We start from the raw sequence: 115,343 nt of genomic DNA, 5'->3' as shown, positions 1-115,343 counted from the left end.
TACGTGTTCTTAACGAATGAAAAAGGTGACATTCAAATTCATCGTCAACAAGGCAAAAACAAAACGTCGATTGCGCAGCTTTTTGGCAGCAACGCGAATCAACTGTTGAACAAAAACAGCTTCAACCTAATTAATGTCGAGTTTGAAGGTAAGGACAATTTCGTCGCGAGTTTGTATGTGCCGTCCATGAACTGGTTTGTTGTTGGCGTCGTGCCTGTTGACGAAGTGTTTGCTGACCTCAATGCAACTGGCCAAAAAATGATGATCACAACCATTGTAGTGGCGTTGGTGTTCATTTTGATGGGCGTATTGCTTGCAAACAGTATCACTAAGCCAATTCGTTTGATTGCAGATCGCTTTACCGATCTTGGTCAAGGCGAAGGTGATTTATCACAGCGTATTGAAATTCGTGGCAATGATGAAATCGCGCAACTTTCTAAAGGTTTCAACGGATTTATTGAGAAAATCCACGCAACCATGAAAGAGGTATCTTTGACGAGCGGTGCACTGAGTCAAGCGGCAGACAGCGTGTCGAGCAAAGCAACGTCAACGTACGACAATAGCCAAGAGCAACGTGACCAGACGATTCAAGTAGTTGCAGCGATCAACCAAATGGGTGCGACGATCAGTGAAATTGCGTCTAACGCAGCGACGGCAGCCGATACTGCAAACCAAGCGTCTGATAATACTCAGACGGGTCGTGAAGTTGTGATGAAAGCGAAAGAAGTGATTAGCCGTCTTGCTGACGATGTGGAAACGACAAACATCGTTGTGACACAGCTTGCTTCTACAACGAAAGATATCGGCTCTATCCTTGGTGTAATCCGCGATATCTCTGAGCAAACAAACTTGTTGGCACTGAACGCAGCGATTGAAGCGGCACGCGCAGGTGAGCAAGGTCGAGGCTTTGCGGTGGTTGCAGATGAAGTTCGTAACCTAGCGTCGCGCACTGCCGATTCAACGGAAGAGATTCAACGTATGATCAACCAGCTTCAAAGTGATGCTCAGGACGCAGTAAGCGCGATGGAAGCTGGCAAAGCGGTCACATTTGAGGGTGTGGCTTCGACGGATGAAGCGGTAGAAGTGCTGGTGAATATCTCTGAACGCATTACGGATATCTCCGATCGAAACACGCAAGTTGCGACGGCAACGGAAGAGCAATCTACCGTGGTTCATACGATCAATCAGAATATTGAAGAAATCAACGCAATCAACGAGATGACAACTGCAACGGCGGAAGAGTTGGCTGGCGCAAGCCGCGATCTTCAAGAGCTTTCATCTCGCCTAGATAAGATGGTTGGTAGCTTCAAACTCTAGAGTTGGATAGAATAGACGAAGTTGAACAGTTTAATGACTATATTTAGGTAAGTACTATGAACGACTTCGAAAAAGAACTAGCGCAGATTTCTCAAGAAGCTGCAGAGGAGCCAGAAGTAAAGCTACCTTCGCTAGAAGAGCAAAAAGCTATTGCGGCTGAGCTTAAAAAGCTAGAAGCAGAAGGCAAGTTAACGCCAGAAATTTTGGAGCAATACTTCGGCAAGTTTAATCAGAAAAATTCTGTTCCGGTTCATTAATAAAAAGGGAGTGTTTACTCCCTTTTTTTATTTGTAAAATTCATCATTCCTTCAATTTACTAAGTCACAAGCGCGACTTCTACTCATCATTTTCTAATCGGATAGCTTTTCTCTACCATTTCTCCCTACATCATGTTGTGACTTAAAAATTATTGACACTTCAATAGTTTACTAATTAGTACTAGGGATTTTCATACTTGACAATGCTCCCGCTCTATCTACTCTATTGCATATTTCAATCTAAACTACTAAAGGAATGCGAGCAGGATGGAGCATCAAACTACAAGGAATGTCATCTTAATTACGGAGGGCAGTCTACAGTCATCTCTCTTAAAGGATGTTTTGGAAACGAAGCTCGGTATTAACGTTCTACTGATCACTCCCGAAAATCTTGCTAGCCCATTTGTTAGAAATCGACCTATATCAGCGATTGTCCTAGATTACAGCGTTATCACAGATGAAGTGTTTGCTCGTTATATGGAATTTAAAACCCCCAATTTAACTGGAACGCTTGAAATCCTCATCAACTGCGACAAATCTATCTCAACGGATGAGCTCTTTGTCTGGCGTTCACTTGCCGGCATTTTCTATACCTCAGACGATATACAAACCTTACAAACAGGCATTGACAAGGTGCTCCAAGGCGATATGTGGTTCAGTCGTAAATTCGCACAGCAGTACATTACTCACCTGCGTCGTCATAGCAGGCCAATTAATAAGAACGTTCCGGCAATATTGACCAAACGGGAACAACAGATCATTACGTTTTTATCTATGGGGGCCTCTAATCAACAAATAGCTGAGCAGTTATTTGTAAGCGAAAATACGGTTAAAACGCATCTTCACAATATTTTTAAAAAGATTGATGTAAAAAACAGAGTGCAAGCGCTGATTTGGGCGAAAGAAAATATATCAGAACAATCTATAGTAGTTGTTTGATTTTATAAAAATCGATGTCTGACTAATTTAGTGCATACTCATATTTAGTAAAAAATAGATCATGTTAAAAGTGTTTCTTTTATGAGAAACACTTTTTTTGTTTCTATTTTTAATAAATTAATAATTCAAAAAAGTAGCAAATAACTTTACTCTGTTGTCTAGCACTTAGATATGAACTTGAGTGCTGACGATTAACTACGAATTTAATAATGTTAAGTTAATGAAAGTATGAGAAACATTATGGAACAGTACACGGAAAAGCCTGAAATCCTAATGCTCACTCAACAAAGTTTACAGAGTGAAAACTTTAAGGAAATGCTTTCTAGAAATACAGGAACAAAGATAACGATCATCGATGCTAAAAACCCTAGCTACCATGAACTCATCCCTGAACGTTATTTTTTATTGGTTGATTTCTCAGTTGATACGCCATCTGATACTTTAGTTTACTTGAAGGATAGCCGCAAAGTGCTAGGTACAATCATGCTTAATCTGGGTTACGACTTAGATACTGAAGAACTTGCATCTTGGCCTCATGTAAAAGGTATATTTGGCCCAGGGGATTCAATGGAGAAAGTGTGCCAAGGGTTAAGTGCCATTATTAAAGGAGATAATTGGCTATCAAGAAAATTGCTGGATCAATTGGTAAATTATTACAAAGGAAAAGAATCGAATAACGTTGTAGAGCCTGCGATTGAAGTAGAACTGACACGGCGTGAAATACAAGTTCTGAAAATGTTGAAAGAAGGCGGTTCAAATATGGAAATAGCTGATTCACTATTTATCAGCGAACATACGATTAAATCGCATCTATACAATATTTTTAGAAAGTTAGAAGTAAAAAATAGGACGCAAGCCACAAGTTGGGCGAAAAGAAACCTCTAGTACTAGGAATAACTACATGTAATAAAAAGAAAATAATAGATAAAGTACTAAGTTTTATTTTTATAATAATAAGGTCAGTCAAAAATATCATCCCATATTCAAACTTATTCCTATCGGATTGGCTATTAGACTTCTCATGTCTGGAACGAATCTCATCAGACGTGGAATAAAAGGTCTATTCAATAAATAAGCCAAGAGGGAATAAAAATGAGCACAAGTGACAATGACACGTATTTAGGCGATGCAGGCGCAAACAACGATATCGCTGATTTCGATGGCGGTGATGATCTGTTTATCGGTTATGGCGGTAATGATTCGTTTGTTGGTGGCGGCGGTGATGACTACATCATTGGCGGCGCGGGCAATGATCGTCTAACCGGTGGTGCTGGTGACGACGTCCTGAGAGCTGGTACGGGAAATGATTATCTTGGCGGAGGTACGGGAAATGACTTGCTACTAGGTCTTCTCGGCGACAATAAACTGAACGGCGGCGTCGGGGAAGATATCCTTGTCGCAGGTTCAGGTGATAACGTTTTAGTTGGTGGCAGTGACAGCGACAAATTTGTGTTCACTGACAAGTTTGGTGGTCATGGTGAAGCGAAGGTAGTGGATTTCACTATCGGTGAAGACTCGCTTCACATCATTAGTGACACCGTGACAGAGTTTGGCGATTTAACTTTCAGCTACGATGCGGCTGGCAATGCAGTATTTACTGACGGCGCAGATTTAACCGTTAAGCTGATTGGTGTTACTGAAACAGATATTAACACCTACGGTGCCGATTTATTTGTTATTTAAAATCTAGTTTAAGGCGCTAGTCATCTAGCGCCTACATCATTCGATTAAAGTGGAAGTAATCGTGCAGAAAACAGTTTTCAAAGAAGTCAGACAAAAACTATGCACGCTTGCAGGTTTGCTGATCGGTTTTAGTCTCTTCATTAATTTACTCGTACTTGCTATCCCACTTTATATGTTGCAAGTGTACAACCGAGTCATCTCATCTTATTCGACTGACACCTTGTTGCTTCTTACCATCATCGTGTTGGCGGCTTTGTTTACTATGTCCATTATCGATATTGCTCGTGCACAGATGAGTAAATCGTTCGGATTTTGGATGGACGCGAAACTTTCAGTGTTCATGCTTAAACGAAGCATTCAGTATCAATCGCATACTGGAAAGAGTTACACCTCTCAGGTTCTTCGAGATATTCAAACCATAAAAAGCTTTTTGAGCAGCCAAGCCCCTTATCCTTTGTTAGACGCTCCCTGGACACCGCTGTTTATTTTGTTCGTCTATCTACTCCATCCTTTGCTTGGGCACATTGCGTTGCTTGGTTCTGTCGTTCTGTTTAGCTTAGGTTTGATCAACGAGTTGATGACGAGAAAGACGATGCAAGAAAGTGAAGTTAGGGCCATTTCTCATATTAGTAGTGCAGAGTTAGCGACACAAAACGCCAACTCTATTTTAGCCATGGGGATGATGAACGCATTTTTAGAGCAGTGGCAATCGCGAGTGCAGAGTGTCAGCGTGCTTGAAGAGCGAGTTGCCGGAAAATCGATTTATATGGCTAACTTTTCTAAGTTTGTTCGTGGCTCTTTGCAAATATTTTTACTCGGAGGTGGTGCATGGTTGGTTATTCAGCATGAAATCACGGCGGGTGCGATGATCGCGAGCTCTATTCTGATGAGCAGGGCATTATCGCCGATGGAGCAAGCGATAGGAACATGGCGCAGCGCTATGTCTGCGCGAACGGCTTATAAACGGTTAAAGGAGATTGATGCGATTGTTCGTCAAGACGAATCTGACATGCCGTTACCTAAACCGAAAGGCCATTATGAGTTAACCGGGCTCACTTACCGTCACCCGGGTGCGAATGAGCCAGTGCTGTCTTCTATCACATTATCAATCCCGCCGGGTGTGTCCGTCGGAGTAATTGGCCCTTCTGGCACTGGCAAATCGACATTTGCTCGCTTATTGCTTGGTAACATTCGGCCTTTAGCTGGAAAGGTGACTTTAGATGGCATGGAAGTGTCGACTTGGGCATCTGAAGATCGAGGTGTTCACGTTGGCTATTTGGCCCAAGAGGTGGAGCTATTTCCAGGAACCATTCGTGAGAACATCGCGCGTTTTAAAGAAGAAGATCCAGCGAAGGTGATCAAAGCTGCACAATTAGCGGGTTGTCACGAATTAATCCTCAAAAAGAACAAAGGTTACGACTTCGTTATTGGCGAAAATGGTCGTGGACTGTCGGGTGGTGAACGACAAAGGATTGCGCTAGCACGAGCTGTCTATGGTGATCCTTCTATCGTCGTCTTTGATGAAGCAAACGCCAATCTAGACGGAGAAGGTGAGGCTGCGTATCAGCGTCTTATCGCTCATCTAAAATCTCAGGGCTCGACCATTGTGGTTATCGCCCATAATCCAAGCACATTGAGGCAAATGGATCGATTGCTGTATTTAGCTGATGGCCGCGCCAAACTTTATGGTGCTCGAGATGAAGTGTTGAAGCGTTTAATGGGTGAGGACAGAACGGATATTCCAAGGGTGAAAAATGAGCAATCAGCAGCCAGTCGTTAACGAACTTCCCGCGGAGAAAGTGTACCGTTTCAGTTCAGATGCTAACTTGAGTTTCAAAAAGCCAATTTTGCTCGGAGTTGCAACGTTAAGCTTTTTCCTAGGCGGTTTAGGATATTGGGCGGCTACCGCAAAGTTAGAGAGTGCTGCTATCGCTTATGGAGATTTGTCTGTTCTAACCAAGCGGCAAGAGATACAGCATTTAGAAGGCGGTATCATTGAAAAGCTGTATGTTCAAGAGGGCGATTTGGTAAAGAAAGGCCAGCCGCTTGTTCAATTGTCGCAACGTCAGCCAATGGCCAAGTTAGATGCAGTTAGTGGTCAGTACATTCACACGCTAGCGAAGGAAAATCGGCTGAGTGCCGAATTGGATGAATTAGCGGATATCTCGTGGTCTGGTGATCTAGAAGCGATTCCTCGTGTAAACATCGTAAAAGAAGCACAGTTAGTACAAAACAAAATCTTTACTGCCAGAAAGCGTTTTTTTGAGAGCAAACTTAGTATTATTGAACAAAGTATTTCTGGTGCGAGCTTAGAGCTCGAAAATCTTAAGCAAACCAAAGTCATCGAAAGAGAACGCCTCAACTTTATTGAAGAAGAAATTGCAAGTAACCAAGCTTTGGTACAGAAGGGGTTTTCTGGTAAATCCACTTTGTTGCAACTCAAACGGCTTGCCGCAGAGGTTCGCAGTACTCTTAGTCAGCTTGATCGGCAATCTTTAACCGTTGGAAAAAGGTTAGACGAGAACCAAGCCAAGATAGAAGAGTTAAAGCTCGAAAGATTGAATGAAATCGTCGAAGAGTTGCGGAATACCAAAAAAGAAGTCGTTGCCATTCGTGAAGAGTATAGATCTGCTCAAGATGTGGTGGCTAGAACTTCAATCAATGCGCCAATCTCAGGCCGCGTAGTGAACATGCAAGTGTTCACTGAAAAGGGGGTTATTGGTTCAGGACAAACGTTGTTAGAGTTAGTGCCTCAAGATGATAAGTTGCTTGTTGAAGCAAGAGTCAATCCGCAAGACATTGACTTGATTAATCCAGGACAACAAGCGCATGTGCGATTAACCGCTCTGAATGCAAGAACATTGGCTCCTCTCGATGGTACGGTGCTGACTGTTTCTGCGGATAAATTGTCACAAGAAAACCAAGATGACTATTACCTAGCACGAATCTCAATTTCTCAAGATGATGTTGCCAAGTACCGTTTGACATCCGGAATGAACGCCGAAGTACTCATTTTGTCTGAGCCTCGAACACCGCTGAGTTATTTGATTAAGCCACTGACAGAAAGCATGAACCGAGCATTTCGAGAAGAATAGGTATTCTGTCTTCGAAGAAGCGTATTCTCGCCAATTACATGCCTCGTTGGATATAGATCTAGCGGGGCATTTTTCTTTTTCAAATAGCGTATTTGAATCGGATATATGTTGCTAAGATTGAACCAATCTACCGATGGTTTTCGAGTGACAGTTTTAATTATCAACACTCTGATGTGTTGATTTGTCAGTTTTTTTTATCGGTATTTTTGAGGGGCTTAACAATCCAAATCGAAAACGAATGATATTTTCTTGGTTATTTGTAGGAATTATCCTGCTTTGTAGGTTTTGTATTACTTAAGATCGGTAATTTTCTTTCTTATATATCAATTTTTGCGATCGAGAATGGTTAAGTTTCGCTATAAATCATAATGCGTCGAATCATTCCTAATGTTTTTTGAAAATAATGTCTATTAAATGGTGTGGATTACGATTTGCTTCTTGATTTTTGTTTTATCTTATTGATTTTTAATGGATAATTTCTATTTTGGCTTGGTTTGATAAAATGATGACTTATCTAGTAGTCATCATTGTTTTCATCTACAACGCTGTGTTACTAGTTTGAAGTTGTTGTCAGATAATTCTGATAACCGTCGTTTCATATAAATTTAAATATCATAATCAGTTACCTTTCACCTATCTACTAATTCATGTTTTAAATCTAACGATATAGCCAGATCCTATGGTTTTCGAACGTTATAAATTATTGGATGTGCAATCATAAGATTATATATCTACCTATTTATGGTTATTAAATAAAAAATTGACCATATCGTGACATTTATTGATTAATTGTCGTCAAAAATTCGTCGCCTCAAAATTTTGACGATTTTGTGTTCATTTTACTCTCGGTAATTCATAAGAATTTTATATAAATTGGAAAGTACTGTGTCGATGGTTCAGCGTTGTTTTACCTTACTCTTAGTTGCCTTATTTACCTCTGCAAACGCTCTAGCAGCAGGAGAGGTGGAAATTTCATTTAGTCCTGCTTCTGGGAGTCATTATGAAAATGGTGAAGAAATTTCATACTCGATTGAGGTAAAAAATACAACGGCGGACACAATTGCAGATGTCTCAGTGATAAACGCGGTTTGGGATGTCATGTCGGGCGACCAAAAAGCCTTTCAGAGCGTATCGATATCAGACACTCACAGTCTAGGTTCAATCGCTGGTAGTTACGCATCTAGCAATGCGAACTTAGAAGTGACTGGCGCGACATTGCTGCCATTTGGTCGAGTTACTTATCATGTTAGCGCGACAGTGTCTCATGAGAGTGCTGAAAACATCGTATTAGGTGGCGCACAAGTAAAAGCGATGATTGCTGGGGCAGAGAATACATTCGTTGATACAACCAGCGTCACGTTTGAACCTGCAGAATACAAATACACGCTAGATGCAGCGGTAACGCCAGCTGAATATCAAGTCGCAAACGTTTTGACGTACACGCTCACCGCAAAAAATACTGGCCTGTTTGCAGTAAAAGGCTTAGACATAACCCAACCTTTTTTGTCTCTTACTGGTGAGGTTCTAAGCGGTGCCAACGCTCCAGTTTTTAGTCATGTCGAGATCAGTGCTGTCGCTTCTTCTGGGAGTAATACGGGAACATTTTCGAAAGCAGATGATTTGTCGGTAGAGAATGCGGAGCTATCCGTGGGTGGTTACATCACTTACACCATCAAAGCGACCGTTGCGAATGATCTGGTTTCTGACATTACAACTAAGGCGTCGGCGTTAACGCGCGATGGCCCTGTAGAAAGCAATGTTCTTGTCACGCCGCCAGCGACGCCGAACGTTACGCTTACCCATACACTTTTGTCTTCGACACCTTATTTAATAAACGGTAAGCTCAATTTCGAAATCAAAGTCAGTAACAACGGTGGTGCGATTGCACATGGTTACCACGTTACGCAGAACATCAACACGTCACTTACCAACAATGGCTTGGCGAACGATCTCTCGTCTGCTTTTAACAACACCGATGTGACCGGAAATCCATTCTCAACGTGGACTGTAACGGTCAACAACATTGGCTCTAACTCCTTATCTGCCTATCAAGCTAGTGGAGTTCAAACTGATGTCGATTTTGACGATACGGTGTCGATCTACCCCGGTGAGTCAATCACTTACCTAGTTGAAGCTACACTGACGCCAATCACCATTGGTACGCTTCAAGGCTTTTCTGCTGCCGTCAAAGATGAATCAGGTTCATTAGTTCAGAGCGCAAACGTCGCAGATACAGTCAATGCAGAAAAAGTGCTGAACGTTTCTGATTCCGAGATCGCCATTTCTAAAACAACCACCGCATCAGAATATGTGCCCGGTGGAAACATCGAATATGAAATTACGGTAACCAACGGTTCGTCTAAGTACTTTGCCAATAACTTATTGATTCAAGATAACTTAACTTGTGTCATGACGGAGCAAGCAGGCGGTGCAGGCGATGCGCAAGCGTTTAAAGAATGGAAAGTTGAAGTCATTTCGGGTGAGGACTCGCTTGGCTCGGATCCGGGTTCGTATAGCTATGGCTCATGGAGCTCAAATCCAATTGCTTTGACGCCCGATCTTGCTCCAGGAAAAACCGTTAAATACAAACTTACCGCAAAAACCAATGACGCTAGCATGGGCGTTATTTTGGATGACTCGACGAGCTGCGCCAACGACAACGTGACCGAAAGTGGTTCAGGGGTTCAAACTCCTGACGACAACTTGCGTGTTAGTAAAGATGTCGACAGTCGTTACTATTCATCGGGTCAAACACTCACTTACACCATCGTAGTGACTAACGATGGTGATGGCTTTGCAAACCAAGTTCAGGTCTTGGATGAACTCTCGGCGATCACTACTCAAGACATTAATGGTAATACGATCAACGCCTATTCGGATTGGACCATTACTGCAAACGCATATAAAGCAGACGGTACAGCCGCGACGGCTTCCAACACTGGTATTGTTGGGGCAGTAAAGTATCCCGACAACCTGAATGTGATTGCGACGCTTGAGCCACATTCCTACATTGAATACACCATCGTGGCAGACACTCATCCTATGGCGAATGGGCACATTCAAAACCAAGTGACGGTCGATGGCACTGTGTACGCCGACCGAGGTTCTGATCCGCGTGATTTCGCGATCGAGGTTAACAAGCGTGTTAAAACGAACACCGATACCAGTTTTGATACCAAGCAAACCTCGTATTCCAAGCTGGACAACGAAGTGACGTTTGAAATCAGTGTGAAAAATGCGAAAGAAAACGGCTATGCAACCAATGTGCAAGTCAAAGATGCGATATCAACCATCACGGCTGAAATTTTGGAGCCAGATGGCGTCACTAAGCCAGTTTTCAATGCTTGGACTATTCGTGCTGAAATCAAGTCTGACGATCCTTTGTTGAACGGCAATCCTGCTTACACCGATGTCGGCAGCTTTTCAGACAACCTTGATTTAGATACTAACGCTCAAATTCCGCCGAACGTTGAAGTGGTATACACAATTGTCGCTCAGATTGACCGTTCAAATCCGGATCAAATTCTGTACTCTCAATTCAGTAATACCGCGACGGTTAAAACGCCAGATTCTACTGTCCAGTCATCAGCATCAGACAGTGTTACGGTGTATCCAAAAGAACCTAAGATCATCGTGACTAAAACCACACCGGATGACGAGTTTATCCCCGGTGATTGGGTCACATTTACGGTCTCCATTTTCAACTTTGGTGAAGGTTATGCGAACGAAGTTCATGTAACGGACGATATTGTGGGTCTGGATGCGTTTTCTGAATGGACCATAGACGCTACGATTGATTCAAACAACTCGCCATACAAAACAGGCAGTTACGCAGGGCCTAAATCGGGTTACCCAAACAATGGAAATATTGACTCGCGTATTGATATCGACCCTAAAGTGGGTAGTGAGAAAGGCTCGGTGGTTTACGTTATTCATGGTCGAGTGAAGAACGATTATGCCAAGCAAGAGATCTCTAATACGGCGCAAGCTTATGATCCTTTAACCAATTTGAACCAGTCGTCTTCTGCACAAATTGGTGATGGTTCGAGCGACAAGCTTAATGTATCGATCTTAAAAACTGCCGATAAAGTCCGCTTTGTTCCGGGCGAAGATGTGACCTACGAAATCCGAGTTCTCAACAATGGTTCGCACACTGAAACCGGGTTAAAAGTCGTTGATAAGTTGCAAGATATTTTGTCTGTATTAGCGAACGACAAAGACAATCAGTATCAAGATTATCCGGACCAAAGCCCGTTCGAATATTGGCAATTTGACTATGACGACGGTGCCGGTTTTCATTCTGTAACGACGGAGAACTTTGTGTATCCCGAAGGGGACGCTTCCAAAACAATGAGTTTGGAACCGGACGAAGTGCGTACGTTTAAAATTAAAGCGCGTGTAAAAGATAACGTCGTTGGTTCGCTAGATGAAGGGGGGAATCTCAACGATAAAATTGCCAATGATGCATACATCTATCGCGATCTTGGTGAGGTAACGGAAACTTCTCACATTTCACACCATGAAATGAAAAAGGCATACAACGGCGAGAATGTCACGCGCAAGCTATTGGTGAATGGAGTCGAATCTCGTTTTTACTCACCAGGTGATACGTTGACCTATTTAGTGACGGTATCGTCTCAAACAGGTTACGTGAACGACCATACTGTGAGAGAAAACATCACTGACGTGACGACACAATTGCTCGATGGGTCAACTGCAACGCCCTTCGCGTCTGGTTTTTCCGTTGATGTATCGAAAAGCGATGCCCACGGCGGTGATGGCACAACCGATGGTACGCTCGATGGCACGGTAGCAAACAATCAAAACATCTCAACCGTTATTGATGTGGCGGGTGGGGACTCAGTCACATACCAAGTCGAAGGCGTCGTTCGTGAAGAGTCGGTAGGTAACATTACCATCGGCGGTATCACCGTTATTCCAAACAGCTACCATCTTTCATTCAGCAAAACCGTGGATGAAGCAAGCTATGAGCCGGGTCAGCCATTGGTCTATCGCCTAACGATTGAAAACGATGGTAAGGGGAACGCGTACAATATTCCTGTGGTGGATCGCTTATCCAACATCACGGTGGAACTTGTTGATGGAACAAGTGAAAAGGCGTTTGATTCGGGCTGGACTATCGAGCAGAACATCGTCAGTGGTAGCGATAAAGCCATTCTCGATCTTGATGGTTCAGTTGAAAATAATCGAGATATCGACACGCATGCCTCCATCCCCGCGGGCACTACAATTGAGTACAAAGTGACGGCGACGGTAAACAACAATGCAGTCGGTGAAATCCTCAACTTGTTGACCGTTGACGGCGATACTGTCAGTGCGAAGACGAAAGCATCGGCAGAGAAATACGACTTCGAAAAACACATTACCCGCTTCTTAGATCAAGACGGTGTTACTTCATTGAGCGGCGGTTACACGCCGGGCGGCTACATTGAGTATGAAATATCGCTCGTTAACCTTAACAACGTGCACATGCAAAACATGCCGATTAAGGATGAACTTAGCGCAATCAAAACCCAATACTTAGATGGCTCGATGGGTGCTGCGTTTGACTCTTGGACCATCACGACTCAAACCGATACCAGTGGTATCAGTGAGCCGGGGTCGGTCACGGATAACCGCGATATTGACACCCAGTTTAACCTTGCAGCAAATAGTTTCGCTGTTGGCGGCACTTTCATCAAATATACGGTGAAAGCAAAGATCAGCGAGAAAGCGGTTGGCCAAATCTTAAACGTGGCGGTTATCGATAACAGTCATAACCTAGTTGCTGAGCCAGCCAACATGCTGCCTTCTGAGGTAAGCAAATCCCATAAAGCGTACACGGATTCGTCTTTATCAAGCGAAAAGCTGACGTACAATCACACGTCTAGTGGTGAAAATATCGTGTACCGTCTGCGCCTCCAAAACAATGGTAAAGGACAGGAGTACAACAAATCACTGCAAGAGTTATTCTCTAGCATCAAAGTCCGAGTGGCACAAAATGCGGCTGGAGAATCAGACGCGCAGAGTTTACCTGCGTTTGCTGCGCACGGATGGGAAGTGAGCGTGAACACTTCTGGTGAAGCAACGACGGATATCGGCGGCTTTGTTGGTGGTGCAAATGCGGATATCGATATTCCAGTTCTATCCATTGCGCCGGGCGGTTGGATCGAGTTTGTGATGAAGTCACGTATTCGCCCAGACGCTTTGGATCAAATTGCTTCGACGCCGAAATACGACGGCACGAACTTCGCGACAGCTCGCGTGACACCGGAAGGCAGCAATCTAGCTGTTAACAAAGAGATCGTTTCGATTGCTGGTAAACCTTACGCAGCGGGAGATACTTATAAACCAGAAGATGAGGTGGTGTATAAGTTTACGGTGACCAACACCGAACCTGTATGGCGTGATGAGGCCGCGATTCAAGACATCATCTCTAATGTTCGCGTTGAAGTTATTGGTGACACAACGAAATCGGCATTTTCAGAATCTGAAATCAGCCACGTCTTTACCTCTGTTGGTACCAGTGGCACGCAAGACACCTACATCGAACCATACGATGCCACCGATGATCTGGATTTGGTGGTCGATATTGCGCCTGAAGAAGTGATCGAATTTACCGTAAAGGGGAAAGTTCGCGCTGATGCTGTTGGTGATATCGATGGAAACACCGCAAAAGCCGGCAACCAGAGTGACACAACGGAAACCATTCCTCCTATCACACCTGTTTTAGATTTCCAAAAACTGGTGCTGAACACGACCGCCGACAGCAGTACGTGTACGTTCCCATCTTCGACGGGCACTGATTGTCACTACAATCCGAATGGCCAGATCCAGTATCAAGTCTCAGTCACCAACGTAGGTGAAAGTACCACTAATGGTGCCACCATTGTGGATGAACTGGACAAGATTAACACGTCTGATGGCAAACCAGCTTTTACGGATTACAGCGTCGCGATTGTCAGTGCACCGACGTCAGACCGCTTCTCCATCAATGGTCAGTATCAAGGTAATGTACCTTTAAACGCAGCATTCGATCTGATGCCAGGCGATACCGTTGTCTTTGAAATTGATGGTACGGTTGCGGCGGATGCAACGGGCGCAATAACTAACGTCGCAAAAGTTGCAGGCGTGGACAGTAATGCTGTCGTGCTTGATCCGGGAACTTCGAATCTGCTAGCGCAAAAGTCGACGGACACTCCGACGTACACGCCGGGCTCGGAAGTGCGCTATCAGATGCGAATTCGCAACGTAACCACCAATAATGAGCTGGTGGATGTGCGCGATACCATTAGTAGCTATTTGGTTGAGACCGCGGACGGCACTGAAAAAGTCGCACTGAAAGATTGGAGTGTAAGCGCGAGCGTTATCTCTGACGGTAACCCGGCGTACACCGACATCAACAACTTAAATCTCATTGCGGATAATACCGACATCGACACCACCATTCAGATGGGTGGCAAAGCGCCAGATGACACCTATACCGAGATTCTCATTGAGGTGGTAGGGCACGTACGTGATGACGCGGTTGGCGAGTTTACCAACCAGTTGCAAGGGAAGTTAAGCAGTGGCTCGCGCTATGTGACGTATAACTTACGCGAAAAAGTGATCGTTCCTGAACCGGGCAATTTGGCCGTCACGAAAATCACTACCGATCCAGCGGCTATCTACCATCCGGGCGACACTATTGGTTACGACATTGAGGTGAAAAACACTGGCAGCGGCTATGCAACTGACGTATTGATTGCGGATTTGTGGAAAACCATTCGTACTGAAAAAGCGGGTTCTGCCTTGCCTGTTCGTGCCTTTGAGGGTTGGTCGGATGTCAGCGTTAGCGTAGATGGAACGGATCCGAGCTTAACTCAAGCTGTGTCGGGCTCAGAAGTAACGGGCGATAACGGTTATCAAGTTCGTTACAATATTCACCCTGATCATAGCGTCAAGCTGCATGTAGAAGGTGTGGTCAAAGCCGATCTGGTTGGTGATATCACAAATGTGGTCGAAGTCAGTGACGCGACGAGTAAACAAGCCGCGCAAGCGACGTATGTTGCAGCTGCCGCCGATTTGAATGTGACAAAAATCGTCGATAAAACTCAGTATGAGTCTGGCGATACGTTGACGTATACGATTCAAATTGAAAACACCACGACGAACTGGGCGAACGATGTCCAAGTTAAAGACTTCGTAAACAAAATTACGGCGGCTAGTGTGACTGGTGCGGATGTGATTGCGTTTGAGTCTGGGACTATTTACATGAATGCTGAGTCTCTGAGCGGAGCCACTAAGTTCCCCGCAGCCAATGACGAGTTCATTGATGGCAGTATTGATATTGCGCCCAATGATGTGGTGACCATCACCGTAGAAGGTGAGCTTAACTCGCAAGTCGTTGGTGAGGTGACCAATACCGTTGATGTTACCTACAACGGCACCACAAAAACGGCAGAAGCGACCAGCACGGCCAAGATCCCCGAACTAACGTTTACGAAAACGCCGATGGTGGAGCATTACAGCCCAAACAAAGCGTCGGGTTACATTCTCAACATTGTCAATGAAGGCAACAACTACGCGAACGATATCAATTTGAAAGATGCCATTGGCGCGTTAACTGTCGATACGATTGATGGTTCAACCAACCAAGCATTGTTGCAATGGGCCGTTCAATATGTGGTGGGCAGTGCATTAACTACGGTCGATGCGAACTCTCTGGTGGTGGATAAAGATATTGACTACAACATCGACCTAGCACCAAATGACAGCATTACGTTGTACGTGATTGGTTTAGTGAATGCACAAGCAACTGGTGACATCGTTAACCAAGCCACACTCAGCTACAACGGCAAAGATATTCTCGCAACTGCAACGCTAAAACCTTATCCGGGCGATGTCGTTATCGAAAAATCCGCTGACGAACGATATTACCAGCCGGGAGAGTTCTCGACATTCCGAGTCAAGGTCACGAACAATGGCTCTGGTTTTGCTGCGGATGTCAAAGTGGAGGATTTGATTTCTGCATTAGAGGTTGAAACGTCTGGTGGCGCAATGGAAGCGGCATTCAACGATTGGACGATCGTGACCAGCAAAGGTGATCCTCGCACCAATATCGAAACCTTACCGGGACCAAATTCGGACATCTCGACCAATCTCGATATTGCTCCAGGAGATACGGTTGAATTTGCCATTACAGGCACGGTGAACAGCCGAGCGGTTGCCAACATTATTAACACAGCAACAGCTGAGTTTGCAGGTGCAACGACAGAAGCAACCGCAACCTTAGAAACGCTGCCTGAAGAAGTGTGGATTGAGAAAACAGCCGAATCGCCAATGTATATTCCGGGAGAAGATGCGGTATTCCACGTTCGCGTTTACAACGGAACTGATGGTTTCGATAACGACATCGCGTTAGAAGATATTTTGTCGGGCATTAAAGCCACCAACATCTATGGCGTGAGTGAGCGTGCTTTCGAGAGTTGGACGATTGAAACGACGAGCAGCGACAGCCGCACCACCATTACCCCGATGCCTGTCGATAATCAGGATATCCGTTCGATGATCGATATAGCACCGCATGACCTTGTGGAGTTCACGATCACCGCGAAGACTAACCCGTTAGCCGCGAGTGATATCACCAACACGGCAACGGCGGATCTCAACGGTACGCAGCAGCATTCAAGTGCCACTGTTCAGCCTCAATCTCAGGGGATCTCGATTGAGAAAACCGCAGACACCCAATATTACGTTCCGGGTGCAGAAGCGACGTTCCGCGTCAAAGTGAAGAACGAAGGCACAGTCCCTGCGACAGATGTGGCTGTAAAAGACGCCATTAGCAACCTTGAAGTCGTGCGTCTTGATGGTACATCGGTAAAAGCATTCGACTCTTGGCGCATTGAGGTGAATAAAGCGAATGCGGAAACAGAGATCACCAACATGCCGGGCGTGAATTCCGACATTGATTCAACGCTAACGATTGCTGCGAATGATGAAGTGGAGTTTGTGATTACAGGGTTAGTGAACCAATACGCTACTGGCGAAATTGAGAATACCGCCAGCGCCACATTCCGTGGTGAAACGCAAGATTCAACAGCGACACTGCTGGCGATGCCGGAGTCGGTCAAACTTGAAAAAACCGTTGACGATGAGTTCTACCGTCCGGGAGAGAGTGTTACTTACCACGTGGTGTTAACGAATGAATCGGGTTCATTTACTGAAGAGATGGTACTGAAAGATCTGATCTCAGAACTCAAGGTCAACACCATCAACGACACTCAAGCTGAAGCATTTACCAGTTGGCGTATGACCAGTTCATACAACGATGAACGAACCATCGTTCTGCCGCAAATTCAGGGCGACAATCTGGATGTAAACAGTCGCGTGATTCTTGCGCCAAACGACACGTTAGACATTGAGATTACCGGTGTGGTCAATGCAGACGCGATGGGCGAAATCACCAACCATGCTTACGCATACGACAAATCGGAAAGCGATGTTTTGGCAGAAGATGTCGCCATTATCAAACCGCAACCGATCATCTTATCGGTGACCAAAGTGGCCGATAAAGCGGAGTACACCAATGATGACGAAGAAATCACGTTCACGATGACGGCGACCAACCGTGGTTCTGGTGATGCAGAGAGCGTGAACTTGTTGGATGAAATCGACAAATTGATTGGTAGCAACGGTAATGCGTTGTTCACGACATGGAAAGCGACTATTACAGAGCTGAAATCTGGCGTTGTGGTCTCTGTGGATTCGGATAACAACGTCAATTCCAACCATACCTTGAAAGCATACCAAGGCAACGAGTTTGAAATCGTCGTGACAGGTGAGATCAATCAAGGCATTGATGACAACTTTACCAACGTCTTCACGGCGGCGGCATCGACGGGCGAAACGGCATCTGCGAATGTCACGATCAAAGTGAAAAAGCAGGCTTACAACGAAGGCATGCTGAAAGTCACTAAAGTGGCAAGCAAATCGGAAGCCAGTGTCGGTGAAGTCGTTGAATATGAAGTGGTGATCACCAACGAAAACGACAACCCATTCTCAGGAGTGCGTTTGGTCGACCGTTATCCTGGTGGCTTTGCTTACATTCCTGATTCTACCGAGATGGTAAATAGCGGCCCTGATGGCGTATTTGATACCTCAGACGATATTCAAATCACGGTCGAGCCAACCAAGACAAACCAGCTGTTCTTCGATGTTGGTGACATGAATATCTATGGTAAAGGCGATTCTCAAACTGCGGATGCTGTGCGCATTCGTTACCTAATGCGCGTCAGTGTCGGTGCTACCTTTGGCGTCTACACCAACACTGCATGGGCAGAAGCGCCACCAGCTGAAAGCTTCTCGGCACAGAACACCAGCACTAACTACGTGGTGAAATCGAACCTAGCGAGCGCAACCGTCGAAGTGATGCCAGACAAAGTATTCGATACCGCTTCTATCATCGGAAAGGTGTTCGAAGACCACAATGGTGATGGTTTCCAAGCCGATGCAACCGCGGACGATGTTCTCATCGACATTGACCTTGCGCTAGGTGATTACGTTCCGAACTCGACCTTCATTATCCAAGATGGCGTAGAAACTCAGCTCAAAGATGTGACGGGTAAACTGCAAGGTCAACCTGTAGTGATGTCGAGAATGGATAAAGGCTACGAAGTGGATGAGCTATATGGCTTGTCTCGTAACCGAACGCTTAAGCAGAGCAACCAAGTGGCGTTCCAATTCAAAACACGCACTCGCCAAGGCTTCTCATTCAAGGTGACCACCGATAACGGCACGCACATCGAGTTCGACCAACAAGGCAATGCGATTACCAAGCATAAAGGTGATAAGCAAAAAGGCCTGTCGGCAGAGCACATTGATGTCGAGAGAAACCTTTATCGCGACGGGGATGAGTACCTTTGGGAGATCGTCGTTGAGAACAAAGGGCTTTATGAAGACGGTATTCCGGGCGTTCGACTACTTACCGTCGAAGGCATCATTATCGAGACCGACCAATATGGTCGATACCATGTTCCAGATCAGTGGGTGTTGAATAAGAAAGGGAAGCAGTTCTTGGTCAAAGTCGACACAGACTCGCTACCAACGGGTATGAAAGTGATCAGTGAAAACCCGAAAGTACAACGAATCACACCAAACAAACTGACGAAATTTAACTTCAGTATTCAAAGCAGTGGGGATGATTAACCGTTCGTAACTTACACGTTGGCTGGGCTTGTTCTCAGCCATTGACTGCAACGGTTAAGCAAGAAAATTATGATTAGATTTAGACAATCAAAACTGACGATATGTATCGCGGCGGCGTTGCCGATCCTATCGTACGCAAAAGACACCAGCCAGTTAGAAAAACTGGGCAGTGACTCACTGGGTATTGAAGTTAATACGCATGAACAAACCGACAATTCTCGTATTTATCTGGAACAAGGTGCGATTTGGGTTAGCCGTGACATCATGCGCTTTGACCCGGTGCTGGATCTGAGCATCAGCAGCAATGTGGAAGTCAGAAACGGCAAACCTCTGCAAGAGATGAGTTTTGCTATCACCACCAACTTCAGTTACTACGTGGATCATTACCAATTAGAAGTGTATCGCGGTGGCGATCGTGGTTTGGTGTCTCCGCTGGCGGTGGTGGAAGGTCAGCAATTTGCCAACGATTTCAACATCGTTTGGGATGGCAAGACCGATCAAGACTACCAATTTGAATCCAACACGCAGCTTCTGTTTCGCTTAAAAGCGTTTGATAAAGACGGCAACATGGACGTGACAAGTGTCGGTGTGATCGATCTTGTTGAACCCGATTCTGAAGTCGACATCGACAAGCATGATGGTGAAGAAGATCAAAGCCGTAAGCTTGGCAAAGCTCAGTTGATGCGCCACAACATTCCTACCTCGGCTGGTCTGGCAAGGTTTATGGGGACGGGACTAAAAGGTGTCGACAAGGTGGTGATAGGTGAAGATGAATTTGATGTAGAAGAGGGCGAGCTTTACGCCGAGCAATACTTGCCAGCCGACGCCTATCTATTCCCAACTCGTGTGGTATTTGATAGCGGTGAAGAGCGACGTTACCAACTGTACGTGCGTATTCCGGATGAATATTGGGTACAAGCGGGTTTGGCGGATTTCTACATTGGTAAAAACAAAGTCACAGGTAATTCGGCAGCATTGGCAGTTGATGACCAATATCAAGATGATATCTATAACCAAGGTCGCTTAGCGTATTTTGGCCAAGGTAAGTTTGGTGACAAACTCCGAATCACCACCCACTTTGATACCAAAGAGAGTGACGTGCGAGACATGTTTAAGCACCCGTTTGCCTCTGATTCATCCAGCGTATTCGACATTCTCGAAGACGACGATGAAATGTATTACGGCAACTACGGTGACAGCTCGAACATCTACAAAGTGGTCAACACCAAAGGCAAAGTGTATCTCAACGTTGAATACGACAAATCCAACGTTTTGTGGGGGAACTACAACACAGGTATAACTGGTACTGACAACAACGATTACAACCGCAGCCTATATGGTTTCAAAGGTGACTATCGCACACGTTCTACCACCAAGTTCGGTGAAGATCGTCTTAACATCGTAGGCTTTGCCGCCGAATCGGATTCGCTGTTTGCGCACGATGAATTTTTAGGTACTGGCGGTTCGCTGTACTTCTTACGCCATGGCGAAGTTGTACCTGGCAGCGACAAAGTGATGGTTAAGGTGGTCGACCCAAACAGCGGCATCACCTTGCAAGAACTGCCGTTGCAGTCGGGACGTGACTATGAAGTCGACCCATACCAAGGCCGAATTATTCTAACCAAACCACTAAACAACATCATTTCTGACAACTTTGGCTCGGTCATTAACGACTCCCCAGCTGACGGTTATGACAACTATCTTGCTGTCGATTATGAATACGTGCCTCAAGGCAGTGAAGCGCTTGGTGCAATGACCGCTGGTGGACGCGTCAAAGGTTGGGTAAACGACTACATCGGTGTAGGTGCAAACTATCAAACCGAAGAAAAAGATAACCAAGACTATGAAGCGTACGGCACAGACTTAACGCTACGAGCATCAGAAGGCACCTATTTGAAAGCCGAGTTCGGCCACAGTAAAGGTCGTCAAACCGATTCTAACTATGTCTCTTTCGATGGCGGTTTAACCTTTACGCCTATTGGTGGCAGTGCGGATGATCGTGAAGGTGACTCTTATCAAGTGAAAGGTGTGATGAACCTCTACGATATCGCCCCGAGCGTGTTTTCTGCTGTGGGTAACGATGTTAAAGCTTGGTACAAATCTAAAGATGCAGGTTACAGCTACGCAAGCCAAGATGACGATTTAGAACAAGAATCTTATGGTACGGAAATCCGTCTTCAAGCAACGGATCGTGTTGCGGTGAAAACTCGATTTACTTCGATGGAAGAGCGTGAGTCCGACGGCACACTAAGAACGGATTCTCAACAGGCAGAACTGGAAACTCAGGTCAAAGTGACCAAACACATTAAGATTTCCGCAGCAGGTAAACAGGTCGAAGAGCTAAACAACGAAGACGAAAAAGGCAAAGGCACCTTAGCGGGCCTGCGTGCCGATTACATTTGGGATAGCGACAACAATGTTTACATCAAAGGGCAAAAAACCGTTGGAAAAACCGATGAGTACGATGAGAACGACAGCGTCACTATTGGTGGTGAAACGCGTATTTTAGAAGACTTCGTCGTCGGCGCAGAATACACCACGGGCGATCGTGGCGATGCGGCTGAAGCCAGCGTGACTTATGATGTGACGGAAGACTACAGCACTTACTTAACCTATGTCGATGACAGCTACGAAGGCAAAAACAACGTGATTGTCGGTCAACGTGCAGATCTGACTTCTACGGTCGATTTCTACCAAGAAAACCAATTTGTGGATGAGAACAACGGCAAAGGTCGCATCGATTCATTCGGCTTTGGCTACGACATGAACGACGACATCGACATGGGTATCGGCTATCAGAAAGGCGAAATCGAGGATGATCAAAACATCACCACCGAGCGCCAAGCGGTGAGTGTAAGCACCTCGATTGATGTCGATGATGTGTTGTTCAAGAACAAAGTGGAATATCGTGTCGATAAGACAGATGACTCTGCTGACCCAGACAAAAAACGCATCGACCAATGGGTGACGACCAACCGTTACACTCATCATCTGACGGAAGAGTACACCTTATTCGGTAAGTTCAATTACTCACGCTCAGAAAGCAAATCGAGCGACAAAATGTTGGCTCGTTTTATTGAGTCGACCGCTGGATTGGCGTATCGCCCAATTTACAACGATCGTTTGAATTTGTTGTCGCGCTACACCTACTTAGTGGACTTCGACCAACTCAATCGCGATGTGGATTACAAAGATGAAGAAAGCCATATCATTGAAGTGGAAGGTATCTATTCACTTGATGCCAACTGGGATTTAGGCGCGAAATACGCATTCAAAAACAAGCATGAACTCTTCACTCGTCAATCGGGTGAAGACATTCTGGTTGACAGCAAAATCTCATTGTACGGCTTAAGTGCTTCTTACCGAGTGATGAAAGAGTGGGACGTGACAGGCGAGTACCATTGGAAGACCGATTCGACCTACGATGAGTTAGAGCAAGGTGCGCTGATTTCGGTGAACAAACATCTTGGTGATAACTTCAAAGTCGGCGTCGGCTATAACTTCTCAGGCTTTGACAGCAACCTTGCGAATGATGATGACTACGACGCATCAGGCGTGTTCATTAACCTAGTTGGCAAGTTATAAGAGGGTCACATGAAAACGACGATTCGCTTGTTGAGCGGTATTATGATTGGTGCATTGTTAGCAGGTTGCGCTACCGAGACTTACGTGAGCCAAGAAAACCGAGAGAAATTCTCCGATGTGAATGTCTCTAAATTTCTTATTAGTGAGTGTTTGGCGCCGCAGCGAGAAATTCATATTGCCGTTGCAGAGCACTTTGATTTCGACAAATTCAAGATCCGTGAAGCAGATGCGACAAGTCTGGATGCGTTTATTCGCGATATTCAAGGTTTAAGCGGACGCATTACCATTGTCGGTCACACTGATTACAAAGGTTCAAACGAGTACAACGACGCGCTTTCTCTACGCCGAGCACAATCCGTTGCGGCGTACCTCAAACAGCAGCTTGATCCCACTTTTTATGATTGGGAGATCAAGCACTTTGGCGAGACTCAACCGCTTACGCTCGATACTTCAGAGCAAGCGCGTGCTGAAAACCGCCGAGCGTACGTCATGTTTGAGGAGGCGCAAAAATATGATGAGATGCCATTCTGCGAACCTCCAAAGCCAGAGCGTAAGGTTTATATGACCATGACGCCACACTTCGACTTTGATCAGTCAGAGTTGAAAGCTGAAGATCTCACTCAGCTCGATGATTTCATTGAACAGTTACAAGGGTTAGAAGGCAGCATTTTGGTTGCAGGACACACTGATCAAGTCGGCTCGCTTTCTTACAATGAAAAATTGGCAGAGCGACGAGCTCAAACTGTGGTCGAATATCTCAAGACCAAACTTGATGCGTCGCGGCTTGTTTGGGAGGTCAAAGCGTTTGGTGAACTGCAACCGGTCATAAATCAAACGACTTCGGAAGCAAACGCACTGAATCGACGTGCCTTTATCGTATTTAAAGAGAGTGAACACGGACAACTGACAGAATAATTTGTTATGGTTACCCATTACTATTCGAAAGATAATAAGTCTGTAACAAGGGAGCTGGGTAATGGAGAAAGTGCAGTTGGTCGTCGATTTTCTTCTCACGCACAAAATGCTGTTTACCACATTAATTTTGTTTTTTATGTGGTTGGTACGTCGTTCAATTTTGTCGATGATTCGCGGTGATCATGCCTTTTTAACCGAAGATCAACGCAGTTGGATGTCGAGAACCAAAAACGGTACGTTTGCGTTCACATTGCTGATCCTGTTTATCCTCTGGCAATCAGAAATCAGTGAGTTCGCGCTCAGTGTTACAGCGATTGCGGTTGCTATTGTGGTGGCATCGAAAGAGATCATTTTGTGTTTTACAGGCTCGATTCAACGTGCAAGTTCGCGCTCGTTTCGAGTGGGTGATTGGATTGAAGTGGGGAAGTTGTGTGGCGAGGTGATCGAACACAACATGATGGCGACGGTGATTCAAGAGATCGATTTGCATCACGGGCAATACCATTACACGGGTAAAACCGCGACGTTGCCGAATAGTATGTTTTTCACCTATCCGGTTAAAAACCTCAACTTCATGAAGCGTTATGTTTACCATAATTTCACGATTGTGGTGAAAGACTTCGTCAACCTGTATCCGCTACTGACACCGTTAACGGACAAAATTGATGAGCATTGCAGTTACTTTAATGATGTGGCACATCGTTACAATGCCATGATCGAGAAGCATGCCGGTGTCGATCTGCCGGGTGCAGAGCCGCACATCCACATTTCAAGTCATATTAATGGTGAGCAGATTGTGCATGTGATGATCTTCTGCCCGACAGATAAGGCGAACCATTTAGAACATTTGATTCGTCAGGACTTTATGGAGCTTTACGAGCAGCGTTTTCCTGCTTCGAATGATGAATCGAACGACGCTGCCTTCAACTAACTCGCATTAAAAAGAAACCCGCTGCTTCGGAGTAAACTCCCAAAGAGCGGGTTTCTTTTTTCGCTTATCTTTACGCCAAGCTATCGGAACTTGCTTTTGAGCATCAGGAACAAGAAGTAGGTACTACCGATAATCGCGACTAACGTACCTGCTGCAATTTGGCTCGGGTAAATGGCGATTTGCCCTAACCAATCCGCCCAAACCATAAGCGTTGCACCAATTAAACTGCCAACGAATAATTGTTCTTTGATCTTTCTTGCTCCTAGCATCATCGCCATGTGTGGTGCGACCAAGCCAACAAAGGAAACGGGGCCGACCGTCGCCGTTGAAAATGCACACAGCAGAGCAACGATAACAAGCAAAATCGTGTTCGCAGAAGATGGATTCAGCCCACGCGCGTTAGAAAACGCTCGACCAATAGAAATCAGCGTTAGCCAACGTGACAACGCAAACACAATCGCTAAAAGCACCAACACGGCGATAAGCAACATCAATGCACTAGTACTGGTGACGCGATACGTTGAGCCCGTGAGCCAGAGCAAAATTTTGTAACTTTCCCCAGAGCCTTGCGCCAACGCAAACTGCACGAGAGCTTGTAATAGGGCGCTAAGGGCAATACCCGAGAGTACAAAATTAGAAGGGTTAAAGTGGCTGCGTTTCCCGATAATGAGCAGCAGCATCAATACGGTCAGACTGCCCAGAAAAGCGACGCCCCAGTTAAATGCGGCGAGTACAGAGCCAACCATCACACCAGTGATGATAATGGCAAAGGTTGCGCCGGATGACACACCGAGAATGTCTGGGCTCGCGAGTGGGTTGTACACGATGCGCTGCAAAATGATCCCTGCAATGGAAAGGGCAACACCTACTGAAATCGCGCTGATCATGCGTGGCCACCGCAGTTGCCATTGGAACTCGCCAGGAATCGCAAACTCAATACCACTAATGCCGTGCGTAACAAATGAGTACGCCAGAATGCCGATGATCCCCATTACTGCAATGCCCCAAACTGCTGCGTTCGATAGAGCCGTTTTTCCTTGGCTCATCGACAAGTTCAGCTGATCCGTAGCTGTCAGTTTCTTGCGAGTAAACCAGATCAACGCAGGTGCACCAATGGCCGCCGCCGCCACACCGCTTGGGATGGTTTCTTCTAACAACAAACTGAGATAAATCGCCGCAGAATCGGTGATAAGCAGCAACGCAGCGCCAAGCAACATGCTGCTGATGAGTTCATCGCGTGGCGTTCTCGCTCCCATTGCGCGGGCGATGTTTGGTGTTAACAAGCCGATAAAACTGATGATACCAACCGCAGTGATTGAGGCTGATACTAGCCAAATACCCATCACCATTAACGCCCCAAACGCGGGTAATACCGCTAAGCCTCGGGCTGCTGCGCCTTCTTGTCCCAGTTTCATTAAGGTCAGAATACGTGGTGCGACAATCAAAATGACGATTGCGATAGTAGAACGTGGCAGCAACCATTCAAACCAATCCCAACTGTATTGTGAAAGGTCGCCCGCTCCCCACATAAAGATGTTTTGAGCAAACTGTGCATTGAGAATAATTAGAGCTGTCGCGATGGAGCCAAGCAAAATGTTGATGACCATACCGGAGACCACTAAGGGTAACCCCGTCATATTGCGCACACCAGCGATCGAAATGATCAAACCAAACGCGACCAAAGCACCTGCCATTGCAGCGAAAGCGGAATAGTCGGCCACCCAGTCAACAAACCAAATGTTAACGATGACCAGCGCAAGCCAAGCACCGGAAGAGGTGCCCAAGGTCAGCGGTGAGGTGAGGTTGTTTTGCGTTAACTGCTGCATCAAACTGCCAGTCAGCCCGAGCATTGCACCAACCAATAGCGTGATGCTCAATCGAGGTAACTGAGACTGCATAAAGAAAACGTCACGAAATTCGCTGGCGCTTTCTGGTTGAGTGAACACCTGCCATTGTTCACTCAATGACAAGCTCGTATCAATTTGTAAGCTCAATAGGCTAAGCAACGCAATCAGCGCGACATAGCCAATGTACGGTTTCGTTCTCATTGTTTTGGTGCCAGTTCAATTAAGCTGTCGGTAATGGCTTCTGCCATGTATTGCAAAGACATCGCGCCGCCGTAGGCCCACACCGCTCTTACCGAATTTACGCGCTGTTTTTTCACGAATGGCATCGCTTGCCAAAGTGGTGAGCTGTTCAACTTGCTCTCTTGCGGGAAAGGCTGCACGTAAAGTACGTAGCTTTGTTTAAGGTTTTGTAAGCGGTTGATGCGATCTTGTTTGATGCCCCAAGCGCGCGCAGAAACTTGGATAGGGTTGGTTAACCCAAGCTGCTCAACCACATAGTCAGTGGTCGAATTTTCCGTTGATAGCAGAACAGAATTGGGTGTCGAGAAGCGCATTACCAACACGTCTAATGGGGCAGAATAATGCTGACGAATCTTGTCACGCAGTTGTTTGAATGAGTCATTGAGTTTTGCCAGTTTTTGTTCCGCTAACTCTTGTTTATCAAACAGCGCACCTAGCGTACGAAAATGCTTGATTGCGGTTTGAGCCGCGGCTTCGTTTTGCGAAAAATTCGGCAAATACACCACCGGCGCGATTTGTCTGAGCAGGGGAATCAAATCTTGCTGGGGAGAAGCTGCTAGGATCACATCGGGTTTCAAACTCGCGATTTTCTCTAAATTAGGTTCGGCGCGAGTGCCGATATCCTCAATGGATTCTGGTGCGTAAGGATTCACTACCCACTGGCGATAACCCGGCAAGTTAGGCGCAGCAATGGGCTCGATGTCCAACGCGAGCACTTGCTCCAAAATGTCCCAGTTGAGAACCACGACGCGTTGCGGCACTTGCTCAAAAGTCACCGCTCCGTACGCATCATGAACGGTAATGTCTGCGTTCGCACGTGCAATCATCATTGTAAAAAGTAGAGTCGTGGAGCTTAGTTGCTTGAGAAATCGAACCATCATGCACATACCACCGCCACCTTCTGGCTAGCAAGTGTGTCCGCGGGCGTTGGATGGTCAATGAGCTTAATTGGTGATTCGTAAAGTGCAGACAAACGCGCTTCATCAAGTAGCATTTCGGCGTTGCCTTCAAAGGCAATTTGACCTTTTTTGAGCGCAACTATGTGGGTTGCGTAGCGCAGTGCTAAGTTCAAATCGTGCAGGATCACGATAATGCCTACGTTCTCGGTTCGATTCAGCTCTGCCAGTAGCGCCATCAGTTGAAATTGATGGTGAACATCGAGCGCGGAGGTCGGTTCATCTAGGATCAAAATCGGTGATTGTTGAGCCAACAGCATAGACACCCAAGCGCGTTGGCGCTCACCGCCCGATAAATCGTCCGCTAATGCTTGAGCAAACGGAGCTACGCCAGTGCGAGCCATGGCTTCAGCGATAATCTGTTTGTCTTCAGGTTTCCAACGACCAAGTGCGCCACGCCACGGAAAGCGGCCTAAGCGCACTAGCTCTTCTACCGTTAAACCAGCCGAGGAGGGCAGCTTTTGTGGCAAATAGGCTATCTGCTTTGCCAGCTCTTTGGTTTTGAGTGATGAAAGGGAAGTGTCATTTAATGCTACCGTGCCTTTATCTGGTGACATTTGACCAGAAAGCAGGTTCACCAGTGTCGATTTGCCTGAACCGTTATGGCCCAAAACGACAGTCAGTTCATTCGTTGGGATGTTAAGTTGGTCGATGCCGAGGATCTGACGTCCACCTCGAACGATCTCAATATTAGACAGTTGAAACATGGATGGCTCTCAGGAGAAAACTCCCCTCAAGAGAGGGGAGTAGAAAGTTCAATTACCAGCGGTAGTTTGCGTTTAGCATGACAGAGCGAGACTGGCCGTAGTAACACCAGTAATCGCAACCTGATACAAATTCTTTATCCAGAATGTTGTTCACGTTTAGCTGTGCTTGCCACTGTGAAGTGATGTCGTAAGTGACCGATGCATCCCAAAGAGTCACTGAAGGAACGGTTAGGTTCGAGCTCTTAGGGTTATCTTTAGATTCGCCCACATAACGGACACCAGTACCGATGTTTAGGCCTGGAATTAGGCTGTACGCGCTGTAGTCTACCCATGCCGAAGCTTGGTGTTCAGGAATAAGCGCGGCTTGTTTTTTGCCTTTGCCAAAGCTTTCGTCTGTTTTCGCTTTGGTGTAGGTGTAGCTTGCCATCAGTTTTAGATCGTCGGTTAGCTGCGCCGTGCTTTCAAGCTCAATACCTTGAGAAGTCACTTCACCCGTTTGTGTCGCGATCCATGTTGATGGGTTGGTCACCAACGCGTTCTTTTGCGTAATGTCGAACCATGCTAGGTTGATAAAGCCATCCATAAAGCTTGGCTCATACTTCACACCCACTTCTACTTGCTCGCCTTCTAGCGGTTTGTAAAGCTCATTGGTTGCCGCATCAATGGTGCTGATCACTTCAAACGACTGAGAGTAGTTTGCGTAAGGTGACAAACCATTGTTTGCAAGGAACATCACACCCGCGCTGAGAGACAACTGACCATCATCACGAGATTCGTTTTGATCAACGCCTGCGCCTTTGCCAGAGTTTTCTGTTTTCACCCAGTCGTAACGAGCCCCCACGTTACCAATCCATTGTTCATGCAGTTTCAATTGGTATTGTGAGTAGACACTTGCTTGAGATTTCTCAATCTCACGTTTCACGTTCTTTGAAGGATCAAGTGGATTGAAGTTGCCGTAAACTGGGTTCCACGGGTTGATGGTGCCAAACGCGTAGTTGTCCTGTTCGTCGCCATCGGTTTTGTGGAATTGCAGATCCATACCGACAAGCACAGTGTGTTCTGCGTTATCTGTCATCCAGTTGCCGACAGCATTGTTATCGAACGTGATGCTCTGGTTTTTGCCGTCACGGAATACGATGCCTTGCGTTAATTCTTCTTTCGCTGGATCGTTGTTTGAGAACGCGTAAGAGCTGCGCAAGTACAACTCATTCGAACCGTAGTTGAGGTTTTGCGAGAATGACCACGTGTCATTGATGTCGTGCTCTAGCAAGTAACCTAGAGAGAACTGCGTGCGTTCGTATTTATCGTAGTTTGGCTGACCAAGGTTAGTCGAAGGATCGATTTTGCCAAAGTTAGAACCAATCAGAGTGCCTGCCGCTGGGAAAAATGGGTTGGTTGGCACACCGTCATCACGAAGGTAAGTGGCCAAAACGGTCAGCATTGTGCGGTCAGAAATGTCGAACTCGACGCTTGGCGCTAGATAAAAACGCTCGTTGTTGGTGCCGTCCAGTTCGCCATCTTGGCTTGTCATCAGGCCAACCAAACGGTAGCGGATTGTGCCATCGTCGTTTGCTTCATCAGCAATGTCAAAACCCACAGACTGGTGTTGGTTGTTGCCCACTTCGACTTTTACTTCGCCTTGAGGCGTAAACGTTGGTTTTTTCTGTACTGCATTCACGATACCGCCTGGTGCCGATTCACCAAACAGAATAGCTGATGGGCCTTTAACCACTTCCACACTTTCTAGGCCGTAAGGTTCGACTAACCATGTGTAGTAACCGTCGCGGAATAGGCGGTTGCCGTTTAGGTAAGTCGCAGCATCAAAACCGCGAACTTTGAACCAATCGGTGTCGTTGTCGGCGCCATAAGGCTGAGCGGTTACGCCAGATGTGTAGCGTAATGCTTCGTCCAATTTTTGCGGTGCACGAACGCGAAGTTCGTCTTCAGAGATAATAGAAACGCTGCGTGGTGTTTCTGCCGCTGGTGTTTCTACTTTTAACGCTTGTGCTGTGACGGTGATGGTTTCCATCGCGGTAACGTCATCTTGTGCGTTCGCTGAAAGCGCAACCACTGCTACTGTAGGCGCAATCGCGCAAACCATTGCTTTACGGATCGCAACGGTCAGTAAGTTATTTTTCGTCATAAATACATTCCCGACAATTATATTTAACAAGAAGCTTAATTGTAATTATTATCATTTGAACTTTTGTTTCGGTATTTTACTGACTTTCGTATCAAAAGATAGTAAAACGTCCGCAAATTTATTCGCGGTAACCAAAGTAGTTGTTATGTTTAATTGGTTTGAAAAACTGACCCAACCCTTTCCCCAGATGGAAACCGAAAAGCCACCGAAGACGCTTTTTGGCTTCTGTCGCTTTTACACTCGTGGCTTTGAAGCCCCTTTACTTGTCATGGCGATATTCAGTGCATTGATTGCTGTAACGGAAGTGACGCTCTTACGTTACATGGGCGAATTGGTGGATATTCTTGCCAACCAAGACCGTGCAACATTCTGGGTGGATCAAGGCGATCGCATGATGATGGTGTTGCTTGTTGTCGTTGTGATGCCGTGTTTAGGCTTTGTGCACTCGATGGTGATGCACCAAACGTTATTGGGTAACTACCCGATGTCTATCCGTTGGTTGATACATCGTTACTTGCTGAAACAAGCGGTTGGCTTTTTCCAACGAGACTTTGCAGGCCGAGTCGCGACCAAAGTGATGCAAAGCGCGTTAGCGGTACGAGAAACAGTGATGAAGCTGGTGGATGTACTGGTTTATATCAGCGTTTATTTTCTGTCGATGATTTGGATGATGGGTGAGGCAGATGGCTTATTGATGCTGCCGATTGTGGTCTGGTTAGGCATTTATGTTCTGATCCAGTTCTACTTTATCCCACGAATGAAGCAGGTTGCGACAGATCAAGCGGACGCTCGCTCGGTCATGACCGGACGCATTGTGGATTCTTACACCAACATTTCTACCGTTAAATTGTTCGCGCACTCGCAACGAGAGTTGGAATACGCAGAAAGCAGCATGAAGCAGTTTTTGGTGACGGTTTACCGCCAAATGCGCATGGTGACTTGTTTGCTGTTCAGTGTCGATGCCATCAACTATTTATTGCTTCTGTCTATCAGTGCTATCTCGGTATACCTCTGGTTAGACGAGGCTGTGACGATTGGTGCCATTGCGATTGCCATCAGTATTGCGTTGCGTGTGCAAGGTATGTCGAAGTGGATCATGTGGGAAGTTAGCGCGCTGTTTGAAAACATTGGCACGGTAGTAGACGGCATCAATACGATTTCAAACGACGTTGAAGTGAAAGACGTGCCAAATGCCAAGCCTCTGCAAATTTCGCAAGGTGAGATCTGTTTCGACAACGTAGGTTTTAACTACAGTGACGAAAAGGCGGTATTTGAGAACTTGAACCTGACCATCAAACCGGGCGAAAAAGTCGGTATCGTCGGTCGCTCTGGAGCAGGTAAATCCACGTTGGTTAACCTGTTGCTGCGTTTTTACGATGTGAATACGGGTAAGATTTGTATTGATGGGCAGGACATTTCGCAAGTCGAACAAGAGTCGCTGCGTCAACATATCGGTATGATCACACAGGACACTTCTTTGCTGCATCGCTCAATTAAAGAGAACATTCTTTACGGTGATCCAAGCGCTTCAATGGAGGCTGTGATTAACGCCGCTGAAAAAGCACACGCGCATGACTTCATCCAAACGTTGAAAGATGAACAAGGCAATGCTGGCTACGACGTTGAAGTGGGTGAGCGCGGCGTGAAGTTGTCTGGCGGTCAGCGTCAACGTGTGGCGATTGCTCGCGTGCTGTTGAAAAACGCGCCAATTTTGATCATGGACGAAGCAACGTCTGCACTTGATTCAGAAGTGGAATCGGCAATTCAAGAAAACCTTGAAGTTCTGATGGAAGGAAAAACAGTGATCGCGATTGCTCACCGTTTATCAACGATTGCCGCGATGGATCGTTTGATTGTAATGGATGACGGCAAAATCATTGAGCAAGGCTCGCATCACGAACTGCTGCAATTGGGTGGTGTTTACGCTCAGTTGTGGAAGCATCAAACCGGCGGTTTTTTGTCTGAGTAAGATGCTGCCAAACAGCTGCATCTAAATGAGACTAAACGAAAGAGGAGCAAATGCTCCTCTTTTTTGTGTCTGTCGTTTATACCGAGTGGGTGGCGTCAATGGGTAACGTTAACTTGTGATTATTCATTGAGTTAGACCAACTTAGTGATGGTTATGTTTATAACTGTCTGTCGTTATTGAATTTTTTACGCTTTTTTTACGCGAACTCCGAATGGGCTTTTGCTAAAGTTTCTGCATCGAATTTTGGTTGATGTACTTTATGTTTGCTCATTGGCGAGATAACACATTTCTCTTTTCTGCCATCGTGATTGTTGGCGCGGTTGTGGCCTCATGGCTGTTAGACCAACTGTTTGGCTCTACGGCTGCCGTCCTGCTGATTTTGCAGTTAGCAGTCGTGGTGGTGGCGTTTCAATGCAACTCGCGATTCGCTTATGCGGCGGCGGTGATCGAAGCGCTGAGCTTCAACTTCTTTTTCACGACGCCTCGTTACTCTTTGCAGATGTTTCGTCCGGAAGACATTTTTAATCTAGTCGTGTTTATGGTGGTGGCATTTATCACCAGCACCTTTGCGGATCTTTATCGTCGGCAGCAGGGCGAGTTAAAACAAACCAAGCTGCAAAACAGCATCCTGCTATCGGTGTCCCATGACCTACGCACGCCGCTGGCAACCATTATTGGAACACTGACCACACTCAACGAGTACATGCCCAAGCTCAATGACTTAGAGCGCAAAGAATTGCTCGACAGTGCGACTTCAGAAAGCCACCGCTTGCATCAATATATAGAGAACCTCTTACAGGCGACTAAGCTCCAACACGGCACATTAAAAATTACCAAAAAAGATGAGCCTATTGCGAATATTGTGCGGGATGCGGTTTCTCGTTTGCCGAATTACACCGAGAAAGTGTCCATGAATATGGATGATTCCGTTGGCTATTTGTCAGTAAGTCGTTCGCTCATCGAACAAGCGATTTTTAATGTGCTGGATAATGCCATGCGATTTTCGCCAGAGAATGAATCTGTTGAGGTTTCTCTTTCTAAGCAGGGTTCGTCGTGCGTGATTGATGTTCGGGACATGGGGATTGGCATCAAAGCTGAAGATGCGGAAAAAATATTCAGCCTTTTCTATTCCGGCGCGAACAACAAATCGGCCGATTCAGGCACCGGAATGGGACTCGCGGTTGCCAAAGGCATCATCACCGCGCACCAAGGAGAGATTCAATCTATGCCGGTATCAGAAGGGACGCTGATCCGCATTCGACTTCCACTCAATCAAGGAGCAGAGCAGGCGTGAGTTACAAAGTTTTAGTCGTGGACGATGAGCCTCGCATTCATACCTTTATTCGAATTTCGCTGTCTGCTGAAGGGTTTGATTACATTGGCGCGAGTACCATTGCAGAAGCCAAAGCGTGTTTCGAAGCGCATTCGCCACACGTCATTCTGTTAGATTTAGGATTGCCCGACGGCGATGGGACGGAGTTTCTCACTACACTTCGTCAGACGCATAAAACGCCAGTGCTAGTGCTGACAGCTCGCGATCAAGAAGAGGAAAAAATCCGCCTTTTAGAAGCGGGCGCGAATGATTACTTGAGCAAGCCTTTTGGCGTAAAAGAGCTCATCGCGCGCATCAAAGTGCTGGTTCGAGATTTGGTGGATGAGCAATCCATCGCTGATGAGCTGGTGGCTGGCCGAGTCAAAATCATCAAAAGTACTCACCAATTTTGGTTGGATCAGAGGGAAATTCCACTCACCAAGAAAGAGTTTTCTTTCATTGAACAGTTGATTCTCAAGCCGGGAAAACTCATTGAGCAAACTCATTTGCTAGCGGTGATTTGGGGAAAAAGTCATGTCGAAGATACTCACTACTTACGCGTACTAGTGAGTCAACTACGCAAAAAACTGAACGATAGCGCTGACGAACAGCGACTTTTAAAAACCGAGCCGGGGCTGGGTTATCGTTTAGTGCTTGAGACGTCCAAGCACCACTAAATTCCAAATTTAATCAACGTTAATGCCAAGGTTTAGTGCTGGTTATCGGCACTCGAACAGGATTCGTGTTGCCTATTTTCCGTGACGGAAAATCAGTCTAGCCCTTAACGCATTAGCATTTTCTATACATAAAACACAGTTAGGGATTGATATGGCTCACTTTACAGTAATTGGTTTAGGGCGATTTGGCGTTGCCGCCAGCTTAGAACTTATTCATCTTGGACACACGGTAACGGGGGTGGATAGCGACCCGAAAATCGTCGAAAAATACGTCGAAGAGTTAACGCAAGCGGTCATATGTGACGCAACAGACGAAGGTGCGCTCAGAGAGTTAGCGCTAGCGAACAGTGATGTGGTGTTGGTGGCGATTGGCGAAGACATGCAAGCCAGTTTGTTGTGTACGCTGGCGCTGAAAAATCTGGGTGTGAAATCCATTTGGGTCAAAGCGAGCACCAAAGCACACCACACCATCGTGTCTAAGCTTGGTGTACAACGCATTATTCATCCGGAAGAGGAGATGGGCGTAAGAGTCGCGCAGGCACTCAACTATCCGATGGTGAACAACTATTTGGAAATGGGGCATGGCTTGTATGTGGTGGAAATCCACGTTAAATCCAATCTGCACGATACGCCGCTTTCTAAGTTGATCAGCCGAGGCAGTTACAACATTCAGCCTATCTTGGTGAAGCGCGAAGAAGCCGTCTACACCAATATCAATGATGAGTTTGTGCTTAATGAGTTCGACACGCTGTTGCTTTGCGGTAGTCGCGCTGAGCTGAAATACGTCGCTCCAAGGTTGGTGTAACATGGTTTTGTGGCATCCCTCTATTATCCCAATCGAGCGAAAACCCAAAGCGGGCAAAAAACTGTTGGGCGCACCGCCGCTGATACTTAGCCTCAGCTTTGCGTGCTTGATCATTCTCGGCACTGTCTTACTCAAACTGCCGATTGCCACCACAGAGCCCATCACTTGGATTCAAAGCCTGTTTACTGCGACATCAGCCATCACGGTGACGGGATTAGTTGTGGTGGACACGGGCACGGCGTTTACGCCTTTTGGGCAAGTGGTTATTGCCTTCCTGATTCAATGTGGTGGCCTAGGTTTAATGACGTTTGCCATCGTGACCTTGCTGGCTCTGGGCGGAAAAATTGGCTTTTTGGAGCGAGCAGTCGCGAGAGAGGCGTTCAACCAAACTGACTCATCGACACTCATTGCCACTGCTAAATCTGTATTGATGTTCGCTCTGCTCGTTGAACTTATTGGTTTCACTATTTTGAGCGTTTATTGGAGTGAAGAGCTGGGTTGGAAAACCAGTTTGTTCCATGGTTTCTTCTACACCATCAGTGCGTTTAACAATGCAGGTTTTGCATTGAGTGCCGATAGCTTAATGCCTTACGTGGACGACCCGGTCGTTAACTTCACCATTACCAGTTTGTTCATTATTGGTGGTTTAGGCTTCTCGGTTTGGATTGACTTAAAACGCAATCGCCGTTGGCACCGACTCACCGTTTACAGTCGAATGATGATCTTAGGCACGATGATCATTAACGTGGTGGCACTTATCGCGATTTACCTGATTGAATATGACAACCCCAACACGCTTGCCCCGTTGAGCGAAGCAGGGAAATGGTGGGCATCGTGGTTTCAAGCGGTGACGCCAAGAACGGCAGGGTTCAACACTTTAGCTATCGATCAGTTGGAAGATGCCACAACGGCGATCATTCTGGTGTTGATGTTTATTGGCGGTGGATCATTGAGCACGGCAAGTGGTATTAAAGTTGTGACATTTATGGTGTTAGTCTTGGCAGCTTACAGCTATTTGCGTCGTGATGAAGCAACCTATGCCTTTCAACGCGAGATTCCTAAAGAGACCATCAGCAAGGCATTGGCGCTGACTCTGATCTCGGTGGGGGTGACTTGGTTTGCCATCTTCACGCTGTTACTGACAGAGAAAGCGTCTATGTTAGACATTATGTTCGAAGCGGTCTCGGCACTGGGTACGGTTGGTTTGTCGCGAGGCTTAACGGGCAGTTTGTCCGAACCGGGTGAGTTAGTGATCATCTTCATGATGTTTATGGGACGATTAGGCCCCCTTACTTTGGCGTACTTCTTAGCCAGTCCTAGAAAGAAAAAAGCGCGTTACGCGAGCACTAAACTGGCAATAGGATGATGAAACCGATGCGGCGGCAAAGCATGTGGATGGCATGCTTTGCTGCTTGCTTGTGCTTAGCATTATTACTAAGTTGTTCATCGAAAGTTATATAAAAAGAGGAACAAATGAGCTTTATGAGTAAGTGGTAATTTCTGTAATAACCATAAGTTATGTATGCCTTTTGTTTGTCGTGAAGGTCAATAATCTCATTGGATCGAGCGATGTATAGTCGCTAAATTAAGTTGGCAACTTTTCCGTGCTGTTTTTGGCATTTAGTACCCATTGTTTGACCTTAATACGAAAAACGACATTACCCATCAACAATGTTTGCCTGAGTTTCGGCTGTTGTATTAACGGCTGCATTTTCTGCAGTTGAAGATAACTACTTTACAAAAGAACTCTCCATGCAAACTCGCCGCGAACTCTTCTTTGCCCCTTTTCAGCGTCTGGCTGTAATCGCAGAGCAATGGCGAGCTGGGTCTAAATCTTACTTAACAGACTTAGCTTCAATCGCGTTACTTCTTCTCCCACTGACATTATCCAACGCGCTGGCTATTCTACTTGGTCACGCATTTCGAGTGGCGGGCTTGGGGGATGTTTCCTTACTGCTTTTCCACCTTTCCGACATTTTGATCAACCTATATCCCACGGCATTTTGCGTGGTTGCTGCATATTATTTGTCGCACAAAGCCAATGTATCGAGCGTGGTGCTTATCATTTATTCGCTGATCATGTTCTATTTGGTGTCGATAGAAAATGAAAGCCTATCCGCCACGTATACGTTGCCCAATAACTCTCTGTTGGCGCTGATCAGCGCCATGATGTCGTATTTGTACTGCAAACATTTGAGAATTCAATTGCTTGAACCCCAAGCACTGGACTTTACTTCTCGGCTGTTTAAAGACGTTTTGCACTTTTTCGTATTTGTTCTTGTCGCGGTAAGCCTGTCTCACGTCACTGCGGCGATCATGGTGTGGTTTAGTGGCGCAGTGCGCAGTATCGGCGTCGATCCTTTAACGCTTGAAGGCGGTTTAATCTATCAAACCGTTTTGGGGTTGCTAGGGGCGACGGGCATCAATGCTCACAACATGTTGTTTGCCATCAAGCAGCAGATATACGCCGCGACCGAAGCCAACATGGGCGCTTGGCAAGCTGGCGAAGCGTCGCTTAACGTTATCAGCCAAGGTTTTTACGACGCCTTTTTGTCTATGGGTGGTTCAGGAAACAGCGTCTGTTTGCTTCTGTGTATCCTGATTTTTGCCAGAGAGCGCAACCACATCATGTTGGCGTTGGCGGCTGCGCCATTGGTGATGTTCAACATTAATGAAGTGTTGCTGTTTGGTTTGCCGATCATTTTCAACCCCATTCTCATCATCCCATTTGTACTGGTGCCTTTGGTGAGCTTCGTGATCACTTATGCCAGCATTGCGTCGGGTATCATTGATCCTGTCGAGAAGATAGTAAACTGGATGACGCCGCCGTTAATCAGTGGATATGTCGCAATGGGAAATCATATTCAAGGCACAATACTTCAACTGATAGTGATCGCGGCAGGGGTATTGATCTATCGACCTTTTTATCTTGCTTATGCTGGCAAACACGCGAGTCAATTCGGGCTGAACAATGCTTTGAATGGTATTGAACAATCGCTGTTTAAGTCTCTGCTTAATAGCGTGAAAGATTCAAACATATACAGTATCAACAAATCATCAGCTCAGAAGCGTTTGACTTCAATTCTGCGAGAAGGGGAGCTGGTGATGTTTTATCAAAAGCTACAATCGACTCATGATGAGAAAGTGTTCTCCTATGAAGCGCTGATTCGTTACATCGACAAAGAGGGAAAACTGTGCCCTCCAACGTTCATCAGTGATTTCCAAATGCTTGATGCCATGCCGCTACTTGATAAGTTGGTCATCGAAAAAGTGCTGTCGGACATGAAAACAATGTCGTTATCGCCGTCACGTCGAGTTGCGATCAATATTTCGGTTTCGACGATCGAACAAGCGGATTTTGTTCAGCACTTACAAGGACGACTTGAGCACTATGGCGTGTCCCCAGATTGGTTAGAAATCGAGATAACCGAAGAGGCGGTGTTAAACGATAAAGTGTCGTTGACCAATACGATGATCGCGCTGCAAGCGTGTGGTATTCGCATCGCAATGGATGATTTCGGAACGGGTTATGCTTCGTTTCCGCATTTGCTCAAATATCCGTTTGATAAGATCAAACTCGACCGTTCATTACTGCTTGATGCCACAGATGAAAAGGGGCGCGAGTTATACCGAATTGTGGCTAAACTCGGGCACATTGCCAACTGCGAAGTCGTAGCCGAGGGCGTAGAAACTCAAGCAGAATACGAGTTCGTCGCGCAATGTGGCGTCGACAAAGTACAAGGTTTTTATCTGGCCAAACCGATGCCGAGACAAGACTTATCGGATGAGAGAGCATGACCCGATTCGCGTAGTAAAAAGGGAAGCACGCGCTTCCCTTTAGTCACACTCAAATTGAATTCAACGATTATTTGAACTCAAATTTACCCTGCATGATCGCCCAGTGACCAGGGAATGAGCAGAAGAATGAGTAATCACCGCCAGCCGTCATTTTTTCCGTGCTGAATGTAATGCTGGTGCTTTCACCGCCACCAACGACTTTTGTGTGAGCGTAAACGCGCTCGTCGTCTGGCTTCACGTAACTGTTATCTGCACCAGCAGACATGCCGTCAGTGCCTACCGCTTGGATGTTGGCTGTATCTGCGATGACAACGTTGTGCCCCATAGATTGCGCTGGCATTTTACCAGTGTGGTTGAGCGTTAGCGTTACTTCTTTACAAGTTGCTGGAACACTCAATGTTTTGGTCGAAAACTGCATCATATCGTTAGCATCAATAGAAACCTCACACTCGGCACTGGCTTGTGCGCCGAAGCTCAATCCTGCCAGTGCCAAGGTTGCTGCTAATATACGTAAAGACATATAACACTCTCCATTTTGTTGTTTTGGGCTGACTTGGACTTTTTTGTCCAATAGTTCTCATTATCAGCCAGTTTTGACCCGAAAAACGTGCTTCAATCGGTATATTGACGATTTGTTGCAAACTTGTACTGGTTCGTTCCACTGATTGATCACTGAACAACCTGATTTTCTTTCGTGGCGTGAACTGGCTCAATTCTTAATTCGTGTAGGTTGAGGGAGTCGATTCAATTAAGAGAGGGAATATGAGATGGGTAAGAAACTAAGAGAAAGCCCAACGTCGACGTTGGACTTTAGAACGTATTCAGAGGAGGGTTAGCGAGTCTGTTTAAGCTCGGCTAATACTTCGTGCAGTGAAGGCACGATAGCGTGGCCAAATTGTTTTACCTCATCGCAAGGTTCAACCAAGTCCGGAATTTGATAAGTAATCATGTTTGCCGCTACAGCGGCGCGAACACCGTTATTGGAATCTTCAAAGGCCAAACATCGGCTTGGCTCTACATCCAGACGGTTCGCTGCTAGTAAATAGATTTCTGGGTCGGGTTTGCCGTGGTTCACTTCGCAGCCTGTCGTTAGGTTATCGAAGTATTTGCTCAACCCTGCTAATTCCAGTTTGATTTTTGCCACTTCTTTCGCGGTAGATGTCGCGACTGCGATAGGTAAGCCCTGTGCTTTCAACCACTCCAGCAACTCAACAACGCCATCTTTTACAGGGATAGCTTGGTGTTTGACAACTGCGTTGTAACGAGTGCGCCATTCAAGATGCAGGCGGTCTAAATTCTCGCCGTAGGCTTTGCGGAAAATCGTCTCAATTCCTGCCGCATTGCGGCCAATGATCGATAGGTAAACATCTTCATAAAACGGAAGGTTTTGTACTTCACATGCTTCTTGGAAAATACGCATACAGACGCGTTCAGTATCAAGAAGTAAACCATCCATATCAAAAATAGCAGCTTGGTATTTCATTACATTACAGGCTTGTTGAGTGAGGGAACACATTCTGGCATAAGCCGACGTAATTTTCTCGGAAATTTACTTTTCTGTTTGTCGCAGCTGTATAAATCGGGTGCGGTCTTATTCGATAGGGTGACTTTATGGCTCTAAAACAAAAATGGTGACAGCGCAGCGTATATCATTCTAATTAATCAATATTATTTTTATTGGTACTGTTTATGTTTTCGTGGTTAATTTATTGTAAATATTGATTGTTTAAATGTTTTGGATTATTCCCGTAGAGTTTTTATAAAAACTATCTCTAATTAAAGCGTGAAACTTGTCGTAATTCATTACTTGGTTTTTAGGTTATTGAGTTGAATGGTTTTTTTATCACTACAATAGTGTTGTTTAAGATATGAATGTCTCGATAACTATTCCTTCAAGCTTAAAAAGTACAGAGCGTTTTAATGAAGTCCGAAGTGAATGGTTTGTATTGGAGTTTAAGGATGAAGTTTAAAATCGGTTTAATATCCGCAGCTATTTTGTTATCTGGGTGCGCGACTCAAAAAATGGCTTTCCCGACACAAAACCAATTAACCATTACAGGCAATACGCTGGTGTACGACGGCATGATTACCGGGGATGCCGTGCTTGAAGCCATAAGAATTGTGAATGATAGTGACCAGAAAGTGACAACATTACGTATTACCAGTAGTGGTGGTGATATTGGCGTCGGGATCGAGTTTGGTCACTTCATAAAAAACAACGATATGGATGTGATCGTCAGCCAATTGTGTTTTTCTGCTTGCGCGAATTACATATTGCCTGCGGCGAAAAGTGTGGTGATTGGAAAAGATGCGCTTATTGGGTGGCATGGTGGCGCGAATCAGAGTGACGAGATGTGGGATCAATCGGTTCCTTCGCAATACGAAAAGCAGTTTTATCGCTATCTTACTCGCTTACGAATTAAAGAAGCGGAGTTCTACAACAAAGTAGGAGTGGATCCAAATATTACCGTTTATGGGCATACGAGAACGAATACATGTCAACGTTCAACGCTCGCGAATGGTTGGTATTACACTGAATCTGATATGCGGCACATGGGAATTAAGAACCTGACTGTGCAAGGTGAATTACTGGACACTTTGAACTACAACAACAGCGAGATTAATTCTTGTTTGATGCCGAAAATATTTAATTAATTATCACCGCCACAAAAATCGCTCGAGTGAAAAAGAATACGCCTCGCTTAAATTGCGAGGCGTTTTTGTTTCAATTTGAATCAACTGTAAGCCCGTGCAACGCGACCTTCGCAATTCAAGGTGTATTGTTTGGCGTAAGCTGGGATGAAAACAGATTGGCCTTTATCTACTACACACGTTTCACCACTTGCGTGTGTAATCACGAGCGGGGAATCTAGCGGCAACAGGATTTCTGCGGTTCTTACATCAAGCGTTCGTTGGTTGGCTTGTTTTACAATCGCGAATTTGAAATCGTCGACGGGAATTGGGTATTCCAACATGTCGTCGTTTTCGATTGGCGCAAGCAGTAGGTTGTCGAATGGCTTTTCTTCGAAGCGTGTGCATGCAACGAGTTCTTTTACGTCCATATACTTCGGTGTTAAACCTGCGCGTAGTACGTTGTCTGAGTTCGCCATGATCTCAAGCCCCGTCCCTTTCAGGTACGCGTGTGGCGTTTCTGCATCCAAGAACATCGCTTCGCCTGGTTTCAGCGTGATAACGTTGAGTAGCAAGGGTGCAAACAAACCAATGTCGCCCGGGTATTGCGTTTCTAACTCCAAGATCAGGTTGAACAGAGGCAAGTCGGTGATGCGAGCTTGTGCCAATAGCACCGTCAACGCCATCTCTTTCTGTTCGCCTTCCAGTGACAATAGACCGGAGAAGAAGCTCGCCAATCCTTTGGAAGTTTGATTGTCGATAAGGTCATCCACCAAGCCTTGCAGCTCAGGAATCGCCAGCTCAGAGAAGAAGCTGATGATTTCACTTGTTGGGCGGAAGCCATTCATCGCTTGGTATTCGGTTAGCGCGTAAACCAATTCTGGTTTGTGGTTTGGATCTTTGTAGTTACGGTTTGCAGCGGTTAGGGGAATGCCTTGTTTTTCTTCCAGTGCAAAACCTAGTTCTGCTTGTTGCTTGTTTGGGTGCACCTGAATCGACAGCGCTTTCTCGGCGGCAAGCACTTTAAACAGGTATGGAAGTTCACCAAAACGGTTTGCGACTTCTTCACTCAGAAAAGCATTCATGTCTTGAGCAATCAGTGAAGAGAGTTTGGTCTCCTTGCCGTTTACCATCACCACTGAGCAACCGTTTGGATGCGCGCCCATCCATACTTCTGCTTGTGGTTCGCCCGTTGGGTTTTCAATGCCAAACAGTTGGTTAACAGAAGTAGTACTGCCCCAAGCGTAGTTTTGAATCACGTTGTTCATCAGGAAAAACGTCGGATGCGCAGCTTGAGTTTGAATCGTTTGTGTATCGGACATCGTTAAATCAGACATAGAGTGTCACCATGAGAGAAAATCATGGCTTGGGCGACATTGCCCAAGCCATAGGAGCCATTTGGGGGAGGGGGGATTAAGCAGCTGCTTGCATCATTTTTGCTTTACGTACTTTCTTCAACGTTACACACGTTACTGCGGTAACCGTTGCGCCAGCTGCCATACAAATCAGAGCAAGGACTGGGTGGTTCATCGCGCCAAGTAGAGCGACCACGGGACCGCCGTGAGCAACGCTGTTGGTGATGCCGAATGAGAACGCCATTACTGCCGCCACCATTGAGCCAAGTACGTTTGCAGGAATCACTGACATTGGATCTTGCGCCGCGAATGGAATAGCACCCTCAGAGATACCAACCAGACCCATTGCACCTGCTGCTTTACCCGCTTCGGTTTCTGATTCTTCGAACAGGTTGAACTTACGACCAAGCGCCGTTGCCAGTGCCATGCCTAGAGGAGCAACAGGGATTGCACACGCCATCGCACCCATAAATTGAGTTTGACCGCTCGCAATCATGCCCACAGAGAATAGGAATGCGACCTTGTTGAATGGACCACCCATATCGAAGCCAGCCATACCACCAAGCACGATACCCAGTAGAACGACGTTACCTGTACTCATGCTAGTTAGTAGCGCAGTCAGACCGTCCATTAGGCTTGCGATTGGCGCACCGATAACGAAGATGAAGAGACCAGCGATGAATAGCGAACCTGTGATTGGTGCGATCATGATTGGCACCAAAGGTTGGATGAATTTGTGGTAGTTAATCGACGTAATCCACTTCACGAAGTAACCCACAAGCAGACCGGCGATGATGGCACCGATAAAGCCTGTACCAGCGTCTGCACCGTAGAATGAGCCGTTGTTTGCAATCCAACCACCGATCAAGCCAGGAGCTAGAGCTGGGCGGTCAGCAATCGCGTAAGCAATGTAACCGGCAAGGATTGGGATCATCAGGGTAAAGGCAACCACACCGACATTGAGGATTTGGTTCCACATGCTGCCTTCAGGAATCGCCATGCCCGCTTCACTTGGCTGACCGCCTACAGCAAGAGCAAGGGCAATCAGCAGACCACCGGTTACGACGAATGGGATCATGTGTGATACGCCGTTCATCAAGTAGCGATATAAGTCAGAACGAGCTTGAGAAGCTTTGTCGGCAACCGACGCTTGCGTATTGCCATTGGACTCAGCTTGGTACGTCGGTGCGTTTAACGCTTCATTAATCAGTCCTTGAGCATCGCGGATTGGGGCTTTTACGTTGGTTTTAACCACGCGTTTTCCCGCGAAGCGGTTCATGTCAACTTGCTTGTCACATGCGACGATGATGGCATCTGCACGCTCGATTTCTTCTGCGGTTGGGCTGTTTTTCACACCGATTGAACCGTTCGTTTCAACCTTGATTTCGTAACCCATCGCCGCGGCGCCTTTCTCTAGCGCTTCTGCTGCTAGGTAGGTGTGAGCAACGCCCGCAGGACAACCAGTAACACCAATGATGAAACCTTGGTTCGCTGGAGCATCTGTCACTGGTTGCGGTTCTTCTTTAGCAAGAAGGAGTGCCAGTGCGTCTTGGCTGTTTGCTGCGTCTAAGAACGCATCGATGAAACCATCTTCAATCAGTTTTGAAGACAGTTCTGCAAGTACTTCGATGTGGTGGTTATCGCCACCGTCTGGAGAAGCGATCATGAAGAACAGTTTTGAAGGTAAACCGTCTTCTGCGCCGTACTCGATACCTGATTTGCTTACGCCGATCACAACCGCCGGTTCAATCACAGCGGCGCTTTTCGCGTGTGGAATTGCCACGCCATCTTCAAATCCGGTATTTCCTAATTCTTCACGTGCTTTTATATCTGCAAGAAATTGTGTTTGGTCAGAAATACGACCTTGGGCATGAAGAACGGCAACCAGTTCTTTAAATACGTCTTCTTTTGAAGACGCTTTAAGATCAAGCTTAATTAAGTCTTCATTTATTAGTTTGGTGATCATTGTCGAACCCCTATAAATATAATTTTTATTTCAGGGGTATTTTTAAATTACTGATGAAAAGACTGTAGTGAAGAAAAAATGCATTTACTGGAGGATTGTAACCGACTAACTATAGTGTGATTTAGATCGTTCACTGGACAAATCTAGCTGTATATCTGTGACATGATGGATAAGAAGCCAAACGATAAGTGAAATGTGGCTTTGCTCCCATTTGAAAAGGGATTGAGTGTTATTGATAGAGTTTTTGTTACTGGAAAATTGATGCGTTAACTGGATTTTTGTAACATAAAAATGGAAGTGTGATTTTGCTCAATAGCACAAAAGTCCAGTCCGGTGTATATCTATAGTAAATAGCATCATTGATGCATATATAGAGTGTGAGACAATGATTTTTCATGATTTAATTTCAGCGGTATTAAATGAAAGAGAGCCATTTCATAATATTTGGTTTGCAGGAGATTTTCATACGCCGCCTGAATTTAGCTATCAAGTTAATTTCCCTCGCCTAGAGTTAGTTCTGGATGGGGAATATATTAATGAAATGGAAAGTCATGATCGAAAAGTAACGCACATCGTTGCTAAAAAAGGCGACGCGATATTTATTCCACCTAACTGTTGGAATAAACCAGACTGGGATACCGATTGCTCAGTGTTAAGTATTTTGTTTGGGCGTCGACAACTTGGGTTAAGTTTGGTGAGCAAACGCAAAGGTGAGGCAAACTTTTACGATATTCAAAAGCATAGCATCCAAACACGCTCAGGATTTGCGATAGATAACATCTTAGAAGCGTTGAGCTCACTGGCTCGTGAGAATACTAAAAAACCAATGGATGAGCTTTTACTGCAAGCATTACTGCAATACGCGAAGACGATGTTGGATGCACCAGTCGAGCAGCAGTCACATAGCCGTGTGCAAGATCTCTATCAAGGGATTTGCATCTACATTCAAGAGAACTTCCATCGCCCAATCACACGTGACAGCATTGCGTCGAGATTCAGTATTTCCTCGAACCATTTGTCGCGCTTGTTCCGTCAGCAGGGGCACATGACCTTGGCAGACTACATTACTTGGGTACGAGTGGATCGTGCGAAGTTTATGCTCAAGAAATACAACTTCAAACTCAATGACGTGTCAGTGCGCTGTGGATTTAAAGACGTGAACTATTTCTGCCGAGTATTTAAGAACCGTACAGGCAGAACGCCGACGGAATATCGTGGTTCGATTTAAACCTTCAGTCAGAGTGCGTAAATCATAGAGAAGTTTAGGCGAGCAGCCTCGACATGGCGTACATCAGCAGCGCTTGTAAGTCGACGCTGCTTTTTGTTAGTAGTAGGCGTTCCGCCATTTGATCGGTAAGCAGATTTCGTGTGAGGTTAGTGGCCGCAATGATCTGTTCTCTGGTCGGCTTTTCTGGCATCACCAGTGCTATAGCCAGATGAACATCACCCATCTTTGAAGCCCAATCCATCGACTTGTCATTTGCAATAACGGCAATAGAAATATGGTCAACACCTGAAAACATCACATGCGGTAGAGCGATCCCCGGAGTCACGCAAGTTGATGAACGTTCTTCACGTTTAATAAAAGCAAGGATCAGTTCGTCAGGATGAATGGGGTGGATCAGCTGAGCTAATCCTTTAAGGCATTCAAACTTGGTGAGCTCGGTATGTGCTTTGGCGTAGTGCCATTTGATTTCACAAGGTGGGCAAATTTGCGGTAAACGCTCGGCCAGTTGGCTAGAAAACTCATAGTTGATATGAGATCCCACCACCGTAAAGTGTTCAGCAATCATGTCTTTGATGACGAAGCAGGCCAGCTCTGCGTCAATGCCAATCGCTGTGATTTGACACAAATCACCTTGTTGTAGACCTGCTTGAAAAATCGCCACGGACTTGGTGAGTTCCGCAACACGATTTTGCGTTACATTAATGATATGTAAGGTACTTTTGAACTTCTTTGCCACTCGATTGAGTGGCTGAGCAAGGTGCGCACTGGCATTTGCATTATCGACGAAAAAGGTGATTTGGTATTCGTTCATCTGCAAATTTAGTCGCGGCAGTGGACGAGGAATACTTTGTCGACGTTCAGCAAAACCTCTTCAATGGGGATTTGAATTTTGCGCGTCCCTTCGAATCGGCCTGGTTGTTCTATCTCAATATCCGACACGATCAAAACCCGATCCGCTTGAGCGATATCGTGCGGAGTGAGCTGATTTTCTATCCCCATCGCACCTTGCGTTTCTACTTTAATTTGCACGTTATGTTTTGGCGCAGCTTTCATTAGTGCATCTGCCGCCATATAAGTATGAGCGATGCCTGTAGGGCATGCTGTCACCGCTACGATTTTCATGTTCTATCCATTTTATTTTTTGTGGATATTAGCACAGCCACCGCAGATTGAATTGATTTGAGCTGGATTAACGCAAGAGCTCTATCACAGTTTGAATCTCATGTTACATTAATCCAGTTAATGCACTTTTAGTCCTATATATCAAAGGGTAGGCACTGGTTAATCTATGCCCAAATAAAATGAGTAGGAACGCATACGAGCCAGGGGACCCTGTATCTCAAACTCACTTGGGTATATATTCGAGCGTGAATATTGGAAGGTAAAACAATGGACATCACAAACCTAATTGAGCTGGAAACGATATGTTTAGATCTAAAAGCTCAAACCAAAGATGAAGCGCTCAAAGAGCTGGTCGAGATGTTAGAGGCCGCCGGCAAGCTCAATAGTCAAAGCCAGTTCTTGGCAGATATCTGGAAACGAGAAGAGATCGGTAACACAGGATTTGATGATGGTATTGCGATCCCTCATGCCAAAAGTGATGCTGTAGCGAAACCGGCTGTCGCGGTCGGGATCAGCCGTAATGGGATTGATTATGGCGCCGAAGATGGCGAGCTGTCCGATGTGTTTTTCATGCTGGCGTCCCCAGATGGTGATGATCATCATCACATTGAAGTATTGGCACAAATTTCCACCAAAATTATCGAAGACGGCTTTGTTGAAAAGCTCAAGTTGGCTCAATCGCGAGAAGAAGCGCTTGAGATGCTGACTGATATTCAAACCCAATCCAATGAATTTCTCCCAACTTCTTTAGAATTTGCATCAGAACCCCTGAGCCCTTGGGCGCAAAAACTTGGCCGCATTAAAGAGCACTTGCTGTTTGGCACATCCCATATGATCCCGTTTATCGTTGCGGGCGGTGTGTTGTTGTCATTGTCGGTGATGATCTCTGGTCACGGTGGTGTACCACAAGAAGGAATTTTGGCCGATATTGCCCAAATGGGGATTGCTGGCCTGACATTGTTTACTGCTGTTCTTGGCGGTTACATTGCTTATTCCATTGCCGACAAGCCGGGCCTTGCACCGGGTATGATAGGGTCTTGGATTGCGGTCAGTCATTACAATACGGGTTTTTTAGGTGCAATTGTGGTCGGCTTTTTTGCTGGCTTTGTCGTTTGGCTATTAAAGAAAATTCAGCTACCAGACAGCATGAGTTCGCTTGGCTCGATTTTTATTTATCCGCTAGTGGGGACGTTTGTTACTTGTGGCGCGGTGATGTGGGTGATAGGTGCTCCGATTGCCAGCGCAATGACCACCATGAACGAAGTGCTGACGGGCATGGCGGGCTCAGGCAAAGTAATGCTCGGAACTGTGCTTGGGGCAATGACCGCGTTTGATATGGGCGGCCCAATTAACAAAGTGGCGACGTTGTTTGCTCAAACCCAAGTGAACACGCAACCATGGTTGATGGGCGGGGTCGGTATTGCGATTTGTACGCCGCCATTGGGTATGGCACTAGCCACGTTTTTGGCGCCGAGTAAATTCAAGCGAGATGAACGCGAAGCGGGGAAAGCCGCAGGTATTATGGGGATGATCGGTATTAGCGAAGGTGCGATTCCTTTTGCCGCTGGCGACCCTGCACGAGTGTTACCCGCTATTGTGGCTGGTGGCATTGTCGGTAACGTGATTGGCTTTATGTTCCACGTAATGAACCATGCACCATGGGGCGGTTGGATTGTTCTCCCTGTTGTGGATGGAAAAATTGGTTACATCATCGGCACGATTGCGGGCTCAGTTACCACGGCATTGATCGTGATTGCACTAAAGAAAACCGTCACCGAAGATGAGAGCTACACAGGTCATTCTCAAGTATATGGTTCTGTTCAAGGCGAAGGTGAGGCGGATGTTTTGGCGGTTACATCTTGTCCATCAGGTGTGGCACATACGTTCTTAGCGGCGAAGTCATTGGAAAAAGCGGCTTGTGCACTCGGCATTAAGATTAAAGTCGAAACCCAAGGGGCGAATGGCGTCATCAACCGAATTACCGAGAAAGACATCGAGAAAGCGAAGTTTGTGATCTTTGCTCATGATGTCGCGATCAAAGAACCGGAACGTTTTCGAAAAATAAAAGTGTTGGATGTGACGACCAAGGATGCCATGTTGAACGCTACGGCTTTGTTGCAAGCACGTAGAGTGTCTTAGCATTTTACTTCTGAGAAATTTGTCCTTAATAACCCTGCTGACTGCTTCGGTTTTTACTCCAACATCGTGCTCCGCTTTTATTTGTGCCGCGAGTGAAGGATAAATTACGAGTAATGTTTTCAATTCTTTAGTAGCATGTTACAAAACATTTCAGTCAGGTGAACTAAGGGAAGCGTGCAATGGAAAAACAACGAGTAGCATTTATTGGTTTGGGTGTCATGGGCTACCCAATGGCGGGCTATTTGAGCAAAGCGGGGTATGAAACCAAAGTATACAACCGCACCAAAGCCAAAGCTGATAAATGGGCTGCAGAATACAATGGCATTGCGTGCGAGACACCGCGAGAAGCGGCAGAAGGTTGCGATATCGTATTTACTTGTGTTGGTAATGATAACGACGTACGCAGCGTGGTGTATGGTGAAGAAGGCTTGTTAGTTGGTCTCAAAGCGGGCGCGGTTTTGGTTGATCACACAACAACCTCGGCAGAACTTGCTGTGGAACTGGCGGATGCGTGTAAAAAAGTGGGCAATCACTTTATCGATGCGCCAGTCTCGGGCGGTCAAGCGGGCGCAGAAAATGGCGTGTTGACCATCATGTGCGGTGGTGAACCGAGTGTATTTGACCATGTTGCGCCTGTGATGGATGTGTACGCGAAACAAATCACTCTGCTGGGCGAAAATGGTCAGGGACAGCGTTGTAAAATGGTAAACCAAATCTGTATCGGTGGTATTTTGCAGGGCTTGAGTGAAGCACTTTTGCTTGCGCAAAAATCTGGCTTAGACATTGAACAGGTTGTCGAGACGCTGAAACACGGCGCTGCTGGTTCATGGCAAATGGAAAACCGTGCCACAACCATGGCGCAAGACAAGTTTGATTTTGGCTTCGCGATTGATTGGATGCGCAAAGACCTTGGCTTTTGTTTGGAAGAAGCTGAGCGTGTTGGGCTTGAGCTTCCATTGACTAAGATGGTCGACGAGCAGTACGCAGGCCTTCAACGTGAAGGGCTTGGTCGTATGGATACGTCAGTACTGATTAAGGCTGTAGCCAAAAATCAGTAGTAGATGAAGAACTCTTTGGTATCGAAGAGTTTGAAAAAGTCTAAATTGATCATATCGAATTCCTCTTAACTGGGAGGTGCAACGTGCGCCTCCCTTTTTATTTACTATGGAATATTTGCTGTGGGTTATTTCGCTAAACCTAACGCCAGTTCTAAGCCTTTGCCGTAGGCTTCGTCCGCTTGGTAAGCGTGGGTGACGTGACGTTCTTTAATGAAGTCTGGCACACCATCCATCGCTCGTGCGGTGTTATCAAACAGCGCTTGGCGTTGCTCTTCGTTCATTAGTCGGAACAGGTCACCTGCTTGGCTAAAGTAATCCTCATCAACACGATGGTCGTAATGGTCAGCATGGCCGCTAATTCGCAATGGTGGCTCTGAATAATCAGGCTGCTCGGCCCACTCTTGTTTGTAGTTTGGCTCGTAACCTAGTGTTGAACCGAAGTTACCGTCAACTCGCATTGCGCCGTCACGATGGTAGCTGTGTACCGGACAACGAGGGGCATTGACTGGAATTTGGTGATGGTTTACACCTAGGCGGTAACGCTGTGCATCTCCGTATGCAAACAAACGGCCTTGCAGCATTTTGTCTGGCGAGAAACCAATTCCAGGAACGATAGCTGCCGGGTTAAACGCGGATTGCTCAACTTCTGCATAGAAGTTTTCTGGGTTACGGTTCAGCTCAAACTCACCTACAGGGATAAGTGGATAATCTTTTTGAGACCATACTCTTGTTAGGTCGAATGGGTTGAAGTTAACTTCGTCGGCTTCTAATTCTGGCATGATCTGTACATACATTTTCCATTTCGGGAAATCCTGACGCTCAATCGACTCATACAAATCGCGGTGATGGCTTTCACGATCTCTGCCCGCCAGCAGTTGTGCTTCCTCATCGCTGATGTTCTTAATACCTTGCTGAGTTTTGAAGTGGAACTTCACCCAGTAGCGTTCATTTTCAGCGTTGATAAAGCTGAATGTATGGCTACCGAAGCCGTGCATGTGACGGTAAGACGCAGGAATACCACGATCACTCATGACGATGGTTACTTGATGGAACGCTTCTGGGAGTGATGTCCAAAAATCCCAGTTGTTCGTCGAGCTGCGCATGTTGGTGCGTGGATCGCGTTTCACCGCGTGGTTGAGGTCAGGGAACTTCAACGGGTCACGTAAGAAGAAGACTGGCGTGTTGTTGCCGACTAAATCCCAGTTGCCTTCTTCGGTGTAAAATTTTAGGGCAAAACCACGGATGTCTCGTTCTGCATCCGCTGCGCCGCGCTCACCAGCAACGGTCGTAAAGCGAGCAAATAGCTCGGTCTTTTTACCAACCTCAGAGAAAATTTTTGCACGAGTGTATTTTGTAATGTCGTGAGTCACGGTGAATGTGCCGTAGGCACCAGAACCTTTTGCGTGCATACGACGCTCAGGGATCACTTCACGATCAAAGTGCGCTAGCTTTTCTAGAAACCAGACATCTTGTAGGAGTTGAGGGCCACGTGGGCCTGCTGTCATCACGTTTTGGTTATGAGCAACTGGGCAACCTGCCGCAGTCGTTAGCTTTTTGTTTGTCATTCTTATTTCCCTCCAGGGATTCATCAAAACCTTAGAATCTGAAAGGAAGATTATTACGGAAAGTCATGAGGTTAAAGCTGATAATGCTTATCAATTCAATAGGTGGTGACTATGGCCGAAAAGTCACAGAAATCAGAATTGGACTACATTTTAGTTGTTGATTTATCTTAGGATTTATTAGTAACAATCAAGAATAATTGGTAGGGATAGAAGAGGTATGAATGATTGAATTTATAAATGAATACTTGCGCTCTATTTCGATAAAAAACGTCCCTTTGATGCGATTGAGACAACGTTATTTGTCTTCAATCCAAGCCTCAAAGGGACGATTAAATTAAGCGTAGTTCACTTCAATTTGTTCGGCTTTCTCGAAAGCAGGGTGCGTCGCAAGTTGTTTACCGTAACGAACCATATTCGGGAATTGTTCTGCTAGGCCAAACATCTGTACTAACTCAACGATGAAAGACATCATGATGTCTGCACCCGTCAATCGCTCTTCTACGAGGTAGGTTTTTCCTTCTAACGCTTGTTCGAAGTAGCTCAATACATTCATTGCTTCTTTGTCGGCGTATGCAGGCAAAAACTCCATCGAGTTCGGCTCTTTACTGATGAATATTTTCAATAGCATCGGCAAAATAGCGGAGCTTTCTGCAAAGTGCATCCATTGTAAATATTCAGTATGCGCTTTTGTACCACGCTTAGGGGCAAGCGCTCCATCACTGTACTTTTCAATCAAGTATTCAGTCATGGCTCCTGATTCAATAATAAACTCACCATCGTCTTCAAGGAGTGGCGACTTACCAAGTGGATGAACGCTCTTTAGTTCTGGCGGTGCCATGAAAGTCACTTTGTCACGAACGTAAGGCACGATTTCGTAATCCACGTTGAGTTCTTCAAGTAACCAGATAATACGCTTAGAGCGTGACTGATTCAGATGATGAAGTTTTATCATTTGTTATCCCTTCCTTATTGCGGGTTGTTATAGTGGGTCGTTGATTTTTACAACAAGCTTGCCAAAGTTCTTGCCTTCTAGCAGACCAATAAATGCCTCTGGCGCATTGTCTAGACCTTCTACTAGATGCTCGCGGTATTGGATCTTTCCTTCAGCCAACCACTGATTGATATCTTGAGCGAACTCACCGTAACGGTGACCGTAGTCATCAAAAATGATAAAGCCTTGTACCTTGATTCGTTTCGTCAGTAGCTTACCCATTAGCAGAGGTAGATGGTCTGTGCCTTCAGGCAATTCTGTTGCGTTGTATTGAGAAATCAATCCACATAAAGGGATACGTGCACTGGTATTGAGAAGTGGCATGACAGCTTCGAATACTTTGCCGCCTACGTTTTCAAAGTAAACATCGATGCCGTTGTAGCATGCCTCTTTCAATTGCTGTGCGAAATCATCTGCTTTGTGATCGATACACTCATCAAAGCCTAAAACCTCTTTTGCGTAGCGACATTTTTCTTCACCACCGGCGATACCAACTACGCGGCAGCCTTTGATTTTACCGATTTGACCAACTGTCGCGCCGACAGGGCCCGTTGCTGCAGCAACTACAATGGTTTCACCTGGTTTTGGTTGGCCAATATCCAACAAACCCATGTATGCGGTAAAGCCAGGCATGCCTGCAACACCCAGAGCGTATGATGGGTTTTGTGGCTCTTTGCCTAATTTAATCACCATCTCTCCGGTAGAAATTGCGTAGTCTTGCCAACCCACTGTGTACGCAAGTACCCATTCACCCGCTTCATAGTCCGGGTGGTTGGATGCTTCTACCTGACAAACGGTGCCGCCAATCATCACATCGTCTAGTGCTACTGGTTCTGCATAAGATTCTGCATCGCTCATGCGACCGCGCATGTATGGATCTAGAGAGAGGTAAACCGTTCTCAGAAGCATTTCTCCTGCCTGTGGAACAGGTTTTGCTACTTCTTCTAGGCGAAAGTTTTCAGTTGTAGGAGCACCATGTGGGCGTGATGCTAGGACGATTCTACGATTGGTTGCGTTAGTCATGTTTATCTCACTTATAGATTAGACCGGTCGTCTAGTGTTCGTTCCAAAATATCCCGCTCTTAGAGCGGGAAGATTTAGTGTGTTCCAAAAGGTTAATAGCCCAAATGAAACACGTGTAGGGTATTCATCTTACTTTAACGTTACTTGTTATGGGCAAGTACGCGTGTTTTGCAGTAGATGTTGAGTATAGGTCAGGCTTTGCGTGAGCGCTTCCTGATCTTGATACAGTTTGTTCAGTAAGCTTGCGCCATTCCAAAGATAATAAATCTGTCTGGCCAACAATGCGCTATCACCGTTTGGGATAGAGCCATCTTGAATACCGACATCAATACACTCTGCCATAGCTTGAATGGTCTTATCAGCGCCTCGACGCAGTGCGATACGCATAGGCTCCGATAAATCTGACACTTCGGCGCTTAGCTTCACTAACAAACATTTGTTTGCATTGCAGACATCATCTTCCACTTTTACCATTTCTTCAAAGTAGCTCATTAAGCGTTGGTAGCCATTGAGCTCGGTATTAGTGAAGCGGGCAGTCAATTGTTCAAAGTACTTGTTAAAGTAATCTTGAATCATTGCCTCACCAAACTGCTCTTTAGATTTGAAGTAATGATAAAACGAGCCTTTTGGCACTTCGGCCGTTTTTAATAGCTCTGAAAGTCCAACACTCGTAAACCCTCGGGTAACAATCAATTCGTACCCGACGTCGAGAATGTGTTGGCGTGTGTCATTTGTTTTTGCGTTCATGGGCGGTACTATAAGATGAATTAGACCAGTCGTCTAGTTTTTTGTGGTCTACTTTTTGATCAATTCGTATTCGATAACAAACAGCTTATCGATATTCGGATAGATTTCTCGAATCAACTGTTTGAGTTTTGGCAATTCGATGGCTTCTTGTTCTGCGTGAAACTCGTTGATTTCATCAAAGTTTAATGGCTCAACAGACAAGATCTTGATATCACAAACCTTGCGGTCAGTTTCCAAAGTGAATACTTCTACTTCTGTGTTCGGTACATAGTGACTTTCTGATTCGTCACGAATAGTGATGGTCTTTTGGCCAGAAGTGATCAATGGCGTGAGAAATTCGAAAAAGGTAATTTTTGTTGGATGAGATGACATGAGGCTCTCTTTTCTCCGGGTTATTTGGCAAGATTATATACCCAAATAACCCAAAGGTGTTTGCCTAACAACAGGTGCGTCACCTGCCGGAGAGTTTATGCACGAGAGCGAGATGCTCGAAAGAGGGTAATCGCTTTGGCACCAAAATACCCAAGGATCATACCAATCCAGTTGGTACTCAAATCGTCAAAGCTGAATGAACGGCTTTCAATAAACAACTGGCTAAATTCTTCCGCCGAGATGATCAATAGTAAGCAAAACAGCAGTCGAATCCCGAACGCATCCATTTTGGTTGCGTGGGTAAAGCGAGGGAAGGTAAACACAGCAAGAAAACCAATCAACATGCTAAACGTAAAATGCAGCGTGCTTGAGCCTCCAACATAGTTCTCCATATTCAGATAAACGGCATGATTTAGCTCTGAACTCTTCCACAAAGAAAGGCCGATGGTCAGTAGAGATATAGAAATAAAACCTAAACGTGCGATCGTCGAAGTCATCGTTACCCCACAGGAAAGAAGCCTAAATAGCGTTTTACAAAATAGAGCGCGGCAAGGTTTTGGATCGCCATGCCGATCGCCATTGCCCATGCAGCCCCCAGAACGCCGTAGCTTTGGCTAAGAAAAACCAAAAGAGCGATGGAAATAGTGCCTGAACAAATCGTGATGTATTTCATCGTTCTCTCATGGCCGCTCATTAGCAATAAAAATCCTACCGAGCCAGTGGCGATATTGACCAGCTGCCCTAAAGAAAGGACAACTAACAGCGGAGCTGCCGCAAGAAATTCATCACCAAAAAGCTGCATGACGAATTCAGGAAATAGGGTGCAAACCAAGACAGGAAGTAAAGCTGCGCCAATGTTTGCGCGACAAGCCCATCGACTTAAATTTCGCAGTTTATCCAGCTTTCCCTCTTTAAAAAGAGAGGCGAACATTGGGGCAACAACGAAGTTAATGGTAATCAGTACAAAGCCAATCAGTAGCGATGTTCGTTGCGCTGCTGCTAACAACCCTAGCTCCGTGGTAGAAATGAAAAAACCGGCAATAACAATGCTTCCCCATTGGAGGATATTGGTGAAAATGCTGCCAATCCACACTTGCTTCGCAGAGGAGATCAGTTCGATATTTGTTGTCGGGGTCGGCTTTTGATATTGACCAGAGCTAAACCATTTAGTCGTTGAAGCAATACTGACGATCAGACTCGCCAGCAGCAATGCCGCCATTAGGCTGTTGATGTTTTGTAAGTGCAGTGTGCTCAGGCCAATAATGAACAAAACCATGAGTACACTGACGCCGAGTTGAAGCGCGAATAGGGATGGCACCACCATTTTACTTGCTTGTAAAACACGGCTGTTGGTTTGCCCTAATACGAGGAAAGGTACGCACATCAGCGCGAGCGTAGTCGCCACTATTGGACTGTTGGTTTGATTCAGTTGATTTGGAAACAGGTAAAAGCCGACAAATAGAGTAACGGCAGCCATGAAACAAAATGTGATACTGCGAGTTAAAGCCGTCCAATAGTTGTCACTTTGCTGTTGAATATCTCCGTTGCTAAACGCGATAGCGTTGAATCGGACTAAAGCAACGTCAAAGCCTCGCTGAGAAATAATGGCTGTGAGCGATACGAGATTGAATAAGAAGAAAAACTGACCTGAAGTGGATGCATCGGTTGTGCGCGACACGATGAGCGTAAGCAAAAAGGCAAATAATGCACTGAAAACTCGCGTGATTGCCGTTTTCATGCCGAGTGACAGCAAGTTCTTTTTACCACTCGGCATAAGTAGCAGTTTTTGTTGAATGGCTTGAAACATTCTATTTCTCTAACTGTAAATGTTGTTTAGAGCGAGGCGTTGTTTTTCTTCACTGAACGTCTCATTCAACTCGGTGGTGTATTGGCGAAAATCAATGTCATCATAGTGATTGATGCAATGTGTCATTTGCTTTGCCATGTCTTCCGGTGTTTGCGCCAAAAAAGGATAGTTGAGATCTTTTGTGGCACCAATGGAACGAATCACCATAGGGAGGTGCAGCTTCGCGGCTTCTAGAATCGTTAAAGGCATACCTTCCCATGCGGCGGTATGTAAATAGAGATCGGAGGCCTGCAGTTTCTTAACTACTTCATCGCGAGGAAGCATACCCGTTACTTGTACGTCTTCAGCTCTTAACGCTTGCTCTAGCTCTCTGTCTCCTCCTCCAATCCAAGTAATGTCTAATTGGCGATTGAGCGCAAATCGATTCAAGCAACGGAGTGTGTTAAGTAAAAATTGAGGGTCTTTCTGTGGTGCGACACGCCCTAAAACAACAATGTTCAATGCAGCTTGATGGTCTCGGCCGACACGCGTCGCACTTTGATAAGAAACGTAGTTGTTCAGCAGTTCCGCTCGTTTTGCTCCAATGCTAATGGCTAAATCACATTCGCGCTGACTGCAGCCTGCCACCACGTCAATTTTGTTGAGCATCACCTTTTCTAAAGCTTTGTATAGTTGGCGAGCGAAGCCTGAAATATCTTCTCGTTCAAACGCATAGCAGTGCGGGGTATACACCAAGCGGGCGTGGTTGAGTTTCAAAAATCGACCTAAAAAACCGGCTTTGCTAGAGTGCAAATGCACAATATCGGGTTTTATGTCATTGATGGTTTGATTGGCGTCTCGCACAAACTGCAGAAGCCCACCTTCCACCCATTTCGTTTGAGCAAAAACATCGTGATTGCTGTCTTTGGTTAAATCATTGTGACGCGCTCTAGCAAGCAAAAAGTGTTCATACGGTTCATGTCGAGATGAATGTACATAGCTGTACAGTGCGGTTTGAACACCACCACCAAAGGCTTCGGTAATATGCAGTACTTTTTTCATGCTGACTTTGTCCCTGGAGTTTTTAACCACTTGGTTTTGAAGTCTTCTCGTTCTTGCTGCGAGTAAATATGGCGATAAAGCGGTAAGTCATACATGTAAAACAACTTAGAAAAATCGTAATGCTGTTTAAAGTATTGGTGGATGTTGGAATACCATTTGTTCTTTGCTTCATTGCTGTTTTTCAGAACAAAGTTGTCGACATTTAGGAAGTCTCCAATCTCTTTGTCGAGGGAACTCAGTTGCTCGCACTTAATGAGAATGACGCTGGCTTTGTCATTGTTGAACGTGAAAAATGGTTGAGTGTTATCGATCTCTTGGCGCATGACATCGATGTTGAAGTTACGTTTTAGCTCGTTATCGAACCAATCTGCGAAGTAGTTCAGGTTGATGTAGTTATCAAAGCAATGCTCGAGATGCTTGTAGGTCACTTCCATGTCGCGGTGGATGGCGTCATTCTTTTTGCCTTCGATAAATTGCAGATGTAAATCTTGGAAAAAACGGGAGAAAACCGTCGCAATCGGGTCACGGATTAATGTAACGATCTTGATTTGCTCGCGCTTTTGCAAAATGCGCTTGCGTTGATTCAGAACCAAACGGTACATCGCGCGATTTTTAAAATCGAAGAATTTACTCACATCCTTTTTGTTGTGGTACATGTGAAATTCTTCATGATCGTCAAACGTGTGGATGTGATAGCTCGGAATATTACGCGCTTCCAAAGTATGCTCGATAGACGATGAGCCCACTTTCCCCATTTGATACACCAAGACGAAGTTATCAGCCCGAAGTTCTCGGTTCTTTTCAAATTGTCGAGCGATAGAGTATTTCATTGATCAAATCCTTGATTATTAAAATTCGTGACTTTTATTGACTGGCAGCGAATGGATGACTGTCTGAGGTTCTGGTGTTCGTTTTCGACTGATCATAACTGGCAACAAAAGTATCAAAATGATGGTGGTATTTACGGCAACGAAGAACACCATGATGAGGGCGTAAACCGCGAGTAAAAGACTTTTTCTGTTGTCATCAATACTGCGAAAACAAAATTTGATGAAAAGAAAGTAGCCTCCAAACAGAAAAGCAATGCCAAGCAAACCGTATTCGATGGCGGTATCAAGCACAAAGTTGTGGGTGTAAATCGCTAGTTCATCGTAGTTGAAGTAATCGATCATAAAGTTGGGCAGCATTTTTGCGCCCACGCCTAAAATAGGATGCTGCGTTAAGATATCCATGCCGTTTGCGAGTAGCAGCTTACGATGCAAGTTGGACACCCATCGCGCTTCACTTTGGTTGGCAAACAAAATGTCTTCTTGAGTGATCTCCAGTTTATCGGCAAGAGCATCAAAACCGACGTAGAGCGTGGTAGAGACTGTTCCAATAACCACAAATGCCAACGCCAAGAGAAGCATCCATGTATAGGTTTCACTGATGGTTTTTCGCATCCAGTTTTTAATAAAAATCTGATCGAGAAAAAACAGCAAACAAAAGCCCAGCAGAGCTTTTCGTTCTTGAGATAACACGAGTAGCGAAAATGCAACTAGCATCAAAAAAGGGAACAGGCGAATTTTGTCGCGATACAAATAGAGTAGCGAGCACAACACTCCAAATCCGTATTTACTGACCCCGAGTAATTTAAATCCGCTTTGATAGCCTTGGGCGAAGTGCCATGCTGCGACTAGAGCACAGATGATAAAAAGTAGGTAGGTGAAATAGACCATCACTCGCTCATCATCAAATGCTCCGTAAGCGTAAAGTAAGCTCAGTAGACAAAGAATGGCTAGCCACTGAACGGTTTCGATCAATAGTGGGGCCAAAGGCACTCTGTTCAACAAACCATTGATAAATACATATCCAGTAAACAGCACCAAGAATCCGATACATGGGTGCAACAGTTGCTTTGCTCTTCCTTCTAAAATGATCAAGGCGATTAAGCCAACAGAAAGCAAACTTGCGATATCGGAAGGCGCAAGTGCCACGCCACCTACAGCGAATTTCACTGGGACAAAAAACAGTGCCAGAATAATGGCTGCAAGGAGTGGAACGGTATTACTTATCGGTACAGAGCTGTTGGTAGATTCCATAATAGCCCTCTCGAAATTTGTCGATGGTGTAGAGTTTGGCTCGGTTGACGGAATAATGACTTGCCGAATTGTAAAGAGCCGCGTCTTCGCATAGCTCTGCAACTTTTTGTGCAAGCAGATTGCTATCACCGACTTCGAACAGATATTCTGAGCTGCCGGTAACCTCATCTAATCCCGGTACATCGGACGCGAGTACGGGCAAACCTGCTGCCATCGCTTCTACGGCGGCGAGCCCAAATCCTTCAACGTGGGAAGATTGCACGTAGATATCCATATCGCTGAGAAAACGAGGGATATCGGATACGACTCCGTGAAAATGCACGCGAGGTAAAACGTTTAACGATTGAGCAAGTCGTTGAAGCGAGGCTTTTCTGTCTCCATCTCCGGCAAGGTGTAAGTGGTAGCACTCAGGCAGTTTTGCGATGGCGTGAATTAACGTTTCGTGATCTTTGTGTTCATGTAGTCGGCCAACCATACCAATGTTGATGGTTGCTTTCTCGCTGATATCGTGGGCTTGTTTAGCCGCCATTGGGAAGCGATTTAAGTCGACGCCGTTATGTACAACTCGATACTTGTGTTGGTACCGAGGCATGAACTTCACCAATTCTTCTTGAACTTTTTCACTGATGCTAACGGTATAGTGGTGACCCCAATAGAGGACATATTCGATGAACTTAAACAGAGGGTAATCTCTGCGTCGGTTGTAAGAGCAGTGCTCTGTTTGAATGCGTTTTTTCCCGATCGCAAGCAGCGCTAGATAAATAGACGGATACAGGTGTCCGTGAACAAGATCTGGCCAGCGTAGTAGTGACCATTTTTCCGATAGAGACAGTGTCTGCCAGTTAAAGCATTGGATTCCCTGTGCGGAGAGTTGTTCCAAATAGTCGTTCTCAGCACACAACACGAGGATCTTGATTTCATACTCGGGATTATGCTCGAGCACCAAGTCCACTAAGAACTTTTGCGCCCCACCATTTTGAGATAGGTCGTTGATGATGTGTAAAATTTTCGTCTTCATCATTGCGCCATTTGATACTTTTGTTTGAGTTCGGAAATTTCACTTGAAGTAAAAAAGTGGGTCGTCAATTTGGATGACAACATTTCCTCAATAAACTCAGGTTTAGGTTGATAGCTGTTTTTGAAGTCATTGATCAGCGAGGAGTACCATTTGTTGTTTGATTGGTTGTCGTGGACCACATCAACTGGATAGCCGAGAAACTCGCCAACGGTAGCTGGTGATTGCTTCAGCTTGTCACTTCGAATTACGAGCAGAGAAAAGTTGCCTTGTTGGTAGGTTTGGTAACCAGCTTCATGATCGAACGGTTTATTGAACACGTCGATCCCTGTTAGCGTTTTGATTTCATTATCAAACCACTCCAAAGGGTAGTGGTGATTCATGTGCTCTTCGAAAGCTTCTTGCAACAATTGCGGACGCTCAGAGCGAATTGCACTGTCGTCATTTAGGTATTTTTCTGCCATCCAGAAAGGTAACGATTGAAAGAACATCGAGATATTTCTACCAATCGGCTCTCTCACCAATGAGATGATGCGCACGTCTTGTTTACGTTTGAGCATGTGGCTCATAACGCTTCGCTTGAGCAGACGTTTTACATAATGCTTGTTTGGTTGATGCAGCTTCGCTCTCACTGGAGAGATCTGCTTGTTAGCATCAATCGCCATAAGGTCATGCAAATGAATCGAGTTAGGAATCGACTTTTCTAACGCACTCGAGCCGACTTTACCCATTTGATATATCAGCACCGGGCGTTCTTGGCTTTTTAATATCTGATACCAAGACGCATGTTGATTAGTAGGCGTATTTCTGGACATATAAAGTCTCTCCTTCCTTAGCTTTTGCTTGAGTGATAAGCACGCCAAGAGACGGTATTGAGTGTTGTATTTGTTTAGATAACGCGACATTAACCAGTGATGCTTTGGTGGACTCGGAACGAATCACTGTGATGAGTCCGTTCGCATATTGGCCTAAGATGAGCGCATCACTGACCGACAACAGTGGTGGTGTATCGATGATGATGCGATCGTATTTATCTTGAAAATGGTCCAGTAGTTTTTTGAAGCGATTGGATGCCAGCAACTCTTGTGGGTTGGGTGGAATCAGCCCAGCAGGTAGTACATCTAAATTAGCGTCATCGATGCGAACGATACAATCTTTTATTGCGGTATCCATCGTCAATATGTTGGTTAAACCTGGCTGGGAATCAGGAATATTGAATCGTTTGGCTAAAGATGGACGACGCAAGTCGCAGTCGATAATCAACACTTTCTCCATAGTCGAGAAGGACACCGCCATATTGATGCTGGTGGAGGTTTTGCCTTCCTCTGGAATCGCTGAAGTAAAAGGTAAGATCTTTTGCTTAGTGTTGGTCAGCCTTAATAGCAACGACGTTCGAACAGAGCGACAAGCTTCGCTAAAGAGTTTTTCATCTTTATCTAAGTAGGCGGTATAACTTACCCCATTTTTTCGCAGGGTACGTTTTTTCACCATTGGGATAACCCCCAAGCATGTCACGCCTAGCTTATCTTGAACGTCGTTTGAAGTGCGGATGACTTCTCGCAACGTTTCTAAAATGATCACCAATGCACAAGCGATAGCCAAACCGAAGAATGTGGCGATAAGCACCAGTTTCATTCGTTGTGGCGCGACAGGAAACAGTGGAATGATCGCTTTATCAGTAAAGCGAGCGGTCACATTTTTGTAATCGCTAGTAGCGCTGGTTTCTTTTTCTCGATTTAAGAAAGCTTCGTAAAGGTCTTTGTTTGACTCTACTTCTCGTTTCAATTGCTCATAGCGCGCCTTTTGCGAACCCAATGATTGGAAATCTGATTTTTTTCTGTCCAGTTCTTCGCGCAACATGTCTTCTTGAGCTTTCGCTGCAAGTAAGTCTTGTTGCTTACTAAAAGAGATTTCGCGAATCAATTGCTGAGTTCGCTCTTGAATAGAGGCGAGTTGCGCTTTCGCTTGGACCATTCGATCGTGTTTTGGTCCATAACGTTGCGCCAGTTCAGAAACGTTCTTCGCAGCTTGGGCTTCGGAAAGTTTTAAATCACGAATCTGAGCTTGATTGGCAAACTCGTCAATGGACAGCAGGCTATCAAGATTCTGAGAAGATTTTCTTTTTAGTAGTTGGATCAAGGTTTGCGCTTCGATGCGCTTATTGACAGCGGTATTGAGTTTACGGTTAAGCTCTTCTAGTTCGTTGGCGTAGATGTCGTCGATGCCGTTGATATCAATCAGGTCTTCTTTGAGCAAAAATTCTTGCAAAGCATGCTCTGATTTTTTTAAGCGCTCTTCGAGTTTTTGAGAGTTATTAGTCAGCCATGTTGCTGCATTTTGAGTCACTACGAGCTTGGCTTCGAAGTTGGCATCAATATAGGCCTGACCAACCGCGTTCGCGACTCTTGTTGCTAACTTTGGATCGGCAGAACGAAAGCTAATTCGCACTAACTGTGTGTTTCGAACAGGTTCAATTTCAAGCTTTCTTTTGAAGGTTTGAAGTGCTTGATAGTAAGACTCAGAGTATTGTGATGTCTCTTTTGGGCTAGGAGAAACATTCAATAAATCTTGTACTATTGGGACTGCTTTGATGTCGTCGATTTTTTGTTTTAGTCCACCAGAGCTCGTAAATTCAGGGTGTTGAGTTAAATTCAGTTCATTAATAACTTTGTCGGCAATGTGGTTGGATTTCAGAATAGCGATTTGTGTTTGAAAGTACTCTTTCTTGGTCGTATCTACGCCATACACTTCTTCAATCGACAGCGCACTTTTTTGCTCTTCTTGAATCAATAACGTCGCTGTTGCTTGGTAAATGGATGTTTTGGAGTAGATGTACCATGTGCACGTCAATGAGAATATAAGCGTGAACGCAGCAATGCTAAGCCAGTTTTTTTTCAGCGTTTTAAAGTGATGGCCAAAACGAATCAGTTCCACTTTGTTCATCTGGAAATTGTTGGGATGAGTTCCGTTCATTTGATTACCTGTCACTAGAAGAAGCTCTGATCAATAAAGACAATGTCACCTGGTTCAACCGTGCGCTGCATACTTACGCCTTCTACGGTTTTGCCAGTTTTGTGTTTGGTTAAGTTAATGCTTTTACGTGAAGCTCTATCGGTGAGCCCGCCAGCTAGTGCGATGGCTTTTTCTATCGTCAGTCCTGGTCGATACTCAAATCCTCCGGGTTTACGAACTTCGCCATTGACGTAAAACAAACGGAAGTAATTGATTGTCACCATGACTTTCGGGTTGATCAGATAATCACCTTTTAAGCCCGTTTCGATTTCGTACTTGAGCTGTTTGGGCGTTTTATTGATCGCTTTGATTCGTCCAAGGTAAGGGTAATCAAAGTAACCATCTGACGTGATGAGGATGTTTTTAATAGAAAGATCTTCCTCCCCGTAAACTTGCACTGAAATAGTGTCACCAGTATCGAGTAGGTAATCTTGTTCGTTTGAATTTGCGCTAACAAAAGTACTGAAAAGTAGCAGAGCTAGGCCAATTAACTTGAATAATGGATTCATTAACATTCCTTGTTACAACGAAAATTGCGCGCTTAACGTCCAGACATTTTGGTCGTAGCTATAACCTGAACGATTGGATGTTTTGTCTTGATATTGCCAATCCGCTTTCAATTGAATCCAGCGTCTAATTTGATAATCAACGCCAGCGGAAAGGGTATATCGTTCGTCGTTTCTCGTGATGCCGGTGTAATCATCTTCTTGATAAATGCTACCTAAACGAGTGGCTAAATAGCTGTTCCAATCGTGTTTGATATCTAGGCGATAACGAGTCTGTAAGTTGTAGTCACCATCTTGGTCAGGGTTGACGGCTGCTTGGGTAGTTTTGACCGTCACCAGCGTTTGCTCTTGTGGTAGCCATTCAAATCCGATATCCCAGCTAAAGCCTTTGAAGGTTTCTCGTTGTTCGCTATCAAAGTCTTTAACTTGATAGCCAAGCCTTGCGATACCTTGGGTTTTCCCCGATATTTCCCACTCAGCACCGGTGTAGTAAAAACCGGTGTCGCTGTCTTTTGATGCAGCGCGAGGGTTTTTATTAAGGTACTCGGTGAAGACTTGTTTCGTCCCAACTAACCAATAGGTTTTAGGAGTCGCTCTAAGGTAAAACTCCACGTGGACGTTTGGGGCGCGGAAGTCGTTGTACTTAGTTTTTGCGTTGGGCTTGCCAGGTAAACCGTTACGATAATTTTGGTAAGTTTTATTGCTGTAGCCTAAGCCAAATTCGAATCGTCCTTTCGCACCAGCAGAGCCAAACACGTAGTTGGTTTTCAAATCATTGCGGTAAAACTCGATAGGTGAATCGAGAAGGTTACCTTGTCCTTCAGTGATGTCTTCACCGCGGATTTCATGCAATGCCTGAAAACGATAATCCACGACTAAACGATGACGATGATTGAATTCAAAAAAATTGGTGAACTGAAAGGTATGGTCATCGTAATCATTCTTATCGTCCGAAGAAAAGCCCGCTTTTAGCTTGTACTGAATATCTGCGCGATATTGATTGCGCTCGATACGTGCCAACAAGCTAGGCTCTAGTCCCCAAATGTTTACGGATTCTATATCTTGAGATTTTTCCGCTTTGTTTATGTTGTCGTCACCTTCGTAGAACGCTTTGACCAATGGGATAAACTCAATGCCAGATTCAGTTTGATACGCCATTGGCTCTGCAAATGCAGCTGTTGAACAAAGGGCGAGCGCAAGTGCTGGAGTTGTTGTTTTCATCATCGCCGCCTTAGTACGCATTGGAGCCAGTAAAGCCTTTGAACACGGTAAGGAAGATGATTTTGATGTCCATCCAAACCGACCAATGATGGATGTAATCCAAATCAAACTCGACGCGTTTTTCCATCTTATCGAGCGTGTCGGTTTCGCCGCGATAGCCGTTGATTTGAGCCCAACCTGTAATGCCTGGTTTGACTTTGTGGCGCAACATGTAGCGGGCGACAATCTGACGATATTCTTCGTTGTGCGCAACGGCATGAGGACGAGGGCCAACGATCGACATAGTGCCTTGTAATACGTTGATAAACTGCGGCAGTTCGTCTAATGAGGTGCGACGTAGAAAACCGCCAAACGGAGTAATACGAGGGTCGTTTTTCGTAGCTTGTTTGATGTTTGGCCCTTGATCCATCGTCGTCATCGAGCGGAACTTCCAAACTTCGATTTTTCGACCATCCAAACCATAACGATGCTGCTTAAATATTACAGGGCCTTTTGACGTCAACTTAATACCGATGGCGATAGCAAGCAGGATTGGTGATATCAACACTAAGATAATGCTAGAGAACAAAATGTCTTCGAAGCGTTTAATCCAGGATGAAACGCCAGCAAAAGGCGTATCGAACACGCTGAGAGTTTGAACTTGACCAATTTGATCCCAGCGAGAATGGAGCAGGTTGTAAGTAAAGAAATCCGGGATCAGATAGGTGTTCGCTGTGGTGTCGGAGAACTGGTTCAGGATGGAAGCAATGCGCTCTTTAGCATGCATTGGCATCGCAATGTATACGTAATCGACTTCTCCTCGTTTTGCCCGTTCTAACGCTTGGTTTACCGCGCCTTTGATTGGGTATTCGGAGCTAGGCAATCTGTCGCTAGAGCGTTCGTCGTAGAAGCCGTCAAATAGAACACCATGCTCGGTGTGGTTTTGAATCTCGTTGGCAAGGGTGATGCCGTGAGGGGTCTGGCCGATGATGATAGCGGTGCGTGTGTTGAAGCCCATTTTTCGCAAATAGGCCAAAACGGTACGAAAGGTCACTCGCCACGCCAACAGTAATGCCGGCGTAATAGTAACCCATAACGCTAAGATACTGCGGTCAAACAAAGGGTAAACTTCGGAAAAGTAAAGCACCATGAAAAGTAGGGCGCTTGTCATTAACCACGACATGCAAACAATGAACATTTGCTCTCTAAATGAGCTTGTCCGCCATGAGCGATATAGGTTGCCGCTCTCCGCCATAAACAAAAATGAAATCCCCCCGACGAAGGACAAGATGACGTAGTCCTTATCCATCGAGGTATTTGTGTCTTTCAATACTAGGAGCAGCATAAAGGTGACAATGACAGCAAGATCTGAGAGGCGATATAAAAAAGCGAACTCCATCTCATAAGAACGAATTAGTCCTTTGTGTTTCATGACCTAGTTTCCCTTCTAGCACGCTACCGCCATTGGGGTGATTGCCCAATAGCCGTGTCGCGAACGTTTTAATTGATGAGCAGAGACATTTCTATGAATGTTTCTGAATTTCTGTAACGCATAAATTCGAAGGTAAGTTTAAAAATTCGTGTTGTTTAGGTAAGTGGAAATAAGAATGAAATTTAGACCTTTGGCTAAGTTTTGCTGTTTAGGAAAAAGCTGGTACTTGCTACGCAGGGATGAGGAAAAGTATTAAGAAGCGAGTTTGATTATAAAAACTAAGGTTTAATTTCTTGATGGTCTAACGGATGACTTATTTACAGGGAAGTTAATGATTTAGTCTTGGGTGCGGAGTATGAATGATGAGTCCAACGAGCGAGTGATGTCGGTCATTTATGTGGTTTTGATACAAAAAATCCCTCTCAGGAGAGAGGGATTTATAACAACTATAGGTGAATAATTTATTCGAAATCTACGCCATTTTCTTTAAATAGACGTTTACAAGCACGACCATCACTATGGAATAGGTGACAACGGTGAGCAGGAATACCGATTTCCAATTTATCGCCCGTGTCGACAGCTAGCGTGTCTGGTTGACGATAGATCACATCCGCGTCTGCGCCTTCTAGGTTTAGGTATACCTGAGTTTCGTTACCAAGCTTCTCTACGATCATCACTTCACCGTGAATGGTTGCGTCAGCTTCGGTTGCAGAAAGTAGGTGCTCTGGGCGAATACCCAAAGACATGCGGTCGCCACGGTTAACGGTTGTACCATCTACAGGAATCCAGAATGATACGCCGTTAGATAGCTGAACTTTAACGCGTTCTGATTCTACTTCATCGATGAACACGCTCATGAAGTTCATTTTTGGAGAACCGATGAAACCAGCCACAAAGCGGTTCTGTGGGTAGTGGTAAAGTTCAAGAGGTTTACCAACTTGAGAAACGTAACCACCATCTAGTACGACGATTTTATCCGCCATGGTCATTGCTTCCACCTGATCGTGTGTAACGTAGATCATGGTGCAGCCAAGTTGACGTTGTAGTTTGGTAATTTGCGCACGCATGTTTACACGTAGCGCGGCATCTAGGTTAGACAAAGGTTCATCTAGAAGGAATACGTTTGGTTGCGATACTAGTGTACGGCCGATAGCCACACGTTGACGCTGACCACCTGAAAGTGCTTTCGGTTGACGCTCAAGCAAGTGACCCAGTTGTAGGATTTCTGCTGCGTGTTCAACTCGTTTGTCGATTTCTGCCTTGTCTGCTTTAGCCAGTTTCAGACCAAATGACATGTTGTCGTATAGGTTTAGGTGTGGGTATAGAGCGTAAGACTGGAAAACCATACCAACACCACGTTTGGATGGTTCGACGTCATTCATGCGCTGGTCACCAATATACAAATCACCTGAAGTAATGTCTTCAAGACCGGCAATGCAACGTAGAAGGGTAGATTTACCACAACCAGATGGACCTACGAAAACAACAAATTCACCTTCGTCAATCTGTAGGTCTACGTTTTTAGAAATCAGTACGTCGCCATACGCTTTACAAACATTTTTTAACGTGACACTCGCCATGTAGCTCGTCCTCGATCAATTTTTTTATTATTCACCGCTCATCATTATATGAATTATCTAGCGAGCAGTAACAGTAGGAATCGGTAAGTTATTGCGGTTGGTAAGAAAAGTAGGGTAGCACTTCAATGAAATGTCCTAAATAGAAGTGCTACCCATCATAGCCAAGTACGAGTTTCTCTCCCCCACATTATTCGTGTTGTCTCCCCCGTGAAATAATTACCACAAACAACACCAATAATGACATTCCACTCGTCTGGCAATGCAAAACCAGCAAATCTTTTTACCTAGCTAATAGGCACTGCTGGGAAAGGGTTCTTACCATCCACTCTTGGATGAATGCAGTTTCTAAGATTGTGCTAACTGCTACATCCTCCTAATCGAAATAATTGTAGGGGGAGTAGATGGGGAGGAGTAAAAAAGGAGGAGTAATGAAACAGTTGGGCGGAAATCACATTATTGCACCGCCTAAAGTTGAAACCGATCACAGGAAGTATTCATTTTGTGATTTGAGTCTCTTACCCTTGGCGATTTAGATCACGAAAATACGTCATAATTGTAAGGGCGTAGGGATTAGGAGGATGAGACATATTGGATTATTTCAGATGATATATGTCGAAATACGGCTGAACCTCAATGGACTAGCCCTACATCAAAAATATAAAAAGGATACGAACATGAAAAAGTTAAGCGCTGTAGCACTAGGTACTCTTGTTGCTTTGGGTTCTTTTGGTGCTAATGCTGCCATCGAAGAAGGACAACTTACTATCTGGATCAACGGCGACAAAGGTTACAACGGCCTTGCTGAAGTTGGTAAGAAATTCGAAGAAGACACTGGTATCAAAGTAACAGTGGCTCACCCAGACGGCCTTCAAGATAAATTCCCTCAAACAGCAGCAACAGGTGATGGCCCTGATATCGTATTCTGGGCTCACGACCGTTTCGGTGGCTACGCAGAAGCTGGCCTACTAGCAGAAATCAAACCTTCTAAAGCAATCCAAGAAGGCATCGTTGACTTTGCATGGGATGCAGTACGTTACGACGGCAAACTGATTGGCTACCCTGTTGCGGTTGAGTCTCTATCTCTGATCTACAACAAAGATCTAGTTCCAAACCCACCAAAATCTTGGGAAGAAGTTGCAGCGCTAGATGCAAAACTTAAAAAAGACGGCAAGTCTGCAATCATGTGGAACCTAAAAGAACCGTACTTCACTTGGCCTCTAATGGCTGCTGACGGTGGTTACGCGTTCAAATACACTTCTGAAGGTTACGACGTTAAAGACGCAGGCATCGCGAAAGAAGGCGTGAAAGACGCGATGAACTTCGTGAAAGGCTTGGTAGACAAAGGCGTTATCTCTGCGGATATGGACTACTCAGTTTCTGAGTCTGCGTTCAACCAAGGTAAAGCTGCGATGACTATCAACGGTCCATGGTCTTGGGGCAACATCGAGAAGTCTGGCATCAACTACGGCGTAACAACACTACCTAAGTTCCAAGGTCAGTCTTCTAAGCCATTCGTTGGTGTACTAACTGCTGGTATCAGCACTGCGTCTCCAAACAAGGACCTAGCGGTTGAATTCCTAGAGAACTACCTACTAACAAATGATGGCCTACGTATGGTTAACAACGACAAGCCTCTAGGTGCGGTAGCGCTTAACTCGTTCCAACGTGAGCTAGATTCAGATACTCGTATCGCTGCGACAATGGACAATGCGATGAACGGCGAAATCATGCCAAACATTCCTCAAATGAACGCATTCTGGGGTGCGGCTAAGAACGCAATCATCAACGTTGTTGACGGCCGTCAAACTGTAGATGCAGCTCTTGCAGATGCAGAAAAACAAATGACTAAATAATTCAGTAATACTTTTTTAAGGAGGGGGCAACTCCTCCTTACTTTTCTATATTTATTCTATATTCGCTAGCAGGTTCCCTATGCAGTCAGTTCAAGGTACAAATGCTATGACAGCACCAGAAGCCAGCCTTCCGAGCAGCAAAAAAGTGTTCATCAAATGGTCACTTTTAGGCACAGTCGGCATTCTCAATGGCTACGCAACAATCCTTATGTATTCTCGCGGTGAGATTGCGTTTGCACTACTTACGATCATTCTTACCGCTTTAGCGTTGTTCATTTTCGGTAGTAAAAAGACGTACGCACACCGTTACATTTACCCTGGTATTGCAGGGATGATTTTGTTCATCCTTTTCCCTTTGGCATATACCATCGGTTTGGCGTTTACTAACTACAGCGCGAAAAACCAACTCTCATTTGATCGTGCTCAGAGCGTCCTGTTAGACAGAACTTACCAAAGTGGTGATAGCTATCCATTCACTTTGTACAACACCGAGCAGGGCCACCAAATTGTGGTTGAGAAAGATGGCGAGCTACTAGCAACTCCTGTTTTCCAACTTCAAGGCTTCTCAGAGACAGACTTAGACCTTGCGCCTATTACAGAGGCGGCAGGCGATAAAGAGCCAATCAAAACCATCGTGAAGAACCGCACTGCGCTAAGTAGCGTTGACCTGCATCTTCCGAACGGTGATGATATCCGTATGAGCGGCTTGCGTAAGTTCGCAGCAGTGGTTCCGCTCTACACGTTGCAAGAAGACGGCGAAACCCTTTACAACAACCGTACCCAAGAAACACTGCGTCCAAATATGGAAGTGGGTTACTACCAACCAGTGGATGAAAACGGTCAGTTTGTTGGCAGCACAGTGTCTCCAGGTTTCGTAGTGAACATTGGCACGCACAACTTTGAACGTGTGTGGAAAGATGATGGCATCAAAGAACCATTCATCAGCATCTTTATCTGGACTATTGTTTTCTCTGCGCTAACCGTAGTCTGCACATTGGTTATCGGCTTAGTGTTAGCAAGCGTTGTTCAGTGGGAAGCGTTGAAAGGTCGTTCAATCTACCGACTACTACTGATTCTGCCTTATGCGGTACCGGCGTTTATTTCTATCCTGATCTTTAAAGGTTTGTTCAACCAGAGCTTTGGTGAGATCAACATGCTTCTGGAAGGTTTGTTTGGTATCAGCCCGGCATGGTTCTCTGACCCATTCATGGCGAAAACCATGATCCTGATTGTGAACACGTGGCTAGGCTTCCCTTACATGATGATTCTATGTATGGGTCTGCTAAAAGCGATTCCGGATGATCTTTATGAAGCATCGGCTATCGATGGTGCGAACTTCATCACCAACTTCACGCGTATCACAATGCCGATGATGCTGAAACCGCTGACTCCGCTATTGATTGCAAGCTTTGCTTTTAACTTCAACAACTTTGTACTTATCCAGTTGTTGACAGGTGGTGGTCCAAACATGATCGGTACATCAGAACCTGCGGGTTACACAGACCTATTGGTAAGTTACACCTACCGAATCGCATTCGAAGGTGCGGGCGGTCAAGACTTCGGTCTAGCAAGTGCAGTAGCAACACTTATCTTCCTATTGGTTGGCGCGTTGGCACTTATCAACCTACGTGTAACTAAAGTAGCTCAAGACTAAGGAGAGATTACAATGGCAATGGTACAAGGTAAGTCATTAAAGTATCGTGTTTGGGCTACTCATATTGCTATGTGGGCATTCTTAGCACTGATTATTTTCCCATTATTGATGATCATCGCGATTTCGTTCCGTGAAGGTAACTTCGCAACGGGTAGCTTGATCCCAGACAACCCAACGCTTGACCACTGGAAGTTAGCGCTTGGTTTCTCAATTACGAACGCAGATGGCACCGTAACACCACCTCCATTCCCAGTAATGACGTGGTTGTGGAACTCGGTAAAAGTTGGTGGCATCTCTGCAATCTTGATTGTGGCGCTGTCTACAACATCGGCTTACGCGTTTGCGCGTATGAAGTTCAAAGGTAAGAACACCATCCTCAAAGCGATGATGATCTTCCAAATGTTCCCTGCGGTATTGGCATTGGTTGCTCTATACGCGTTGTTCGACAAACTTGGTCAGTACATTCCTTTCCTTGGTTTGAATACGCACGGCGGTCTGATCTTCGCTTACTTAGGTGGTATCGCACTGCACGTTTGGACGATTAAAGGTTACTTTGAAAGTATCGATTCATCTCTGGAAGAAGCGGCAGCACTGGATGGTGCGACACCATGGCAAGCGTTCCGTTTGGTATTACTGCCACTGTCAGTGCCAATCCTAGCGGTAGTATTCATCTTGTCGTTCATCATGGTAATTGGTGAAGTTCCTGTAGCATCGCTACTACTTTCTGATGTAGACTCGTACACACTTGCAGTAGGTATGCAGCAATACCTATATCCACAAAACTACTTGTGGGGTGACTTTGCTGCTGCTGCAGTTCTATCAGCAGTGCCAATCACTGCAGTATTCTTACTTGCTCAACGCTGGTTGGTTGGTGGTCTAACCGCTGGTGGTGTGAAAGGATAATCTCAAGTGGTCTGAGATTGACAAGAATAACTAGAAAAGGGCGACCATATGGTCGCCCTTATATTTAGCATCGATATTACACTTTTGGTTTGGCCGCCGATCAGTAATATCCTGCTTCTATTGGCGTTACGCATAGCTGGCTGTTAGCTTAGTTCCTTACGATTCAATCACTAACAGTTTTTGTAACCATAACCTGAGTCTTGACTCAGGTTTTTTTATGCTTAATAAACACACAAAGAGTAGCGGCTTTGCAATGGATTACACAGGGACGCCGAGGTGCCCTGCGAATCACTTCACATAAATACCTGTGATGACGGGAAAGTATGAGGTTTAGGTCTTACTAATGTGCAGTGTCGTGGACGAATTTACAAGTAAGGGCGTCAGTTTTAACGAGGTGAAGACGGGAAATGCCGAGGTACTTAAAACTCGCGGCTAGATGGTGCACAGCCAACGTATTGTAGCAGTGTATACAAGCTCTCTTGTTGTAGCGCTACGCGACGAAACAGGTTGGCAAAAGTGGTATCGCCGCCGAAACAGGTCTGAATATAGTGGTTAATTTCCGATTCGTTATAACCCTCGACGTACATGGTTCTTACCCATTGATATTCGACCGCTTTCAAATTGGTCAACGTCTCTTCACTTAAGGTTGTTTGCTTTAGTCTCAAGATCCAAACTCTATATAGCTCCAAAATACAGGGTGGATTTAAGCAAAACAAGGTGACGGAATTATGACAATGTGTCACGAGTGTGAAGCAAATGGCCGAAGCATGATGTTGCTTCACACTCTGAGTTGGAAAGAGGGGTAGAGAGGGCCTTTCGAAGCAGGAAAATTACTTAAGATATTTAACGTGCGCTTCCATCTCTTCGCCAATTTCTTTACGCATATTCATTAAGCGAATAGCCGATTGCTCTAGAGCCTTGTCTTCATCAGATTCAGGAATCCACTTCGGTACATCGGTAGGTTTACCGCTTTCATCTACGGCTACCATAATCACGATACAGTGCGTAGTTAAACGATTTTTCATCTGTTTTGGATCACTAGCTTGAACATCAATGGCGATGTGCATTGAGCTTCGACCGGTGTAAATGACTTTCGCGCTTACTTCCACAAGGTTGCCAACATGAATTGGCGCAACAAAACGAATCCCACCCGCATAGGCAGTAATGCAGTATTTTCCACTCCAAGCGGCACTGCATGCATAAGCGGCTAAGTCGATCCATTTCATTACAGCGCCGCCGTGAACCTTTCCGCCAAAATTAACGTCGCCAGGTTCAGCTAAAAAACGAAGGGTAATATCTCTTTGACCACTGCTCATCTGTCATTCCTTTGTGAGTTATTGTTCTCCCAATGTAGCAGCAAGCGTTTGTGACGGGAATAGGGCGAGCAACAAAACATTAACTTTTGTTTGAGGTGTTGATACCAAAAAGCCACGGCTCTACTCCTTGGCTTTTCTCTTTGTTGTTAGGCGGAAGTTGATGGTAGCTCTTGGCCAGCAAGAGTTTGCTTCTTCCGTACTTTTATCTGCGACAGAATCACGCCGGAGATAACCATCAAGCCGCCGATAATATGGTACACATGAATTTCTTCACCGAGCAGTGTTGACGCTAAGGCGACAGAGACCACAGGCATTAAGTTCATGAACATGGCGCTGGAGTCTGCGCCAATCAAATCTATTGCTTTTACCCACATCAATGGAGCGAAAATAGACGCTGCGATACCAGCATAAGCGATCAGTGGAAGCGCCGCTTGGCTAGGAAGCAGTTGTTCGCTTGAAAGCCACAGTGGAGTCAGCATGATGACAGAGAAGAAGCCTTGCATGTAAACCAATGTTAGGCTGTTAAATGGCATCTTCCAACGTTTTAAAAGCACACAATATGCGGCATAAACTAACGCGGCCAGTAACATTAAGCTGTCGCCTTGCGTCATATCTTGATGCAAGAAGTAGGTGACGTCACCGTGCCCAAGCATAAACGCTAAACCACCAAGTGAAATTACCCCACCGACAATGCTCAACATAGAAACCGATTTACCCAATAGAGGAACGCTTAAAAATACGCTGATCAAAGGCACTAATGACGTAATCAACGCCATGTTTGAAGCCGTTGTAGTTAAGCCTGCGTAGTAGCCTAACGACTGGTTAAGTACCATGCCGAGTAGGGCTAAAAATGCCAGTTTAGTCAGGTATGGGCGAATCACATGACGCTGTTTGATTACGGCTGGCAAGCAAAATGGCGTTAGAAGAACTATCGCAACAAACCAACGATAGAAGCTCATTGCGCTAGGTTCAATCGTGCTTGCCGCCATTTTGTTTACGATAGAATTTCCACCCCAAATCATGACAGTAAAAAACGGAAGCAAATAAACCATGAGAACCTCATCGCACAATAATTGATGGCGCTAGTCTGACAGGTCTTTATAATGAAAAGTATCTCTTAAAAGACATCGTAAGCGATAGGAAGACAATTTTGAAAAAGAGTGCGAGAAATCTTCATCCTTCATTATCAATTGATCGTGCGCCATCGGATGTTTTTATGAATTTTGAAGCGTTTCTTTCCAACACGGAAACCCGGATTCATAGCCATCCTTGGGGGCAAGTGCAGCTGATCAGCGGTGGGATTTTGGAAATGGATGCGGAGGACACACGATTTTTAGCGCCACCTCATTTGGCAATTTGGGTGCCAGCGGGCATTCGTCATACCAGCTACAACCGAAAACCAATCGAATATTGCTCATTGAATATTGATCCAGAGCTGACGGCGCATTTTCCAACCAAAACCAGTTTAATTAAAGTCACACCCATCGTTTCTGCCATCATTGAGGACTTTCGTCAGCGTGACATTAACATCGCGCAGAGCGATGAAGACAAACGCTTGGTGCGAGTGTTGTTGGATCAACTGGCGAAACAAGAAGTGGAACATCACTTTTTACCGACAACCGACAACAAATATCTTCAGCCAATCTTAAAAGCGGTAGAAGAATCGCCAACCGATGAAATCAGCTTGGCGGAGTGGGCGGCAAAAGTGCATACCACAGAGCGCACGTTAGCGAGACATTGCCAGAGTGAGTTAGGAATGAGCTTTACTGAGTGGCGTTTACGTGTGCGGTATTTACACTCGATGGAGTTGCTACGCAAAGGGCAAACCGTAAAAGAAGTCGCGCTGACGTTAGGTTATAACCAAGCCAGCCCTTTTATCGCGATGTTTAAGAAATACTCCGGCATGACACCGGAGCAATATAAGAATCGCTTGTTATAGCTGAGCGAGGACGTAATCCAGACCACCCACAACAGCAGCGACTTGTGCATCATTGCACTCTTCGTCCGTTACTTTCGGGCTGTCTGGGTAAACTTCTGTGGTGGTGCCGTAAACGCAATTTGTTACGCCGCCACACAGACCCAGTTTCACCATTGGGTAGTTGATAACGCCAAATTGTACGACTGGTGAACCAATGATCTCGCCGTGTTCATCTGCTGGTGCAATGTGAGTCACTTTTGCAACCGATTCAATGACTGCTTTTTGGAAGTCAGGTTGAGGGTTTTCAGTATCTCCCACGGTGTAAAAGCCATCTGGGATCATACCTTCAATGTACTCAATACCATCACGAGCTGCTAAGGCAGGACGGAACTCAGTTTCGTCAGAATCTGTCGTCTCGTGCAAATCAATGTGCATTAACACGTCGCCCAATGTCGATACGAGCTTGATCAAGTTGGCTGACTCTTCCGCTGGGCTATCTGCATAGAAAGAGCGGTTTGGATCAATCGCGTTTGGATTCCAACGGTTGATCACTTCGTAACCCCAAGGGCTCACGCAGGGTGCCACCACAATATTGAAGTGCTCTGCGTAACGCTCTGCTTCTGCTTCTACGAATTTTAGCGCGCCGTGTACGCCGCTGGTCTCGTAGCCATGCACACCGCCAGTTACAAGAACAATCGGTTTTGCTGAGTCCCAGTTACGTGTTTTGATGCAAAACAGTGGGAAGCGAGCTTGGTCGTAAGAAAGCGCACCATATTGTTCTACATCGAAACGGTCGCGTAACGCATCAATTTTGCTGACTACTTCTTCTTGGTAGCTGCGCTTTACTTCGCGCTGTGCCAGCCACGCTTTACGTTCTGCTTCGCCCCAAGGTTGGCCTGGGGTACCGATTGGGTAAGAGTATCCGCTTTTCATCTATACTTTTTCTTTTGTGTGCTGAAAGGTATGACAAGACTAGACCTGTCTTATCTTATCGGCAATACAAAACACCAATTGTGACGGTATTCTTTGCAAAATCATCACTTTGCCAAGGGGTTTAATGGTGTTACATTTTGTTACTTACTCAATTTCATATAAGAGATAAAAAATGGCTGGAGCAAGTTTACTCACACTGTTGGATGATATTGCCGCGGTATTGGATGATGTTGCGTTGATGTCAAAAATGGCGGCAAAAAAAACCGCAGGTGTATTGGGTGATGATTTAGCGTTAAACGCTCAGCAGGTCTCGGGTGTCGCATCTGAGCGAGAAATTCCAGTAGTTTGGGCGGTGGCCAAAGGTTCATTTAAAAACAAACTGATTTTGGTGCCTTCTGCATTATTGATTAGCGCAATTATTCCTTGGTTGATCATGCCATTGCTACTAATCGGCGGTTTGTTTCTCTGTTTTGAAGGGGCTGAAAAAGTACTCGAAAAACTGTTTCCACGCTCACATCCCCATGAAGAAAAAGAAGAGTTGGTGGACACGGGCGAGTCGTTAGAGGATTACGAAAAGCGAAAAGTTGCAGGTGCGATTCGAACCGATTTTATTCTCTCAGCGGAAATTATTGTGATTGCGTTGGGTACCGTGACTGGGGCGAGTCTTGTGACGCAAATCTTAGTGGTGAGCTTAATTGCGGTCATCATGACCATTGGTGTTTATGGCTTAGTAGCAGGCATCGTGAAATTGGATGACTTGGGCTTCTACCTTGAAATTCGCTCAAAAGGTAAGGGCTGGATGGCGAAAGTTGGCAGTGCTTTAGTTGCTTTTGCACCAAAGCTGATGAAGTTGTTAACGATTGTGGGAACTGCGGCGATGTTTTTAGTCGGTGGCGGGATTGTAGTGCATAACGTGCCAGCCATTCACCACTTTGTAGAACCGATTATTATGAACTTTAGTGGTCATTCGGTTGCTACAGCGATTCTGCCTATTTTGCTTAACGGCATTATCGGTTTTGTAGCGGGCTTGATTGTGGTTGCTGTATGGACGGTGGTAGAAAAGCTTCGCGGTAAATAATCCACATATAAAATGAAAAAGGGCCATGCTGTCTCTAATGCGAAGAACGTCATGGCCCTTTTTTATGCACGTTATTTACGTGAAGCGATTACTTCACTTTCCACTCAATTTGTTCGTTTGCACGAATAGGCACAACGATGTCGTTGCCAAATGGCATAGATTCAGGAACATCCCAAGCCGATTTTTCTAACGTCACCGTATCTGCGTTGCGCGCAATACCGTAAAAATCAGGACCGTTGAAGCTTGCGAACGCTTCCAAGTTTTCCAGCTTGCCTTCTTTTTCAAAGACTTCTGCATAAAGTTCTAGCGCCGCGTGCGCAGTGTAAGAACCTGCACAACCGCAAGCCGATTCTTTCGCGCCTTTTGCATGCGGAGCAGAGTCGGTACCTAGGAAAAACTTTTTGCTACCACTGGTTGCGGCTTCGATTAGCGCTTGCTGGTGGGTGTTGCGCTTTAGAATCGGTAAGCAGTAGAAATGAGGCTTAATACCACCGACAAGCATGTGATTGCGGTTGAAAAGAAGGTGGTGAGCAGTAATGGTAGCGGCAACATTATCAGACGCGTTGTTAACGAACTGTGCTGCGTCGGCGGTGGTGATATGTTCTAGAACGATTTTAAGATTTGGGAAGTCATTAACGATAGGAGCGAGGACGGTATCAAGGAATTCTTTTTCTCGGTCGAAGATATCAACGTGGTGATGAGTGACTTCTCCATGAACCAAAAGCAACATCCCGACTTCTTCCATGGCTTCGAGAACGTGGTAAATGTTCTTCGCATCGGTCACACCAGAATCTGAGTTAGTTGTTGCACCTGCAGGGTAAAGCTTCGCTGCGACAATTTTACCGGTTGCTTTTGCTGCGCGAATCTCTTCTGGCGTGGTGTTATCGGTTAGGTAAAGCGCCATCAGAGGTTCGAATTGCTCGCCGTGCTGCTCTTTCAGAATTCGATCGCGGTAGGCAAGTGCCATTTCGGTATTGGTAACAGGTGGGACGGTGTTTGGCATGATCAGCGCGCGGCCATTGTAGCGGCTGATATCGCGAACGGTGTCTTTTAGAACTTCACCATCGCGTAAGTGAACGTGCCAGTCGTCAGGACGAGTAATAGTCAGTGTTGTCATTAATTGCTCCCACCATTGAAAAGTTGTCTGATTGGAGCCTAAACGCTGCATTTGCCTTTTGGAGCAAACGCTTGCGCTTAGGCGACAGGATGATAGAGGAATTGCCCTCACATTTCATCCCATTTTTCACTTTTCTACAGAGTAGGAGTGTAAGTGGTTACTTCATCGTTAACCAAAGTGCGTGAATCGTACCTGGTAGGAAGAAGAAGAAAGTTAGGATCAAGTTGATGAAGAAGTCTTTATTCAGACCTTTTTCCATGTAAACCGCTACCGGTGGAAGAAAGATACACAGCAAAATTAGAATCAGTTTTTTTGTATCCATGGGTAAAGCTCCAAGTCAATGAATGGATGTCGTCAAAAATATGGCGCATTATGTGTTTCGTATCACACTTTATCAAATGGTATTTGGTCAGAGCAGTGTTAAAAAATGTGAATTCTGAGTGTAGTAAAGGCATCTCAGTAAATCCAAGTCGTTTTCTCTCTTAACGGTTTGATTTTGGGATAAATGCTAATGCGTGAATCTGCATCTTAATGTCATTTAGGTATACAATACTGCAACAAATAAAGATCACCCGTAGGAAGAAGGCTATGTCGCAACCCGTTTTATCCCAAATCAATGTTTTTCCGGTTAAATCAGTCGGAGGTGTGTCGCTTTCGTCCGCATGGGTAGAAAAACAAGGGTTGAGTTTTGACCGTCGTTTTATGATCGCCAAAGCCGATGGTTCGATGATCACTGCGCGAAAGTACCCTCAAATGGTAACCGTGAAATCAGCGTTGCTTGCCGATGGGGTGGTGTTCAGTAGCTTGGGAATGGAACCACTTAAAATCCGTTATCAAGATTTCAAAATGCAGGAAACACCCGCAACGGTTTGGAAAGATACCTTCACCGCTTACACGACTACCGATGATGCGGATGATTGGTTTAGTCAGGTATTGGGACAGCGCGTAGAGTTGCTTTTTAGCGGTGAACAATCCAATCGTGTCCGTGAAAGCCTGGGACAAAATGTGAGTTTTGCTGACGGCTATCCAGTGTTGGTGATCAGCCAAGCTTCGCTAGAGGAATTGAACAAAAGAAGTTCTGAGCAACACTCCATGGATCAGTTCCGCACAAACTTAGTCGTATCTGATACCAAGCCATTTGAAGAAGATTCTTGGAAGCTCATCCGAATAGGGGAAGTGGAGTTCGAATCTCTCAAACCTTGTGAGCGTTGTATTCTTACCACGATCAATACTCAGCGTGGCACTTTCCGTGAAAGCAAAGAGCCGCTCAAAACGTTGCAACAGTTCCGCGCCAATGAACGAGGTGGTGTGTTCTTTGGACAAAACCTTGTGGCGCGCAATGAGGGCATTATTCGCCAAGGCGATAAAGTTGAAGTGCTCGAATATAAAGAGCCGGAATTTTATCCGGACAACTCACCTGTGCGCATGACGCTGACGTGTGTTGAGCGTGAAGAGATTGCTCAAGATTTCGTGACCTTATGGCTAGAACCGAGCAACGGTTCTTTACCAAACTACTTACCGGGCCAACATTTGCCGATTGAGGTGGATATCAATGGTAAGAAAATTGGTCGTCGATATACCTTATCGTCTAGCCCATCTCGCCCTGGTCGCTATGCTATCTCCGTTAAGCGTATTGCGGGTGGCCGCGTGTCGAATGCTTTGTTAGACAACCTACAAGTCGGTGATGTATTAGAGGCAGAAAACCCAGATGGTCAGTTCCACCTTAAAACGCATGATGCGCAGCCGCTACTATTGCTGTCGGCGGGCAGTGGTGTTACTCCAATGCTGTCGATGGTGCGCTATCTTGCAGACCACAATCAACTGAATGACGTGGTGTTTTATCATCAATGCCGTACTGAGCACGATATTCCATGTCGCTCAGAGTTAGAGCAATTAAAACGCGAACATTCAGGGCTGGAAGTGAAAATCTGTTTAACGCAACCAGCGGTGGATTGGTTTGGTCTTAAAGGGCGTTTAAGTCTGTCTCATATCAAGCAAATCAAAGACGTTGAACAACGCCAAGTGTTTGTTTGTGGGCCCGACGGTTTCATGCAAAAAGCCAAGAACTTATTGTTGAAGAAAGGTTTGCCAGAGGCGCATTATCATCAAGAAGCCTTTGGTGTTTCTGCTGTGGAAGCAAGACCAGAAAAAGAGGTTGAGATTGAATTCAATGGCTTGAAGATCCAAGGCAACAATCAAAAAACGCTCTTGGATCAAATTGAAGATGCAGGGAAAGTAGTGAGCAATAGCTGTCGTGCTGGCTTGTGCGGTGCGTGTAAGGTACAGCTCACATCAGGACAAGTTCATCACCCAGATGTACCAGCCTTGACGGATGAAGAACGCGCAATGGGAACGGTATTGGCGTGTTGCGCGATTCCAGAAACGGATGTCACGGTAACGGAATAACCGAGAAGGTGCAGTCACTAACCAACAAAAAACGCTGCTAATTTTAGCAGCGTTTGGAGTTTTAAAAGCGAGCAAAAAAGATCACTTAGTCGTAAATCGTTGGGATTGGCTGACGCTTGTGCTGAGTTGCTTTGTAAATCGAAACCAAACGATCGACAACTTGTTGAGAAACTGGTTTACCTTCCAAGAAGTCGTCAATCTGCTCATAAGTTAGGTTTAGTGCATCTTCATCTGCTTTCTGCGGAGCCAGTTCTTCTAGGTCTGCGGTTGGCACTTTCTTCACTAACACCTCTGGCGCGCCCAACGTTGCGGCTACTTCGCGCACTTGACGTTTGTTCAAACCAAATAGAGGGGCAAGGTCACACGCGCCATCACCAAACTTGGTGTAGAAACCAGTGATGTTTTCTGCAGAGTGGTCAGTACCTAACACCAAGCCACCGACGTAACCAGCGATCTCGTATTGAGCGATCATGCGAGCACGTGCTTTTACGTTACCTTTTACAAAGTCTACTTTTGCCGCGTCTTCTGGCATTAGCCCTGTGCCTTCTAGTGCAATATTAGAAGCGGCATGCATACCATCAACACCTTGTTTGATGTTCACAGAGATAGAATGCGTAGGTTTAATGAATGACAACGCCAATTGCGCTTCATCTTCGTCTTTTTGCTCACCGTAAGGCAGACGTACTGCGATAAACTGGTAATCGTTGCTGCCAGTTTCTTCGTTAAGTTGGTCTACAGCAAGTTGGGCAAGGCGACCTAACGTGGTTGAGTCAACACCGCCACTGATGCCAAGCACAAGTGACTTACAACCTGCTTCTTGTAGCTTACGCTTAATAAAAGCAATACGGCGTTCAATTTCGAAATGCGGGTCAATTGACGGCAATACACGCATTTCATCACGGATGGATTGTTCCATTTAGGGTTCCTTTTCCTGCAAATATCTTAGACACAAAAACTGCTTCGAGTGGTCATTCACCAAAGATCAAACAGTGTGACGTCGTTATCGAGCTAAAATGGTGATAAACCATTCAATTAAGGCTCGTAAACGTCGCTTTAGTGTCAAAAGCTCTAAAGATTAGTAGTATCATACCGAATTCATCAGATTAGAAAACTCTCTTCAACCAGGTAATCACCGGATATGAAAAAAATCGCCATTTTTGGTAGCGCATTTAACCCTCCTAGTTTAGGTCACAAGAGCGTTATCGAGTCTCTGAGCCACTTCGATCTCGTGCTACTCGAGCCTAGCATTGCACATGCATGGGGCAAGAATATGTTGGATTACCCAATTCGGTGCAAACTGGTTGATGCCTTTATCAAGGACATGGGGTTTTCTAATGTTCAGCGCTCTGACCTAGAGCAAGCTTTGTACCAACCGGGACAAAGTGTGACGACCTATGCGTTATTAGAAAAAATTCAAGAAATCTACCCAACTGCCGATATAACTTTTGTCATTGGTCCGGATAATTTCTTCAAATTTGCTAAATTTTATAAGGCGGAAGAAATTACGGAACGTTGGACTGTCATGGCGTGCCCAGAAAAAGTTAAAATTAGAAGCACGGATATCCGCAATGCACTCATAGAAGGCAAAGATATCAGCACCTATACGACACCAACTGTCAGTGAACTGTTGCTCAACGAAGGCTTATATAGAGAAACATTATCTGGTAAATAAGAGGTCGGTTTTCATGGTCAGAGTAGCCGTATTTAGTGCATGTGCGCTGCTTGTGGTGACGCAAGCTAACTCCGCATGTAACTATCTTTCTGATCGCTCCGTGGTGTTTGAAGACAACACCATGCCCATCTGTGAAGAAATTTTTGATACTGTTGGTGTGCTTAGTACCGATACCTTAGATTGGTATGCTGCTGAAGCGACAGCAGAAGGACCAACAGAAAACTACTGGGAAGAGTGGGCAATCAAATCGCAAGACATTCCGTTTCTTACTCAAAACGTAGACAAAAACTATTTTGGTCTTGGTATTTGGATGCCAGAAGAGCTACGTGAAGAAGAAAACAAAATGACCACAGAAGAGTGGCTTCGCAGCCATGGTCTCATGTTCAGCATCGGTTTTGGTAATAAAGCTGATGGTGAGCCAAGAATGCGCTTCGACTATCGTTGGCACGAGTATTACGACGCCGACTGGATGATGCAAATTGAAGTGCCATTTTAGTTCATCGTTTTCACCAATCGTTCGATGTGTGTCGTGCTTGGGTTTACTTGGGGAAATATGTGACCCTACGTGAGGCAAAGAATAAGAAAAGGGCGTACCGCAAAGTACGCCCTTTTCGATCTTGTGTGAGTCTCGTGTGAGAAAACGCTATACACCGCTGACTTATAGCGCCTCACCAAACACTAAAAAGCAAAGCTGTTCGTATTCTTCTGTGTTGCCAGCAAACAAGTGCTCAACAATTTGAGATTCCTTTTTCCCAGACAACTTCATTTTTCTTGCTTCGCGCAGCGTAAGCACCAAACAAAGCTCTCTCGAAATGCGAGCTTCGCATCCTGGCTTCCACTGATTGATTGCCTGGCTGAGTGCCGAGTTTGATAGATTTGGTGAAATCGCCAGTACTTCGTGTTTAACCACAGCGAGCAAATCTAACTGGATATCAGAACGCGTCTCGGTCTTCACCAACTTTTCAATTAAGGCTTTCAGCAAAATCGATGGTTTGATAAAACCGGCCTGTTGAGCAAATGCATCATTCAAACGCACAGAAAAATCACAACGATGGACATGAGTGTTAGGTAAAAAAGTGAGTGAGCTCAAACATCCTTGAGGAATCCAAAAATACTGGCCGGGTTCAATGGCATACTCTTGCTTACCCAATTTGATGATCGCTAATCCGCTTACGACAGACAGTAAACTGTGCTTTAGCGATTTTTTACGCGCGGCAACGTTCAGAAAAGGGTAATTAGCGTCGTGAAATTCAATAGCGTAGTTCATTATGATCACCAGTGTTTTTGGGGCGCTAAGGGTAACGCTAAACCTAAACGATTCCAACCAGCTAACCGTAATTTTTAGCATGAGAAATTGTAGCCTAACTGGTATGACCATGTTAAAAGTATGGGTTGAAATGCTGCGAGACAGCAAAACTATGCGTAAAATGTGCCAGCTTTTTTTGATATGTAATGAATAATGACTGCCAATACCGATCCTTATATTGAAATTCGTCCTTACAATGACGAAGAAATTCCAGCAGCGCTGGATCGTCTAATCCAAGATGATGAATTTATCACTGCGATTCTCGATCACCGTTTTGAAAACAAAGCGAAATGGTTCAAAACGCTCATGAGTCCGTTCCTTCGCATTTACCTAAAAGCGAAGTGGAGCAAACTTGACTCCGTAGAAGCGATCCAAATCGAGGTGAAAAAATACCTTCAAGATACGTTGAATAAGACAACGGATGGCGTCACGTTCTCTGGTTTAGACAAACTGGATAAAAACACCTCCTACTTATTCGTGTCTAACCATCGCGATATCGCAATGGATCCCGCTTTAGTTAACTACGGTTTGTACCAAAGTGGTCACCGCACTGTGCGTATTGCAATCGGCGATAATTTGCTGAAAAAACCGTGTGCGACAGAGCTGATGCGTTTGAACAAGAGCTTTATTGTTAAGCGTTCTGCAAAAGCTCCACGAGAGATGATGAAAGCGCTTGGACAGTTGTCTGGCTACATCAAACACTCGCTGGATACGGGTAACTCTATTTGGATTGCTCAAAAAGAAGGGCGCGCAAAAGACGGTAACGACTTTACAGATCCTGCGATCTTAAAAATGTTCCACGTTGAAGGTCGCAAGCAAAAGGTCGCGTTTGGCGAGTACATGCGCTCGTTAAAAATTGTGCCGGTCTCGATTGCTTACGAGAACGATCCATGTGACATCGCTAAGGCAAAAGAGCTATTTGAGAAAGCAGAAAACGGCCGTTATGAAAAAGGCGAGTTTGAAGACATCGAAAGCATCATCCAAGGTATTGTTGGCTACAAAGGCCGTGTTCATGTGGCATTTGGTGATGTGATTGAGCAAGAGTTTGAAACGCCTGAATCGCTAGCGAATGAAATCGACCGTCAGATCCACGAGAACTATAAGTTGTATCCGATCAACTTGCTCGCTGCAGGTCGTGAAGATTCAAGCATTATCACAGAAGCGGTGAAACGTCAGCTTGCTGATAAGCTAGAACAGCTACCAGAAGGCGCAAGACCGTATCTTGTTGCGAGCTACGCTAACCCAGTAAATAACCAAGATTAGTCGCTGCGTATGCTGCCCAAATGATTTAGGCGCATCCAACTAATCCAATGAAAAACACCTCGTATTGAACGAGGTGTTTTTGTCTTTGCGTATCTCTTTTTGTCTATCCAATTAACGCGCGACTGCGCCACCTAAGGTCAGATTCTTTGGCCACTTGGTTATCTTATTGCCACCCAAAAAGATGTTGCCTTTTACCGTCATTGTGTCGGGAAACTCGGTCAGGGCCGAACCACCAATGTAGAGGTTGCCATCGACCACCAATCCTTCTGGCAGCGCTTTCAGTGGCGTTCGGATCACACTCAAATCACCTTTTACTCGAAGTTTTGCCGGAAGTGTTTTTAACGGAGTATCGGTCAGGTTCAAATACCCTCCCAGCTTTACCCCTTTGGGCCAGCTTTCAATCTTACTACCAAGTAAGTTAGCGTAACCTTTGATTTTTACGCCCGACTTGATTGTTTTCAGGGCGCTATTTTTCGCGTCTAAGCTACCACCAACGTCTAAGCCCTTAGGCAGCTGAGTAATTGGCGTTTGGGAAATGTCCACGTTCCCTTTTATGACCAAGCCAGATGGGAGTTCAGTGTATGGCTTGTTTCGAAGATCTAGATTGCCATAGTTGTCGATGTGGCCAAATTTGGAATAGTAATCGAGCTCGTAAGCACTAGGAGACGAGCTAAATGTAATTAACGCGAGGGCGAAAGGGATGAAACGCATAACGATTACTTTCCAATAAAAAACGATAAAAGCATAACCTAAAGAGTCAGTGACGGCTATATCGGCCTGAGCCTAACTCGCCGTTGTTTGTAACGACGTGGAGGAATATCTGAGAATTAGAAGTAAGAACAAATTGCTAGAATATGAGATTCTGCCAAGAACCTGAAATACTTCCTTGCTAGTATTGTTCGGGCATAAGGGGATATTCATGAAGTTTAAAAGAGTTTCTATTTTTACTCTGAGCGCCATGGTCGCGCTATTGTCTGGTTCAGTTTTTGCCAAATCTTACAGCACGCCGGAGTCAAAGGCTTTGGTGGTTGCTGATGGTAAAATAGGCCAGCGAATTTGTTACTACGAAGATAAAGCCTATACCGCTGGTGCGGTAATCAAAGTCGATGATGTGCTTTTGGTGTGCTCTGATGAAAATGACTACGAAACCAATGGGTCGTTAAAGTGGGTCGTGTTGAAGCAAAAGAAGTGATTTAGATAAGAATAAAGCGAGCTCGTTGCTCGCTTTAAATTGAATTAACGCGCTAGAGAGCGAGTTTTCAGTTCAAAAATAAGCTTTTCTGCACTTACTTCAAACTTGAATCGAGCGGTTAGCTCTTTAGATTCTTCTGTCAGCTCTGACACATTGTATTCAACGCCAGCGCAGACTGATTTAGCTAGTTCGATGTATTTCGCTAACTCAGACTCTAATGCATCTTTAGTCTCTGCGAAAATCGTTACGTCAGCAACCTCGTCGCCTTCTTTGATGATGAAACCAATCTCACCAGCACAGCCACAAGCTTCACATACTTGGCTTTCTTCTAATTCGACACTCATAACGAATCCTCTTGTAAAAACTAAGGGTATTCTAGCAGGTATTTGATCTGTATCTACAAAAATGAGCAGTTTCGTATAAAAATACAACAGTATGTTGTTTTGTTAATTGCCGGTTAACGATTGGGTGAGTAAGTCAACAATAACGTTAATGTGATATGTATCAACATTTAAGAGCAATTAACCAACATACTAACGAGATTTGGGTCAGGCCAGTTGAACTAGGGGTAAATTTATAAGACTATTTCTTGATTGATTATTTCTACATAATTATCATTCTTGGTCTTTGAATAGTTTCAATGAATAATTTGGCGCAAGGTTTTGATGCAATTCACTTTTCGCCTGATTTTAAGCGACGTGTATTGACACAAATATCACCGTAAATTGCACGTTACGCAGTGCAATTTCGTTATGATTGAGGGCCTAACGTTACGTTAGGAAAGCACAGTACATAATGCTGAGGATGATTTCATTCTGGCCTCATTTAATTGTGAGTTAGATGGATTTACAAAGAGAAGAGCTTAAAGTATGCCAAAGCGTAGTAAAGAAGATACCGAAATCACTATCCAGAAGATCATGGATGCCGTTGTTGATCAATTGCTAAGACTTGGTTACGACAAAATGTCGTACACGACGTTGAGTCAGCAGACAGGTGTATCGCGTACAGGTATTAGCCACCATTTTCCTAAGAAAACGGACTTCACCGCAGCACTAGATGGTCGTATCTTTAAAATGTTTATCGAACATCTAGAGTTCGAAAAAGGTTTAGATGCGTTTTCACAGAGCTGGATTAAAGCTTTAGAAGACTCTGAATTCTTAGCGATTTTACGACTACTATTCCATCACATTGTTACGTCTGAAAGCGCTCACGAATTTGCAGCAAATGGTATTGATCGTCTGTACAAGATGGTAGAAAGCCAGTTTGGCTCAGGTGGAGATAAAGAACTGGAATGGTTGATTGGACGCTCGCTGATTCAAATGAGCAAATAATCGCAAATTACAAAAAGCCCCGCTAATTATTAGCGGGGCTTTTGCGTTTCTGAGGGGAAATTTAAACAAGTGAGTGACAAAGCTGGCTAGTGCTCGAAAGCGCTCTTACATCGCTTCTTAAAGAGGCTCTGCGCCTCTTTAAGCTATGCCGCAGCGTGCACTTGAGGAAAGTCCAGAGTCGGGTGTTTTGTCACGATAGAGCGATACCCATAAACTTGTTCAATACGTTCGGGCGTTAGAGCCTGCCAAGGGTTGTCATCGCATACAAGTTTGCCGTTGTGGAGCAACACCAGTCGGTCTGCGTATTGTGAGGCTAAGTTCAAGTCATGCAATACGACAACCACCGCAGCGTTCTGCGCTTTTGCCGCCTCACGAGCAATTTTAAGCGTGTTGTGCTGGTGGGCGAGATCCAGTGCCGACGTAGGCTCGTCCAACATCAGAATCTTTTTGTCACCAGATTGATGCAGTTGCGTTAGCACTCGAGCCAAGTGCAAACGTTGCTTCTCTCCGCCTGAGAGGGCAGGGTACAAGCTTTCCGCTAAGTGCAGAACATCGGTTTTTTGCATGTAGTGTAGGGCAAGCTCAGTCGTTTCTTTGTTTGAAAGCGACAAAGGGATCGCACCGAGTTCGACCACCTCTCGTGCCAAAAATGGAAAAGTGAGCGTGCTGTGCTGTGGCAGCATGGCGAGGTGCTTTGCTATGTCTTCAGGTTTCCAGGCTTCTTTAGGCTCGCCAAAATAGTCAATCTCGTTGTGTGATGGAATCTCACCACACAAAAGTTTAAGCAGTGTACTTTTCCCCGCGCCGTTTGGCCCCAATAACGCCGTCACTTCGCCGGCACGAATATCGATGCTGATGTCATCTAGTACTACTCGATGGCCGTAATTCATTGAAATATTCCGGCCAGATAAAACCACGTGATTCATTACAGAATCTTCCCTCTTTGCTGGAACAGTAAGTAAATGAAAAATGGCGCACCGATGAGCGCAGTTACGATTCCGACAGGTAATTCGGCTGGTGCCAATAACACTCGCGCGATCATGTCTGCACAGGTCAGCAATAAAGCTCCCAACAACGCCGAAATAGGTAACAGTGTGCGATGATCAGGGCCTGCTAGCATGCGTCCGAGATGTGGGATAACCAAACCGATAAAGCCGATTGCCCCGCAGATACTAACTGTGACACCAACGCCTACGGCGGAAAGCAGAATGAGCTGACGCTTCAATTTTTGTACCGGAACGCCCAAGTGGCGAGCTTCTGATTCACCAAGCAATAATGCGTTTAAAGACATGGCTTTTTTGTGAAACCAGAAAAGTAACACCACGAGAGTCACAGAAGCTAAGCCAATGCCCGCCCAGTTTGCGCCCGCAAGCGAACCCATCGACCACAACGTTAAATCGCGCAGCATTTGGTCATCCGCAGAAAAGTTGAGAAAGCCGATCGCGGCACCTGAAAGTGCACTGATCGCCACGCCAGCGAGCAGCATGATCGTGACGGACGTACCAAACTTATTCGTACCGAGCCAGTACACCAGCACCGTTGTCAGAGCACCGCCCAGAAAAGCAAATAATGGCAACGCTGCTAAGTTCATGAGTTGAGGATGGTTTTGGCTAAACTCAGCAAAAACGACGATGGCAAAAGCGCCGCCCAACGCCGCACCAGCAGAAACCCCGATAATGCCGGGTTCTGCCAATGGGTTTCGGAAAAGCCCTTGCATGACCACCCCACAAATGGCGAGGATTGCGCCGATGAACATACACAAAATCGTACGAGGTAGGCGTATCTCATTGATAACGAGTTGAATGTGTGGTGCCAGCTCTGAATGCGCGCCAATTAAGCCGCGCAGACTGTCTGTGAAACTAATGTTCATCGGGCCGACGGTTATAGAAGCGATGGCGATAAACGCTAAAAATCCAGACAGCGTAATCAGCGTGGTTGATAAAGGAATACGTCGTAACAGCATCGAAAATCTCTATGGGTAAAGCAAGGTATTGAGACGTTTAGCCTCTGACAGGCTTTTTAGTCCCAAACCGCCAACCAAAGCGTGTCCATCAATGGTGATGATGTTCTTTGTCTGGCCTGCTGGTGTTGCTGCAAGTAACGGCATCGCCTTTAAAATAGCGTCTGCACCGCCCATGGTCTCATAGCTGCGGCCACTAACTAAAATGACATCGGGTTGCATCTCTACCATCGCTTCGGTTGACAGTGGTTTGTAAGAGGTCAGTTTTTTCGCCGCAGGATTATCACCGCCTGCTAACGCGATGATGGCGTCTGGCGTGGTATCCAAGCCTGCAACATTGGCTGGGCGACCTTCGTGAATAAGCAAAAACAGCACTTTCTTTTTAGCAGAAGGTGCAGGCTGATTCGCTTGCAAAGATTCGACTTGCGTTTTTACCTCTTGCTTCAAGTTTGTTGCTTGATACTCACGGTTCATGATCGTTGCAATCTGGTCGATACGATGCAAAAGCCCGTTAACGTTGGCTTCTGTATTGACTATCTCGACATCCACACCTGCCGACTTTAGTTGATTTAAGGTGGTAGTTGGTCCCATCTCATCAGAGCCAATTAACTTGGTTGGGCTCAGTGCCAACAAGCCCTCTGCTGAAAGTCGGCGATGATACCCAACGTCGGGTAACTCCATGCCTTGCGGCAAAGTACTGGTTACATCAACGGCGACCAAGCTGTCTTTCGCATCGAGCGCAAGTAATAGTTCGGTAACGGCGCTGCCCGCACTGACGATGCGTTCTGAGTTTGGGGCGTTGTTGGCAAAAAGGTTCGTGCTTGCAAGTAACAGAGCGGCAGCAGTCAACGCAGTGCGCACTGGTGATAATGTGTTCTTCATGAAAATGTTCTCAGTTTTATGTTCTTGTTATGGCGACTCTTCAGTGAGCAATTGAGTCGCCTGAATTCCGTTTTCTTGCAAAAAGCCAAGAAGCTGAACAAGTGATTGAATATTGGCTGTTTTTTCTGCACCAATCACAATAGGTTTATCGGTTGATTTACTCTCTTCTAGCAGCGCGAGAGTGAAGTTTTCCCAATCGATGTACGTTTGTCCGTTGATCGCCCAATAAGGCTCATCCTTGAGGATATTAACGGTAATCGACTGCTTATCGACCTCAGCAACGGCCTGAGAGTCGGTGCTTGGCAGCGCGACATCTAATGAATCGAGTTTGACTGCGGCGGTAAGCATCAAGAAAACCATCACAATAAAAATGATGTCTAACAGCGGTGTTAAATCTGGTGTTAAGCCGTTGCGGTTATTGTCTTGTGGTACTTTGATCATGAAGCTTTTGCCTCAGCCGTTTTGGTGACACTTACCGTTGTTTTTGTTTTTTCTGGAGACACGTGCTGCAGGGAAATGCCTTCAAGCCACAAATTCACGTAGTTGAGAGTATGCTCAAGTTTGGCGAGTACGCGGTCAGCCCACAAACCGATGATTTGTGCGCCAGAAATAGCAGGTAGGGCGATGATCAAGCCTGCGGCCGTTGTCCGCATGGCTAAACCCAAGCCGTCAGCCAAATCGTTAGGTGTAATGTTCCCAGTTGAAACCGCGATGCCTTTAAACATCTCAATCAATCCCAATACTGTGCCGAGAAGACCAATTAGCGGGCTGATCACGCCGATCAACGTCAGAAGGCGAAGACCAGAATGCAGTTGATGACGCTTTTCTTGCAGCCACATGCCCGCCGCGTCTTCACGCAGCGATTTAGCGAATGAGTGGTGAGCCAATAGCATTGCTACACCGCGATAAAGCAAGGGACGCTTGCCCGACAACTCATCGGCCAGCGCTTCAATATCTCGGCTGTTGGTTGGGTCTAGACTAGCCAAATGTTGACGAATGGCACTTTTGCCAACGCCAAGACTGATGAATACTTGGAAGAGTCGTTCAGCAATGATCATGACGGTGAGTGCCGAGCAAATGATCAAAGGCCATGTCATAAGACCGAACTGAGTTTGTAATTCTTGTAGCTGTTCCATTATCCTTCCAACTTAAAACGAACTGGTATTTGTACTCGGTGAGCCACTTTTAGCCCGCCTAAAATATGTGGTGTAAATTGCCATTGTTTAATGGCTCGCAGTGCTGAGGCATCCAGCGACTCGGTGCCAGATGATTCAAGCAAAACATGTTTGATTTGGTTGCCATTTTCATCGAGCCATACCTCATACAAGGCTGCGCCTTCGATACCGCGTCTTTGCGCAGACCTTGGATAGCGGGGCTGCGTTGGTTGACTCACAAACGTTGGTTTGTCGACCAAAATAGGCTGAGACGTTGCCCCTTTGGATTGGCTCGCTGATGCAGTTTGCTGAGTAACCGTATCTTTCTTCACCGGTTCAATTTTTTTCTTCGGTTCGGCTTTGGGCTGAGTTTCTTGCTTGGCAACCGTTTGGGTTGGTTCCACTTTTTTAGGTTGCTTAATTGGCTCTGGCTTTTTCTCGACCACCTTTTTCTTCACCGCCTCTTTTTTGACAACCTGCTTCTTAACGACCTTCTTTTCAGGCTCAGGTTGTTTTTGAGGCTGTGGCTCTTTTGGTGGTACCACATTCTCTGGTGTGGGCTTTTCGAGCGTTGGTGGTGGTGCAGATACAAGGTTGAGGCTTACCGAGCTTGCTGGGTTTCCAGCAGGCATTGCGAACACTTTGTTCTCTTGCGAGACAAAAAGAAGTGCGGCATGAATGACGAGAGAGGCGCCTCCTGCAATGACATATCTTTGTACGTTCACGGGTTATTCTCGGTAGTACTATGAAAACTTGAGGCGATTATTACTTACAATCGAAATAAGATCAATTATCAATTGCATTATCATTACGGTCAAATTATGATCCTTGCAGTTTTTTTGAGATTAGCCTCTATCCCTTATGTGGTGGGGTTTAAGTGAGTATATATGAGCGTCGATATTGATAAATTTGACGAATCAGTTCTGGGCAGCGATAGCCCTGACCCCCTGAGATTTGCTTTTGTGAAGAAGCACTCGGCTCATGCTGGCGGAGCGAATGTGCCAGTACCGCCACCTCAACAAGCAGGGGTTTTGTCGAGCATTACTTCTGACCAAAACGTGAGAAACAACAAACGCTGTTTGTACATTCACGTACCATTTTGCCGTGTTCGCTGCACTTTTTGTAACTTCTTTCAGAATGCGGCCAGTCGCAAACTTGTCGATGAGTACTTCGCTGCCTTAATGCAGGAGTTGAAGGAGAAAGCGGCACTGCCTTGGACGCAAAGCGGCATCTTCCATGCGGTTTACATTGGTGGTGGAACGCCGACCGATCTTTCTCCCGAACAAGTTCGCGTGCTGGGGCAGGCCATTCATGATTATTTCCCTCTCGCGTCTGATTGCGAAATTACTTTAGAAGGGCGCATCAATCGTTTTTCCGATGAGTTGTATCAAGGTGCGTTAGATGGCGGCTTTAATCGCTTCTCTTTTGGTGTGCAGAGCTTCAACACTCAAGTTCGTCGCAGTGCAAAGCGTCTTGATGATAGAGAAGACGTACTTAAACGCGTTTCGGAACTGGCGAAGGAAGACAAAATCCCAGTCATCATCGACTTGTTGTACGGCTTGCCTTATCAAACCAAAGAAATACTTGAACAAGATCTTAACGATTTTATGTCGACAGGCGCGCATGGCTTGGATTTGTATCAGTTGGTCGTGGGTGGAACCGCGCCAATGCTCAATCTCGTTGAAAAAGGCAAGATCCCCCCACCAGCGACGACGCCAGAGAAAGCGGGCATGTATGAGCTGGGTGTGAACTTTATGGCGAAGCACCACATGAAGCAGTTGAGCGTGAACCACTGGGCCGTCGATAACCGTGAGCGTAGCCTATACAACAGCTTAGCCAAGACGTACGCAGAAGTGTTACCGATTGGATGCGGTGCTGGTGGCAACATTGGCGGCTACGGGATGATGCTGCACCGCACTTTAGACACCTACATCAAAGCGGTGAATGAAGGGCAAAGTACGATTGCGATGATGATGAAGCACAGCCCATTAGAGCCATTATTTGCAGCGCTAAAATCCGGGTTTGACCGAGGCATTGTTCAGGCAAGTAAACTGCCGATGTTTATGGGTAGCGATACGTTCGATTTTCTCATGCCGCTGTTTAAAGTATGGCAAGACAAAGGCTTAGTTGAGCTTCAAGAGCAAAGCTTAGTGCTTACTTTAGCGGGCAGTTTTTGGGCCGTTTCGTTAGCGCAAGCCTGTATTCAGGTACTGACATCAGAGATGAACGAAAGCGTGCCAAAAGTATCCAATAATTAATGAAGACAAATTGAAGAAAAGATGGAAAACAAAATGGAATCAATCAAGCAACAGGTAGAAGTTCTATTGGAACAAGAACCTCAACTTCTGCCTGCCGCAATGGCAGAGCGTTTAGGTGTGACAGAATTTGATGTTGTCGCTGCACTGCCACAAGAGATGGTTGCGATTGCTCCGGGCGAACAAGCGCAAACAATCCTTGAAAGCCTAGTTGGCTTTGGCCCAGTGACGACGATCGTACACTCCTTTGGCTCCATTTTCGAGGTGAAAGCGCCTTTTCCGAAAGGCAAAGTTGCGCGTGGTTATTACAACCTAATGGGGCGAGAAGGTGAGCTGCATGGTCACCTCAAATTGGATAACGTGAAAAATATCGCGCTGGTCAGTAAACCGTTTATGGGACGTGAAAGTCACTACTTTGGCTTTTTCTCTGAATGCGGCAGCAATATCTTCAAAGTGTACTTAGGGCGTGATGAAAAACGCGAACTTATTGCTGAGCAGGTAACGGCGTTTCGTGCCATGCAAGCTGAGCTAAATCAGTAACAAAGACAGCCAGTCGTCGCGGCTTTTACATTCAAGGGTGTGAGAAGTCGCGACCACGAACATACATAACCGAACTAGAATTCGGGACAAATAAATAGAAATAAAGTCAGGTATCAATATGGATCAACAAGTTAAACAAGAGCGTTTGCAAGGCCGTCTAGGGCCAGAGATAAAGGAATTTCGTCAGGAGCGCCGTACTTTACAGCTTGCAACGGTAGACAGCGAAGGCCGTCCGAACGTAAGTTACGCGCCTTATGTTCAGAATCAGGAAGGTTACTTCGTTTTGATCTCTCAGATTGCTCGCCATGCTCGAAATCTGCTAGAAAATCCAAACGTTTCACTGATGATGATCGAAGATGAAGATTCATCTAAACAGCTTTTCGCACGTAAGCGTCTGACGTTTGATGCGGTAGCAACGGTTGTTGAGCGTGATACTGAAATGTGGCAATTGGTCGTTGGTCAGATGAAAGCGCGTTTCGGTGACATCATCGACGGTCTAAGTCAGCTTGAAGACTTTGTACTGTTCAACCTAAAAGCTGAGAAAGGTTTGTTCGTAAAAGGGTTCGGTCAAGCGTATCAAGTCTCAGGCGATGACTTGGTTGATTTTGTGCATCTACAAGAAGGCCACAAGAAAATCGAAAACGCCTAATGCGGACGTCGTTTTTATGATTACTAAGAGGGAGTTAGGTTATACTGGCTCCCTTTTTTACATTGGAACAACAGCATGAGACCTGTAAGCAAGGAATTGAGCGAGATCTGTTATCCCTTTATTTACGAAGACAGCCCTGTGTGCGATTTCGAGATCACCGCAGACGAGTTGTGCAGCCGGATTGGGTTGGTGCTGTCGATGGAATTGGACGACTTCAGTCGAGATATTCTCACGCGCCTTCAGCCTAATGTTTACCATCTCAATGGTTCGGTGCGTGGCAAGTTAGCGATTACAGAATCGGAAGTTGAAGAGCTTAAAGCAGACTATGAGGCCATAAAAGCGCGCATAGACGGTGGTTTTAAAGGTTTTGTGCTGCCGGGTGGCCATACTACGTCTAGTCAACTGCATTTATGCCGCTGCCAAGCAAAGAAAACCGTTCGAGCACTTGTCGCGATAGAGCATGCTGGGAAAAAGCAACCAGCGCCGATTCTGTTCCGTTACGCCAACTTAATGGCCAATGTCATTTACAGCTTGGCTTCTTACATTAATCATGTTTACCAAGTGGAAGAAACTGAGTTTGTGTCTCGCAGCTATGCTATGCCAAAGAAGTAAACGCTGTAAACAAGTCGCTTTAGTACACGTGCCTTAAGCGTCGCAGTGTCATCAATAGTCAGCGATAAATCGTTGAAATGCCGACAAAGTGATAACGAATTCGAGTGAACACAAAGCCACATATTATGTTCAGTTAAACGTTAAGAAGCCATGGCATTGGCTTCTAGCTCTTTTGCCCCGCGGAGCATAGCTTCGATGAGCTCACCAGCATTAAACTTTTCTAACGCTTCGTGAGCGCCAACTTGATGCGCTCTATCGACACAAATCTCACTCGACAGTGAAGTATGCAGAATGCGGTACGAGTGATTAAGAGCTGAGTCATTTTGCACTTCAAACGCTAACTCGTAACCATCCAACCCCGGCATTTCAATATCACTGACCAGAATATCTATTGGGCGGTTCGCTTCTGCCTCATTTTTCATCAACTGCAGTGCATCTGAGCCATTTTTACAAATTTGATAGGAGATATTGATGCTATCTAGCGCGTCACTTAATTGCTTACGCGCAATTGATGAGTCATCCACCAACAAGATATTCAGTGCTTTGAGGCGTTCACGCTCTACGTCCGTCAACATCGGGATATTCGCGTTTTCATACTGCGGATAAATTTTAGAAAGCAGCAGCTCGACATCGAGCATTTGAACTGTTTGATCGCCATAGCGAGTGATACCCGTTACGAAGATGTTTTTTCCAGCACTTGCTGGTGGCGTTTCAATGGCTTTCCAATCACATTCGATGATCTTCTCTATGCTACGAACCATAAACGCAACCACAGTGCGTAAACAGTCGGTCACGATGAGGTAGCAGTTTTTGTATTCTTCTTGCGTAATTGGACGAAAGCCAACCGCAGCTGACATGTCGATAACAGGAACGGTGAGATCACGAATGGTCACCGTACCAATCACATGGTGATGGGAATACGGGATTTTTGTGGTTGGCATGTAGGGTACAATTTCACGAACTTTAAGTGTCCCTATTGCGAAGTTTTGTTGCAGGGTGAGCTTAAACATCAACATACCCTGAGATTGATTCGCCTTACTAACGACTTTTGCCATGAAATAACCTTATAAATGCCACCGATTTGTGTCTAATCATATCTTATAAAGCGACAGCTTCAACCGTATAGGAAGTAAATGTGAGCTTTTTAAGCAATCTCTTTATAAATCGAGGTCAATATTACCCGCGTTGCACAGGTTTTCATCATCTAGCCAAGTGTTTTGGGGGCAAGCCATGGCCTAAAATGGGTAAGGTGGAGAAATGTTTGGCGCAAACCGGTGTATTCGGTAAACTTGCGCCACCAGAATAGTGAGAGATAAACACATGGCAAACACAGCAGCCGCATTGCACATTCTTGTTAAGCACAAAGAACAAGCTGAAGACATCATCAAGCAACTGAAAAAAGGCGCTAAATTCCAAACACTAGCGAAAAAATATTCAACTTGCCCGTCTGGCAAACGTGGTGGTGACCTCGGTGAGTTCCGTCGCGGTCAAATGGTGCCTCAATTCGACAAAGTTTGTTTTTCTGGTGAAGTGTTAACTCCGCACTTGGTCAAAACAAAATTTGGCTGGCATGTGGTCAAGGTTCTCTACAGAACATAGCCTCTACCCAGAGCTCATGAGCTGACTTTCGAGTTTCTCGAACGCCAGTACATACGAGCAGAAATCATGGTAAGCACGAATTGGCTTGCCATGATTCATTTATTCTTGCCCAAAATCATTCAGAGTCAGAAACTCTAATTAATTCCTTTCACACCATTATTTCTAATGGCTTCAAGCTGACTGCAAATAGACAACGTATCTCAATAGCAACCCTTACGTTCCCCAAAAACTTAGTCTTTAACAAATATAAGTTGGAGCGACGACCGTTCTCCCTTTGACTTAACTTGAGAAAACAACTCATACAAGATCAACGCACACTAACGCATTGTTAAATTAATGTTTAATAAGTGAGAGTTTTATTGCTCTTTTACTAATGTCTAATATTCCTACCGGTAGCAACACATGCTTAATAAGTGCAAATCAATAAAGGTGCTCGATAGCAGCTAGGGTGTGGTCTCGTATTGGTCGAGGTTTGTGTACCTCGCGAAACTCTAGTTGAGATGGTTCAGCTTTGAAACGTAAAAAAGGATAACTCAATGTCTGACTCAAGTAAGACTTTTTACAGGGATGTGCGCAAGAAACCACATGAATTTGAAAGCCGAGAAGACTTTCTAAACCATGATTTAACCGTTATGAGCTTTCGTCGCTGGGGTATTCATTTGCCATCGCGTGATTACAGTATTGAAATCGAAGATTGGGTACCAGCGTTAGCCGCCACCATAGGCAAAGTGGTTATGGTGACCGCCATGGTTGCGGCCTTTGCCGCTCAGTTTGGTTTATCTCCGGAGTTCGTTGCAGAAAACGTGCGTTACGAACTGCTTATCGCAGGTGCTCTGTTCGTTATCCTGTTTTCCGCCATCCTAAACCCCAACGCAAACTTAGCCGGTACTCATGGCCCAATGATACCGCTGATTCCTATGATTGCCGCCGCAGGCGGGCATCCTCTGGCTCTCGGTTTGATGGTCTGTGCGTTTGGTTTAATTCTCGCTTTTACTAAAGGCGGATCAAAACTCATGACCCTGACTGGCATTGGGGTTAGAGGTGGGTTGCTGATCTACCTTGGCGCAGTAGGATTGATCGGACAAATCAATAAGACAGAAGCGTGGGCTGCAAGTACCGACCAAGGTTACATCTCGTTTGTGGTCATTGGTCTAACGGTTATGGTTTATGCCTACTTAGCCAAAATCAACAAACGTTGGTTGGCTATCCCACTGTGTTCTGCGCTAGCTGGTATTGTCGCTTACGCGATGGGTGCTGAGTTTGCTTTTACCACGGAGCCGGGCCTGCCTAATTTCAGTCCATTCTACTGGTGGGGTGAAGATACCGGCTGGCAACTAGGTTGGCCAACGTTAGAGCACTTTATTGCTGTTACGCCATTTGCTCTATTAGCCGTCGCTATGTGGTCTCCTGACTACCTTGGGCATCGAGTTTTTCAAGAACTTAACTACCCAAAAGAAGCGAAAGGCGTACTAATGGATGTCGACGATACGATGGTCGGTGCGTCTATTCGTCAGGGGGTTGGTTCACTATTAGGTGGCGGCAACCTAGCTTCTTCTTGGGGTACGTACATGATTCCAGCCGCAATTGCCAAACGTCCAATTCCTGGTGGCGCGCTGTTAACTGGCTTAATGTGTATTGCTGCCGCGGTAATTGGTTACCCAATGGATCTCGCGATGTGGGAGCCTGTGTTACGCGTTGCGTTAATTGTCGGCGTGTTCTTACCACTTCTTGAAGCGGGTATGCAGATGATCCATAAGCATAAAGATTCACTCAGTGCAGGTATCTGTATTTTTGCTTGTGCATTCGTTAACCCAGTGTTCGGCTGGGCAATAACTATGCTGTTGGATAACCTCGGACTTATCGGTGACCATGAGCGCGCTAACGAACTATCAGGTAAAGATAAATACCTGATCCCTGGCGTAGCCTTTATCATTTGCGCAGGTTCCCTTGCTGTCGTTGGTCAGCTTCCGGGTATTCCCGCTCTAATTAGCTAATAGACGCTCGTTCTAAAGGCATAGATGGTAACTATCTATGCCTTCTCTCTTTCCCACTCTACTCTTGTCCAAAGTCCATCGGATATTAGATAAGATTATTGGTTCACTTCTTTAGTGCTGAGTTAAACTCGATAAAGAGGGGGAAGCCAATTTTCACTTCAGCGCCCTAGTCATTTGGAATTGGTGACTTGAAGTTGATGTAACTGGTTTATGCCCTATTGTCATTTTCGCTCATAAATCGCTTGCTCTTCTAGTTCCAAATTTTCCCCAATAAAATTCATCTGAAAGGAATGCAACTCACTTCGTAATTGCTAATTAAAAATGATTAATTAGCAATTACCTGTCTGAGGGTATGCTGAAAATGATTTTGAGTCACTTCGGGACAAAAGAGTGACGCTTTGTGTCTACGTCACGGGCTGCTTGTTTGTGTTGCAGCTTCGGCTATTTAAGAAGTCGAGTTGAGTTTTGATCTCCTTCTCTAACTCACCGACATAGATTAATGATGTCTCGATATTAGCGTATTTTCCGCTTCTGCTTGCACTAAACCAATTGAATGACCCCACCGCCATATACCGATCATCAGCAAAAACGCTTTTACTATGGACACCATTTATCACATTGATAACGATACCAAGCTGTTCCAAGGTCGCGCAGCAATGTTGAAACGCTTTTACTTTATTAGTATCCGGGTGGTTTGCGACCGTGGTATTGAAATGTCTGTCGGTGTGTATGGTTATCTGGACACCTTTGTGCAGTGCTGTTTTTAGTAGTTCTAACTGACCAGTTGATTGCAGTTTGTCTAGCAGTAACCAAGGCGAGACGATATCTATTTTTCGTTGTACTTCCCTCAGCAGTTTTGATAAGAACGCATCGTGCTCTTCGGCATTGGTTAGCAGTTTCGGATGGCCGCATATTTGTAATAAATCGGGGCGTTGACCAACACTAAACTCAAGCTCATTTCGCTCGTCAGTGAAGAGATACTTGGCGAGTAATCCTCGTGGAGAAGATGATGGCGCAGCTTCAATGATATCCAAATCACCAAACACCAAGAATGCATCTTTGGCTCGAGAGACAGCGACGTTGAGCATTGACGGATCCATATCGATAAACCCGCCATCGTTGTGTCTGGTGTACACCTGGGAAAAAATAATGATTTTGCGTTCAGCACCTTGAAGAGAGTGAACGGTGCCAACGGTTAGTTGGTCATCCCCCTTGCCTGCTTTGATATCGAACTCACCACACGCGGTCTTGATCTGGTTCACTTGAGCTGAAAATGGAGTAATGATACCCACACACTTGGCCAGTGGCTCGCCGTAGTAATTCTCTATTTCAACCTTATTGGCATGTAGCCATGCAGCGATAGTTTCTGCTTCTAACTTATTGCGTCGGCTGCCGCTAAATGATTCCGCGATACCGTCGACGTGCAAATGACTGAAAGGAGAGTAGAGGCTATCTTTGGTCGCTTGTCCTCGCTTGGGGATCAGGATACCTTGATAGCAAAGGTCATTGCAGTATGAGATTAATTCATCGTAGCAGCGTCTATGTTCTTGCAAAAACATTCCAGGCTCAGCTTCCGGCATATAATGAAAGCGGCTTGCTTGTTGCGCTACGTGCATCACACTGCCAGTCACTACACTTCGGCCTTCCTCTTGAATGACCGTGTATTCATCATCAGAGCTGATAACTTTATGCTGCTTTAAATTACCCCGGTCAATTGATGAGCACACATTTCTAATCGGCGGGATTTGGTAAATATCACCAATCACCAACGCTTTTTTGGCTAGTGAGAACGAGGCTGCGGCAACTTCTGGAGCTACTTGGCCTGCTTCATCAACGATCAAAAGGTCGATTTCATTAAGCAGATAGTCAGTTTCAAATTCATTATTTCCAACGTGAGACTGGTAAGTCATATGAGAAGGCAGAGAATGGAACGTTGATACAATGCAAGGAGTAAGCATCATTCGGCGTTGCCAGCGAGGACGAACTGTTTTCAAACCTGTTTTCCGGGCCTGCTTGTTCAACTCTTGACCCAAATCTCGGCAACTGAGCAGCCAGCATGCTTCCCAGTAATGGACCGCTAAGCGGAACATTCGAAAACGGGTCGTGATATCTAAAACCGAATCGATGTCAGTCAGTTGTGGAATAGTTTGCTCTGGAGAGTCTTCAGTAAAGTTATTGATAGAATTAAGCCAATTCAGTTGTGATTGCTCAAACTCTTGATACTGCTCTAGCCAAGATTGATACCGATTTTTTTGATCATCAAAATCGTCTTTTTTACTAGAAAATACTTGCTTGAGTAGGCTCTCAAATCGGTCTGATGACAGATTTTCAATTTGCTCTTCATCGTGCTCAATAAGGTTATACATGAAACTCCTGCGCTGGAGTTCAAGTTTATTCTTAATTGGCGGTAACCACTTAAACAGAGTTAACCATGTAGATTCATTGCCGAGGTAGCTTCGCCACGCAGTTAACTGTTCTTTGGCGTTATCTTTCAATGCTTGCGCATTAGAAACGGCTTGTTGTTGATCTGCCAATGTTTGTTGGGGATTGTTCCCCAGCCGAGAATGGATGTCATTTAGTTGGCGGTTGTAGTGATGCCAATTGTTTTGGATGTGATCTAACTGGTTTTGATGTTGGCGCAATTCGGCAAGGAGATACGCTTTAACTTGCGTTACATCAGTAAAATTCTGTTGTGGAAACGCCTGTTTTGCTCTATCCAAATAATGCGCTTGGGCTTGATCGAGAAAATCCAACTGCTCGACTTTTTCATAGAAATGCTTAGTTTGGTAACTTTTGGCTGCTTCCAATTCTCCATACGCCGATGGCAGGTAGCCACCATAGCTAAAAATGTCGGGCAACCATCGGCCTGATAGTTCGTCGTCGCCTTCATCGAAGTCTTTACCAAAGGCATCAATGATGTTGGTTACTGCTTGATTATTAGTCGATGCCGCAATGATTAGCGGCGGCTGACTCTCTTTTAGCGCAGATTCAATCCACAGTGATGCGACTACAGATAGAACAAACGTTGTTTTACCTGTGCCAGGAGGACCATTTACCGCAAGAATATCGCCTTCTTGCATGGCTAAGGTATGGGTCAAGGCATCGCATTGCGCTTTAGTTAGCGGGAATTGACTATTTGAGTGGCCAAAACGCGAATGCACTGTCTGAGATACTTCAATACATTCATCGTGGTTGGTTACTGTTTTTGCCGCGTAACTATCAAGCAGAGGCAAGGCTGTGCTTGAATTGCTCAGGTTATCGTACAGTTTTAAAATATGCCTTGAAGCTCCCAAGCACTCGCTGATTTTGTTGACTAAGCCACGACTTTCAATGTGTTCGTAGAACTGCTTGATTCGGTTTCTATCGCAGTAATCGGCAAATAGTTTTTGGGTGAGTCCGTAGTAGTTGTGCCAATCTTTTTGATGGTTCTGATACTGTTCTTCTTGTTCGAATTTGGCTGGAATACTTTCAGTAGACTGCGCTGGAATTTCATTTGTTGTTAGGAATTCATCGAGCTTATCGACGTCAGCGATAGTAAAGGTGTCATTTCCTTGAGGAGCAAGCAAATCACGAGGTATGAATGGCGTGGTGTTGGGAAATAGTAGTCCTTCACGATTGACCCATAAAGAGCAGACAATTGGTGTCAGTACACCAGGCATATTGCCGCTGTAATCTTTCCCATGAACTTTCCGAAGATAATAGGTGACCGGTCGATGATGAATTTGTACGGCGGTTAGGGTATCTGCTTCATTGCGAAACAGATCTTCTAGCAATGTAGAATCAGGTTTAAGCTTACCTTCTTTGAACTCGTCGGTTGTCGTTCGCACATAATTTTTCAGGTCTTGCTTTTTTAATGCACCTTTCGCGCTATCGGCATCGGCAAGAGAATTACGCCAATAGTGAATCCAGCCCTGATTATTCATACCCGGTCCTTGAAATTTTTGCGATAAGCATGTGATTTTAGTCGAATATCCCCTTGCCAAGGGAGTGTTTTTTGTTAGAACTTTGAACAATTTCTTACTTGTCGATCTTTTAGTCATTCGGATGATGACTATTCGAGCCGTCGAAGAATTGGGGCAGGGGTATTAAAGTTTATTTCTCCTAATGTTATATGAATTTAATGATTAATTATGTGAATGTTTGGCTGCTGGTGACTTATGCATGTATAAACAACTAAAATGTTGTTTTTATGCTGATGGACAACTTTTAAGTTGTATTGGTGGCTTCTGGAAGTTATCGCAAACATCGCACTTGTTGGGCAGGTCAAATCCAGAGCATTGCTGCGTGATTAGTGCGTGAGGTACACGTTTGTCTGTTCTTCACAGCTAAATCAGAACACTTTTGCATTTATATTCATCTTAGATTTAGGTAATTGATGAAACCGCAATAAAAAACTAATGTGCTTGGAGTAATCGTTAGCTGCAGACCTAACTGATTTCTGTCCAAAAATGCGTTTAGAACGCTCTTCTCTCCCAAAATTGATGTGGTGAAAGTGTTTTACGGACCAGAAACATTTTCTGGTTTTTCAAAGAAAATAGTTAGTCTCCGTTCATTTTCTCACCGTTGCTATCGGTCTATTGCATGCCTTAGATATTTTCCTTATTGGTAAATTTATCATTAGACTTCTATTCTAAGCTAAAAGGTTTTGATGGGGGCTGAGTCGTACCCGCTGCCGTTTCATCTGGCAAATGGAGTTCCTCAGTCAAGGAAGGGACTTATCCAACACGGAGTATAGTGCCATGCATCATTCATTATCCTTGCCGATTTTATTGTTGTCGTCTGCGATTGTGCAAGCGGCGGTTCCAGAAAGCCTTGCTATACCGCAGGCTTACCTCGATAGTCATCCTCATCCCGTTCATACAACTCCACCTCCGGCTTATGCCGTGGATCGTATTCTCGTTAAATTCCGTCCCGGTGCAGCGGCGTCTGACGTAGGGGAGTTGATGCGTGAGAGCAGAGCCAAATCGCTCAAAGTCATTTCCGGCATTGATGTGCATGTTTTGCAAGTGCCTGTTGGAACAGTGGAAGCGCAGTTAGCCCGTTTTAACCAGAACCCGAATGTGTTGTATGCAGAACCTGATATCAACCACATTGTTCAGTATGTTCCCAATGAAGGTCTCGGTGGAAGTATCTATGCTAGTGACTACTTTTCTGAGCAGTGGGCGCTCAATAATACTGGGCAAGTACATTCTACCGTGGTGAATGACCCACTATTTGGTCCGTATCTGGATGAGGCCTCTGGCTTGCCTGGTGCAGATATCAATGCTCCCGAAGCTTGGGATATGACGAAAGGTAATTCTGCCGTCAAGATAGCCATTCTCGATTCCGGTATTGATTGTCGTATGGCAGGGGATAGCGTCAGTAGCATTGAGTTCGGAAATGGGAAATGTGTCGAGCAACAGAAATTTGTCACCGACTATCAAAGTGATACGTTAGAGGATGTAGTTGGACACGGTACTCATGTTGCTGGTATTGCGGCAGCTCAGACAGATAACGGTATTGGTATTGCTGGGGTCGGTTTTAACAGTTCTGTTGGCAACCTGAAGACGTGCTACGAATATCTGATTTATAGCTGCGACCCATTTTTTGGCTGCTTCCTTATCGCAGCGACGGGGGTATGCCCGCTATCTTCCTCCATTGATGCGATCACCTATGCTGCCGATAACGGCTACCACGTGATTAACATGAGTTATGGCTCTGATGAAATCGATGAAGAGGGCAACCCGATTAGCTTAGTCGGTTATAGCCAAGCGGAAAATGATGCCGTTAACTACGCTTGGGGGAAAGGCGTGTTGTTAGTGAGCGCAGCAGGGAACGCCGGAGACCCGATAAAGAACTATCCCGCAGCTTATGACAACGTGATTGCCGTAGGTGCGACGGATGACGATGACAATCGTGCCAGTTTTTCTACTTTCGGTAGCGATTGGGTGTCGCTAATGGCACCCGGTGACAGTATTCTCTCGACGATGCCAAATGAGCAGTGTGGTACCTTCGATTACGATAATGACGCCTGTCTGCATTGGCAGTCGGGTACATCCATGGCCAGCCCTCATGTTGCTGGCGCAGCTGCGTTACTTTGGGCATACAAATATGCAGATCAGTTATCCGATCCTGCAACTTGCCAAGACGCTTCTGGCGTACCTTGTAACCAGATGATTCGTATGATGTTGGAACAAGGAGCGGATCCAATAGGTGCTGATGGACAAGATTTACAGAGCATCTCTCAATACGGACGACTTAATTTGGTGGGAGCTCTGACTGCAACACCTTCGGAACCGCCACCACCACCTCCTCTAGTCGTTAAGGCACCAGAAGCTCTTTCTATCTCGATCACCAATAGTATTGTCTTTCTCAATTGGAACTACTTGGGGGATCAGGATGCCATTGCAGGCTTTAGAGTCGAACGCGAGAGTTGGAATGCAAAACGTAATCGATGGCAAAGCCTAAGCAGTTGGGATGTTCTCGACCCTACGGCCACGACGTTTGAAGATTCCAGTGTCAATGGCGAAGTGCATTATCGTGTTGGCACCATTCAGCAAAGCGATGGTTCTTTGTTCTGGAGTGGATGGAGCGATAACATCACGGTTGCTGGTTCTGGTGGTGGTAAGGGCGGCGGAAAAGGTGGAGGAAAGCCGAACAAATGATCGCCATGAAAAAGGCCCGAGAAGAGGGCCTTTTTGTGTTTTTAACTTTCTATGTTTTCCATATCGAACAGAGATAAATACGGCTCTGTGGCTAAAGATTTGCCACGAATTGTTTATTAAACTCAGCGTTTACTTTATCGCTTAGCTGTTCGTATTTTTCGCTCAACGCAATTTGCTGCGCTTGTAGATGAGTTGGGTTCTTAGCAAGATCAGAGGCATGAAGTTGGCTCATCTCTTCCATAAAGCCGCTAGTTAGCTGGCTGAAGATCGCGTCTTTACCGATAATAAAGCTCGCAAAATTCTCTTTCACGAATGCTTGTTCATTCGGGTTTAAGTTTTCTAAACCCAGACGTGCTTGGTTAGCAGAGGTTACATCATCAAACGTTGCGTTAGCTGGGTTCGTGCCTGGCTTCAGATAGGCGGCATCATTTTTAAAGTCATTGGCATTTTGAGTAAACGCGTTTTCAATCAACTTTTGAGAAAAGCTTCTGACTTCGAACGTTGACTGCACTGGCTTATGGTCGCTGACATTCTCAAAACCATCTGTGATAACACTGGTTTGGTGGTTCTGTAAGTTGCCCGTTTTGTTGGTTAAACCAGTATTATCCAGCTCACCGAAGTCAGGGCGATCTCGGCCTTCTTTCTGCTTAATATTGCCAGTGTGCTTATCTAGCTGCATGTAAGTATGGCTATCGAGTGGTTTGAACTTAAAGCCATGTTTCGCTAAGTGCGTATCATCATGGGCAATTGGGTCGTACAGCACATCAGAGCCTTCAGCAACGCGCTTCTCACGTTCATTGAGATCGCCAGTGATCAGAACTTCCTCATTTGGATTAATGCCTTCCATCAACTTGTTGCCTTCGAACTCACGTTTGACTTCTTTGTTGGAATCCAGGTGTGCAGAAATGACGTTTAAAGGTTGTCCATTGATCTCCAAAGCCGTTTTCACGCCGCCTTTATTACCCGTGATGCCCATGAAGAATTCCATGTTTCGTCCACCGATGCCGTGACGATATTCAGACTCATTTTTCACGTTAATATCGACGCCATCTTTCGCAAAAACAGACATCGAAGTGTAGCTGATACCTTCACCAAGCCCTTTAGTCATGACTTTCATTTTGTTTTGGCTAAGCAGGTTCATGCCATCGAGTTCTAGGTCGTTAGCAAGCAATTTCGATTCTTGTTCGGCAAATAAGACCACATCATAGTCACCCTTTTGGATAAGGTTTTGGAAGTAGTTCTTCGTCTCTGCAGGCATCTTTTGGTTGGCTTGGTTGTACGTTAACGTCAGGACCTTAACGTTGCCGTTGTTCTCTTTTTTGTGCAGTTGTTGGTTCATCAAGTTCAGCTTTAAGTCGCTGTTTTTCGATGAATCTGTTTTGCTAAAAAAGCGATTAAAAAAGCTGCGATTTTCTTTTTGTTTGAGGCTAATTTCACCATCATTGCTTTTAGTAACGCTGTATTCTTTACCAAATATAGAGCCAAATTTAACGGTATCGCCTTCTTTGGCATTGGTTTTGATATTTTGAATATCTGCGAGGTCTAAATTACCTCGATGTTGACTATTAATTTGAATTGTCGACATAAAATAAACTCATTTCTAAACATGGTCGTTTTTAGCGGGATTAAATGAAAATCCCAGCAGGTAATTGTTCTGGAATTGCTGCTTCGTTATCGGTTTGTTCAATGAAGAGGTGCCACTGCTCAATTTTTTCTAGCAGTTGTTGGAATGTGTTTTGAACATAACTTTGAGGCTTATTAGCTAAAGAAATAACCTTATAAACGGTCAGTCTGCGGCTATCCGGCATTAAACCAACGCCGAAACCACCTCGAAATGGTTCTAGCGCGTGTTCACCGATAGCAATTGCGATGGCTTCTGGCAGAGGTGTTGGCAACTCAACAGGGCTGGTCAACGACATGTGCAAATTGATGGTGGTTTCGTTCTTAAATATGGTTAAGAAAAGCGCTTCATCATGGTCATTTGTATTCGATGACAGTTCGCATTGAAATAATCCGTTTGCATCGAAGTTCGCGTCGTTACCTAAAAAACTGATGCTTTCTTGGTAGATATCCATTGTTTTCCCCTCAATCTAAAAATTTATTATGGTTATTACTCATTTTGGGAAAGAGTATAAGAGTGAGGGTGTGGAAGGCTATTGAGTATGGGCGTAAGTTTTTATTTTTATCGTATTAACACGGACCACAACTAGAGGGCGGCGACCTGTTTAGTTCGTCTGAGAGTGGTTTGTCTGAATAAAGTATTCATCTTTTATTCATGGCTCATGTGAAGAATAACCATGTCTTTTACATGGAGAAAGAAGATGGACGCGAAAACGAACAATGCAATCTCAAAATCAATGATGTTTTTCCATTGGGTTATCGGGCTTGGAATGATTGCGGTACTCATTTCTGGTCTAGTTATGGATGATGAATCAAACAACTTACTTTTTAATGCTCACATGTCATTCGGACTTTTAGTCTTAGCCTTGAGCGTGCCTAGGTTAGTTGGGAGACTCATTGCGGGTATGCCAAAACCTATGACTGAAAGAAGTAAATTTGAGTCTATCGCGGCGGCTGTGGTTATGTATTCTCTTCTGGCCTTAACTGTGGTATTGCCTTTGTCTGGCATCGCGGTTTCTGTAGGAGAAGGGTACGGTCTGAGCCTGTTTGGTTTTGAATTAGTGAGTTCTGGCAGAGAAATACACATGCTGAAAGAGCTGGGCGAGGAGATCCACGAGTTTAGTGGTGAAGCGTTGTTGCCATTCCTATTGGTTTTGCACCTTGGTGCCAGCTTTATGCATCACTTTATTAAGCAGGACGGAACGTTGCTGAGAATGTTGGGCAAAGCTTGATAAGACAAAACAAGAATGTGCTTCGAAGGTTTCTGAGCAACAAAATGGCAGGTAAGTGATACCTGCCATTTTTTATATAAGCGAAAGGATGCCTAATTGTTAGATTAGGCTTCGCTTTGGATTACATCAAAATCGGTCGGCGTTCATCACTTTGGTCCACGCGGCGACAAAGTCTTCAACGAATTTTCCTGCGTTGTCATCTTGTGCATACAGTTCGGCATAGGCTCTGAGTATTGAGTTTGAGCCGAAGACAAGATCGATGCGGGTCGCTGTCCATTTTACATCTTTGGAGCGACGTCTGCGGATTTCGTAAAGGTTTTCGCCAACGGGTTCCCACGTGTAGTTCATGTCGGTTAGGTTAACGAAGAAATCGTTGGTAAGTTGGCCGATTCGGTCAGTGAACACTCCGTGTTTACTACCGCTGTGATTCGTGCCAAGAACGCGCATCCCTCCGACGAGCACCGTCATTTCAGCGGCAGTTAACCCCATCAATTGGGTGCGATCCAACAGCATTTCTTCTGGTGATACAACGTAGTTTTGTTTGAGCCAGTTTCGATATCCATCGTGCAACGGTTCTAACACCTCGAAGGACTCAACATCCGTCATATCCTGTGTTGCGTCGCCACGTCCTGGAAGGAACGGCACAGTGACGTTAACACCCGCAGCGCTGGCGGCTTGCTCAATACCGACGTTACCTGCCAATACGATCACATCAGCGACGCTCGCTCCCGTATCTTTCGCGATGCTTTCCAACACCGGTAGTACTCGGGATAGCCGCTCTGGCTCGTTACCTTGCCAGTCTTTTTGTGGCGTTAAGCGAATACGAGCGCCGTTTGCGCCACCACGTTTGTCAGACTGACGGAACGTACGCGCACTGTCCCAAGCGGTTGTGACCATGTCACTAACCGATAACCCACTGGCTGCGATTTTGGCTTTTACCGCGTCTGCATCGTAGTTTGCATTGCCGTGAGGAACCGGATCTTGCCAGATGAGGTCTTCTTGCGGAACATCAGGGCCGATGTAGCGAGCCTTAGGCCCCATGTCTCTGTGCGTTAATTTAAACCAAGCCCGAGCAAAGGTGTCGGCGAAATAGGCCGGGTCGCTATGGAAGCGTTCTGAGATTTTTCGATACTCTGGATCCATCTTCATCGCCATATCGGCGTCGGTCATGATTGGGTTATGCCGAACGTTAGGGTTTTCAGGATCGACCGGTTTGTCTTCCTCTTTAATGTCGATAGGTTCCCATTGCCATGCGCCGGCTGGGCTTTTTTTCAGTTCCCAATCGTAATTTAACAGCAGATGAAAATAGCCGTTATCCCATTGCGTTGGCTGGCTTGTCCATGCGCCTTCAATCCCACTGGTGACCGCGTTGTTGCCTACGCCGCGGGTTGTCTTGTTTAACCAACCTAATCCTTGGTCGTGAATGTCGGCACCTTCTGGCTCTGGGCCTAAATTGGCTGCATCACCGTTACCATGCGCTTTACCTACGGTGTGGCCACCAGCGGTTAGGGCAACGGTTTCTTCATCATTCATTGCCATTCGAGCGAACGTAACTCGTACGTCGTGCGCGGTTTTGAGTGGATCCGGCTGTCCATCGACGCCTTCTGGGTTGACATAAATTAAGCCCATCATCACAGCGGCGAGTGGATTCTCTAAATCCCGTTCACCTGAATAGCGGCTGTTAGGGTTGTTGGTAGGTGCCAGCCATTCTTTTTCTGAGCCCCAATAAATGTCCTTTTCTGGGTGCCAGATGTCTTCGCGCCCAAATCCGAAGCCGAACGTTTTCAACCCCATGGATTCATAAGCCATCGTACCGGCATACGCAATGAGATCGGCCCAGCTCAGTTGGTTGCCATATTTTTTCTTAATCGGCCAAAGGATACGTCTTGCTTTGTCGAGATTAGCGTTATCTGGCCATGAATTTAGCGGGGCAAAACGTAAATTACCGGTGCCCGCACCGCCGCGACCATCTGCGATTCGATAAGTCCCTGCCGCATGCCATGACATACGAATCATCAAGCCGCCATAATGTCCCCAGTCAGCAGGCCACCATTCTTGGCTATCGGTCATTAGTGCGATGAGGTCTTGTTTGAGTGCAGCGAAATCGAGTTTTTTGACTTCTTCTTGGTAATCAAAATCACTCGGCATTGGATTCGTTTTAGCGTCGTGTTGATGCAAAATATCGAGGTTGAGCGACTTCGGCCACCAGTTCTTTTCTGTTCTGTCATTGGTGGTCATGGAGCCATGCATTACGGGGCATTTGCCTTCGGAATGCGCATTTTGTTGTGTCATGCTAATTCTCCCATTCTTGCGTTTTGCGAGTGCTAGTCGTTACAACTGGTGAACAAACACGGGCATCCGTTATTAATTACTGATGTTTTAATACAGAGCATTATCCTTAGGTCGTTTCGCTCGGCGTTATTTCTGCAGCGATCGTAACATCCATGCTGTTTTTTCATGGATGCGCATTCTGTCCGATACCAACGCCACGCTAGATTCGTCATCCGCTTGTTGGGCTAGCTTTAACACTTTACGTGCGGTTTTTACGACTTGTTCGTGATTGTGCGTGAGTATGTCGACCATTTCCGTCGCGCTCGGAACGCCTTCAACCTCTTCAATCACACTGAGTTTGGCGAACTCTTTAAACGTGCCGGGTGCGGGGACGTCCAGTGTGCGTATGCGCTCGGCAATCTCGTCTACAGCCGTCGCAAGTTCGGTATAGTGTTCTTCGAACATGAGATGCAGTTCTCTGAAGTTCGGGCCTTCCACATTCCAGTGGAAGTTGTGCGTTTGCAGATAGAGCGTGTAAGAATCTGCCAAGAGCTGCTTCAAGCCCTCTGCGGTGCTTAATCGGTGCTCTCTATCAATGCCGATATCGATGTGCGTCATGCTAGCTTCCTCTCATTCCATCTGGTTTCACGACTTTTTATAAGCCGTCAGCAAACAACTAAAAAAAGTATTGGATAGATGTTCTGATTTGTAAAAATGATAAAAATGAATGTAACGTTCGGAAATTTTGATTACTGAATGGAAGGCGTTGTCTATAGCAAATATCAACGCCTACAAAGCACACAAAGCACACCGAGGTAACGGCATGCTGCTGGGTTTAAACGATTTTGATTTCGAGATTATTTGAGAGATTGCTTCGCGATACGGGAAAGCGCTTCGAGACTGGAAACGTCCACATAGTTTGGGCGAAACGCGAGGGCTATTCTGCGGTGAGGGCCGGGCTCATTTAAATGCACTGCCGATAATACTGGGTAGTGCGTGACGAGCTGTTCCAGTGCCATTTCCGGGATCAAGGTTGTGCCCATTCCACTCATTACCATTTGAATTAACGTGTTTAGACTGGTGGCACGGTATTCCTGATTGGAGGTTTGTTCAGAGAGGCGGCAGGCATCCAAAATATGATCTTTGAGGCAGTGGCCTTCTTTAAGCAGCATGAGGTTGGTTTCTTGTAGTTCTTCGGACGTAATGCTGCTTTTGTCTGTGTGCATTTGCCCATCGAGCGCGACCCAGTAAAAGTCTTCTTGCCAAAACTCTAACGTTAACAAGCCGTCACAAGGGTAGGGGATGGCCAGCACGGCCGCGTCAATCTCACCGCTGTGAACCATGTCGACAAGGACATGCGACTGTTCTTCGACGATGTCTATTTTCGCGTTGGGGTACTGCTCTTTTAAGGTGAGTAACAACTTTGGCAGAAGATAAGGTGCAATGGTCGGGATCATGCCAATGGACAACGGAAAGCAAAAAGGTTCGCCGCAACTGTGGTCGAGGTGTGCCATGTCTTCCAGTTGAAGCATAATGTTGCTGGCTTTGTCTAAAACTTCACGACCAAGTGGCGTGACGAGCACTTTTTTATTGTCCCGCTCAAAAATCTTAATGCCTAGCTGACGCTCCAGTTCACTGACGCCTGTGCTCAACGTTGATTGGCGAACATGACACAAATCGGCTGCTTTACGAAAATGCAGCGTTTTTGAGACAGCCAAGGCATAAGATAATTGTTTTATTGATAGCATAGCGTTTATCCATCCGTTGAGTCTTCTCGCCGTTCAAACTTCTCGTTCTAATGATCAAGCTTAGAAGATGGCTTTTTGTTGTTCGAATTTCCCTAACGTTGTTCCTGCCTTTATCTACCATCCTTTCGCTCGGCATTGCCGTTCGATTCTGAGCGCGACTTGTTGTACTTGGTGATCAAGATAATCGGTCGAACTCACCATCTGTCGCATGTCTTCAACAAAATGAGCGGGGCGAATCATCCGCAAAGTGTTTTCGTTTTTGCAAATAAAGTCGACACGCGGAATGCCAAACTCGTCCTCATATTCAACGATGTAAGTGGCAGCGGTTTGGTGATTAAGTTGTGTGTTGAGCTCGAACATCCAATTGAGATATTGCTCTTCAATCCAACTTGAATAGTGCTGCTGGAAATAGTTTTTAAGTGATTGATAGTTAGCACTATTGAAATGGTGATATGTACTTCGTACTGCCGATTGCGGCTCACTTGTCGTTGGTATGTACAGCTCTATGGGTAATTGATAGGGGTAGCGATCGTGGCTCCAATCTTCGATCACCGATTTAACGTGATTCAAAATGTAGTGCAGGGCACTGAACAATCTCGCATAAACGAGGCGAGACCCGTAGAACAGGCGTAAATGTTCACCATTGTATTGATTGATGTAATTGAGCGGAATTTTATAATTCACGCTCAAGTCGTCTTCATTAGTTGGAGTGACCGGGTCATTACTTTGCAACAACCAGTGTTGGTGCTTGCGCCAAAAGGCAATGTCGGCCGATAGCATGTCCGGCCAAGCGGTGATCGGGAGGTGTGAACGATGGGGGTCACTAAAAGATATGAGGTCGTTACCCTCACCGTGCAGTTTTTGTAATTCGCTATTGAGCTGATAAATCGTGTTAGGGTCAGCTTGCTGCCATAGGCGCTGCTTTTCTTCTTCACTATTACTTTCTAAGTACCCAGGCAGATAATGTTCATAAAGTCGTTCTTCTAACATAACTACTCTCTGAAAAGG

Annotated in this window: 91 protein-coding genes (1 of these 91 cut by a window edge); 40 read left to right on the top strand and 51 right to left on the bottom strand. The window is 45.5% G+C overall.

The window, feature by feature from the left end; all coding sequences use genetic code 11:
• The 11 genes from ACF8OV_RS23365 to ACF8OV_RS23315 all read left to right on the top strand — a co-directional run.
• Positions 1-1,317, top strand: the 3' portion of a protein-coding gene (locus ACF8OV_RS23365; RefSeq protein WP_005485061.1) for a methyl-accepting chemotaxis protein. 600 nt of this gene lie to the left of the window's left edge; only the last 1,317 of its 1,917 coding nucleotides appear in the window; its start codon lies beyond the left edge, outside the window; it ends in the stop codon at positions 1,315-1,317.
• Between the two features lie 56 nt (positions 1,318-1,373).
• Positions 1,374-1,574, top strand: a complete 201-nt coding sequence (locus ACF8OV_RS23360) for a chromosome segregation ATPase (RefSeq protein ID WP_005462979.1) — start codon at positions 1,374-1,376, stop codon at positions 1,572-1,574.
• 267 nt (positions 1,575-1,841) lie between these two features.
• Positions 1,842-2,513, top strand: a complete 672-nt coding sequence (locus ACF8OV_RS23355) for a LuxR C-terminal-related transcriptional regulator (protein WP_021450605.1) — start codon at positions 1,842-1,844, stop codon at positions 2,511-2,513.
• A 228-nt stretch (positions 2,514-2,741) separates the two neighbouring features.
• Positions 2,742-3,398, top strand: a complete 657-nt coding sequence (cpsQ, locus tag ACF8OV_RS23350) for a cyclic-di-GMP-binding transcriptional regulator CpsQ (protein ID WP_031792346.1) — start codon at positions 2,742-2,744, stop codon at positions 3,396-3,398.
• Between the two features lie 207 nt (positions 3,399-3,605).
• Positions 3,606-4,196 (top strand): calcium-binding protein, encoded by a 591-nt coding sequence (locus ACF8OV_RS23345; RefSeq protein ID WP_021450607.1) that lies wholly within the window; start codon positions 3,606-3,608, stop codon positions 4,194-4,196.
• A 61-nt stretch (positions 4,197-4,257) separates the two neighbouring features.
• The gene (locus tag ACF8OV_RS23340; protein ID WP_025570511.1) at positions 4,258-5,976 is read left to right on the top strand and encodes a type I secretion system permease/ATPase; all 1,719 of its coding nucleotides are present in this window, start codon (positions 4,258-4,260) and stop codon (positions 5,974-5,976) included.
• On the top strand, positions 5,951-7,291 hold the full coding sequence (locus ACF8OV_RS23335) for an HlyD family type I secretion periplasmic adaptor subunit (RefSeq protein ID WP_005462986.1): 1,341 nt from the start codon (positions 5,951-5,953) through the stop codon (positions 7,289-7,291). Before ACF8OV_RS23340 ends, ACF8OV_RS23335 begins: the two co-directional genes overlap by 26 nt.
• 891 nt (positions 7,292-8,182) lie before the next feature.
• Entirely contained in the window at positions 8,183-19,477 is an 11,295-nt protein-coding gene (locus ACF8OV_RS23330) for a DUF11 domain-containing protein (RefSeq protein ID WP_203504284.1), read from the top strand.
• A 69-nt stretch (positions 19,478-19,546) separates the two neighbouring features.
• Positions 19,547-23,062: a DUF481 domain-containing protein gene (locus ACF8OV_RS23325; protein WP_258495867.1), complete on the top strand. Its 3,516-nt coding sequence runs from the start codon at positions 19,547-19,549 to the stop codon at positions 23,060-23,062.
• Positions 23,063-23,071: 9 nt separating this feature from the next.
• Positions 23,072-23,977, top strand: coding sequence for an OmpA family protein (locus ACF8OV_RS23320; RefSeq protein ID WP_025621915.1), 906 nt, complete (start codon positions 23,072-23,074; stop codon positions 23,975-23,977).
• 61 nt (positions 23,978-24,038) lie between these two features.
• On the top strand, positions 24,039-24,908 hold the full coding sequence (locus ACF8OV_RS23315) for a mechanosensitive ion channel family protein (protein ID WP_140083892.1): 870 nt from the start codon (positions 24,039-24,041) through the stop codon (positions 24,906-24,908).
• Positions 24,909-24,988: 80 nt separating this feature from the next.
• On the opposite strand, the gene fhuB is transcribed toward ACF8OV_RS23315, so the two are convergent.
• Genes fhuB through ACF8OV_RS23295 form a run of 4 tightly spaced genes read right to left on the bottom strand, consistent with a single transcriptional unit; the run spans position 24,989 to position 30,801 of the window.
• On the bottom strand, positions 24,989-26,956 hold the full coding sequence (fhuB, locus tag ACF8OV_RS23310) for a Fe(3+)-hydroxamate ABC transporter permease FhuB (protein WP_140083893.1): 1,968 nt from the start codon (positions 26,954-26,956) through the stop codon (positions 24,989-24,991).
• Entirely contained in the window at positions 26,953-27,882 is a 930-nt protein-coding gene (locus tag ACF8OV_RS23305; RefSeq protein WP_203504259.1) for an iron-siderophore ABC transporter substrate-binding protein, read from the bottom strand. The genes fhuB and ACF8OV_RS23305 overlap by 4 nt, the downstream gene beginning before the upstream one ends.
• A complete protein-coding gene (locus ACF8OV_RS23300; protein WP_005478119.1) occupies positions 27,873-28,658 on the bottom strand; it encodes an ABC transporter ATP-binding protein in 786 nt (261 codons plus the stop codon). Before ACF8OV_RS23300 ends, ACF8OV_RS23305 begins: the two co-directional genes overlap by 10 nt.
• 52 nt (positions 28,659-28,710) lie before the next feature.
• Positions 28,711-30,801: a TonB-dependent siderophore receptor gene (locus ACF8OV_RS23295; protein WP_015313544.1), complete on the bottom strand. Its 2,091-nt coding sequence runs from the start codon at positions 30,799-30,801 to the stop codon at positions 28,711-28,713.
• Positions 30,802-30,946: 145 nt separating this feature from the next.
• Between ACF8OV_RS23295 and ACF8OV_RS23290 the strand changes: the two genes are divergently transcribed.
• From ACF8OV_RS23290 to ACF8OV_RS23265, 6 genes are all read left to right on the top strand, one after another.
• Complete coding sequence (locus tag ACF8OV_RS23290; RefSeq protein ID WP_203504258.1) at positions 30,947-32,770, top strand: ABC transporter ATP-binding protein; 1,824 nt, start codon at positions 30,947-30,949, stop codon at positions 32,768-32,770.
• Between the two features lie 259 nt (positions 32,771-33,029).
• Complete coding sequence (locus ACF8OV_RS23285; RefSeq protein WP_025638729.1) at positions 33,030-34,064, top strand: ATP-binding protein; 1,035 nt, start codon at positions 33,030-33,032, stop codon at positions 34,062-34,064.
• Positions 34,061-34,759, top strand: a complete 699-nt coding sequence (locus ACF8OV_RS23280) for a response regulator transcription factor (protein WP_025557708.1) — start codon at positions 34,061-34,063, stop codon at positions 34,757-34,759. The genes ACF8OV_RS23285 and ACF8OV_RS23280 overlap by 4 nt, the downstream gene beginning before the upstream one ends.
• A gap of 151 nt (positions 34,760-34,910) precedes the next feature.
• Positions 34,911-35,564: a TrkA family potassium uptake protein gene (locus ACF8OV_RS23275; RefSeq protein ID WP_005375180.1), complete on the top strand. Its 654-nt coding sequence runs from the start codon at positions 34,911-34,913 to the stop codon at positions 35,562-35,564.
• A 1-nt stretch (position 35,565) separates the two neighbouring features.
• Positions 35,566-36,930, top strand: a complete 1,365-nt coding sequence (locus tag ACF8OV_RS23270) for a TrkH family potassium uptake protein (protein WP_392404395.1) — start codon at positions 35,566-35,568, stop codon at positions 36,928-36,930.
• 386 nt (positions 36,931-37,316) lie between these two features.
• Complete coding sequence (locus ACF8OV_RS23265; protein ID WP_203504257.1) at positions 37,317-39,362, top strand: EAL domain-containing protein; 2,046 nt, start codon at positions 37,317-37,319, stop codon at positions 39,360-39,362.
• Positions 39,363-39,429: 67 nt separating this feature from the next.
• Here the strand turns inward: ACF8OV_RS23265 and azu are convergent, their stop codons facing one another.
• Both azu and ACF8OV_RS23255 read right to left on the bottom strand, forming a co-directional pair.
• On the bottom strand, positions 39,430-39,882 hold the full coding sequence (gene azu, locus ACF8OV_RS23260; RefSeq protein ID WP_005463034.1) for an azurin: 453 nt from the start codon (positions 39,880-39,882) through the stop codon (positions 39,430-39,432).
• Positions 39,883-40,194: 312 nt separating this feature from the next.
• Positions 40,195-40,845 (bottom strand): HAD family phosphatase, encoded by a 651-nt coding sequence (locus ACF8OV_RS23255; protein ID WP_203504256.1) that lies wholly within the window; start codon positions 40,843-40,845, stop codon positions 40,195-40,197.
• Positions 40,846-41,321: 476 nt separating this feature from the next.
• Between ACF8OV_RS23255 and ACF8OV_RS23250 the strand changes: the two genes are divergently transcribed.
• Positions 41,322-42,017: a hypothetical protein gene (locus ACF8OV_RS23250; protein ID WP_203504255.1), complete on the top strand. Its 696-nt coding sequence runs from the start codon at positions 41,322-41,324 to the stop codon at positions 42,015-42,017.
• Between the two features lie 80 nt (positions 42,018-42,097).
• On the opposite strand, the gene manA is transcribed toward ACF8OV_RS23250, so the two are convergent.
• On the bottom strand, positions 42,098-43,315 hold the full coding sequence (gene manA / locus ACF8OV_RS23245; protein ID WP_373897127.1) for a mannose-6-phosphate isomerase, class I: 1,218 nt from the start codon (positions 43,313-43,315) through the stop codon (positions 42,098-42,100).
• 91 nt (positions 43,316-43,406) lie between these two features.
• Complete coding sequence (locus ACF8OV_RS23240) at positions 43,407-45,314, bottom strand: fructose-specific PTS transporter subunit EIIC (RefSeq protein WP_025524221.1); 1,908 nt, start codon at positions 45,312-45,314, stop codon at positions 43,407-43,409.
• A gap of 385 nt (positions 45,315-45,699) precedes the next feature.
• On the opposite strand from ACF8OV_RS23240, the gene ACF8OV_RS23235 reads away from it, so the two are divergent.
• The gene (locus ACF8OV_RS23235; protein WP_006742228.1) at positions 45,700-46,542 is read left to right on the top strand and encodes a helix-turn-helix transcriptional regulator; all 843 of its coding nucleotides are present in this window, start codon (positions 45,700-45,702) and stop codon (positions 46,540-46,542) included.
• Positions 46,543-46,576: 34 nt separating this feature from the next.
• On the opposite strand, the gene ACF8OV_RS23230 is transcribed toward ACF8OV_RS23235, so the two are convergent.
• Together ACF8OV_RS23230 and ACF8OV_RS23225 are read right to left on the bottom strand one after the other, a co-directional pair.
• Positions 46,577-47,353, bottom strand: coding sequence for a PTS sugar transporter subunit IIA (locus tag ACF8OV_RS23230; protein WP_025524219.1), 777 nt, complete (start codon positions 47,351-47,353; stop codon positions 46,577-46,579).
• A gap of 8 nt (positions 47,354-47,361) precedes the next feature.
• Positions 47,362-47,664, bottom strand: a complete 303-nt coding sequence (locus ACF8OV_RS23225; RefSeq protein ID WP_005463048.1) for a PTS fructose transporter subunit IIB — start codon at positions 47,662-47,664, stop codon at positions 47,362-47,364.
• A gap of 267 nt (positions 47,665-47,931) precedes the next feature.
• Between ACF8OV_RS23225 and ACF8OV_RS23220 the strand changes: the two genes are divergently transcribed.
• On the top strand, positions 47,932-49,803 hold the full coding sequence (locus tag ACF8OV_RS23220; RefSeq protein ID WP_025524218.1) for a fructose-specific PTS transporter subunit EIIC: 1,872 nt from the start codon (positions 47,932-47,934) through the stop codon (positions 49,801-49,803).
• Between the two features lie 179 nt (positions 49,804-49,982).
• On the top strand, positions 49,983-50,861 hold the full coding sequence (locus ACF8OV_RS23215) for an NAD(P)-dependent oxidoreductase (protein ID WP_005463052.1): 879 nt from the start codon (positions 49,983-49,985) through the stop codon (positions 50,859-50,861).
• A gap of 125 nt (positions 50,862-50,986) precedes the next feature.
• Here ACF8OV_RS23215 and ACF8OV_RS23210 read toward each other — a convergent pair whose 3' ends face one another.
• From ACF8OV_RS23210 to malK, 17 genes are all read right to left on the bottom strand, one after another.
• Positions 50,987-52,426 carry a catalase gene (locus ACF8OV_RS23210; protein WP_005499691.1) on the bottom strand — a complete coding sequence of 480 codons (1,440 nt, stop codon included), beginning with the start codon at positions 52,424-52,426 and terminating at the stop codon, positions 50,987-50,989.
• Between the two features lie 334 nt (positions 52,427-52,760).
• Positions 52,761-53,378: a glutathione S-transferase family protein gene (locus ACF8OV_RS23205; RefSeq protein ID WP_075110062.1), complete on the bottom strand. Its 618-nt coding sequence runs from the start codon at positions 53,376-53,378 to the stop codon at positions 52,761-52,763.
• A gap of 27 nt (positions 53,379-53,405) precedes the next feature.
• The gene (locus ACF8OV_RS23200; RefSeq protein WP_021450115.1) at positions 53,406-54,440 is read right to left on the bottom strand and encodes an NADP-dependent oxidoreductase; all 1,035 of its coding nucleotides are present in this window, start codon (positions 54,438-54,440) and stop codon (positions 53,406-53,408) included.
• A 147-nt stretch (positions 54,441-54,587) separates the two neighbouring features.
• On the bottom strand, positions 54,588-55,187 hold the full coding sequence (locus tag ACF8OV_RS23195; RefSeq protein WP_005463060.1) for a TetR/AcrR family transcriptional regulator: 600 nt from the start codon (positions 55,185-55,187) through the stop codon (positions 54,588-54,590).
• A 48-nt stretch (positions 55,188-55,235) separates the two neighbouring features.
• On the bottom strand, positions 55,236-55,559 hold the full coding sequence (gene yqfB / locus ACF8OV_RS23190) for a N(4)-acetylcytidine aminohydrolase (protein WP_005478088.1): 324 nt from the start codon (positions 55,557-55,559) through the stop codon (positions 55,236-55,238).
• Between the two features lie 95 nt (positions 55,560-55,654).
• A complete protein-coding gene (locus ACF8OV_RS23185; RefSeq protein ID WP_020838118.1) occupies positions 55,655-56,056 on the bottom strand; it encodes a VanZ family protein in 402 nt (133 codons plus the stop codon).
• A 2-nt stretch (positions 56,057-56,058) separates the two neighbouring features.
• A complete protein-coding gene (locus ACF8OV_RS23180) occupies positions 56,059-57,366 on the bottom strand; it encodes an oligosaccharide flippase family protein (RefSeq protein ID WP_075110063.1) in 1,308 nt (435 codons plus the stop codon).
• A gap of 9 nt (positions 57,367-57,375) precedes the next feature.
• Positions 57,376-58,407: a glycosyltransferase gene (locus ACF8OV_RS23175; protein ID WP_025610046.1), complete on the bottom strand. Its 1,032-nt coding sequence runs from the start codon at positions 58,405-58,407 to the stop codon at positions 57,376-57,378.
• Positions 58,404-59,237, bottom strand: coding sequence for a putative capsular polysaccharide synthesis family protein (locus ACF8OV_RS23170; RefSeq protein WP_203504201.1), 834 nt, complete (start codon positions 59,235-59,237; stop codon positions 58,404-58,406). Before ACF8OV_RS23170 ends, ACF8OV_RS23175 begins: the two co-directional genes overlap by 4 nt.
• Before the next feature lie 18 nt (positions 59,238-59,255).
• Positions 59,256-60,488: an O-antigen ligase gene (locus ACF8OV_RS23165; RefSeq protein ID WP_069548255.1), complete on the bottom strand. Its 1,233-nt coding sequence runs from the start codon at positions 60,486-60,488 to the stop codon at positions 59,256-59,258.
• Complete coding sequence (locus tag ACF8OV_RS23160; protein ID WP_029795657.1) at positions 60,454-61,506, bottom strand: glycosyltransferase; 1,053 nt, start codon at positions 61,504-61,506, stop codon at positions 60,454-60,456. Before ACF8OV_RS23160 ends, ACF8OV_RS23165 begins: the two co-directional genes overlap by 35 nt.
• Positions 61,506-62,318: a putative capsular polysaccharide synthesis family protein gene (locus ACF8OV_RS23155; RefSeq protein WP_170966270.1), complete on the bottom strand. Its 813-nt coding sequence runs from the start codon at positions 62,316-62,318 to the stop codon at positions 61,506-61,508. The genes ACF8OV_RS23160 and ACF8OV_RS23155 overlap by 1 nt, the downstream gene beginning before the upstream one ends.
• Positions 62,296-64,476, bottom strand: a complete 2,181-nt coding sequence (locus tag ACF8OV_RS23150) for a polysaccharide biosynthesis tyrosine autokinase (protein ID WP_203504199.1) — start codon at positions 64,474-64,476, stop codon at positions 62,296-62,298. The genes ACF8OV_RS23155 and ACF8OV_RS23150 overlap by 23 nt, the downstream gene beginning before the upstream one ends.
• A 14-nt stretch (positions 64,477-64,490) precedes the next feature.
• Positions 64,491-65,024 (bottom strand): polysaccharide biosynthesis/export family protein, encoded by a 534-nt coding sequence (locus ACF8OV_RS23145; RefSeq protein ID WP_005463089.1) that lies wholly within the window; start codon positions 65,022-65,024, stop codon positions 64,491-64,493.
• A gap of 12 nt (positions 65,025-65,036) precedes the next feature.
• Positions 65,037-66,263: an outer membrane beta-barrel protein gene (locus ACF8OV_RS23140; RefSeq protein WP_373272263.1), complete on the bottom strand. Its 1,227-nt coding sequence runs from the start codon at positions 66,261-66,263 to the stop codon at positions 65,037-65,039.
• Positions 66,253-67,653, bottom strand: coding sequence for an undecaprenyl-phosphate glucose phosphotransferase (locus ACF8OV_RS23135; protein WP_023584596.1), 1,401 nt, complete (start codon positions 67,651-67,653; stop codon positions 66,253-66,255). The genes ACF8OV_RS23140 and ACF8OV_RS23135 overlap by 11 nt, the downstream gene beginning before the upstream one ends.
• 461 nt (positions 67,654-68,114) lie before the next feature.
• A complete protein-coding gene (gene malK, locus ACF8OV_RS23130; RefSeq protein ID WP_005463102.1) occupies positions 68,115-69,233 on the bottom strand; it encodes a maltose/maltodextrin ABC transporter ATP-binding protein MalK in 1,119 nt (372 codons plus the stop codon).
• Positions 69,234-69,907: 674 nt separating this feature from the next.
• Here malK and malE point away from each other — a divergent pair.
• From malE to malG, 3 genes are all read left to right on the top strand, one after another.
• Complete coding sequence (gene malE / locus ACF8OV_RS23125) at positions 69,908-71,086, top strand: maltose/maltodextrin ABC transporter substrate-binding protein MalE (protein WP_005463104.1); 1,179 nt, start codon at positions 69,908-69,910, stop codon at positions 71,084-71,086.
• A 79-nt stretch (positions 71,087-71,165) separates the two neighbouring features.
• Complete coding sequence (malF, locus tag ACF8OV_RS23120; protein WP_005499668.1) at positions 71,166-72,740, top strand: maltose ABC transporter permease MalF; 1,575 nt, start codon at positions 71,166-71,168, stop codon at positions 72,738-72,740.
• A 12-nt stretch (positions 72,741-72,752) separates the two neighbouring features.
• A complete protein-coding gene (malG, locus tag ACF8OV_RS23115; RefSeq protein WP_005463109.1) occupies positions 72,753-73,643 on the top strand; it encodes a maltose ABC transporter permease MalG in 891 nt (296 codons plus the stop codon).
• 419 nt (positions 73,644-74,062) lie between these two features.
• Here malG and ACF8OV_RS23110 read toward each other — a convergent pair whose 3' ends face one another.
• From ACF8OV_RS23110 to ACF8OV_RS23100, 3 genes are all read right to left on the bottom strand, one after another.
• On the bottom strand, positions 74,063-74,308 hold the full coding sequence (locus ACF8OV_RS23110) for a hypothetical protein (protein WP_017447309.1): 246 nt from the start codon (positions 74,306-74,308) through the stop codon (positions 74,063-74,065).
• 165 nt (positions 74,309-74,473) lie between these two features.
• On the bottom strand, positions 74,474-74,959 hold the full coding sequence (locus ACF8OV_RS23105) for an acyl-CoA thioesterase (RefSeq protein ID WP_005499665.1): 486 nt from the start codon (positions 74,957-74,959) through the stop codon (positions 74,474-74,476).
• A gap of 146 nt (positions 74,960-75,105) precedes the next feature.
• A complete protein-coding gene (locus tag ACF8OV_RS23100) occupies positions 75,106-76,011 on the bottom strand; it encodes a DMT family transporter (protein WP_203504189.1) in 906 nt (301 codons plus the stop codon).
• A 98-nt stretch (positions 76,012-76,109) separates the two neighbouring features.
• Between ACF8OV_RS23100 and ACF8OV_RS23095 the strand changes: the two genes are divergently transcribed.
• The gene (locus ACF8OV_RS23095; protein ID WP_120459578.1) at positions 76,110-76,898 is read left to right on the top strand and encodes a helix-turn-helix domain-containing protein; all 789 of its coding nucleotides are present in this window, start codon (positions 76,110-76,112) and stop codon (positions 76,896-76,898) included.
• Here the strand turns inward: ACF8OV_RS23095 and ACF8OV_RS23090 are convergent.
• Positions 76,893-77,810, bottom strand: coding sequence for a M14 family metallocarboxypeptidase (locus ACF8OV_RS23090; protein WP_203504187.1), 918 nt, complete (start codon positions 77,808-77,810; stop codon positions 76,893-76,895). The two genes, ACF8OV_RS23095 and ACF8OV_RS23090, sit on opposite strands and share 6 nt — an antisense overlap.
• 172 nt (positions 77,811-77,982) lie before the next feature.
• Here ACF8OV_RS23090 and ACF8OV_RS23085 point away from each other — a divergent pair, with 172 nt between their 5' ends.
• Positions 77,983-78,888 (top strand): DUF808 domain-containing protein, encoded by a 906-nt coding sequence (locus ACF8OV_RS23085; protein WP_203504185.1) that lies wholly within the window; start codon positions 77,983-77,985, stop codon positions 78,886-78,888.
• Between the two features lie 88 nt (positions 78,889-78,976).
• On the opposite strand, the gene pyrC is transcribed toward ACF8OV_RS23085, so the two are convergent.
• Both pyrC and ACF8OV_RS23075 read right to left on the bottom strand, forming a co-directional pair.
• Positions 78,977-80,005, bottom strand: a complete 1,029-nt coding sequence (gene pyrC / locus ACF8OV_RS23080) for a dihydroorotase (RefSeq protein ID WP_005480191.1) — start codon at positions 80,003-80,005, stop codon at positions 78,977-78,979.
• Positions 80,006-80,162: 157 nt separating this feature from the next.
• A complete protein-coding gene (locus ACF8OV_RS23075; RefSeq protein WP_005480188.1) occupies positions 80,163-80,327 on the bottom strand; it encodes a YqaE/Pmp3 family membrane protein in 165 nt (54 codons plus the stop codon).
• Positions 80,328-80,593: 266 nt separating this feature from the next.
• Between ACF8OV_RS23075 and ACF8OV_RS23070 the strand changes: the two genes are divergently transcribed.
• Positions 80,594-82,411, top strand: a complete 1,818-nt coding sequence (locus ACF8OV_RS23070) for a hybrid-cluster NAD(P)-dependent oxidoreductase (protein WP_203504183.1) — start codon at positions 80,594-80,596, stop codon at positions 82,409-82,411.
• Positions 82,412-82,496: 85 nt separating this feature from the next.
• Here ACF8OV_RS23070 and nadE read toward each other — a convergent pair whose 3' ends face one another.
• Positions 82,497-83,327 (bottom strand): ammonia-dependent NAD(+) synthetase, encoded by an 831-nt coding sequence (gene nadE, locus ACF8OV_RS23065; RefSeq protein ID WP_005480808.1) that lies wholly within the window; start codon positions 83,325-83,327, stop codon positions 82,497-82,499.
• Between the two features lie 222 nt (positions 83,328-83,549).
• Between nadE and ACF8OV_RS23060 the strand changes: the two genes are divergently transcribed.
• Positions 83,550-84,083: a nicotinate-nicotinamide nucleotide adenylyltransferase gene (locus tag ACF8OV_RS23060; RefSeq protein WP_089203168.1), complete on the top strand. Its 534-nt coding sequence runs from the start codon at positions 83,550-83,552 to the stop codon at positions 84,081-84,083.
• A gap of 13 nt (positions 84,084-84,096) precedes the next feature.
• Positions 84,097-84,579: a hypothetical protein gene (locus ACF8OV_RS23055; RefSeq protein WP_005480810.1), complete on the top strand. Its 483-nt coding sequence runs from the start codon at positions 84,097-84,099 to the stop codon at positions 84,577-84,579.
• A gap of 162 nt (positions 84,580-84,741) precedes the next feature.
• On the opposite strand, the gene ACF8OV_RS23050 is transcribed toward ACF8OV_RS23055, so the two are convergent.
• A complete protein-coding gene (locus ACF8OV_RS23050) occupies positions 84,742-85,350 on the bottom strand; it encodes an AraC family transcriptional regulator (RefSeq protein WP_005464285.1) in 609 nt (202 codons plus the stop codon).
• 192 nt (positions 85,351-85,542) lie between these two features.
• Here ACF8OV_RS23050 and ACF8OV_RS23045 point away from each other — a divergent pair, with 192 nt between their 5' ends.
• The gene (locus tag ACF8OV_RS23045) at positions 85,543-86,652 is read left to right on the top strand and encodes a 1-acyl-sn-glycerol-3-phosphate acyltransferase (RefSeq protein WP_005480805.1); all 1,110 of its coding nucleotides are present in this window, start codon (positions 85,543-85,545) and stop codon (positions 86,650-86,652) included.
• A gap of 111 nt (positions 86,653-86,763) precedes the next feature.
• Here ACF8OV_RS23045 and ACF8OV_RS23040 read toward each other — a convergent pair whose 3' ends face one another.
• Positions 86,764-87,363 carry a hypothetical protein gene (locus ACF8OV_RS23040; protein ID WP_020834986.1) on the bottom strand — a complete coding sequence of 200 codons (600 nt, stop codon included), beginning with the start codon at positions 87,361-87,363 and terminating at the stop codon, positions 86,764-86,766.
• 208 nt (positions 87,364-87,571) lie between these two features.
• On the opposite strand from ACF8OV_RS23040, the gene ACF8OV_RS23035 reads away from it, so the two are divergent.
• Positions 87,572-87,844 carry a YnjH family protein gene (locus ACF8OV_RS23035; RefSeq protein ID WP_005498191.1) on the top strand — a complete coding sequence of 91 codons (273 nt, stop codon included), beginning with the start codon at positions 87,572-87,574 and terminating at the stop codon, positions 87,842-87,844.
• A 44-nt stretch (positions 87,845-87,888) separates the two neighbouring features.
• Here the strand turns inward: ACF8OV_RS23035 and ACF8OV_RS23030 are convergent, their stop codons facing one another.
• A complete protein-coding gene (locus ACF8OV_RS23030; protein WP_005488152.1) occupies positions 87,889-88,188 on the bottom strand; it encodes a YfcZ/YiiS family protein in 300 nt (99 codons plus the stop codon).
• Between the two features lie 525 nt (positions 88,189-88,713).
• Here ACF8OV_RS23030 and ACF8OV_RS23025 point away from each other — a divergent pair.
• Positions 88,714-89,175, top strand: coding sequence for a TetR/AcrR family transcriptional regulator (locus tag ACF8OV_RS23025; RefSeq protein ID WP_005481342.1), 462 nt, complete (start codon positions 88,714-88,716; stop codon positions 89,173-89,175).
• Between the two features lie 143 nt (positions 89,176-89,318).
• Here the strand turns inward: ACF8OV_RS23025 and ACF8OV_RS23020 are convergent, their stop codons facing one another.
• From ACF8OV_RS23020 to ACF8OV_RS22995, 6 genes are read right to left on the bottom strand one after another with little or no spacing between them, the layout of a single operon-like run.
• Positions 89,319-90,101 carry a heme ABC transporter ATP-binding protein gene (locus ACF8OV_RS23020; RefSeq protein WP_029809865.1) on the bottom strand — a complete coding sequence of 261 codons (783 nt, stop codon included), beginning with the start codon at positions 90,099-90,101 and terminating at the stop codon, positions 89,319-89,321.
• Positions 90,101-91,138: an iron ABC transporter permease gene (locus ACF8OV_RS23015; RefSeq protein ID WP_005488163.1), complete on the bottom strand. Its 1,038-nt coding sequence runs from the start codon at positions 91,136-91,138 to the stop codon at positions 90,101-90,103. The genes ACF8OV_RS23020 and ACF8OV_RS23015 overlap by 1 nt, the downstream gene beginning before the upstream one ends.
• 9 nt (positions 91,139-91,147) lie before the next feature.
• Positions 91,148-92,017, bottom strand: coding sequence for a hemin ABC transporter substrate-binding protein (locus ACF8OV_RS23010; protein WP_140339738.1), 870 nt, complete (start codon positions 92,015-92,017; stop codon positions 91,148-91,150).
• A gap of 27 nt (positions 92,018-92,044) precedes the next feature.
• Positions 92,045-92,458, bottom strand: coding sequence for a biopolymer transporter ExbD (locus ACF8OV_RS23005; protein ID WP_005454456.1), 414 nt, complete (start codon positions 92,456-92,458; stop codon positions 92,045-92,047).
• Positions 92,455-93,153 carry a MotA/TolQ/ExbB proton channel family protein gene (locus tag ACF8OV_RS23000; RefSeq protein WP_005488176.1) on the bottom strand — a complete coding sequence of 233 codons (699 nt, stop codon included), beginning with the start codon at positions 93,151-93,153 and terminating at the stop codon, positions 92,455-92,457. Before ACF8OV_RS23000 ends, ACF8OV_RS23005 begins: the two co-directional genes overlap by 4 nt.
• Positions 93,153-93,896, bottom strand: a complete 744-nt coding sequence (locus ACF8OV_RS22995; protein ID WP_017447908.1) for an energy transducer TonB — start codon at positions 93,894-93,896, stop codon at positions 93,153-93,155. Before ACF8OV_RS22995 ends, ACF8OV_RS23000 begins: the two co-directional genes overlap by 1 nt.
• Positions 93,897-94,058: 162 nt before the next feature.
• Here ACF8OV_RS22995 and hutW point away from each other — a divergent pair, with 162 nt between their 5' ends.
• The 4 genes from hutW (at position 94,059) to ACF8OV_RS22975 (ending at position 97,227) form a co-directional block, all read left to right on the top strand.
• Positions 94,059-95,429 (top strand): heme anaerobic degradation radical SAM methyltransferase ChuW/HutW, encoded by a 1,371-nt coding sequence (hutW, locus tag ACF8OV_RS22990; RefSeq protein WP_203504181.1) that lies wholly within the window; start codon positions 94,059-94,061, stop codon positions 95,427-95,429.
• 33 nt (positions 95,430-95,462) lie between these two features.
• On the top strand, positions 95,463-95,966 hold the full coding sequence (hutX, locus tag ACF8OV_RS22985) for a heme utilization cystosolic carrier protein HutX (RefSeq protein ID WP_024701454.1): 504 nt from the start codon (positions 95,463-95,465) through the stop codon (positions 95,964-95,966).
• Between the two features lie 118 nt (positions 95,967-96,084).
• Positions 96,085-96,615 (top strand): heme utilization protein HutZ, encoded by a 531-nt coding sequence (gene hutZ / locus ACF8OV_RS22980; protein ID WP_005488117.1) that lies wholly within the window; start codon positions 96,085-96,087, stop codon positions 96,613-96,615.
• Between the two features lie 75 nt (positions 96,616-96,690).
• Positions 96,691-97,227 carry an ATP:cob(I)alamin adenosyltransferase gene (locus tag ACF8OV_RS22975; RefSeq protein ID WP_005498230.1) on the top strand — a complete coding sequence of 179 codons (537 nt, stop codon included), beginning with the start codon at positions 96,691-96,693 and terminating at the stop codon, positions 97,225-97,227.
• Between the two features lie 140 nt (positions 97,228-97,367).
• Here ACF8OV_RS22975 and ACF8OV_RS22970 read toward each other — a convergent pair whose 3' ends face one another.
• Positions 97,368-98,282 (bottom strand): chemotaxis protein, encoded by a 915-nt coding sequence (locus tag ACF8OV_RS22970; protein WP_005457535.1) that lies wholly within the window; start codon positions 98,280-98,282, stop codon positions 97,368-97,370.
• A gap of 265 nt (positions 98,283-98,547) precedes the next feature.
• On the opposite strand from ACF8OV_RS22970, the gene ppiC reads away from it, so the two are divergent.
• Together ppiC and ACF8OV_RS22960 are read left to right on the top strand one after the other, a co-directional pair.
• A complete protein-coding gene (gene ppiC / locus ACF8OV_RS22965; RefSeq protein ID WP_005375342.1) occupies positions 98,548-98,826 on the top strand; it encodes a peptidylprolyl isomerase PpiC in 279 nt (92 codons plus the stop codon).
• A 536-nt stretch (positions 98,827-99,362) separates the two neighbouring features.
• Positions 99,363-100,820, top strand: a complete 1,458-nt coding sequence (locus ACF8OV_RS22960) for a DUF3360 domain-containing protein (protein WP_017447905.1) — start codon at positions 99,363-99,365, stop codon at positions 100,818-100,820.
• Between the two features lie 404 nt (positions 100,821-101,224).
• Here the strand turns inward: ACF8OV_RS22960 and ACF8OV_RS22955 are convergent, their stop codons facing one another.
• Positions 101,225-104,743: an AAA domain-containing protein gene (locus ACF8OV_RS22955; RefSeq protein WP_203504179.1), complete on the bottom strand. Its 3,519-nt coding sequence runs from the start codon at positions 104,741-104,743 to the stop codon at positions 101,225-101,227.
• An 816-nt stretch (positions 104,744-105,559) separates the two neighbouring features.
• On the opposite strand from ACF8OV_RS22955, the gene ACF8OV_RS22950 reads away from it, so the two are divergent.
• Entirely contained in the window at positions 105,560-107,464 is a 1,905-nt protein-coding gene (locus ACF8OV_RS22950; RefSeq protein WP_203504178.1) for a S8 family serine peptidase, read from the top strand.
• A gap of 91 nt (positions 107,465-107,555) precedes the next feature.
• On the opposite strand, the gene ACF8OV_RS22945 is transcribed toward ACF8OV_RS22950, so the two are convergent.
• Both ACF8OV_RS22945 and ati1 read right to left on the bottom strand, forming a co-directional pair.
• The gene (locus ACF8OV_RS22945) at positions 107,556-109,049 is read right to left on the bottom strand and encodes a VPA0450 family T3SS effector inositol phosphatase (RefSeq protein WP_193305166.1); all 1,494 of its coding nucleotides are present in this window, start codon (positions 109,047-109,049) and stop codon (positions 107,556-107,558) included.
• A gap of 40 nt (positions 109,050-109,089) precedes the next feature.
• Positions 109,090-109,539, bottom strand: coding sequence for an Ati1 family type III secretion system chaperone (ati1, locus tag ACF8OV_RS22940; protein WP_017447901.1), 450 nt, complete (start codon positions 109,537-109,539; stop codon positions 109,090-109,092).
• Between the two features lie 246 nt (positions 109,540-109,785).
• On the opposite strand from ati1, the gene ACF8OV_RS22935 reads away from it, so the two are divergent.
• Entirely contained in the window at positions 109,786-110,316 is a 531-nt protein-coding gene (locus ACF8OV_RS22935; RefSeq protein WP_258495912.1) for a cytochrome b, read from the top strand.
• 126 nt (positions 110,317-110,442) lie between these two features.
• Here ACF8OV_RS22935 and katG read toward each other — a convergent pair whose 3' ends face one another.
• From katG to ACF8OV_RS22915, 4 genes are all read right to left on the bottom strand, one after another.
• Positions 110,443-112,608, bottom strand: coding sequence for a catalase/peroxidase HPI (gene katG, locus ACF8OV_RS22930; protein WP_317676244.1), 2,166 nt, complete (start codon positions 112,606-112,608; stop codon positions 110,443-110,445).
• A 126-nt stretch (positions 112,609-112,734) separates the two neighbouring features.
• On the bottom strand, positions 112,735-113,205 hold the full coding sequence (locus ACF8OV_RS22925) for a Dps family protein (RefSeq protein ID WP_005457571.1): 471 nt from the start codon (positions 113,203-113,205) through the stop codon (positions 112,735-112,737).
• A gap of 239 nt (positions 113,206-113,444) precedes the next feature.
• Entirely contained in the window at positions 113,445-114,335 is an 891-nt protein-coding gene (locus ACF8OV_RS22920; RefSeq protein WP_017447896.1) for a hydrogen peroxide-inducible genes activator, read from the bottom strand.
• 114 nt (positions 114,336-114,449) lie between these two features.
• Positions 114,450-115,325, bottom strand: a complete 876-nt coding sequence (locus ACF8OV_RS22915; RefSeq protein WP_047731739.1) for a hypothetical protein — start codon at positions 115,323-115,325, stop codon at positions 114,450-114,452.
• Positions 115,326-115,343 lie beyond the last annotated feature (18 nt).

Origin of the sequence: Vibrio sp. GLN_1 (genome assembly GCF_043106015.1) — a bacterium.
Taxonomy (GTDB): Bacteria; Pseudomonadota; Gammaproteobacteria; order Enterobacterales; family Vibrionaceae; genus Vibrio; species Vibrio parahaemolyticus.
Note: the sequence above shows the minus strand (reverse complement) of the source record. Positions and strands in the feature narration are given on the sequence as shown.

Coding starts and splice junctions, on each gene's coding strand:
- ACF8OV_RS23360 (WP_005462979.1), top strand. CDS start 1,374: ATGAACGACTTCGAAAAAGAACTAGCGCAGATTTCTCAAGAAGCTGCA.
- ACF8OV_RS23355 (WP_021450605.1), top strand. CDS start 1,842: ATGGAGCATCAAACTACAAGGAATGTCATCTTAATTACGGAGGGCAGT.
- cpsQ (WP_031792346.1), top strand. CDS start 2,742: ATGAGAAACATTATGGAACAGTACACGGAAAAGCCTGAAATCCTAATG.
- ACF8OV_RS23345 (WP_021450607.1), top strand. CDS start 3,606: ATGAGCACAAGTGACAATGACACGTATTTAGGCGATGCAGGCGCAAAC.
- ACF8OV_RS23335 (WP_005462986.1), top strand. CDS start 5,951: ATGAGCAATCAGCAGCCAGTCGTTAACGAACTTCCCGCGGAGAAAGTG.
- ACF8OV_RS23330 (WP_203504284.1), top strand. CDS start 8,183: ATGGTTCAGCGTTGTTTTACCTTACTCTTAGTTGCCTTATTTACCTCT.
- ACF8OV_RS23325 (WP_258495867.1), top strand. CDS start 19,547: ATGATTAGATTTAGACAATCAAAACTGACGATATGTATCGCGGCGGCG.
- ACF8OV_RS23320 (WP_025621915.1), top strand. CDS start 23,072: ATGAAAACGACGATTCGCTTGTTGAGCGGTATTATGATTGGTGCATTG.
- ACF8OV_RS23315 (WP_140083892.1), top strand. CDS start 24,039: ATGGAGAAAGTGCAGTTGGTCGTCGATTTTCTTCTCACGCACAAAATG.
- fhuB (WP_140083893.1), bottom strand. CDS start 26,956: ATGAGAACGAAACCGTACATTGGCTATGTCGCGCTGATTGCGTTGCTT.
- ACF8OV_RS23305 (WP_203504259.1), bottom strand. CDS start 27,882: ATGTGCATGATGGTTCGATTTCTCAAGCAACTAAGCTCCACGACTCTA.
- ACF8OV_RS23300 (WP_005478119.1), bottom strand. CDS start 28,658: ATGTTTCAACTGTCTAATATTGAGATCGTTCGAGGTGGACGTCAGATC.
- ACF8OV_RS23295 (WP_015313544.1), bottom strand. CDS start 30,801: ATGACGAAAAATAACTTACTGACCGTTGCGATCCGTAAAGCAATGGTT.
- ACF8OV_RS23290 (WP_203504258.1), top strand. CDS start 30,947: ATGTTTAATTGGTTTGAAAAACTGACCCAACCCTTTCCCCAGATGGAA.
- ACF8OV_RS23285 (WP_025638729.1), top strand. CDS start 33,030: ATGTTTGCTCATTGGCGAGATAACACATTTCTCTTTTCTGCCATCGTG.
- ACF8OV_RS23275 (WP_005375180.1), top strand. CDS start 34,911: ATGGCTCACTTTACAGTAATTGGTTTAGGGCGATTTGGCGTTGCCGCC.
- ACF8OV_RS23270 (WP_392404395.1), top strand. CDS start 35,566: ATGGTTTTGTGGCATCCCTCTATTATCCCAATCGAGCGAAAACCCAAA.
- ACF8OV_RS23265 (WP_203504257.1), top strand. CDS start 37,317: ATGCAAACTCGCCGCGAACTCTTCTTTGCCCCTTTTCAGCGTCTGGCT.
- azu (WP_005463034.1), bottom strand. CDS start 39,882: ATGTCTTTACGTATATTAGCAGCAACCTTGGCACTGGCAGGATTGAGC.
- ACF8OV_RS23255 (WP_203504256.1), bottom strand. CDS start 40,845: ATGAAATACCAAGCTGCTATTTTTGATATGGATGGTTTACTTCTTGAT.
- ACF8OV_RS23250 (WP_203504255.1), top strand. CDS start 41,322: ATGAAGTTTAAAATCGGTTTAATATCCGCAGCTATTTTGTTATCTGGG.
- manA (WP_373897127.1), bottom strand. CDS start 43,315: ATGTCCGATACACAAACGATTCAAACTCAAGCTGCGCATCCGACGTTT.
- ACF8OV_RS23240 (WP_025524221.1), bottom strand. CDS start 45,314: ATGATCACCAAACTAATAAATGAAGACTTAATTAAGCTTGATCTTAAA.
- ACF8OV_RS23235 (WP_006742228.1), top strand. CDS start 45,700: ATGATTTTTCATGATTTAATTTCAGCGGTATTAAATGAAAGAGAGCCA.
- ACF8OV_RS23230 (WP_025524219.1), bottom strand. CDS start 47,353: ATGAACGAATACCAAATCACCTTTTTCGTCGATAATGCAAATGCCAGT.
- ACF8OV_RS23225 (WP_005463048.1), bottom strand. CDS start 47,664: ATGAAAATCGTAGCGGTGACAGCATGCCCTACAGGCATCGCTCATACT.
- ACF8OV_RS23220 (WP_025524218.1), top strand. CDS start 47,932: ATGGACATCACAAACCTAATTGAGCTGGAAACGATATGTTTAGATCTA.
- ACF8OV_RS23215 (WP_005463052.1), top strand. CDS start 49,983: ATGGAAAAACAACGAGTAGCATTTATTGGTTTGGGTGTCATGGGCTAC.
- ACF8OV_RS23210 (WP_005499691.1), bottom strand. CDS start 52,426: ATGACAAACAAAAAGCTAACGACTGCGGCAGGTTGCCCAGTTGCTCAT.
- ACF8OV_RS23205 (WP_075110062.1), bottom strand. CDS start 53,378: ATGATAAAACTTCATCATCTGAATCAGTCACGCTCTAAGCGTATTATC.
- ACF8OV_RS23200 (WP_021450115.1), bottom strand. CDS start 54,440: ATGACTAACGCAACCAATCGTAGAATCGTCCTAGCATCACGCCCACAT.
- ACF8OV_RS23195 (WP_005463060.1), bottom strand. CDS start 55,187: ATGAACGCAAAAACAAATGACACACGCCAACACATTCTCGACGTCGGG.
- yqfB (WP_005478088.1), bottom strand. CDS start 55,559: ATGTCATCTCATCCAACAAAAATTACCTTTTTCGAATTTCTCACGCCA.
- ACF8OV_RS23185 (WP_020838118.1), bottom strand. CDS start 56,056: ATGACTTCGACGATCGCACGTTTAGGTTTTATTTCTATATCTCTACTG.
- ACF8OV_RS23180 (WP_075110063.1), bottom strand. CDS start 57,366: ATGTTTCAAGCCATTCAACAAAAACTGCTACTTATGCCGAGTGGTAAA.
- ACF8OV_RS23175 (WP_025610046.1), bottom strand. CDS start 58,407: ATGAAAAAAGTACTGCATATTACCGAAGCCTTTGGTGGTGGTGTTCAA.
- ACF8OV_RS23170 (WP_203504201.1), bottom strand. CDS start 59,237: ATGAAATACTCTATCGCTCGACAATTTGAAAAGAACCGAGAACTTCGG.
- ACF8OV_RS23165 (WP_069548255.1), bottom strand. CDS start 60,488: ATGGAATCTACCAACAGCTCTGTACCGATAAGTAATACCGTTCCACTC.
- ACF8OV_RS23160 (WP_029795657.1), bottom strand. CDS start 61,506: ATGAAGACGAAAATTTTACACATCATCAACGACCTATCTCAAAATGGT.
- ACF8OV_RS23155 (WP_170966270.1), bottom strand. CDS start 62,318: ATGTCCAGAAATACGCCTACTAATCAACATGCGTCTTGGTATCAGATA.
- ACF8OV_RS23150 (WP_203504199.1), bottom strand. CDS start 64,476: ATGAACGGAACTCATCCCAACAATTTCCAGATGAACAAAGTGGAACTG.
- ACF8OV_RS23145 (WP_005463089.1), bottom strand. CDS start 65,024: ATGAATCCATTATTCAAGTTAATTGGCCTAGCTCTGCTACTTTTCAGT.
- ACF8OV_RS23140 (WP_373272263.1), bottom strand. CDS start 66,263: ATGCGTACTAAGGCGGCGATGATGAAAACAACAACTCCAGCACTTGCG.
- ACF8OV_RS23135 (WP_023584596.1), bottom strand. CDS start 67,653: ATGAAACACAAAGGACTAATTCGTTCTTATGAGATGGAGTTCGCTTTT.
- malK (WP_005463102.1), bottom strand. CDS start 69,233: ATGGCGAGTGTCACGTTAAAAAATGTTTGTAAAGCGTATGGCGACGTA.
- malE (WP_005463104.1), top strand. CDS start 69,908: ATGAAAAAGTTAAGCGCTGTAGCACTAGGTACTCTTGTTGCTTTGGGT.
- malF (WP_005499668.1), top strand. CDS start 71,166: ATGCAGTCAGTTCAAGGTACAAATGCTATGACAGCACCAGAAGCCAGC.
- malG (WP_005463109.1), top strand. CDS start 72,753: ATGGCAATGGTACAAGGTAAGTCATTAAAGTATCGTGTTTGGGCTACT.
- ACF8OV_RS23105 (WP_005499665.1), bottom strand. CDS start 74,959: ATGAGCAGTGGTCAAAGAGATATTACCCTTCGTTTTTTAGCTGAACCT.
- ACF8OV_RS23100 (WP_203504189.1), bottom strand. CDS start 76,011: ATGGTTTATTTGCTTCCGTTTTTTACTGTCATGATTTGGGGTGGAAAT.
- ACF8OV_RS23090 (WP_203504187.1), bottom strand. CDS start 77,810: ATGAAAAGCGGATACTCTTACCCAATCGGTACCCCAGGCCAACCTTGG.
- ACF8OV_RS23085 (WP_203504185.1), top strand. CDS start 77,983: ATGGCTGGAGCAAGTTTACTCACACTGTTGGATGATATTGCCGCGGTA.
- pyrC (WP_005480191.1), bottom strand. CDS start 80,005: ATGACAACACTGACTATTACTCGTCCTGACGACTGGCACGTTCACTTA.
- ACF8OV_RS23075 (WP_005480188.1), bottom strand. CDS start 80,327: ATGGATACAAAAAAACTGATTCTAATTTTGCTGTGTATCTTTCTTCCA.
- ACF8OV_RS23070 (WP_203504183.1), top strand. CDS start 80,594: ATGTCGCAACCCGTTTTATCCCAAATCAATGTTTTTCCGGTTAAATCA.
- nadE (WP_005480808.1), bottom strand. CDS start 83,327: ATGGAACAATCCATCCGTGATGAAATGCGTGTATTGCCGTCAATTGAC.
- ACF8OV_RS23060 (WP_089203168.1), top strand. CDS start 83,550: ATGAAAAAAATCGCCATTTTTGGTAGCGCATTTAACCCTCCTAGTTTA.
- ACF8OV_RS23055 (WP_005480810.1), top strand. CDS start 84,097: ATGGTCAGAGTAGCCGTATTTAGTGCATGTGCGCTGCTTGTGGTGACG.
- ACF8OV_RS23050 (WP_005464285.1), bottom strand. CDS start 85,350: ATGAACTACGCTATTGAATTTCACGACGCTAATTACCCTTTTCTGAAC.
- ACF8OV_RS23045 (WP_005480805.1), top strand. CDS start 85,543: ATGACTGCCAATACCGATCCTTATATTGAAATTCGTCCTTACAATGAC.
- ACF8OV_RS23040 (WP_020834986.1), bottom strand. CDS start 87,363: ATGCGTTTCATCCCTTTCGCCCTCGCGTTAATTACATTTAGCTCGTCT.
- ACF8OV_RS23035 (WP_005498191.1), top strand. CDS start 87,572: ATGAAGTTTAAAAGAGTTTCTATTTTTACTCTGAGCGCCATGGTCGCG.
- ACF8OV_RS23030 (WP_005488152.1), bottom strand. CDS start 88,188: ATGAGTGTCGAATTAGAAGAAAGCCAAGTATGTGAAGCTTGTGGCTGT.
- ACF8OV_RS23025 (WP_005481342.1), top strand. CDS start 88,714: ATGCCAAAGCGTAGTAAAGAAGATACCGAAATCACTATCCAGAAGATC.
- ACF8OV_RS23020 (WP_029809865.1), bottom strand. CDS start 90,101: ATGAATCACGTGGTTTTATCTGGCCGGAATATTTCAATGAATTACGGC.
- ACF8OV_RS23015 (WP_005488163.1), bottom strand. CDS start 91,138: ATGCTGTTACGACGTATTCCTTTATCAACCACGCTGATTACGCTGTCT.
- ACF8OV_RS23010 (WP_140339738.1), bottom strand. CDS start 92,017: ATGAAGAACACATTATCACCAGTGCGCACTGCGTTGACTGCTGCCGCT.
- ACF8OV_RS23005 (WP_005454456.1), bottom strand. CDS start 92,458: ATGATCAAAGTACCACAAGACAATAACCGCAACGGCTTAACACCAGAT.
- ACF8OV_RS23000 (WP_005488176.1), bottom strand. CDS start 93,153: ATGGAACAGCTACAAGAATTACAAACTCAGTTCGGTCTTATGACATGG.
- hutW (WP_203504181.1), top strand. CDS start 94,059: ATGAGCGTCGATATTGATAAATTTGACGAATCAGTTCTGGGCAGCGAT.
- hutX (WP_024701454.1), top strand. CDS start 95,463: ATGGAATCAATCAAGCAACAGGTAGAAGTTCTATTGGAACAAGAACCT.
- hutZ (WP_005488117.1), top strand. CDS start 96,085: ATGGATCAACAAGTTAAACAAGAGCGTTTGCAAGGCCGTCTAGGGCCA.
- ACF8OV_RS22975 (WP_005498230.1), top strand. CDS start 96,691: ATGAGACCTGTAAGCAAGGAATTGAGCGAGATCTGTTATCCCTTTATT.
- ACF8OV_RS22970 (WP_005457535.1), bottom strand. CDS start 98,282: ATGGCAAAAGTCGTTAGTAAGGCGAATCAATCTCAGGGTATGTTGATG.
- ppiC (WP_005375342.1), top strand. CDS start 98,548: ATGGCAAACACAGCAGCCGCATTGCACATTCTTGTTAAGCACAAAGAA.
- ACF8OV_RS22960 (WP_017447905.1), top strand. CDS start 99,363: ATGTCTGACTCAAGTAAGACTTTTTACAGGGATGTGCGCAAGAAACCA.
- ACF8OV_RS22955 (WP_203504179.1), bottom strand. CDS start 104,743: ATGAATAATCAGGGCTGGATTCACTATTGGCGTAATTCTCTTGCCGAT.
- ACF8OV_RS22950 (WP_203504178.1), top strand. CDS start 105,560: ATGCATCATTCATTATCCTTGCCGATTTTATTGTTGTCGTCTGCGATT.
- ACF8OV_RS22945 (WP_193305166.1), bottom strand. CDS start 109,049: ATGTCGACAATTCAAATTAATAGTCAACATCGAGGTAATTTAGACCTC.
- ati1 (WP_017447901.1), bottom strand. CDS start 109,539: ATGGATATCTACCAAGAAAGCATCAGTTTTTTAGGTAACGACGCGAAC.
- ACF8OV_RS22935 (WP_258495912.1), top strand. CDS start 109,786: ATGGACGCGAAAACGAACAATGCAATCTCAAAATCAATGATGTTTTTC.
- katG (WP_317676244.1), bottom strand. CDS start 112,608: ATGACACAACAAAATGCGCATTCCGAAGGCAAATGCCCCGTAATGCAT.
- ACF8OV_RS22925 (WP_005457571.1), bottom strand. CDS start 113,205: ATGACGCACATCGATATCGGCATTGATAGAGAGCACCGATTAAGCACC.
- ACF8OV_RS22920 (WP_017447896.1), bottom strand. CDS start 114,335: ATGCTATCAATAAAACAATTATCTTATGCCTTGGCTGTCTCAAAAACG.
- ACF8OV_RS22915 (WP_047731739.1), bottom strand. CDS start 115,325: ATGTTAGAAGAACGACTTTATGAACATTATCTGCCTGGGTACTTAGAA.